This window comes from Ensifer sp. (assembly GCF_035999185.1).
Classification (GTDB): Bacteria; Pseudomonadota; Alphaproteobacteria; order Rhizobiales; family Rhizobiaceae; genus Ensifer.
In genome coordinates this window covers 55090-163306 of the sequence record NZ_DASYHB010000110.1, presented here as the reverse complement: position 1 = coordinate 163306, position 108217 = coordinate 55090, and the positions used below count along the sequence as shown (strand labels likewise).

The 108217-nt window shown below is 62.8% G+C and carries 115 protein-coding genes, 2 tRNA genes and 1 pseudogene (2 of these 118 running past the window's edge); 48 read left to right on the top strand and 70 right to left on the bottom strand.

The genetic code is table 11. The features are described 5' to 3' along the window. Together VGO04_RS13540 and thrC are read right to left on the bottom strand one after the other, a co-directional pair. A protein-coding gene (locus tag VGO04_RS13540; RefSeq protein WP_327496467.1) for a pitrilysin family protein crosses the window boundary here: on the bottom strand, nucleotides 1-526 show its 5' end (the start). 776 nt of this gene lie to the left of the window's left edge; only the first 526 of its 1302 coding nucleotides appear in the window; the start codon lies at nucleotides 524-526; its stop codon lies beyond the left edge, outside the window. A gap of 16 nt (nucleotides 527-542) precedes the next feature. Beyond that, nucleotides 543-1943 (bottom strand): threonine synthase, encoded by a 1401-nt coding sequence (thrC, locus tag VGO04_RS13535; protein ID WP_327496466.1) that lies wholly within the window; start codon nucleotides 1941-1943, stop codon nucleotides 543-545. A 279-nt stretch (nucleotides 1944-2222) separates the two neighbouring features. Here thrC and VGO04_RS13530 point away from each other — a divergent pair, with 279 nt between their 5' ends. Next, on the top strand, nucleotides 2223-2774 hold the full coding sequence (locus VGO04_RS13530) for a hypothetical protein (RefSeq protein WP_327496465.1): 552 nt from the start codon (nucleotides 2223-2225) through the stop codon (nucleotides 2772-2774). Nucleotides 2775-2844: 70 nt separating this feature from the next. Here the strand turns inward: VGO04_RS13530 and VGO04_RS13525 are convergent, their stop codons facing one another. After that, entirely contained in the window at nucleotides 2845-3951 is a 1107-nt protein-coding gene (locus tag VGO04_RS13525; RefSeq protein WP_327496464.1) for an ABC transporter substrate-binding protein, read from the bottom strand. A gap of 224 nt (nucleotides 3952-4175) precedes the next feature. After that, nucleotides 4176-4871, bottom strand: coding sequence for an HAD family hydrolase (locus tag VGO04_RS13520; protein ID WP_327496463.1), 696 nt, complete (start codon nucleotides 4869-4871; stop codon nucleotides 4176-4178). 180 nt (nucleotides 4872-5051) lie between these two features. Here VGO04_RS13520 and VGO04_RS13515 point away from each other — a divergent pair, with 180 nt between their 5' ends. Then, nucleotides 5052-5720 carry a GntR family transcriptional regulator gene (locus VGO04_RS13515; protein ID WP_327496462.1) on the top strand — a complete coding sequence of 223 codons (669 nt, stop codon included), beginning with the start codon at nucleotides 5052-5054 and terminating at the stop codon, nucleotides 5718-5720. A gap of 8 nt (nucleotides 5721-5728) precedes the next feature. Here the strand turns inward: VGO04_RS13515 and VGO04_RS13510 are convergent, their stop codons facing one another. Next, the gene (locus tag VGO04_RS13510; protein WP_327496461.1) at nucleotides 5729-6409 is read right to left on the bottom strand and encodes a winged helix-turn-helix domain-containing protein; all 681 of its coding nucleotides are present in this window, start codon (nucleotides 6407-6409) and stop codon (nucleotides 5729-5731) included. Between the two features lie 94 nt (nucleotides 6410-6503). On the opposite strand from VGO04_RS13510, the gene VGO04_RS13505 reads away from it, so the two are divergent. The 3 genes from VGO04_RS13505 (at nucleotide 6504) to VGO04_RS13495 (ending at nucleotide 8441) form a co-directional block, all read left to right on the top strand. Continuing rightward, nucleotides 6504-6824 carry an NIPSNAP family protein gene (locus VGO04_RS13505; protein ID WP_327496460.1) on the top strand — a complete coding sequence of 107 codons (321 nt, stop codon included), beginning with the start codon at nucleotides 6504-6506 and terminating at the stop codon, nucleotides 6822-6824. Next, a complete protein-coding gene (locus tag VGO04_RS13500) occupies nucleotides 6825-7175 on the top strand; it encodes an antibiotic biosynthesis monooxygenase (protein ID WP_327496459.1) in 351 nt (116 codons plus the stop codon). A gap of 135 nt (nucleotides 7176-7310) precedes the next feature. Next, nucleotides 7311-8441 (top strand): site-specific DNA-methyltransferase, encoded by a 1131-nt coding sequence (locus tag VGO04_RS13495; RefSeq protein WP_327496458.1) that lies wholly within the window; start codon nucleotides 7311-7313, stop codon nucleotides 8439-8441. Between the two features lie 122 nt (nucleotides 8442-8563). On the opposite strand, the gene VGO04_RS13490 is transcribed toward VGO04_RS13495, so the two are convergent. The 3 genes from VGO04_RS13490 to mutY form a co-directional block, all read right to left on the bottom strand. After that, nucleotides 8564-9496: a hypothetical protein gene (locus tag VGO04_RS13490; protein WP_327496457.1), complete on the bottom strand. Its 933-nt coding sequence runs from the start codon at nucleotides 9494-9496 to the stop codon at nucleotides 8564-8566. A gap of 105 nt (nucleotides 9497-9601) precedes the next feature. Beyond that, entirely contained in the window at nucleotides 9602-10219 is a 618-nt protein-coding gene (locus VGO04_RS13485) for an HAD family phosphatase (RefSeq protein ID WP_327496456.1), read from the bottom strand. Nucleotides 10220-10239: 20 nt separating this feature from the next. After that, nucleotides 10240-11331 carry an A/G-specific adenine glycosylase gene (gene mutY, locus VGO04_RS13480; RefSeq protein WP_327496455.1) on the bottom strand — a complete coding sequence of 364 codons (1092 nt, stop codon included), beginning with the start codon at nucleotides 11329-11331 and terminating at the stop codon, nucleotides 10240-10242. Between the two features lie 92 nt (nucleotides 11332-11423). On the opposite strand from mutY, the gene VGO04_RS13475 reads away from it, so the two are divergent. The 3 genes from VGO04_RS13475 (at nucleotide 11424) to smc (ending at nucleotide 16554) form a co-directional block, all read left to right on the top strand. After that, nucleotides 11424-11930, top strand: a complete 507-nt coding sequence (locus VGO04_RS13475) for a DUF721 domain-containing protein (RefSeq protein ID WP_327496454.1) — start codon at nucleotides 11424-11426, stop codon at nucleotides 11928-11930. Nucleotides 11931-12150: 220 nt separating this feature from the next. After that, on the top strand, nucleotides 12151-12987 hold the full coding sequence (locus VGO04_RS13470; RefSeq protein WP_327496453.1) for a DsbA family protein: 837 nt from the start codon (nucleotides 12151-12153) through the stop codon (nucleotides 12985-12987). Between the two features lie 105 nt (nucleotides 12988-13092). Beyond that, nucleotides 13093-16554 carry a chromosome segregation protein SMC gene (gene smc / locus VGO04_RS13465; RefSeq protein ID WP_327496452.1) on the top strand — a complete coding sequence of 1154 codons (3462 nt, stop codon included), beginning with the start codon at nucleotides 13093-13095 and terminating at the stop codon, nucleotides 16552-16554. Nucleotides 16555-16678: 124 nt separating this feature from the next. Here smc and VGO04_RS13460 read toward each other — a convergent pair whose 3' ends face one another. The 3 genes from VGO04_RS13460 to VGO04_RS13450 are packed head-to-tail and all read right to left on the bottom strand — an operon-like array spanning nucleotide 16679 to nucleotide 22276. Beyond that, on the bottom strand, nucleotides 16679-18487 hold the full coding sequence (locus VGO04_RS13460; RefSeq protein ID WP_327496451.1) for a caspase family protein: 1809 nt from the start codon (nucleotides 18485-18487) through the stop codon (nucleotides 16679-16681). Between the two features lie 50 nt (nucleotides 18488-18537). Next, nucleotides 18538-20358: a caspase family protein gene (locus VGO04_RS13455; protein ID WP_327496450.1), complete on the bottom strand. Its 1821-nt coding sequence runs from the start codon at nucleotides 20356-20358 to the stop codon at nucleotides 18538-18540. Between the two features lie 58 nt (nucleotides 20359-20416). Beyond that, nucleotides 20417-22276 carry a caspase family protein gene (locus VGO04_RS13450; protein WP_327496449.1) on the bottom strand — a complete coding sequence of 620 codons (1860 nt, stop codon included), beginning with the start codon at nucleotides 22274-22276 and terminating at the stop codon, nucleotides 20417-20419. Nucleotides 22277-22580: 304 nt separating this feature from the next. Here VGO04_RS13450 and ppdK point away from each other — a divergent pair, with 304 nt between their 5' ends. After that, the gene (ppdK, locus tag VGO04_RS13445) at nucleotides 22581-25247 is read left to right on the top strand and encodes a pyruvate, phosphate dikinase (RefSeq protein WP_327496448.1); all 2667 of its coding nucleotides are present in this window, start codon (nucleotides 22581-22583) and stop codon (nucleotides 25245-25247) included. 99 nt (nucleotides 25248-25346) lie between these two features. Here ppdK and VGO04_RS13440 read toward each other — a convergent pair whose 3' ends face one another. Together VGO04_RS13440 and VGO04_RS13435 are read right to left on the bottom strand one after the other, a co-directional pair. Next, on the bottom strand, nucleotides 25347-25619 hold the full coding sequence (locus VGO04_RS13440; RefSeq protein WP_327496447.1) for a hypothetical protein: 273 nt from the start codon (nucleotides 25617-25619) through the stop codon (nucleotides 25347-25349). A 371-nt stretch (nucleotides 25620-25990) separates the two neighbouring features. Continuing rightward, a complete protein-coding gene (locus VGO04_RS13435; protein ID WP_327496446.1) occupies nucleotides 25991-26374 on the bottom strand; it encodes a hypothetical protein in 384 nt (127 codons plus the stop codon). Nucleotides 26375-26648: 274 nt separating this feature from the next. Between VGO04_RS13435 and VGO04_RS13430 the strand changes: the two genes are divergently transcribed. Beyond that, nucleotides 26649-27557: a DUF1499 domain-containing protein gene (locus VGO04_RS13430; protein WP_327496445.1), complete on the top strand. Its 909-nt coding sequence runs from the start codon at nucleotides 26649-26651 to the stop codon at nucleotides 27555-27557. Between the two features lie 7 nt (nucleotides 27558-27564). Here the strand turns inward: VGO04_RS13430 and VGO04_RS13425 are convergent, their stop codons facing one another. The 4 genes from VGO04_RS13425 to VGO04_RS13410 are packed head-to-tail and all read right to left on the bottom strand — an operon-like array spanning nucleotide 27565 to nucleotide 29880. Then, on the bottom strand, nucleotides 27565-28191 hold the full coding sequence (locus tag VGO04_RS13425; RefSeq protein ID WP_327496444.1) for a DUF4166 domain-containing protein: 627 nt from the start codon (nucleotides 28189-28191) through the stop codon (nucleotides 27565-27567). After that, complete coding sequence (locus VGO04_RS13420; protein WP_327496443.1) at nucleotides 28188-28643, bottom strand: thiol-disulfide oxidoreductase DCC family protein; 456 nt, start codon at nucleotides 28641-28643, stop codon at nucleotides 28188-28190. The genes VGO04_RS13425 and VGO04_RS13420 overlap by 4 nt, the downstream gene beginning before the upstream one ends. Next, nucleotides 28643-29566, bottom strand: a complete 924-nt coding sequence (locus VGO04_RS13415; protein ID WP_327496442.1) for an MBL fold metallo-hydrolase — start codon at nucleotides 29564-29566, stop codon at nucleotides 28643-28645. The genes VGO04_RS13420 and VGO04_RS13415 overlap by 1 nt, the downstream gene beginning before the upstream one ends. 17 nt (nucleotides 29567-29583) lie before the next feature. Further along, nucleotides 29584-29880, bottom strand: coding sequence for a cupin domain-containing protein (locus VGO04_RS13410; protein WP_327496441.1), 297 nt, complete (start codon nucleotides 29878-29880; stop codon nucleotides 29584-29586). A 214-nt stretch (nucleotides 29881-30094) separates the two neighbouring features. Here VGO04_RS13410 and VGO04_RS13405 point away from each other — a divergent pair. Beyond that, nucleotides 30095-30169: transfer RNA gene (locus VGO04_RS13405), tRNA-Gln, on the top strand. A 28-nt stretch (nucleotides 30170-30197) separates the two neighbouring features. Here VGO04_RS13405 and VGO04_RS13400 read toward each other — a convergent pair. Further along, nucleotides 30198-30680, bottom strand: coding sequence for a VOC family protein (locus tag VGO04_RS13400; RefSeq protein WP_327496440.1), 483 nt, complete (start codon nucleotides 30678-30680; stop codon nucleotides 30198-30200). Between the two features lie 165 nt (nucleotides 30681-30845). On the opposite strand from VGO04_RS13400, the gene VGO04_RS13395 reads away from it, so the two are divergent. Then, on the top strand, nucleotides 30846-31028 hold the full coding sequence (locus VGO04_RS13395; protein ID WP_327496439.1) for a YegP family protein: 183 nt from the start codon (nucleotides 30846-30848) through the stop codon (nucleotides 31026-31028). 60 nt (nucleotides 31029-31088) lie between these two features. Here VGO04_RS13395 and VGO04_RS13390 read toward each other — a convergent pair whose 3' ends face one another. Beyond that, nucleotides 31089-31523 (bottom strand): hypothetical protein, encoded by a 435-nt coding sequence (locus VGO04_RS13390; protein WP_327496438.1) that lies wholly within the window; start codon nucleotides 31521-31523, stop codon nucleotides 31089-31091. 362 nt (nucleotides 31524-31885) lie between these two features. Between VGO04_RS13390 and VGO04_RS13385 the strand changes: the two genes are divergently transcribed. After that, nucleotides 31886-31962, top strand: a tRNA-Pro gene (locus tag VGO04_RS13385). A 319-nt stretch (nucleotides 31963-32281) separates the two neighbouring features. Continuing rightward, entirely contained in the window at nucleotides 32282-32695 is a 414-nt protein-coding gene (locus VGO04_RS13380; protein WP_327496488.1) for a hypothetical protein, read from the top strand. A gap of 100 nt (nucleotides 32696-32795) precedes the next feature. On the opposite strand, the gene VGO04_RS13375 is transcribed toward VGO04_RS13380, so the two are convergent. Continuing rightward, entirely contained in the window at nucleotides 32796-32975 is a 180-nt protein-coding gene (locus VGO04_RS13375) for a hypothetical protein (protein WP_327496437.1), read from the bottom strand. Between the two features lie 206 nt (nucleotides 32976-33181). On the opposite strand from VGO04_RS13375, the gene VGO04_RS13370 reads away from it, so the two are divergent. Both VGO04_RS13370 and VGO04_RS13365 read left to right on the top strand, forming a co-directional pair. After that, entirely contained in the window at nucleotides 33182-34141 is a 960-nt protein-coding gene (locus VGO04_RS13370) for a bile acid:sodium symporter family protein (protein ID WP_327496436.1), read from the top strand. A 537-nt stretch (nucleotides 34142-34678) separates the two neighbouring features. Continuing rightward, a complete protein-coding gene (locus VGO04_RS13365; RefSeq protein ID WP_327496435.1) occupies nucleotides 34679-34822 on the top strand; it encodes a hypothetical protein in 144 nt (47 codons plus the stop codon). Between the two features lie 24 nt (nucleotides 34823-34846). Here the strand turns inward: VGO04_RS13365 and VGO04_RS13360 are convergent, their stop codons facing one another. The 5 genes from VGO04_RS13360 to VGO04_RS13340 form a co-directional block, all read right to left on the bottom strand. Continuing rightward, nucleotides 34847-35041: a hypothetical protein gene (locus tag VGO04_RS13360; RefSeq protein WP_327496434.1), complete on the bottom strand. Its 195-nt coding sequence runs from the start codon at nucleotides 35039-35041 to the stop codon at nucleotides 34847-34849. 134 nt (nucleotides 35042-35175) lie between these two features. Then, nucleotides 35176-36681 (bottom strand): sulfate adenylyltransferase subunit CysN, encoded by a 1506-nt coding sequence (gene cysN / locus VGO04_RS13355; RefSeq protein ID WP_327496433.1) that lies wholly within the window; start codon nucleotides 36679-36681, stop codon nucleotides 35176-35178. After that, on the bottom strand, nucleotides 36681-37634 hold the full coding sequence (cysD, locus tag VGO04_RS13350) for a sulfate adenylyltransferase subunit CysD (RefSeq protein WP_327496432.1): 954 nt from the start codon (nucleotides 37632-37634) through the stop codon (nucleotides 36681-36683). The genes cysN and cysD overlap by 1 nt, the downstream gene beginning before the upstream one ends. A gap of 43 nt (nucleotides 37635-37677) precedes the next feature. Beyond that, entirely contained in the window at nucleotides 37678-38436 is a 759-nt protein-coding gene (locus VGO04_RS13345) for a phosphoadenylyl-sulfate reductase (RefSeq protein WP_327496431.1), read from the bottom strand. 248 nt (nucleotides 38437-38684) lie between these two features. Then, entirely contained in the window at nucleotides 38685-40598 is a 1914-nt protein-coding gene (locus VGO04_RS13340; RefSeq protein WP_327496430.1) for a HAMP domain-containing methyl-accepting chemotaxis protein, read from the bottom strand. A 382-nt stretch (nucleotides 40599-40980) separates the two neighbouring features. On the opposite strand from VGO04_RS13340, the gene VGO04_RS13335 reads away from it, so the two are divergent. After that, on the top strand, nucleotides 40981-41370 hold the full coding sequence (locus tag VGO04_RS13335) for a DUF6152 family protein (RefSeq protein ID WP_327496429.1): 390 nt from the start codon (nucleotides 40981-40983) through the stop codon (nucleotides 41368-41370). Beyond that, nucleotides 41367-41849: a DUF6644 family protein gene (locus VGO04_RS13330; RefSeq protein WP_327496428.1), complete on the top strand. Its 483-nt coding sequence runs from the start codon at nucleotides 41367-41369 to the stop codon at nucleotides 41847-41849. The genes VGO04_RS13335 and VGO04_RS13330 overlap by 4 nt, the downstream gene beginning before the upstream one ends. A gap of 4 nt (nucleotides 41850-41853) precedes the next feature. Here the strand turns inward: VGO04_RS13330 and betA are convergent, their stop codons facing one another. The 4 genes from betA to betI (VGO04_RS13310) all read right to left on the bottom strand — a co-directional run bounded on the left by betA (nucleotide 41854) and on the right by betI (VGO04_RS13310) (nucleotide 47325). After that, nucleotides 41854-43503, bottom strand: a complete 1650-nt coding sequence (betA, locus tag VGO04_RS13325; RefSeq protein WP_327496427.1) for a choline dehydrogenase — start codon at nucleotides 43501-43503, stop codon at nucleotides 41854-41856. 222 nt (nucleotides 43504-43725) lie between these two features. After that, nucleotides 43726-45189: a betaine-aldehyde dehydrogenase gene (gene betB / locus VGO04_RS13320; protein ID WP_327496426.1), complete on the bottom strand. Its 1464-nt coding sequence runs from the start codon at nucleotides 45187-45189 to the stop codon at nucleotides 43726-43728. 1 nt (nucleotide 45190) lies between these two features. Continuing rightward, nucleotides 45191-46726: a choline-sulfatase gene (gene betC / locus VGO04_RS13315; RefSeq protein ID WP_327496425.1), complete on the bottom strand. Its 1536-nt coding sequence runs from the start codon at nucleotides 46724-46726 to the stop codon at nucleotides 45191-45193. After that, nucleotides 46723-47325 (bottom strand): transcriptional regulator BetI, encoded by a 603-nt coding sequence (gene betI / locus VGO04_RS13310; protein ID WP_327496424.1) that lies wholly within the window; start codon nucleotides 47323-47325, stop codon nucleotides 46723-46725. Before betI (VGO04_RS13310) ends, betC begins: the two co-directional genes overlap by 4 nt. Before the next feature lie 146 nt (nucleotides 47326-47471). Here betI (VGO04_RS13310) and VGO04_RS13305 point away from each other — a divergent pair, with 146 nt between their 5' ends. Further along, nucleotides 47472-48020, top strand: coding sequence for an HdeD family acid-resistance protein (locus VGO04_RS13305; RefSeq protein ID WP_327496423.1), 549 nt, complete (start codon nucleotides 47472-47474; stop codon nucleotides 48018-48020). A gap of 1 nt (nucleotide 48021) precedes the next feature. Here the strand turns inward: VGO04_RS13305 and VGO04_RS13300 are convergent, their stop codons facing one another. Next, complete coding sequence (locus VGO04_RS13300) at nucleotides 48022-48597, bottom strand: TetR/AcrR family transcriptional regulator (protein ID WP_327496422.1); 576 nt, start codon at nucleotides 48595-48597, stop codon at nucleotides 48022-48024. Nucleotides 48598-48680: 83 nt separating this feature from the next. On the opposite strand from VGO04_RS13300, the gene VGO04_RS13295 reads away from it, so the two are divergent. From VGO04_RS13295 to VGO04_RS13285, 3 genes are all read left to right on the top strand, one after another. Next, nucleotides 48681-49091, top strand: a complete 411-nt coding sequence (locus VGO04_RS13295) for a hypothetical protein (protein ID WP_327496421.1) — start codon at nucleotides 48681-48683, stop codon at nucleotides 49089-49091. Between the two features lie 29 nt (nucleotides 49092-49120). Then, nucleotides 49121-49555, top strand: a complete 435-nt coding sequence (locus VGO04_RS13290) for a DUF3995 domain-containing protein (protein ID WP_327496420.1) — start codon at nucleotides 49121-49123, stop codon at nucleotides 49553-49555. A 210-nt stretch (nucleotides 49556-49765) separates the two neighbouring features. Beyond that, nucleotides 49766-51562, top strand: a complete 1797-nt coding sequence (locus VGO04_RS13285) for a GGDEF domain-containing protein (RefSeq protein ID WP_327496419.1) — start codon at nucleotides 49766-49768, stop codon at nucleotides 51560-51562. A gap of 2 nt (nucleotides 51563-51564) precedes the next feature. Here VGO04_RS13285 and betI (VGO04_RS13280) read toward each other — a convergent pair whose 3' ends face one another. Continuing rightward, on the bottom strand, nucleotides 51565-52155 hold the full coding sequence (betI, locus tag VGO04_RS13280) for a choline-binding transcriptional repressor BetI (protein ID WP_327496417.1): 591 nt from the start codon (nucleotides 52153-52155) through the stop codon (nucleotides 51565-51567). A 103-nt stretch (nucleotides 52156-52258) separates the two neighbouring features. Between betI (VGO04_RS13280) and choX the strand changes: the two genes are divergently transcribed. The 3 genes from choX (at nucleotide 52259) to VGO04_RS13265 (ending at nucleotide 55080) form a co-directional block, all read left to right on the top strand. Beyond that, a complete protein-coding gene (gene choX / locus VGO04_RS13275; RefSeq protein WP_327496416.1) occupies nucleotides 52259-53194 on the top strand; it encodes a choline ABC transporter substrate-binding protein in 936 nt (311 codons plus the stop codon). Next, nucleotides 53191-54003: an alpha/beta hydrolase gene (locus tag VGO04_RS13270; RefSeq protein ID WP_327496415.1), complete on the top strand. Its 813-nt coding sequence runs from the start codon at nucleotides 53191-53193 to the stop codon at nucleotides 54001-54003. Before choX ends, VGO04_RS13270 begins: the two co-directional genes overlap by 4 nt. Nucleotides 54004-54081: 78 nt before the next feature. Then, on the top strand, nucleotides 54082-55080 hold the full coding sequence (locus tag VGO04_RS13265; RefSeq protein ID WP_327496414.1) for an NAD(P)H-quinone oxidoreductase: 999 nt from the start codon (nucleotides 54082-54084) through the stop codon (nucleotides 55078-55080). 373 nt (nucleotides 55081-55453) lie between these two features. Here VGO04_RS13265 and VGO04_RS13260 read toward each other — a convergent pair whose 3' ends face one another. Continuing rightward, the gene (locus VGO04_RS13260; RefSeq protein ID WP_327496413.1) at nucleotides 55454-56191 is read right to left on the bottom strand and encodes a DUF3750 domain-containing protein; all 738 of its coding nucleotides are present in this window, start codon (nucleotides 56189-56191) and stop codon (nucleotides 55454-55456) included. Between the two features lie 71 nt (nucleotides 56192-56262). Here VGO04_RS13260 and VGO04_RS13255 point away from each other — a divergent pair, with 71 nt between their 5' ends. Continuing rightward, entirely contained in the window at nucleotides 56263-57270 is a 1008-nt protein-coding gene (locus VGO04_RS13255) for an asparaginase (RefSeq protein ID WP_327496412.1), read from the top strand. 45 nt (nucleotides 57271-57315) lie between these two features. On the opposite strand, the gene VGO04_RS13250 is transcribed toward VGO04_RS13255, so the two are convergent. Further along, nucleotides 57316-58068 (bottom strand): DeoR/GlpR family DNA-binding transcription regulator, encoded by a 753-nt coding sequence (locus VGO04_RS13250; protein ID WP_327496411.1) that lies wholly within the window; start codon nucleotides 58066-58068, stop codon nucleotides 57316-57318. A 91-nt stretch (nucleotides 58069-58159) separates the two neighbouring features. On the opposite strand from VGO04_RS13250, the gene VGO04_RS13245 reads away from it, so the two are divergent. Beyond that, nucleotides 58160-58531: a DUF4406 domain-containing protein gene (locus VGO04_RS13245; protein WP_327496487.1), complete on the top strand. Its 372-nt coding sequence runs from the start codon at nucleotides 58160-58162 to the stop codon at nucleotides 58529-58531. A gap of 81 nt (nucleotides 58532-58612) precedes the next feature. Here the strand turns inward: VGO04_RS13245 and VGO04_RS13240 are convergent, their stop codons facing one another. After that, nucleotides 58613-59344 carry a DUF4198 domain-containing protein gene (locus tag VGO04_RS13240; RefSeq protein WP_327496410.1) on the bottom strand — a complete coding sequence of 244 codons (732 nt, stop codon included), beginning with the start codon at nucleotides 59342-59344 and terminating at the stop codon, nucleotides 58613-58615. A gap of 216 nt (nucleotides 59345-59560) precedes the next feature. On the opposite strand from VGO04_RS13240, the gene VGO04_RS13235 reads away from it, so the two are divergent. Further along, nucleotides 59561-60181: a glutathione S-transferase family protein gene (locus VGO04_RS13235; protein WP_327496409.1), complete on the top strand. Its 621-nt coding sequence runs from the start codon at nucleotides 59561-59563 to the stop codon at nucleotides 60179-60181. A 12-nt stretch (nucleotides 60182-60193) separates the two neighbouring features. Here the strand turns inward: VGO04_RS13235 and VGO04_RS13230 are convergent, their stop codons facing one another. Next, nucleotides 60194-61123: a bestrophin family protein gene (locus VGO04_RS13230; protein WP_327496408.1), complete on the bottom strand. Its 930-nt coding sequence runs from the start codon at nucleotides 61121-61123 to the stop codon at nucleotides 60194-60196. Between the two features lie 164 nt (nucleotides 61124-61287). Between VGO04_RS13230 and VGO04_RS13225 the strand changes: the two genes are divergently transcribed. Beyond that, complete coding sequence (locus tag VGO04_RS13225; RefSeq protein WP_327496407.1) at nucleotides 61288-61869, top strand: dihydrofolate reductase family protein; 582 nt, start codon at nucleotides 61288-61290, stop codon at nucleotides 61867-61869. Nucleotides 61870-61915: 46 nt separating this feature from the next. Here the strand turns inward: VGO04_RS13225 and VGO04_RS13220 are convergent, their stop codons facing one another. After that, complete coding sequence (locus VGO04_RS13220; RefSeq protein ID WP_327496406.1) at nucleotides 61916-62269, bottom strand: MmcQ/YjbR family DNA-binding protein; 354 nt, start codon at nucleotides 62267-62269, stop codon at nucleotides 61916-61918. Between the two features lie 30 nt (nucleotides 62270-62299). Next, nucleotides 62300-62509: a hypothetical protein gene (locus tag VGO04_RS13215; protein ID WP_327496405.1), complete on the bottom strand. Its 210-nt coding sequence runs from the start codon at nucleotides 62507-62509 to the stop codon at nucleotides 62300-62302. An 89-nt stretch (nucleotides 62510-62598) separates the two neighbouring features. On the opposite strand from VGO04_RS13215, the gene VGO04_RS13210 reads away from it, so the two are divergent. Further along, nucleotides 62599-63537, top strand: a complete 939-nt coding sequence (locus VGO04_RS13210; protein ID WP_327496404.1) for a LysR substrate-binding domain-containing protein — start codon at nucleotides 62599-62601, stop codon at nucleotides 63535-63537. A gap of 22 nt (nucleotides 63538-63559) precedes the next feature. Here VGO04_RS13210 and VGO04_RS13205 read toward each other — a convergent pair whose 3' ends face one another. Beyond that, nucleotides 63560-64219, bottom strand: coding sequence for a glutathione S-transferase family protein (locus VGO04_RS13205; RefSeq protein WP_327496403.1), 660 nt, complete (start codon nucleotides 64217-64219; stop codon nucleotides 63560-63562). A gap of 174 nt (nucleotides 64220-64393) precedes the next feature. On the opposite strand from VGO04_RS13205, the gene VGO04_RS13200 reads away from it, so the two are divergent. The 4 genes from VGO04_RS13200 to VGO04_RS13185 all read left to right on the top strand — a co-directional run bounded on the left by VGO04_RS13200 (nucleotide 64394) and on the right by VGO04_RS13185 (nucleotide 69742). Continuing rightward, nucleotides 64394-64789, top strand: a complete 396-nt coding sequence (locus VGO04_RS13200) for a hypothetical protein (protein WP_327496402.1) — start codon at nucleotides 64394-64396, stop codon at nucleotides 64787-64789. A gap of 129 nt (nucleotides 64790-64918) precedes the next feature. Continuing rightward, nucleotides 64919-66292: a PepSY domain-containing protein gene (locus tag VGO04_RS13195; protein WP_327496401.1), complete on the top strand. Its 1374-nt coding sequence runs from the start codon at nucleotides 64919-64921 to the stop codon at nucleotides 66290-66292. A gap of 173 nt (nucleotides 66293-66465) precedes the next feature. After that, nucleotides 66466-68799, top strand: a complete 2334-nt coding sequence (locus VGO04_RS13190; protein ID WP_327496400.1) for a sensor domain-containing protein — start codon at nucleotides 66466-66468, stop codon at nucleotides 68797-68799. 157 nt (nucleotides 68800-68956) lie between these two features. After that, nucleotides 68957-69742 (top strand): L,D-transpeptidase family protein, encoded by a 786-nt coding sequence (locus VGO04_RS13185; RefSeq protein ID WP_327496398.1) that lies wholly within the window; start codon nucleotides 68957-68959, stop codon nucleotides 69740-69742. Nucleotides 69743-69823: 81 nt separating this feature from the next. On the opposite strand, the gene VGO04_RS13180 is transcribed toward VGO04_RS13185, so the two are convergent. Beyond that, nucleotides 69824-70300, bottom strand: a complete 477-nt coding sequence (locus VGO04_RS13180; protein WP_327496397.1) for a MarR family transcriptional regulator — start codon at nucleotides 70298-70300, stop codon at nucleotides 69824-69826. 115 nt (nucleotides 70301-70415) lie between these two features. Between VGO04_RS13180 and VGO04_RS13175 the strand changes: the two genes are divergently transcribed. After that, entirely contained in the window at nucleotides 70416-70838 is a 423-nt protein-coding gene (locus tag VGO04_RS13175; protein WP_104667730.1) for an organic hydroperoxide resistance protein, read from the top strand. 130 nt (nucleotides 70839-70968) lie between these two features. After that, complete coding sequence (locus tag VGO04_RS13170; protein ID WP_327496396.1) at nucleotides 70969-71253, top strand: hypothetical protein; 285 nt, start codon at nucleotides 70969-70971, stop codon at nucleotides 71251-71253. Nucleotides 71254-71277: 24 nt separating this feature from the next. Here VGO04_RS13170 and VGO04_RS13165 read toward each other — a convergent pair whose 3' ends face one another. Together VGO04_RS13165 and VGO04_RS13160 are read right to left on the bottom strand one after the other, a co-directional pair. Continuing rightward, nucleotides 71278-71490 (bottom strand): alkylphosphonate utilization protein, encoded by a 213-nt coding sequence (locus VGO04_RS13165; protein ID WP_327496395.1) that lies wholly within the window; start codon nucleotides 71488-71490, stop codon nucleotides 71278-71280. 89 nt (nucleotides 71491-71579) lie between these two features. Then, nucleotides 71580-73142 carry a helicase HerA-like C-terminal domain-containing protein gene (locus VGO04_RS13160; protein ID WP_327496394.1) on the bottom strand — a complete coding sequence of 521 codons (1563 nt, stop codon included), beginning with the start codon at nucleotides 73140-73142 and terminating at the stop codon, nucleotides 71580-71582. 340 nt (nucleotides 73143-73482) lie between these two features. Between VGO04_RS13160 and VGO04_RS13155 the strand changes: the two genes are divergently transcribed. Next, on the top strand, nucleotides 73483-73875 hold the full coding sequence (locus VGO04_RS13155; RefSeq protein ID WP_104667725.1) for a hypothetical protein: 393 nt from the start codon (nucleotides 73483-73485) through the stop codon (nucleotides 73873-73875). A gap of 83 nt (nucleotides 73876-73958) precedes the next feature. Here the strand turns inward: VGO04_RS13155 and VGO04_RS13150 are convergent, their stop codons facing one another. Next, complete coding sequence (locus tag VGO04_RS13150; RefSeq protein WP_327496393.1) at nucleotides 73959-75161, bottom strand: MFS transporter; 1203 nt, start codon at nucleotides 75159-75161, stop codon at nucleotides 73959-73961. Next, nucleotides 75161-75793, bottom strand: coding sequence for an NAD(P)H:quinone oxidoreductase (wrbA, locus tag VGO04_RS13145; protein WP_327496392.1), 633 nt, complete (start codon nucleotides 75791-75793; stop codon nucleotides 75161-75163). The genes VGO04_RS13150 and wrbA overlap by 1 nt, the downstream gene beginning before the upstream one ends. A gap of 105 nt (nucleotides 75794-75898) precedes the next feature. On the opposite strand from wrbA, the gene VGO04_RS13140 reads away from it, so the two are divergent. After that, nucleotides 75899-76858 carry a LysR family transcriptional regulator gene (locus VGO04_RS13140; protein WP_327496391.1) on the top strand — a complete coding sequence of 320 codons (960 nt, stop codon included), beginning with the start codon at nucleotides 75899-75901 and terminating at the stop codon, nucleotides 76856-76858. On the opposite strand, the gene VGO04_RS13135 is transcribed toward VGO04_RS13140, so the two are convergent. The 3 genes from VGO04_RS13135 to VGO04_RS13125 form a co-directional block, all read right to left on the bottom strand. After that, a complete protein-coding gene (locus VGO04_RS13135) occupies nucleotides 76855-78015 on the bottom strand; it encodes an MFS transporter (RefSeq protein WP_327496390.1) in 1161 nt (386 codons plus the stop codon). The genes VGO04_RS13140 and VGO04_RS13135 overlap by 4 nt on opposite strands. Nucleotides 78016-78108: 93 nt before the next feature. Then, nucleotides 78109-78945: an aldo/keto reductase gene (locus tag VGO04_RS13130; protein ID WP_327496389.1), complete on the bottom strand. Its 837-nt coding sequence runs from the start codon at nucleotides 78943-78945 to the stop codon at nucleotides 78109-78111. Nucleotides 78946-79047: 102 nt separating this feature from the next. Continuing rightward, nucleotides 79048-80229, bottom strand: coding sequence for an MFS transporter (locus tag VGO04_RS13125; RefSeq protein WP_327496388.1), 1182 nt, complete (start codon nucleotides 80227-80229; stop codon nucleotides 79048-79050). A 141-nt stretch (nucleotides 80230-80370) separates the two neighbouring features. Here VGO04_RS13125 and VGO04_RS13120 point away from each other — a divergent pair, with 141 nt between their 5' ends. Further along, nucleotides 80371-81264 (top strand): LysR family transcriptional regulator, encoded by an 894-nt coding sequence (locus VGO04_RS13120; protein WP_327496387.1) that lies wholly within the window; start codon nucleotides 80371-80373, stop codon nucleotides 81262-81264. Nucleotides 81265-81282: 18 nt separating this feature from the next. Here VGO04_RS13120 and tam read toward each other — a convergent pair whose 3' ends face one another. The 6 genes from tam to VGO04_RS13090 all read right to left on the bottom strand — a co-directional run bounded on the left by tam (nucleotide 81283) and on the right by VGO04_RS13090 (nucleotide 85935). After that, complete coding sequence (gene tam, locus VGO04_RS13115; protein WP_327496386.1) at nucleotides 81283-82056, bottom strand: trans-aconitate 2-methyltransferase; 774 nt, start codon at nucleotides 82054-82056, stop codon at nucleotides 81283-81285. Nucleotides 82057-82067: 11 nt separating this feature from the next. Beyond that, complete coding sequence (locus tag VGO04_RS13110; protein WP_327496385.1) at nucleotides 82068-82730, bottom strand: haloacid dehalogenase type II; 663 nt, start codon at nucleotides 82728-82730, stop codon at nucleotides 82068-82070. Between the two features lie 191 nt (nucleotides 82731-82921). After that, complete coding sequence (locus tag VGO04_RS13105; RefSeq protein WP_327496384.1) at nucleotides 82922-83482, bottom strand: phosphatase; 561 nt, start codon at nucleotides 83480-83482, stop codon at nucleotides 82922-82924. Between the two features lie 107 nt (nucleotides 83483-83589). Then, complete coding sequence (locus VGO04_RS13100) at nucleotides 83590-84273, bottom strand: YoaK family protein (protein ID WP_327496383.1); 684 nt, start codon at nucleotides 84271-84273, stop codon at nucleotides 83590-83592. A 97-nt stretch (nucleotides 84274-84370) separates the two neighbouring features. Further along, entirely contained in the window at nucleotides 84371-85411 is a 1041-nt protein-coding gene (locus VGO04_RS13095) for a zinc-dependent alcohol dehydrogenase family protein (protein ID WP_327496382.1), read from the bottom strand. Between the two features lie 11 nt (nucleotides 85412-85422). Beyond that, complete coding sequence (locus tag VGO04_RS13090) at nucleotides 85423-85935, bottom strand: GNAT family N-acetyltransferase (protein WP_327496381.1); 513 nt, start codon at nucleotides 85933-85935, stop codon at nucleotides 85423-85425. Nucleotides 85936-86088: 153 nt separating this feature from the next. On the opposite strand from VGO04_RS13090, the gene VGO04_RS13085 reads away from it, so the two are divergent. Continuing rightward, nucleotides 86089-86970 carry a branched-chain amino acid aminotransferase gene (locus VGO04_RS13085; protein ID WP_327496380.1) on the top strand — a complete coding sequence of 294 codons (882 nt, stop codon included), beginning with the start codon at nucleotides 86089-86091 and terminating at the stop codon, nucleotides 86968-86970. 76 nt (nucleotides 86971-87046) lie between these two features. On the opposite strand, the gene VGO04_RS13080 is transcribed toward VGO04_RS13085, so the two are convergent. The 4 genes from VGO04_RS13080 to VGO04_RS13065 all read right to left on the bottom strand — a co-directional run bounded on the left by VGO04_RS13080 (nucleotide 87047) and on the right by VGO04_RS13065 (nucleotide 89339). Then, entirely contained in the window at nucleotides 87047-87562 is a 516-nt protein-coding gene (locus VGO04_RS13080) for a hypothetical protein (RefSeq protein ID WP_327496379.1), read from the bottom strand. A 228-nt stretch (nucleotides 87563-87790) separates the two neighbouring features. Then, nucleotides 87791-88378 carry a TetR/AcrR family transcriptional regulator gene (locus VGO04_RS13075; protein ID WP_327496378.1) on the bottom strand — a complete coding sequence of 196 codons (588 nt, stop codon included), beginning with the start codon at nucleotides 88376-88378 and terminating at the stop codon, nucleotides 87791-87793. Nucleotides 88379-88546: 168 nt separating this feature from the next. Then, nucleotides 88547-88888: a hypothetical protein gene (locus VGO04_RS13070; RefSeq protein WP_327496377.1), complete on the bottom strand. Its 342-nt coding sequence runs from the start codon at nucleotides 88886-88888 to the stop codon at nucleotides 88547-88549. A 112-nt stretch (nucleotides 88889-89000) separates the two neighbouring features. Beyond that, the gene (locus tag VGO04_RS13065) at nucleotides 89001-89339 is read right to left on the bottom strand and encodes a hypothetical protein (protein WP_327496376.1); all 339 of its coding nucleotides are present in this window, start codon (nucleotides 89337-89339) and stop codon (nucleotides 89001-89003) included. Nucleotides 89340-89557: 218 nt separating this feature from the next. On the opposite strand from VGO04_RS13065, the gene VGO04_RS13060 reads away from it, so the two are divergent. Then, nucleotides 89558-90160 carry a superoxide dismutase gene (locus VGO04_RS13060; RefSeq protein ID WP_327496375.1) on the top strand — a complete coding sequence of 201 codons (603 nt, stop codon included), beginning with the start codon at nucleotides 89558-89560 and terminating at the stop codon, nucleotides 90158-90160. 74 nt (nucleotides 90161-90234) lie between these two features. Here the strand turns inward: VGO04_RS13060 and VGO04_RS13055 are convergent, their stop codons facing one another. After that, nucleotides 90235-90930 (bottom strand): YafY family protein, encoded by a 696-nt coding sequence (locus VGO04_RS13055; protein WP_327496374.1) that lies wholly within the window; start codon nucleotides 90928-90930, stop codon nucleotides 90235-90237. A 130-nt stretch (nucleotides 90931-91060) separates the two neighbouring features. Here VGO04_RS13055 and VGO04_RS13050 point away from each other — a divergent pair, with 130 nt between their 5' ends. The 4 genes from VGO04_RS13050 to VGO04_RS13035 all read left to right on the top strand — a co-directional run bounded on the left by VGO04_RS13050 (nucleotide 91061) and on the right by VGO04_RS13035 (nucleotide 94110). Continuing rightward, nucleotides 91061-91696 (top strand): LysE family translocator, encoded by a 636-nt coding sequence (locus tag VGO04_RS13050; RefSeq protein WP_327496373.1) that lies wholly within the window; start codon nucleotides 91061-91063, stop codon nucleotides 91694-91696. Between the two features lie 222 nt (nucleotides 91697-91918). Continuing rightward, on the top strand, nucleotides 91919-92365 hold the full coding sequence (locus VGO04_RS13045) for a c-type cytochrome (RefSeq protein ID WP_327496372.1): 447 nt from the start codon (nucleotides 91919-91921) through the stop codon (nucleotides 92363-92365). Nucleotides 92366-92462: 97 nt separating this feature from the next. Beyond that, entirely contained in the window at nucleotides 92463-93377 is a 915-nt protein-coding gene (locus VGO04_RS13040; RefSeq protein ID WP_327496371.1) for a cytochrome c, read from the top strand. Between the two features lie 58 nt (nucleotides 93378-93435). After that, complete coding sequence (locus VGO04_RS13035) at nucleotides 93436-94110, top strand: nitroreductase family protein (RefSeq protein ID WP_327496369.1); 675 nt, start codon at nucleotides 93436-93438, stop codon at nucleotides 94108-94110. Between the two features lie 30 nt (nucleotides 94111-94140). Here VGO04_RS13035 and VGO04_RS13030 read toward each other — a convergent pair whose 3' ends face one another. From VGO04_RS13030 to VGO04_RS13020, 3 genes are all read right to left on the bottom strand, one after another. Then, entirely contained in the window at nucleotides 94141-94731 is a 591-nt protein-coding gene (locus VGO04_RS13030) for a DJ-1/PfpI family protein (RefSeq protein ID WP_327496368.1), read from the bottom strand. Nucleotides 94732-94741: 10 nt separating this feature from the next. Next, on the bottom strand, nucleotides 94742-95245 hold the full coding sequence (locus VGO04_RS13025) for a GNAT family N-acetyltransferase (RefSeq protein WP_327496367.1): 504 nt from the start codon (nucleotides 95243-95245) through the stop codon (nucleotides 94742-94744). Between the two features lie 205 nt (nucleotides 95246-95450). Next, nucleotides 95451-95864, bottom strand: coding sequence for a helix-turn-helix domain-containing protein (locus tag VGO04_RS13020; protein ID WP_327496366.1), 414 nt, complete (start codon nucleotides 95862-95864; stop codon nucleotides 95451-95453). Between the two features lie 233 nt (nucleotides 95865-96097). On the opposite strand from VGO04_RS13020, the gene bla reads away from it, so the two are divergent. Beyond that, complete coding sequence (bla, locus tag VGO04_RS13015) at nucleotides 96098-97003, top strand: class A beta-lactamase (protein ID WP_327496365.1); 906 nt, start codon at nucleotides 96098-96100, stop codon at nucleotides 97001-97003. Nucleotides 97004-97117: 114 nt separating this feature from the next. Here the strand turns inward: bla and VGO04_RS13010 are convergent, their stop codons facing one another. The 4 genes from VGO04_RS13010 to VGO04_RS12995 form a co-directional block, all read right to left on the bottom strand. After that, the gene (locus tag VGO04_RS13010; protein WP_327496364.1) at nucleotides 97118-97585 is read right to left on the bottom strand and encodes a hypothetical protein; all 468 of its coding nucleotides are present in this window, start codon (nucleotides 97583-97585) and stop codon (nucleotides 97118-97120) included. Nucleotides 97586-97687: 102 nt separating this feature from the next. Further along, on the bottom strand, nucleotides 97688-100021 hold the full coding sequence (locus VGO04_RS13005; protein WP_414650538.1) for a glucose/quinate/shikimate family membrane-bound PQQ-dependent dehydrogenase: 2334 nt from the start codon (nucleotides 100019-100021) through the stop codon (nucleotides 97688-97690). A 417-nt stretch (nucleotides 100022-100438) separates the two neighbouring features. After that, nucleotides 100439-101944, bottom strand: coding sequence for a protein adenylyltransferase SelO (locus VGO04_RS13000; RefSeq protein WP_327496363.1), 1506 nt, complete (start codon nucleotides 101942-101944; stop codon nucleotides 100439-100441). Nucleotides 101945-102099: 155 nt separating this feature from the next. Next, nucleotides 102100-103056, bottom strand: coding sequence for a homocysteine S-methyltransferase family protein (locus VGO04_RS12995; RefSeq protein WP_327496362.1), 957 nt, complete (start codon nucleotides 103054-103056; stop codon nucleotides 102100-102102). Between the two features lie 238 nt (nucleotides 103057-103294). Between VGO04_RS12995 and VGO04_RS12990 the strand changes: the two genes are divergently transcribed. Continuing rightward, nucleotides 103295-103912: a TetR/AcrR family transcriptional regulator gene (locus tag VGO04_RS12990; RefSeq protein ID WP_327496361.1), complete on the top strand. Its 618-nt coding sequence runs from the start codon at nucleotides 103295-103297 to the stop codon at nucleotides 103910-103912. A gap of 3 nt (nucleotides 103913-103915) precedes the next feature. On the opposite strand, the gene VGO04_RS12985 is transcribed toward VGO04_RS12990, so the two are convergent. The 6 genes and pseudogenes from VGO04_RS12985 to gstA all read right to left on the bottom strand — a co-directional run bounded on the left by VGO04_RS12985 (nucleotide 103916) and on the right by gstA (nucleotide 108041). Further along, the gene (locus VGO04_RS12985; RefSeq protein ID WP_327496360.1) at nucleotides 103916-104434 is read right to left on the bottom strand and encodes a DUF1697 domain-containing protein; all 519 of its coding nucleotides are present in this window, start codon (nucleotides 104432-104434) and stop codon (nucleotides 103916-103918) included. A 59-nt stretch (nucleotides 104435-104493) separates the two neighbouring features. Beyond that, the gene (locus VGO04_RS12980; RefSeq protein ID WP_327496359.1) at nucleotides 104494-106602 is read right to left on the bottom strand and encodes a S9 family peptidase; all 2109 of its coding nucleotides are present in this window, start codon (nucleotides 106600-106602) and stop codon (nucleotides 104494-104496) included. Nucleotides 106603-106750: 148 nt separating this feature from the next. Continuing rightward, entirely contained in the window at nucleotides 106751-106963 is a 213-nt protein-coding gene (locus VGO04_RS12975; RefSeq protein ID WP_058325556.1) for a tautomerase family protein, read from the bottom strand. 10 nt (nucleotides 106964-106973) lie between these two features. Continuing rightward, complete coding sequence (locus VGO04_RS12970) at nucleotides 106974-107306, bottom strand: nuclear transport factor 2 family protein (protein WP_327496358.1); 333 nt, start codon at nucleotides 107304-107306, stop codon at nucleotides 106974-106976. A gap of 67 nt (nucleotides 107307-107373) precedes the next feature. Beyond that, nucleotides 107374-107430: pseudogene (locus tag VGO04_RS12965) on the bottom strand (hypothetical protein); the annotation flags it as partial. Next, on the bottom strand, nucleotides 107427-108041 hold the full coding sequence (gene gstA, locus VGO04_RS12960) for a glutathione transferase GstA (RefSeq protein ID WP_327496357.1): 615 nt from the start codon (nucleotides 108039-108041) through the stop codon (nucleotides 107427-107429). The pseudogene VGO04_RS12965 and the gene gstA, both read right to left, overlap by 4 nt. Before the next feature lie 136 nt (nucleotides 108042-108177). Between gstA and VGO04_RS12955 the strand changes: the two genes are divergently transcribed. Next, nucleotides 108178-108217 carry the start of a helix-turn-helix domain-containing protein gene (locus VGO04_RS12955; RefSeq protein ID WP_327496356.1) on the top strand. The gene runs 362 nt beyond the window's last position, so only the first 40 of its 402 coding nucleotides appear in the window; it begins with the start codon at nucleotides 108178-108180; its stop codon lies beyond the right edge, outside the window.

The window sequence follows — 108217 nt, the reverse complement described above, 5'->3', positions numbered from 1 at the left end:
AATGGCGGATCTGGTCGGCGGAGAACGACATGACCGTATCGGGCGTACCAAGGATCGGGCGGCCCACGGTCTGGTTGCGATAGGCGGTTTCGGCGAAGCGATCGAACACGACGTCATCGGGCGTGTCGTCGGCGGCGCCGATTTCCTGCAGGATGACCTGCTTCTCGCGCCTCAGTTCCTCGTCGTCGAAGACGGACTCCGTCAGGATATCGGCGAGAATATCGACTGCCAGCGGCACGTGATCCTTGAGCACGCGGGCATAATAGGACGTCGTTTCGGTTGAGGTCGCAGCGTTGACCTCGCCTCCGACATTTTCGATTTCTTCGGCAATCTGGCGGGCGGTGCGTCGCTCGGTGCCTTTGAAAGCCATGTGCTCCAGCAGGTGGGCAATGCCATGTTCGCCCAGGGTTTCATTGCGCGAACCGGACTTGATCCACACGCCGAGCGCCACACTTTCGAGATGCGGCATCTGCTCGGTTACCACCGTCAACCCGGAAGGGAGCCGGGTGCACTCAACTTTCATCATACGTTTCTTCTCGTTCTTACCCCCGGAGGCGGGTACGCTCGCCGATAAAAGTCTCGACGGTTTTCAGGTCCGGATCCAGGATATCGAAACGCTCCTCCCTGTTCATCAGGTCAGCAAGCCACGTCGGAAGCGCCGGGTCAATACCACTGGCCGATTTTACCGCGTCCGGGAATTTCGCCGGATGGGCGGTTGCAAGCGTGACCATCGGGGCAGACGTCTTCTCGTGCTTGGCTGCAACGAAGACACCGACGGCGCTGTGCGGATCGAGCAGATAACCCGTTTGTTTAAGCGTCGTGGCGATTGTGCTCGCCACCTCCGTTTCGGAGGCACGGCCGGCACGGAACTCCTTGCGGATGGCTTTCAGCGCCTTTTCGCGAATGGTGAAGGAGCCGGACTGCTTGAGGCCGTCCATTGCGGAGCGCACTTCGCTCGGATCACGGTCGTTCGCCTCGAACAAAAGCCGTTCGAAGTTCGACGAGATCTGGATGTCCATCGACGGCGCCGTGGTTGCCTTGACGTCGCGCATCTCGTAGCGGCCGGTCTTCAGCGTGCGGGCGAGAATGTCGTTCTCGTTGGTGGCGACCACCAGCTTGTCGATCGGCAGGCCCATGCGCTTGGCGACGTAGCCGGCGAAGATGTCGCCGAAATTGCCGGTCGGCACCGTGAAGGAAATCTTGCGGTCCGGGCTGCCGAGGGCAACCGCCGTCGTGAAGTAATAGACGATCTGGGCCATGATGCGCGCCCAGTTGATCGAGTTGACGCCCGAAAGCTTGACCCGATCACGGAAGGCTGCGTCGTTGAACATGTCTTTGACGAGGTTCTGGCAGTCGTCGAAATTGCCGTTCACGGCGATGGCGTGGACGTTCGATGCGGTCGACGTCGTCATCTGCCGCTGCTGTACCGGCGAAACCTTTCCGTTCGGGAAGAGAATGAAGATGTCGGTGCGTTCGCGGCCGGCAAAGGCGTCGATCGCAGCGCCGCCCGTGTCGCCCGAGGTCGCCCCGACGATGGTGGCGCGCTCGCCGCGTTCTGCAAGGACGTAGTCCATCAGCCGTGCGAGCAACTGCATCGCCACGTCCTTGAAGGCGAGCGTCGAGCCGTGGAAAAGTTCGAGCACAAAGGCGTTCGGGCCGGTCTGGACGAGCGGTGCCACCGCCGGGTGGCGGAAGGTGGCATAGGCCTCGTCGATCATCTCGCGAAACTTTGCAGCCGGGATTTCGCCGTTGGTAAAGGGCTCGAGCACGGCGAAAGCGATTTCCTGGTAGGACTTGCCGCGCAGGCCGCGGATGTCCTTCTTGGAGAGCCTGGGCCATTCCTTGGGGAGGTAGAGACCGCCGTCGCGCGCAAGGCCGGCAAGCAGCGCGTCGCAGAAGCCGAGAGGAGCGGCTTCGCCGCGCGTCGAGATATACTTCACCATGATTGTCCTTCGTCCACCCCAAGGATTGCAGCGACCCTATTCAGCAGCGTCGCGCCACGCCCGTCTTATTGCGTCAGTGCTTGACAAAGTCTGCACGCATTCTTGTCACCAACGCAATTTCCGGTCCTGTGCAGGCTTCGGAAAATTCGGAAGGGACGAGCTGACCCAATCGATTTTTCATTTGGTCGCTGCTATAGACGATGCCCGAAGGCCACGAAAGGCCTTCCGGCCGAGATTTCGGTCAAGGAGTTTCAACCGGTCCAGCAGAGGTTGTTCAACGTGTTTGGCAAAGTATCCCGGCCTGTTCTCGCAATATCTTTTCTCGCGGTCCTCGCCGGCTGTAACAAAACGCAATCCGGCGGCGCAATCGATGCAGGTGGCAGTGCCGCCGCTCCGACACCCGCCGTCGTCCAGGCCGCATGCCCGCAGGTCGTCATTCGTGACGGCACAAATGTGTATGCCAGCTACGCCAAGGGCGCCAAGAACGACCCGACGAAGCTCGTCTACCAGGCCTCTCTCGCCGACACCACGCGGCAGTGCGTGCAAAGCGAGAGCGCGATTACGATGACGGTCGTGGTCCAAGGGCGCGTCGTCAGCGGTCCCGCTGGCGGCCCGGGCAAGATCACCATGCCGATCCGTGTCGCTGCGACCGACGAAGACAAGACGCTCTATTCCGAGCTGACGCAGCATGCGGTCGAAATTCCTGCAACGGGCTCGGCGCAGTTCGTCTTCACCAAGGCAGACGTGACGCTACCGGGCGGATCCGGTTCCAACGTCACGGTCTATGTCGGCTTCGACGAGGGCCCGCCGGCCAAGGGCAAGAAGAAGTAAGCTGCCTTCGCAGCCTGCATAAAAAACGCCGGGGTTTCCCCCGGCGTTTTCATTTCCAAACGCGTTTGCCTTATTCGGCCGGAACGCTCTTGCCGCCTTCCCACTTGTAGAGCGAGAAAGCCTGCGAGGTGAGGTCGCCGGCTTCGCCGTAGGTCAGCTTGCCGAGAACGGTGTCGATCGCTTCGCCGGACTTGATGGCGGTTGCGACCGCGGTCGCGTCTTCCGCCGAACCGGCCTTCTCGATGCCGGCCTTCAGAACCTGAACGGCGGCATAGGCGTTGAGGGTGAAGGCTTCTGCCGGAATGTTCTTCGCCTTCAGCGCTTCGACGGCCGGGGCCGACGCCGGGCTGCGGGTTGCGTCGCTGGCGTTGGTGTAGGTCGTGCCGGTTGCCGCTTCGCCGCCGATTGCCCAGAACTCGGTGTTCGACAGGCCGTCGCCACCGAAGATCTGTGCCTTCACGCCCTGGTCGTGCATCTGGCGTGCAAGCAGGCCGCCTTCCGGATGGTAGCCGCCGAAGTAGACGACTTCGACGTTCTCGGCCTTCAGGCGGGTGACGATGGCGCTGAAGTCCTTGTCGCCCGGGTTCAGGCCCTCATAGACGACTTCGGTGATGCCGCCGGCGTTGATTGCCTTCTTGAAGCCATCGGCCAGACCCTTGCCGTAGGGCGCCTTGTCGTGCAGCACAGCGACCTTCTTGTCCTTGAGGTTCTTGACCACGAAGGCGGCCGCAACCTCGGCCTGCTGGTCGTCACGACCGCAGGTGCGCAGCACGTTCCAGAGGCCACGGGTGGTGAGGTCAGGGGTCGTTGCCGTCGGCGTCACCATCAGGATGCCGTTCTCGGCAAGCACGTCGGATGCCGCCATCGAGGTGCCGGACAGGACCGGGCCAACGACGAAGCGGATGCCTTCAGCGGCGGCCTGGTTGGCAACCGAAACGGCCTGCTTCGGATCACCGGCATCGTCGAGCAGCTTCAGGACGATCTTTTCGCCGTTGATGCCGCCGGCCTTGTTGATCTCGTCGGCAGCCGTTTCCGCGCCGTTCTTCACCTGCTCGCCATAGGCCGCAACCGGACCGGTGAGCGGTGTGATGACGCCAACGGTGATATCGGCGAAGGCAAGCGGGCCGAAGGCGACGCTGGCCGCCAGGGTCAGGCCGGTCAACAGTTTAAGACGCATGGTGTTTCCTCCTAAAAATACCCCTTGTGGGGCTTTGGCTGATATGGCCCTCGTGCGCGGCTTTCGAAAACCGGGGAGATTTTCTAGGGGACGCGACGCCACTTCAATGTGTCATCGTGTCCCGCGACGTCTAATCGGACGCCGGCCGTGGTGGCCGAAGGCTTCTTTCCCGCTCCGGCCAGAGGCCGGGGCGAAAAGGGGTAAAACCGGTCGGCGGCAGCGCTTCAGGCCGTCAGCGATTCCGACCATTCGGAAAGGGCTGCGATCACGCCGGGCAGTGCCGACATGCGCGAAATCACCGTCTCCGCGCCCGCTTCCGTCAACTGGTCGGCGTGCGAGGGATGGGTGTGCGAGCCGCCGGTAAAACCGATGACGCGCATGCCGGCGGCGCGGGCACCATGGATGCCGTGCACAGAATCCTCGATGACGAGCACGCGGGATGGGGCGACGCCCATCTGCTTGGCGCCGTGCAGGAAGATATCCGGCTTCGGCTTGACGCGGTCGGCGCCAAGGTCGCGGGCAGAATAGATATGGCGGCCGAAATGATCCTTGATGCCGACCTTGCCGAGCATCATGGCAAGCCGCGCCGAGGTGGAGTTGGAGCAGATGCAATGCGGCAGCTTCAGTTGCGCCAGCATCGGCTTGACGCCTTCGATGATCTGAACGTCGCGCGCCAGCCGCTCGTCGAGGATCGTGTCGACCTTGTCGATCAGCGAGGCGGACAGCGGGATGCTCGCTTCCTTCTCGATCTGCAGCAGCGTGTTGTGCCAGGTCATGCCGGCAAAACGCTCCGCCATTTCCTCTACGCTGATCGGGTAACCCGCTTCGGTGAGCAACGCTGCCTCCACTTCAGAGGCGATGATTTCGGAATCGACGAGAACGCCGTCGCAATCAAAAATGATGAGATCGATACCGGTCATTTGGAACAATTCCCTGGGAGGAGGAGACGCCGCAGGCGGGGGGAGGTGAGCTCGCGCGGCGTGGGGCTTTCGTACGGCAGAGCTTTATACGAAGGCGGCCGAAAGCTCAACCTTTGGAAATTATCGAAACGGTCGTTCCGCTTGCTCGACAGCATTGTTTCGCGGCTCTATCAGTAGGCGATGGAAAAGCAACTGGACGATACGCTTGCAAGTCGCATCAGCAGGGCCCTGGCCGAGAGGATCATCTCCGGCATTTTGATGCCCGGGGAGCGTCTGCGCCAGGATCATATCGCCGAGGAATTCGGCGCGAGCCACGTTCCCGTTCGCGAAGCTTTTCGGCGATTGGAGGCCCAGGGCCTTGCCGTCAGCGAGCCGCGGCGCGGCGTGCGTGTCGCCTCCTTCGACCTGAAGGAGGTGCGGGAAGTTGCCGAAATGCGCGCGGTGCTCGAGGTTCTGGCGCTTCGTCATGCCATCCCGCATCTGACGCCGGCGATCCTCGACCGGGCGGAAGCAGCAACGGTTGCCGCCGATACCTCGCGGGACGTGCGGTCCTGGGAGGCGGCCAACCGCGCCTTCCACCGGGTGATCCTGGAGCCGTGCGGCATGCCCCGGCTTCTCGCCGCGATCGACGATCTGCATGCGGCAAGCGCCCGCTTCTTGTTTTCGGCCTGGCGTACGAGCTGGGAGGCTCGCACCGATCACGACCATCGCGCCATCCTTGCGGCCCTGCGCGAGGGGCGCGGCGATGAGGCTGCCAAGATCCTCGAACGTCACGTGGGGTGGATCGGCAAGACGCCGGTGCGGACCGCCGCAGGCGAAACCCGCGAGGCGTTCTCGATCGTCGGCTGACTTCCGAACTATTGCGGGAAAAGCTCTGTAAACGCCTTTTCGCCATTGGCCGTAAAGCGGATGGCGCGGCTGTTTGCCTCGCGTTTCGCCCAACCCTTGTCGATGAAGAGCGTCAGCAGCGCCTCGCCGAGCGAGCCGGCAAGATGCGAACGGCGCTCGCTCCAGTCGAGACAAGTGCGACAGATCGGGCGGCGGGATTTTTGCAAGGCAGAATAGTCGATGCCGAGCGCCTCGATCCGGTCCTGGCCAGCCGGGGTCAGGGCCAGATCGTCGCCGGTGACCTCGATCTGCCTTTCGGCAATCAGACTGTCATACATGCGCACGCCATAGTCGCCGGCGAGGTGATTGTAGCAGACGCGCGCCTTTCGAAGCGCCGGATCCTTTGGGCCGGGCCGATGGCGGTTCATGCCGCGGCTTGCGGCAAAGCCCATGAGGTTTTCGAGCATCAGCCCGACTTCGTCCTCGGCGAGCTGGAAGTAGCGGTGGCGGCCCTGCTTGCGCTGGCTGAGCAGACCTCCGGCCTCGAGCTTGGAAAGGTGGGAGCTGGCGGTCTGCAGCGTGATCCCGGCATGGGTCGCAAGCTCCGTTGCCGTCAGCGCACGGCCGCCCATCAGCGCCGTCAGCATGTTGGCGCGGGCGGGATCGCCGATCAGCGAGCCGATGAGAGCGATGTCTGGACCTTCCTTCATACTTCGATCGTAGTCGAAGCATCCGCGTCGAACAAGCAGGCATAGTCACCTCATCGAAGGCGCTGGCGCATTGTCCAGCCACAAGGAGACGACGATGATCACCTGCTTTATCCGCTACGAGATCGATCCCTTCAAGAAGGAGGAATTCGCCACCTATTCGCGCAATTGGGGCGAGGCCATTCCACGTTGCGGCGCCGATCTCATCGGTTACTTCGGCCCGCACGAGGGGTCGGCGACAACCGCCTACGGTGTCTACAATATCGAGAGCCTTGCCGCCTACGAGGCCTACCGCGCCCGTCTTGCCGCCGACCCGCTCGGGCGGGAGAACTATGCCTTTTCACGGCGCGAACGGTTTATCCTGAAGGAGGATCGCATCTTCCTGAAAAACGTCTCTTCGCCCCAAGGAGGAAAGTGAATGATCGCCGTCATCTTCGAAGTGCTACCGGCCGAAGGCCAGCGTGACGCCTATCTCGGCATAGCCGCCGACCTGCGCCCGTTGCTTGACGACATCGATGGCTTCCTGTCGATCGAGCGGTTCCAGAGCCTCACCAATCCCGGCAAGGTCCTTTCCCTGTCTTTCTGGCGCGACGAGGAGGCGGTGAAGGCCTGGCGCACAAGCACAGAACACCGCTACGCACAGGATGCGGGGCGGCATGGCGTCTTTGCCGACTACCGCCTGCGCATTGCCTCCGTCATTCGCGACTACGGCATGAACGAGCGCCACGAGGCACCGGCCGACAGCCGGGAATTTCACGACAACAGGTGAGGCCGCGCAGCAAAAGGCCTTGCTAACATAGCGTGATTACGAACTTTTTCGAAACGGCCTTCAGGCTTTGGTAACCATCTTCGGTAACCATAAGCTCCATAGTTCGTCCCGAGTAAGCGTATTTGCGAGTTGTCCATGTCATCTGTTGTTTCGCTTGCCGAAGTCTCCCGCTCCGCCCGCCCGCAGGGCTGGCTCGACACCATCATTAAGGGTGACTGCGTGGCCGCGCTCAATGCGCTTCCCGACAATTCGGTCGACGTCGTCTTCGCCGACCCGCCCTACAACCTCCAGCTCGGCGGCATGCTGACCCGTCCCGACCAGTCGGTGGTCGATGCCGTCGACGACGAGTGGGACCAGTTTGCCTCCTTCGAAGCCTACGACGCCTTCACTCGCGCCTGGCTGCTCGCCTGCCGCCGCGTGCTGAAGCCGACCGGCACGCTCTGGGTCATCGGCTCCTATCACAACATCTTCCGCGTCGGCGCGATCCTGCAGGACCTGCACTTCTGGATCCTCAACGACATCATCTGGCGCAAGACCAACCCGATGCCGAATTTCAAGGGCCGCCGGTTCCAGAACGCCCATGAAACGCTGATCTGGGCGACGCCGAACGCCAATGCCAAAGGCTACACCTTCAACTACGATGCGATGAAGGCGGCCAACGACGACGTGCAGATGCGCTCCGATTGGCTGTTTCCGATCTGCTCGGGCCACGAGCGGCTGAAGGATGACGACGGCAAGAAGGTGCACCCGACCCAGAAGCCGGAGGCGCTGCTTGCCCGCATCATGATGGCATCGACGAAGCCGGGCGACGTCATTCTCGATCCCTTCTTCGGCTCTGGCACGACCGGTGCCGTCGCCAAGCGTCTCGGCCGCCACTTCGTCGGCATCGAGCGCGAGCAGGACTATATCGATGCGGCCTCGGCCCGCATTGATGCGGTCGAGCCGCTCGGCAAGGCGATGCTCTCGGTCATGACCGGCAAGAAGGCCGAACCGCGTGTCGCCTTCAACACGCTGATCGAAAGCGGCCTGATCAAGCCCGGCACTGTGCTTACGGACGCCAAGCGCCGCTACAGCGCGATCGTCCGCGCCGACGGCACAGTCGCTTCCGGCGGCGAGGCCGGCTCAATTCATCGCCTGGGCGCCAAGGTCCAGGGGCTTGATGCATGCAACGGATGGACATTCTGGCACTTCGAAGAGGGGAACACCCTGAAGCCCATCGACGAACTCAGAACCGTCATTCGAAATGGTCTGGCAAAACTGAACTGATCAACCAGTTCCGCCCGATCCTTCGAAAAAGTGCTCCGACTGGTTTTTGTACCTTCAGTCCCGGAAGGAGCGCTTTAAACGCCCGGAATCCTCCAAAGGATTCCGGGCGTTTGTATTTCATGTCAGCCGGTGGGCCTTGCGTCGTCTCTTGGCCGCAAATGGAAGAGCGTGCGCGGCCCTTTGTCTTCGAAGCCGCAAGCGGCGAGCACAGGCTCCAGCCGCGCTCTTTCGTAATCCTGCAATTCGACCGTGGCGATGCCGATTTCAGGATGAGCGGCAGGAAAGCGCTGAAGCAGGGCGGCGACCATGGCGACCAGCCCAGGAGCGGGGGCGTCGTGTTCGGTGATGTTGATCATCATCTCATCGCTCCAGACAAAGGCAGAGGCCTCAGCGACGACGCGGTCCTGATGTTCCAGCATCTGCATGAGCAGCCCGCCCGCATCCCTGTCTGCGAAGCTCTGGGCGACCGCGTCCGCATCCCAGCTCGTGGTGCAGGTCTCTCCATTGCAGTTCGAAATCCCCGCGCGCGTGAGGAAATCCAGGTACTTGGCCAGAAGATCGTCAGGAAGGGGCGCGCGGACGGCGTGGACGACGGCCCCGTCCGTCTCGGTTGCGGCCTGCCAGCGTTCGCGGGGCGCTTGCCAGGTCCTGAACAGGTCCCGAAGCGCGACCGCACCTGTCATTTCGACGACCTGCTGGTTGAGGGCGGTTGTTCGGGAATGCCAGATAATACCCTCCGGGCCTGCTTCTATCGCGGCAAGCCGAAAGAGTTCCGCCAGGATTTCCGGATCGTTGAGATCGTGCTGCGGCATGGCCAACATGCCGGGATCGGCAGCCCGCTCGTCGCCATGCGTGGTGCGCGCTCGAAGGGTGATCCAGCCCGCCAGTTCTGCATCGCGTCTGGCGACAATGAAGCGGGTATCAGCGAAACGCTCCGCGAACTCTTCCGGCGAAACCTCTTCGCGAAGGCTGGCCTCGGTTGCTGCGAAGAGCTCGTTGATCAGCGCGTGCCTGGCGGCGCCCTCACGGATCACGGAAAATGCTAAATTATTCATAGAGTACTCCTGCGACACAACAATCACAGGTGGTGATGGCGATTCGTGGCGAAATCGTGCCGCCGGACACTGCGCGGCATCCGGCGATCGTCGCTTCAGACTGGTCTATGGATGGAGGCCGTAGGCCGAAAGGTCGACCTTCAGCTTCTCCGGATCGACGAAGTGGACCGCGTGCCAGCCTGCCAGTCGTGCTGCTTCGACGTTCGGAACGCTGTCGTCGATGAAGAGTGTCGCCGACGGGGTAAGGTCGAAGGTCCGGGTGTGCTTCTCGTAGATGGCGATGTCGGGCTTGATCAGCTTGACGTCGCCCGAAACCGTGACGCCGCGCGGCAGGGTCAGGAACGGATAAAGCTGCTGGGCCTCACGGAAGGTATCGGAGGCGAAATTGGTCAGCATCGTCACGTCGCGGCCCTCGGCGATCAGCCGCTCCATCAGGCAGACCGTTTCGACATAGGCATGCGGCACCATCTCCTGCCAATGCTTGCGGAAGGCACGGATATGCTCCTCGCGATCGGGGAAATCCTTGATCAGCAGCGCCTCGGCTTCGTCCCAGGGACGACCGCGGTCCTGCTCGATGTTCCAGTCATGCGTGCAGACATTGGCGAAGAACCACTCCCGCTCCACTTCGTCGGGGATGAGGCGGCTGTAGGGCAGGTTCGGGTCGTAGTGGATCAGCACCTTGCCGATGTCGAAGACGATGTGGCGGATGTCGGTGCTGCTCATGACTGCATTCCTTCTTCGATCTATTCGCGCTCGGCCTTGAAGGCATGCGGGATCGCCTGGGCGATCGCCTTCTTCATGACCGTTGGCAATGCCTGTGCCGCAAGGGTCTCGACCGGTTCCCACCAGCCGTTGCCCTGCGTTCCGGCGCGCGCGACATTGGCGCGGTAAACCGACAGACGCAACTCGAAATGCGTGAAAACATGGCTGATCGTGCCGCAGTCTTCCCAGGCCGCGGCGAACGGCTGGGACGCGAGCGACGTGTCGCCGTCCTGTCGCGATGTCCAGTCCGTGCCGGGCACTTCGGTCATGCCGCCAAGCAGGCCACTTTCGATGCGCTTGCGCAGATAGACTGCGTTGTCGGCATCGATCGCGACGAAGGCGGCACCGCGGCGCAGCGGCTTATCCTTCTTCTTTGCCTTGCGCGGAAAGGTTTCAGGATCGGCGACGGAAAGCGCGCGACAGTGGGCGCGGAAGGGACAGAGCGAGCAGGCCGGTCGTTTCGGGGTGCAGATCGTTGCACCCAGATCCATCATCGCCTGGGCGAAATCGCCCGGTCGCTTATCCGGCGTCAGCAATGCCACGCGGTCCCGCATCTCCGGTTTTGCAGCGGGCAGGGGCGTCTCGATCGCGTAAAGACGCGAAATCACGCGCTCGACATTGCCGTCGAGCACGGCGCTCTTGCGATTGAAGGCGATCGCGGCGACCGCTGCGGCCGTATAGTTGCCGATACCCGGCAGCGATATCAGTCCATCCTCGGTGTCGGGGAAGCGGCCGCCGTGCTCGTTGGCGACGGCTTCGGCGCATTTCTTCAAGTTGCGGGCGCGGGCATAGTAGCCGAGCCCCGCCCAGGCCTTCATCACATCTTCGTTTTCGGCACGCGCCAGGTCCTCGACGGTCGGCCACAGCGACAGGAACTTCTCGAAATAGGCCTTCACCGCCTGTACCGTGGTCTGCTGCAGCATGACCTCGGACAGCCAGACGTGATAGGGATTGGCGACGATTCCTTGCATGGCCATCGGCGGAGAAACGCGCCAGGGCAGCTCGCGGTGATGCCTGTCGTACCATTCAAGGAGGAGGGGGGCGGCGTCGGCCACCGGTATCGTATCGTGCATGATTTGCCGGGAGTTCTCTTTCCGGCCTATACTTGGCGAAGCGGAGCCGTGTCATCAAGGCTCAATCGACATTGCCTACAGAAAGTCCATACGTGAGCGTGCCAAAGACCCGCAAGGGCGTCGTCCAGATCAGCGAAGTCGCCAACGGCCTGATTGATCCCGTGCTTGCCAAGCGGGCCGGTATCAACACCATGCTGCTCGGCTCCTGGGACGAAATTGCCGGTGAGGATTTCGCCGATTGCACGCGACCCGAAAAGATCGCCTGGCCACGCCGCGCCTCCGAAATGGCCGGAGAGGGCGGCCATCAGCCGGGTGTGCTGACAGTTGCCTGTGAGGGCGCGCGTGCGCTTTTCCTGACCCACGCGCAAGGCGAATTGATCCAGCGCATCAACGGCTTCTTCGGCTTCTATGCGATCGGCCAGTTGCGCATCGTCCAGAAGCCGGTGTCGCCTCAGATAAAGCACCCTGGCAAGCCGAAGCCGCTTTCGGGCGAGCCCGCGCGCCGGCTGGAGGCGATGGTCGAAGGCATCGAGAGCGAGGAGCTCAAGGCGGCGCTGCGGCGACTTGGGACTGCCGTCCTCAATCCCCGGCGCCGCTAAGGCATCTCCCCCGCGCAAACGTGCGCAGCGGTTCGCGATAGCGCCATGCGGCAAATCGAAAGCCTGAAGTGCAAGGATCGTCCGAAAGATCGGGACGCGTTCGGCGGGACCATCGGGTGGTCACAATTCTTTGAATTCTGTTGACGTCGCGCCACTTGCCGCCCTGCGCGCGGCAAGCTATCGAATCCGCACTCAATTCCCTCCGAACACGGGTCAAATCATGTCCGCTTCCGCAATGAACCTTACCAAACGCCTGCTCAGCGGTGCCGCCATCGCCACCGTCGCCCTGGTGCTTGCCGCCTGCAGCGACGACAAGAAGGAGACGGCCTCGACCGCGCCGGCTGCGACAAGCGAGACGGCAGCAAAGACGGAAACCAAGCCGGCAACGGACGCGACGACCACCGCATCGACGACCGCCACCCCTGCAGCCGCAGAAACCAAGCCGGCAGAAACGCAGGTCGCTCAATCGACCGCCGCTCCCGTCAAGGTCGAGCTTCCCTCGTCGGAAGGCTCTGTTGACGCCGCCAAGCTCATGGAGCCGGGTGCCCTGCCGGAAATGGCGATCGGCGACGCCAATGCGCCGGTGACCATCGTCGAATACATGTCGATGACCTGCCCGCACTGCGCGGCCTTCCACAACAACACCTTCGAAGCGATCAAGACGAAGTATGTCGATAGCGGCAAGGTTCGCTTCGTGCTGCGCGAATTCCCGTTCGATCCGCGGGCGGCTGCCGCCTTCATGCTGGCGCGCTGCGCCCCGGAAGGCCAGTACTTCCCGATGATCTCGATGCTGTTCAAGCAGCAGCAGCAGTGGGCCGGAGCCCAGAACGGCCGCGATGCGCTGCTGCAAATGTCCAAACTCGCCGGTTTTACACAGGAGAGCTTCGAGGCCTGCTTGACGAACCAAAAACTTCTGGATGATGTGAACGCTGTTATGCAACGCGGCGCAAAGGACTTCGGCGTTCAGTCGACGCCGACCTTCTTCGTCAATGGTGAGCACTATTCGGGGGACATGTCGGTTGACGTTATGTCGGCCCTCATCGACAGCAAGCTCTGATCCTTCGCTTTTCCGGAAAACGGGCGACGGCAGCAGCTGTGCGCCCGTTTTTTTTATTCGTGAGCGTGGCAGAGGGGGGGGAAGCATCACCCCAGTGTCACCCGCATGAAGTTCAACAAGCTCCGCCTCCTCGGCTTCAAATCCTTCGTTGAACCGACCGAGTTCATCATCGAGCGGGGCCTGACCGGTGTCGTCGGGCCGAACGGCTGCGGCAAGTCGAACCTTGTCGAAGCGCTGCGCTGGGTGATGGGGGAAAACTCCTACAAGAACATGCGCGCCTCGGGCATGGACGACGTGATCTTTTCGGGATCCGGCAACCGCCCGGCGCGCAACACCGCCGAAGTCGGTCTCTATCTCGACAACAGCGACCGCACGGCGCCGGCCGCCTTCAACGACAGCGACGAGATCCAGGTGACGCGCCGCATCGAGCGCGAGCAGGGATCGGTCTATCGGATCAACGGCAAGGAAGCGCGCGCAAAGGACGTGCAGCTCCTGTTCGCCGACGCCTCGACGGGCGCGCGCTCGCCGTCGATGGTCGGACAGGGGCGGATCGGTGAGTTGATCTCCGCCAAGCCGCAAGCCCGTCGCCAGCTCCTGGAAGAAGCTGCCGGCATCTCCGGTCTGCACTCGCGCCGCCATGAAGCGGAGCTGCGCCTGCGTGCCGCCGAGACCAATCTCGAGCGCCTTGACGACGTAACCTCGCAGCTCGAAAGCCAGATCGAAAGCCTGAAGCGCCAGTCGCGCCAGGCCAACCGCTTCAAGATGCTCTCGGCCGATATCCGCAAGCATGATGCGATTCTGTTCCACATCCGCTGGGTTCAGGCCAAGGAGGCGGAGGCCGAGGCGACGAGCCAGCTCAACCAGATCACGGGGCTGGTTGCGGAAAAGGCGCAGACGCAGATGCAGGCGGCCAAGGACCAGGCAATTGCCAGCCTGAAGCTGCCGGAGCTGCGCGAAAACGAAGCGAAATTCGCCGCAGCCCTTCAGCGCCTGCAGATCGCCCGCTCGCAGCTCGAGGAGGATGCCGGCCGCATCCTGCGCCGGCGCGACGAACTGCAGCGCCGGCTGGCACAACTGGCTGAAGACATTGCCCGCGAAGAGCGGCTCGTGGTCGACAATGCTGGCATTCTGGCACGGCTCGATGAAGAGGAGGCCGAACTCGGCGACATGCTCGCCGAAGCCGACGACCGCGCGAGCGAAGCGCGCGAGCGGCTGGAAGAGGCCAATGACAAGCTTGCCGAAAGCGAAGCTCTCCTCGCGCGGTTGACTGCCGAGCGGGCCGAGGCGCAGGCCGGCCGCAACCAGCTGGAACGCACGCTGCGTGACCTGTCGGAGCGCCAGGCGCGGCTTGCCCGTCAGCTGGCCGATCAGTCGCGCGACCTTGACGAACTCGACCGCCAGATGGCGGCGCTCCCGGACCCGCATGAAAAGCAGGGGCAGGTCGAGGTCGCCGAAGCGGCGCTGGAAGAGGCGGAAGCCAATGTACTCGCGATCGAAGCGGCCCTGGCCGAAGCGCGTCGCGCCGAGGTTGAGGCGCGCCCGCCGGTCGAACGGGCGCGCGCCACCCTGAACGGTATTGAAACGGAAGCGCGCACAATCCGGCGCATGCTGGAAGCGGTCGCTGGCGGCGCCTATCACGCGGTTGTCGAGGAGATGCAGGTCGATCGTGGCTTCGAGACGGCCCTCGGTGCCGCGCTTGGTGATGATCTCGATTCGCCGCTCGACAGGGATGCGCCGGCCCATTGGCGCGAGCCTGGCGAGCACGCCAGTGACGCGGAACTGCCAGAAGGCGTGTCGTCGTTGACGGCTCACGTGAAAGCGCCGGACGCACTGACCCGCGCGCTCAAACAGATCGGCATCGTTGCGAGCGAGGCGGAAGCCGAGCGGCTGCTGCCGCGGCTCAAGCCCGGTCAGAGCCTCGTCACCAAGCAGGGCTCCGTCTGGCGCTGGGACGGCCACGTCACCGGCTCCGAGGCTCCGAGCGCTGCGGCGCTACGGCTCGCGCAGAAGAACCGCCTGGCTGAACTTGACACCGAGGCTGAGGATGCGGCTGAGGCGCTGGGCCGTGCGGAAGCCGAGCTTGCTGCTGCCGGCACGCGCATTCGCGCCGAGGACGAACGGCTGCGGTTTGCGCGCGACGCACAACGCATGATCACGCGACAGGTCGCCGAGGCGCGCGATGCGCTCGCTGCTGCCGAGCGTGCATCCGGAGACCTCTCCCGCCGGAGGGCGGTGCTGGCCGAATCGCGAAGCCAGATCGAGGCTCAGGTCGAGGAAGTGTCCGAGCAGATCGAGACGGCCAACGATGCGCTTGCGGATGCGCCCGATCTCTCTGAACTGGAGCTCCGGCTGCGCACGCAGACGGCCGACGTTGCCGCCGATCGGGCTGCCGTCGCCGAGTGCCGTGCTGCCCATGATGGGCTCGCTCGGGAGAACGAGGCCCGCCAACGGCGCATCAGCGCGATTGCCGCAGAGCGGCAGACCTGGAAAGTCCGCGCTACAAGCGCCGAGGAACACATCGCCACTTTGCGCGACCGTGAGGCGGAAGCCCGCGAGGAAGTCGAGGAGCTGATCGACGCGCCTGACGAATTCGACGACAAGCGCCGCGCGCTGATGAACGAGCTGCAGAAGGCGGAAGCCGCACGACGCGAAGCCGCCGATGTGTTGGCAGAGGCGGAAAACCGTCAGCGCGAGGCTGACCGGCTGGCCGCAACCGCGCTTTCCGAACTGGCGGAATCGCGCGAGAAGCGCGGCCGCGCCGAGGAGCGCCTGGTTTCCGCGCGCGAGCGCCGCGTCGAGATCGAGGGGCGCATCCAGGAAGCGCTCTCCTGTGCGCCGCACGAGGTGATGCGCCTGACCGGGCTTGCTGTCGACGAGGCGCTGCCGGACATGCGCAACATCGAGCGCGAACTCGAGCGGCTGAAGATCGAGCGCGAACGGCTCGGCGCGGTCAACCTGCGTGCCGAGGAGGAGCAGAAGGAACTCTCCGAAAAACTCGCCCTGCTTCTGAAGGAGCGCGATGACGTCATCGAGGCGATCCGCAAGCTGCGCAGCGCCATCCAGAACCTCAACCGTGAAGGCCGCGAACGGCTGATCGCCGCCTTCGACGTGGTCAACGTGCAGTTCCAGCGGCTGTTTACGCATCTCTTCGGTGGCGGCACCGCCGAGCTGCAGCTGATCGAGAGCGACGATCCGCTCGAAGCGGGCCTGGAAATCCTCGCCCGCCCGCCGGGCAAGAAGCCGCAGACGATGACGCTGCTTTCGGGCGGCGAGCAGGCGCTGACGGCCATGGCGCTGATCTTTGCCGTCTTCCTCACCAATCCCGCGCCGATCTGCGTGCTTGACGAAGTCGACGCGCCGCTCGACGACCACAATGTCGAGCGCTACTGCAACCTGATGGACGAGATGGCGGCATCGACCGAGACCCGCTTCATCATCATCACCCACAACCCGATCACCATGGCCCGCATGAACCGCCTGTTCGGCGTGACCATGGCCGAGCAGGGCGTCTCCCAGCTCGTCTCCGTCGACCTGCAGACGGCGGAGCGCCTGCGCGAAGTCGTCTGACCCTACTCGAACTCGGCGATGAACCCCGGCACGGGGCGCGACGGGGCAGCCTGGTATCCTTCGCCCGGTGCGCGGACTAGCCCTTGGCAACTGCGGCGAGGCCGTGCACGCACGTGTGACGTGACTACTCGAACTCGACGATGAAACTCAGTGTCGAGTTGAGTTGCCCCGTATCGTCCCACGTCGTTACGGGTAGTGAGTTGACATCGACTCTGCCCTGACGTTGTGCGTAGTAGAGGCCGACGTCGTCATTTTTCTGACCCTCGTTCGGCTGGTCTCTGAACCATTTTGTAAACGTCAGCGGCTCGCCGGTGACCCAACCCCAACCTCCGCGTGGTTCGCGACCCCCTGGCGCCTGCGCCAGGCCAAGCCATGGCCCCACCTTGAAGGTCGCATTGTCTCCGGGATCATAGCCGCTGTTGAAGAACGTTTCGTCACCGTTGAACAGTGAGGCGACAAACTCGTTCTCTTCATTGGAGCCGATGGTGGCGAGATGCGCGCCGCAACCATTGGCGACCTTTTGTGCTGTTGTAACGAAGACGTAAGTATTGGAACGCGCCGCCACGTAGAGATGTCCCCGGTAGCCGCCATAGACTATTTCATAGTCCGAAAGGCACGTCACAGCTTTCAAGACGCGCTGATCGGTCTCCAGTCCGATCAGATTTGCTAGGGCGTATGTCCGGGGCTTTTGGGCGCTGTAGATGCCTTCGGTACTTTCGGTCATTGGAAGGCCGAGGGCTTTGGCAGTACGTTCCCCGATGAAGCCGGTAATCGGTTCTAGATTTCGGGTTTGAAACTGACGGATGGCGGCTCGGGTCTGCTCGCCGAGAACTCCGTCCGGCACGCCAATCTGCAGGCCATTCGCAGCAAGTGCGAGTTGTGCGTTGCGACGCATCTCCTTGGTGCCAAGTAATCGGTTCTCGATCGTTTCCGCCTGTTGCTGAGTGCTTCCCAGTAAACTCTCAAACTGCGTCAATGCCTGATGGGCGAGTTGCGCATACTCTCCGCGGGGATACTTGGCCAGGTACAGGCGCCAAATACGGGCCGTGTTGATCGCTAAAGCCTTCCGGAAGTCCACCTCCGTCGTCTCCGCCTTCGTGCCGGTGGTGGGGCTGGACACTGCGGTCTGTGGCACGCTCGCGGGACCATCAGGCCCAAAATAGAACTCGAGCGACAGTGAGGACAGGATCTGTGGTTGCTGCTTGTCGTCGGTCTCCTTCCGCACGTCGCGAACGACGCGCTTGAACGCGGTGCCGACCTCCAGACCGGCACCTGAGAGATTGGCGATCAGCGCGCGGGTAAAGGGCGAATGCCCGTCGGTGCCGTCGGCCGCGACCTGGCCGGGTGCGGCGGCAAAGGCGACGAGCGTACCGGCACCCCGGGTCTCGATCGGAGCCAGCCCTCTCGTCGCAGCACCGCGGGTGGCACCCTCGACTTCGCGGTTGAGCCGGTCCGCCAGCGGATTGTTGCGGCAGGCGTCGAGGAAGACGAGCGAGATCCTCGCGCGCTTCTCCAGCGCATTGACGATCTCGGTGAGCGCCATGGTCTCGCCGGGCACGTCGAACTCGCTTTCGAGCTTCGCATCCGTTCCGACAAGGAAGTTGTCACCGTGCAGCTGCATGCCGTGCCCGGCATAATAAAACAGTGCGACATCGTCAGGCCTTATCTTGCGTGAGAACCGCGCAAGCGCCTCGGCAAGGCCGCTGCGATTGGCGTTGAGCACAAGATCGGTTTCAAAGCCCTGTACCTTGAGGAAGGCATCGAACGCCTCGGCGTCACGCACGGCATTTGGCAGCACACCTGCGGCGACGTAATCCGACATGCCAACGATCAGCGCCACGCGCTTTCCATCGTCGGCAAGCGCGTGGCCGGCGGCAAACTGAAAGAGCAGGGCCACGAAGATCACAGACAGCAGATTTTGACGCCACTTCATGTCCAGCCCTCCGAGCCCACAACCCTAGCGAATTGGTGCTGTGGGGGTCGTCACTCGAATTCGAGAACAAAGCTGCTTGTGCCGTCCAGCGGCGCCATATCGTCCCAGGTCGTAACTCGCAACGATCCTACGTCGACCTTGCCCTCTCGATGGGCAAAGTACATTCCGACGTCGTCGCCCTTCTTGTCTTCGTTCGGCATGTTGGCGAACCACTTCGAATAGACCATGGGTTCGCCGTCGTCCCAACTCCAGCCGCCGCGCGGCTCCTTGCCCTGAGGAGACTGAACGAGGCCGATCCATGGCCCCATCTTGTAGGTGACGCGGCTTCGCGGATCGAAGCCGACGTTGAAGAAGCTCGCGTCCGAATTGAAGAGCGAGGCGACGAATTCGTTCTCGGCCTCCGACGTGATCGCCGCCAGGTGGGCTCCGCAGAGTTTGGTCCAGAATTGCGCGGTGGAAACGGGCAGATAAACGGGCGACTGGACGGCAACGTAGAGATGCCCCTGAAACACACCATAGACCATGCGGTAGTGCGTTAGGCAATTGACAGCCTTCAGAACGCGCTCGTCGGTCTCCAGTCCTTTCAGGTCGTCGATATTGTACTCGCGTGGCTTGGTGGCGCTGTAGATGCCGTCGACGCTCTGCGAAACGGCGATGCCGAGCGTTTTGGCCGTGAGCTCGCCGATGAAGCCGCTGATCGGCTGCCGATTCTGGCTCTGGTACAGCCGGATCGCAGCACGTGTCTGTTCGCCGAAAACACCATCCGCTGCGCCGATCTCGAGCCCCTTTGCGGCAAGTGCCAGCTGGACATTTTTGCGTGCGTCCTTGTTGGGCAGCATTCGGTCTTCGATCGCCTGCCCCGTCGTGCTCTGGCTGCGAGAAACCGGCTCCATCTGCGCAAGCATCTGGCGTGCGAGTTGAGCATATTCGCCCTTGCGGTGCTTTTCGACGAAGAAGCGCCAGATGCGGGCCGTGCCCACCCTCAGCGCTTTCTTGAAATCAGCTTCGGCCGCGAGTGCTTCCGGGTCCATGGCCGGTACCGCGACGGCGGGCTGGACCGCCTGGATCTGCGGCGCTGCCGTTTCCGGCCCAAAATAGAACTCTAGCGACAGGGAGGACAGGATCTGCGGCTGCTGCTTGCCCTTCGTTTCCTTGCGCACGTCGCGCACGACCCGCTTGAACGCTGTGCCGACCTCGAGGCCAGCATCGGATAGATTGGCGATCAGCGCCCGGGTGAACGGCGAGTGGCCGTCGGTGCCGTCGGCGGCGACCTGACCGGGGGCTGCGGCAAAGGCGACGAGCGTTCCGCCGCTCTGCGTCTCGATCGGAGCAAGTCCCCGGGTCGCAGCGCCACGGGTGGCGCCTTCCACTTCGCGTGTGAGTTTCTCCGCGAGCGGATTGTTGCGGCAGGCATCAAGGAAGACCATCGATATCCGGGCGCGCTTTTCGAGCGCGCTGATGATCTCGGAGAGCGCCACCGTCTCCGCCGGCACGTCGAATTCGCTTTCGAGCTTCGCATCCGTCCCGATCAGGAAATTCTCGCCGTGCAGCTGCATGCCGTGTCCGGCATAGTAAAACAGGGCGACGTCGTCAGGTCCGATCTTGCGCGAAAAGCTTGAGAGCGCACCGGCGAGGCCGCGGCGGTCGGCGTTGAGCACAAGGCTCGTCTCAAACCCCTGGCCCCTCAGAAAGGCGTCGAACGCCTCGGCATCGCGCGCCGCATTGGGCAAAGTTCCGGCGAGGACGTAGTTGGTCATGCCGATGACGAGCGCCAGCCTTTTGCCGCTTGCTTCGGCGGAAGAATGCCCCGCGGTGAACGGCACGATCAGAACGCAAAGGGCCAAGCACAGCAGCTTCTGATGCCAATTCATGACCTTGCCTCCTGCTTGTGATTGGTGCAGCCGTAAAGGCGTACCGTTGCCCGCGCGGTCACTCGAATTCGAGGATGAGACCACCCGTTCCATCCGTTGATCCCATGTCGTCCCAGGTATCGACGTAGACAGACTTCGTATCGACCTTGCCGTTGCGATGGGCGTAGTACATGCCGATGTCGTCGCCCTTCCTGTTTTCGTTCGGCATGTCCTGGAACCATTTCGTGTAGGTCATGGGGGCACCGTTGTCCCAGTGCCAGCCGCCCTTCGGCTCCTTGCCCTGCGGGTCCTGCGTCAGGCCGATCCAGGGCCCCATCTTGTAGCTGACATTGCCCGAGGGGTCGTAGCCGCTCTGGAAGAAGCTCTGGTCGGCGTTGAACAGCGATGCGACGAACGCGTTCTCCTCCTGGGAAGAAATCGACGCCAGGTGCGCGCCGCAACCACCGGCGATCCCGCGCGCATAGACAGCCAGGATCGTGCCGGTCCGCACGGCGACATAGAGGTGCCCGCCGAACATGCCGTACACGGTCTCGAAGTGACGCAGGCAGGTCAGCGCCCGAAGAACGGTTTGATCGGTTTCGAGACCTTCGAGATTGGCAACGTCATAGCGGCGGGCCTTTGGCGAGCTGTAGATGCCCTCCGCACGCTCGTTGACCTTTATGCCAAGGGCTGCTGCCGTGCGCTCGGTGATGAAACCGTTCGCGGGTTGGTTGTTGCTGCTCTGGAAGAGCTTGATCGCTTCCCGTGTCTGTCCGCCGAAGACGCCGTCGGCGGTGCCCGCCGCAAACCCTCTGGCGGCAAGGGCGAGCTGAACGTTTCGCCGCGTGTCTTTTCCCGACAGTAGCCGCGCTTCGACGGATTGCGGCAAATGGGTTTCGTTGCGCACGGCGGCAGGTTCGATCTGCGCCAGCGCCTGGCGCCCGAGGTCAGCATACTCACCGGTGCGATGCTTTTCGACGAAGAAGTGCCAGACGCGCGCCGTTCCGATCTTAAGCGCCTTCTTGAAGTCCTTTTCCGCCTGAAGCGCTTCCGGGTCGATGGCTGGAACGGCGAGTGCGGGCTGGACCGCCTGCACGGCCGGTGTCTGGGGCACGGCCGTCTGTACAGCCGGAACCTGTGGTACTGCCGTCTCAGGTCCGAAATAGAACTCCAGCGATAGCGAAGACAGGATCTGCGGTTGCTGCTTGCCCTGCGTTTCCTTGCGCACGTCGCGTACGACCCGCTTGAACGCTGTGCCGACCTCGAGGCCAGCGCCCGAGAGGTTGGCGATCAGCGCCCGGGTGAACGGCGAGTGCCCGTCGGTGCCGTCGGCGGCGACTTGTCCGGGTGCCGCGGCAAAGGCGACGAGCGTGCCGCCGCTCTGCGTCTCGATCGGCGCCAGGCCACGGGTCGCAGCGCCACGGGTGGCGCCTTCCACTTCGCGTGTGAGTTTCTCCGCGAGCGGATTGTTGCGGCAGGCGTCAAGGAAGACCATCGATATCCGGGCGCGCTTTTCGAGCGCGTTGATGATCTCTGACAACGCCACGGTTTCTGCAGGAACGTCGAATTCGCTTTCAAGCTTGGCGTCCGTCCCGATCAGAAAATTCTCGCCGTGAAGCTGCATGCCGTGTCCGGCGTAATAAAACAGCGCGACGTCGTCAGGCCCGACCTTGCGCGAAAAGCTTGAGAGTGCACCGGCGAGACCGCGGCGGTCGGCGTTGAGGACAAGGCTCGTCTCAAACCCCTGGCCTCTCAGAAAGGCATCGAACGCCTCGGCATCGCGCGCCGCATTGGGCAAAGTTCCGGCGAGAGCGTAGTTGCTCATGCCGACGATCAGCGCCAGCCGCTTGCCGCTGCCTTCCGCAAGAACACTGCCTGCCGCGAAAAGGACCGTCGCAACCGAGAGAACCAGGAACAGCAGTTTTGCACGCCATTTCATGACCGACCCTCCGAGCCCTAAGACTGAAACGGATTGCCATGACGGGATATTCTCGGATGTGTCCCCATCGCGCGCATATATATTAGATAATTGCGATGTATACGGCAATGGCGTGCGTTTGCGATTGGCGGGACAAGACCGTGCGCCGCACGTCGGCTGTGCTCGGCCGTCGTCGGTGGTGGGAATGTGTTGCTTTGTTACAGAAAATGATGCGGTGCAGCATAAATCTTCGCTGGGTGCATTTTCAGCCTGAAGCATATACTGTAAATCGTCACAAAAGACTGTTTCTGGGTGGAGAGCAGGCATGACGAAATGGGTTTACACCTTCGGTGGGGGCAAGGCCGAGGGACGTGCAGGTGATCGCGAGCGGCTGGGTGGCAAGGGCGCAAACCTTGCCGAGATGTGCAACCTCGGCTTGCCGGTGCCGCCTGGCCTGACGATCATAACCGATGCCTGCAACAGCTTTTTCGACAATGACAGGCAGATGCCGGAGGGCCTGCGCGACCAGGTGCGCGAGGGTATCAACCGGATGGAAGAGGTGACTGGCCGCGTCTTCGGCGACACGGCGCATCCTCTGCTGCTCTCCGTTCGCTCGGGCGCTCGCGCCTCGATGCCGGGCATGATGGACACGGTGTTGAACCTCGGCCTCAACGACCAGTCGGTGCACGCGCTCGGGCATGATGCGGGTGATGCGCGCTTTGCCTGGGACAGCTACCGTCGCTTCATCCAGATGTATGGGGATGTCGTCATGGGCGTCGACCACGACGTCTTTGAGGAAATCCTGGAGGACGAGAAGGCTCGGCTTGGGCACGAGCAGGATACCGAGCTTTCCGCGGTCGAATGGCAGCACGTCATTGCCCGCTACAAGGAGGCGATCGAGGAGGCGCTCGGCGAACCCTTTCCGCAGGATCCCGAAGTTCAGCTTTGGGGCGCGATCGGCGCCGTCTTTTCGAGCTGGATGAACCCGCGGGCGATCACCTATCGTCACCTGCACGCCATACCTGCCGCGTGGGGAACCGCTGTCAATGTTCAGGCGATGGTTTTCGGAAACCTCGGCAACGCCTCGGCAACGGGTGTCGCCTTCACCCGCAATCCGTCAACGGGCGAAAGCGAGCTTTACGGCGAGTTCCTTGTCAACGCGCAAGGGGAAGACGTGGTTGCCGGTATTCGTACGCCGCAAAACATCACGGAAGCTGCCCGTATCGGGTCCGGCTCGGACAAGCCGTCGCTCGAAAAGCTGATGCCGGAAGCCTTCGCGGAGTTCCGCTCGATCTGCGACACGCTGGAGCGCCACTACCGCGATATGCAGGATCTCGAATTTACCATCGAACGCGGCACGCTCTGGATGCTGCAGACGCGCTCTGGCAAGCGCACCGCCAAGGCGGCGCTGAAGATTGCGGTTGATATGGCGCAGGAGGGCCTGATTTCCGAAGAGGAAGCCGTCGCCCGCATCGATCCGGCCTCGCTCGACCAGTTGCTGCACCCGACCATCGACCCGCACGCCCGGCGCGACATCATCGGTTCCGGGCTTCCGGCCTCGCCGGGGGCTGCCACCGGCGAGATCGTCTTTACCTCCGAGGAAGCGGTGCAGGCCGACAAGGAGGGCCGCAAGGTCATCCTCGTGCGTATCGAAACAAGCCCTGAGGACATTCACGGCATGCATGCCGCCGAAGGCATTCTGACGACCCGCGGCGGCATGACCAGCCACGCGGCGGTCGTTGCCCGCGGCATGGGCACCCCTTGCGTATCCGGCGCCGGCAGCATCCGCGTCGACCTTCGCAACGAGCTGATGACGGCCGGTGGCGTGACGCTGAAGAAGGGCGACATCATCACCATCGACGGTTCGTCCGGGCAAGTGCTGAAGGGGGCGATCGCCATGCTGCAGCCCGAGCTTTCCGGCGATTTCGGCAAGATCATGGCCTGGGCCGACGCCAGCCGCCGCATGACCGTCAGGACCAACGCCGAAACCCCTGCCGACGCCCGCGCGGCGCGCTCGTTTGGTGCCGAGGGCATCGGTCTCTGCCGCACCGAGCACATGTTCTTCGAGGATGACCGCATCAACGTCATGCGCGAAATGATCCTCGCGGACGACGAGGACGGCCGCCGGTCGGCACTGGCCAAGCTTTTGCCAATGCAGCGATCGGATTTTGTCGAGCTGTTCTCGATCATGCACGGCTTGCCGGTGACAATCCGTCTGCTCGACCCGCCGCTGCACGAGTTCCTGCCGAAGACCGACGAGGAAATCGCCGATGTCGCCGGCGCGCTTTCACTCGATGCAGCGGAGTTGCGCCAGCGTGTCGATGAACTGCACGAATTCAACCCGATGCTAGGCCATCGTGGCTGCCGGCTGGCAATTTCCTATCCTGAGATCGCAGAGATGCAGGCCCGGGCAATCTTCGAGGCTGCCGTCGAGGCCGCGCACGAAACCGGCGCTGCGGTCGTTCCCGAGATCATGGTGCCACTCGTCGGCCTGCGCGCCGAACTCGACTACGTCAAGGCACGCATCGATGCCGTGGCCAAAGAGGTGATCGGTGAATCCGGCGTCGGCATCGACTATCTCGTCGGCACGATGATCGAGCTGCCGCGCGCGGCACTGCGCGCGCACGTCATCGCCGAAGCGGCGGACTTCTTCTCCTTCGGCACAAATGACCTGACGCAGACCACCTTCGGGATCTCGCGCGACGACGCATCGCAGTTCCTGGCGACATACCAGCAAAAGGGCATCATCGAGCAGGATCCCTTTGTCTCGCTCGATTTCGACGGCGTTGGCGAACTGATCCAGATTGCTGCCGAGCGTGGCCGGCGCACCAAGAACGGCCTGAAGCTCGGCATCTGCGGCGAGCACGGCGGTGACCCTGTCTCGATACGCTTCTGCGAGGACGCCGGACTGGACTATGTGTCCTGTTCGCCTTTCCGTGTGCCGATTGCCCGGCTTGCCGCGGCGCAGGCGGCGATCAACGGCAAGGGATGACCGTCCAGTCGCCGGTGCCGTTCATGCGGCGCTGCCACGGCACTGGATGGCGGTAAAGTGCTGGGGCGTCCCGTGGGCGCTCCGTTGACTGCACGCGCTCTAGTTGGCTTGAACGATGACCGGTCGCGAAACGATGACCGGCCGGTCCCAGCCCCACATCATCATGTCGTTCTGGTAGCGGAAGGCGCGTGATTCAGCGCGCCTGTCGAGCTCGATGCGCTGCAGGCAGGTGGCGAAAGCGTCCGTGCCGCGGCGAAAGCCGTAGGACGCGCACGTATTGCCGTCGGCGGCGCGCCGCTCCTCGGGCGTCATCGTCTGGCACGCCGTCAGGAGCAGGGCAGCGGCGACAAGGATGGTCAATCGGGTGGTCATGGTCTTCGCGCCTCCTGCGCGCAACCGGCTGGCGTAAGCTCGGACCGGCGCGTCACGTCGTGAGCAATCGAGCAGCATGCCGCTCAACTCCTCGAATCATAATCAATATAGGGAGTTGTATCGAAATTCGAAGTGAACGGCGTCAAATCTGTGGCAGGTCCTGGTTGTGTGCGAATGAATGGGTTCGCGCTACGGCCGTCCGCTCATCCGCGCGTCTGCGGTGCAAGCAAACCCGCCCATTCCCGAACGCGGTTCCGGACCTGCGGGTGGGTGGCCTTAAAGGCGGGAAGAAAATCAAAGCGCATGGGCTGTGTTCGCGCGTCTGGTACGACGGGCGACGCGGTCGATTATGCGGTTGTCGTGTCGTGCAACTACATGCGCTCAAGCACGCCGACAAAGGATTCGGCGAAGCGCGTAAGGTCACGCGTGTCTTCGCTCGGACGCTCGATACGCACCGTAGACCCCTTTTCGTCGAGGCAGGCAAACAGGATCGAAGCGCTGCCTTCTATTTCGCCCAGACGGAGCACCGCAATGCTGCGGCAGTCCTCGATGAGGTCCGAGCCGGGCAGGGCAAACAGCAATTCGCCGCCGGCGTTGTCTGCGACCGTGCGGACGAAGCTGGTGAAATCGTCGTTGTTTCCGGAAAAACCGTCGAGGGAGAGTTCGAGCTCGATGAGCCCCATCGGGATGCCGCCGTTGCCTGCCGGAAGAGCGGTGTGGGTGGCGATAGCCACGGCTGCCTGCGATACGCCCATGTCGGTTCTCCGTCGATTGCCGCGCGTAGTCACATGATGTCGCGCAGGCCGTTGCCTCCGATTGAAACTCCGCACGCAGGCGCTCGCCTGGCTGCGGGTATATTCCCACGTGCTGATAGGTGGTTAAGGAGAATGGCGAATTTGCGGCGAAGGTTTTTGGGGGCCACGAGGCGTTGGGCCGGTGGTCCTTAGACTGGCGCATTGCCTGTTCCCACGGCACGGGGCATGGTCTAAGAATGCGGTCTGTTTTGCGGCAGGGGATTGATTCACCTACATGATGGTCCGGTACGAGCGTCCCTATTCCTATGCCGCCAATTGGGCGCGCCGCTTCGCCCGCGTTTCCTTCGTGCTCTTCGTGCTGTCGCTGCTTGCGCATCGATTCGGGCCGCTGACGACGCCGCACTTTCTGGCGCTTGTCGGTCTCGCCGGCGCTTTCGCACTTCTCGGCGTCCTGCTCGCCATCGTCGGTCTTGCCCGGTTGTGGCAGGTCGCAGCAATCGGCGGCCTTGCCTCGGCTTCGGCGCTCGTCTACGCCGCGCCGGCGCTGGGCTTCATCGGCTTCGGCGTCGTGCAGTATCTCACCCGGCCTGCGATCTACGATGTCAGCACCGATACGGTAACGCCGCCGCCATGGCTCAAGGTGCCGCAGACGGAAAAGAGCTGGCTGACACGCAAAGAGGCGGTCACCCCTGAGGACAGGGAAGCGCAGATCCTCGCCTATCCGGGGCTTACCGGCCGGCGCTACGATGGCGCGCTCGACCGCGTCTATCAGGGCGTGCGCAATGTCATCGAACAAACCCGCGTCGGCGTCACCGAGGAACTCGGTGTCGAAAACGCCCGCGCCGATCTCGAAGACCTGACGGTCCGGCCGAATGCCGGGGCGGACGCCAACGCCGAGCCGGAAAACGTGCCCGTGCCGGCGGCGAGGCCCGAACTGACGCTTGAAGGGGCGATAACGGGACGCCGTGCCAGCGACGTCGTGCTCCAAGGCGAATGGCGCACGCTGATCGCCGGCTTCCGCTTCGACGTGCTGATCCGCTTGCGTGAGGAGGCCGAGACGACGTTTGTAGACCTGCGCGTCGCCTCGCGCTACGGGCCGCACGACCTTGGCATGGGGGCGGCCTTCGCCGACCAGTTCCTGCGCGCGCTCGATGCCGAACTGCTGGGCATCGCCGGCGACTGATCGATACTCACCGGTTCACTGCGGCGCTGTGCTGATCGGCCTGGCGAAGCCCGGTTGGCGGTGACAGTTCGTTTGCGGGTTCCAGCCAGCCGCGATAGCGCACGATCAGGCCGGTCAACGGGCTATCGACTTCGACGTGGAAGTGGAACAGACCGTCGCGGTCTTCCTCGAATGTCCGACCGCCGGGTGCAAGCATCAATGGCAACGGAAGCCCTAGGACCGACCAGCCGCGCACCGAAAGATGGAGACGGTTATCTGCGGGCTCGAGCGCGCAAAGAATGCGAAACGGTCCAAGGTCCTCCGCAAGCAGGCGTTCCTTCCGTCTTTCGACCCTCTCCTGCGAGCTGCGCAGGATCGTTTCTCCGATGCGTCGGGTCCAGACTTCCCGGCCATTGGCGCAGGCAAAGTCGATCTCGACCGGCACATCCCGACCGGCGATGGGGAAGCCGCAGACTAAGGCGACAAAGCGAGCCCAAAACGAGCCGCCGCGTTCGACCGTCGCGCGTCCACGAAAGGTGGTACGCCCTTCGGCGCTGTCATGCAGTGCGCGTATCGCCTCGGGCAGCCGATCCCAATCGCTGCCGAGGATCTGTCGGTAGAGGCTTTGCGGTTGGACCCCGTCTCGGACTTTCATGCGATGAAGCGTCCACGCTCCTCGGGGGTCGGCACCAGGCAGGCCTGGCGGCGTCCGGCGATGCGGTATCGGTTCTTTGCGACGAGATCATAAAGCCGGTCGCGAACGGGCGCAGGCAGCACACGGCAGATGTTCATCAGCGACCAAGGCAGGCCCAGCCGGGCGATCGTGCGGATCGACCCATCCGATTTGAAGCGCGCGACGCCGTTCTCGATCAGGATGTTGCTTTCAAAATCGCGCATGTCGAGCCCGTAGTGGCGATAGAGCGCCTGGCCGAGTGGGGACTGCGCGGTGATGTAGCGATATTGCGCGCTTCGATCATGGCGAAGCAGGAAACGCACCCATCCGGAGCAAAAGATGCATTCGCCATCGAAGACGACGACCGGCCTGTCGTCGGCAAAGGCCGGCACCGAGGCGTCGCTGCGATAGCTGTAGGCCTCTCGCTGCGTCATCAGCCGGCTCCGCCGGGTGCCAGCCGATAGGCGCCAAGGAGGGACGGTGCGCCATCCGTCTCGACCCGACCCTGTTCGATCAGATCTTCCAGATGCGCCAGAACGGAGAGCGCCGCCGCGCCATGCAGCCGCACGTCGGTGGAGGCATAGATGACCTTGACCATGTCTACGATCTGGCTGTCGCCGGCGCGGATGCGTTCGAGCACCGCGCGTTCGCGCATCTTGCGGTGGGCGCGCAGGCCGCGAAGGAACGAGGCGGGCTCTATGACCGGGCCACCGTGACCAGGCAAATAGAGGCGGTCGTCGCGCTCAAGCAGCTTTTCGAGCGACGCCATGTAGTCGGCCATGGCGCCATCCGGTGGCGCGACGATGGTCGTTGCCCAGGCCATGACATGATCGGCGGAAAAGACGATGCCGGTGCCGTCGAGCGCGAAGGCCATGTGGTTGGCGGTGTGACCCGGTGTGGTGAGCCCCGTCAGGCTGAAGCCGTCGCCCTCGATCCGGCCGCCGTCGGCAAGCGCGACATCGGGAACAAACGCCATGTCCGAGCTTTCGGCAAAGGGGTTGGTTTCGCCCTGATGCAAGGGTCGGGCTGGGCGATGCGGACCTTCGCCGACGATCAGCGCGCCGGTTGCAGCCTTGAGGCGACGGGCGAGCGGCGAGTGGTCGCGATGCGTATGGCTGACGGCGATATGGGTGACGTCACGGCCGGCAAGGGCCGCCATCAGCGCCTGGAAATGCGCCTCGTCGTCAGGACCGGGATCGATGACGACGACGGAGCGCTTGCCGACAATGTAGCTGTTGGTGCCGTGGAAGGTGAAGGGGCCGGGATTGTTGACGGTGATGCGCTGCACGTCGTCGGCAACGGTCACCGCCTCGCCATGGGCCGGCTTAAAATCGAGATCGAAGTCTGGCCCCTGCATGCGTCTCTTCCTGGTCTTCACTTGTATTCGATCTCGATGAACGACATCGGCTGGGCGCCGGCATTGACGACATTGTGCGCCACGCCCGCCTCGCGACGGTAGGCAGCCCCTTTGGCGATATCGACCCGGCGGCTGCCGGCTTCTTCCTCGAGCAGGAACTGGCAGTCGGTCATCGGCACGACGACATAGCCGAGGCCGTGCACATGATGGCCCGTGTCCGCGCCAGGCTCGAAATCCCAGCGGGTGATCCTGACCATCTCGTCGTCAAGCAGCACGCTCGGAACGGCAGGGGGGCGGGCACGGAACTGGCTCATGATCGTCTCCATTTTGCCGGGACCATAGGAGGTGGAGACGGGGAAGGGAAGGGACATCGGGTGAGGTATCGCGCGGGCCTGCGGCGGCTTTTGCCCGAAGGCCAAACAAATCCGCCTAAAATTCAACTTGGTGCCAACTTAGTGATTGTGACGGACGGCGAGCTTTGCTAATCAGGCGCTCGATTTGGCGGACATATCGTCCCGTCACATCCGTTGGGGCGTCGCCAAGCGGTAAGGCACCGGTTTTTGGTACCGGCATTCCCAGGTTCGAATCCTGGCGCCCCAGCCACACTGTATCAAACTCACTGCCGGCCCATTCAGCTATCTTCCGACTGCGCGTTGATCTCGATGACGTGCCCGTCGGGGTCAAGGACGTATATCTGCGGAAAGCCGGCGCCCCGATGTTTTGAAGGCCTGTTTACCTGTATCTTCAGCTTGCCTTCGGCGTTCTCTCCATAGCCGCTGTCGTTCAGATGCGTGAGCGCCGCGGAAAAGCTCTTCACGCGCACCGCGAAGTGTATGTCTCGCGTATCGATCCCTTTTTTCAGGCGGTAGGTCGGTTCCGGACGACTGGCGTCCTTGGGGTCTACACCTGGTGCCCGGACGATTAGGTGAAGCTGGCCTGCAGCGACCTGAAACCATGCGCCTGCAAAGGCGAAATCCGGCCGGGGGATCTCTCGCAATGACAGCACCTCTGCGTAGAAGCGCCTGGATATCTCCAGGTCGCGGACAGGCAGGCTGACGTGATGCAGCAGTTCCACCTGCAGGCCCGGTGTGTCTTTCTGAAGGGTTTGGGTCATCTTCGGCCTCCTGCGCGCGGCGCAGCAATGGGTGACGGTGACGTTCCTGGCGAAGCAATGGCCAGTGTCGGCGACGTGTTCGGCGCTTGTTTGCCTGCACCCTTGTCAAGTCACGCTGCAACTGACACGCTAGTTGCGTTGATTCCTACTTGTACGAGGGAGAAGATGGCTCACAAATTCGAAATCTACAAAGACAAGGCTGGCGAATACCGCGTTCGCTTCAAGTATAACAGCGAGGTCATGTTCTCGACCGAAGGCTACAAGACCAAAGCCAGCGCTCAGAACGCCATCGACTCGATCAAGAAGAACGGCCCCGACGCGCCCGTCGAGGATAACAGCAACGCCTGAGGGCGGCGCTCTTTGATAAAAAGCCCGGATCGATGATCCGGGCTTTTTGTTTTGTGAAACTTAGCCTGCGGTAGCCGTCGGCTTGGCCTGGGCCGGCGCGCCCAGGAACTCTTCGCACCAGCTCGGGCCTTCGGCGCGCTTGCGGTCGCCGGCAATGTGGATCGAGCGGATCACGTAGTCGGACGAGACGGTGAGCTGGACAGCGCAGCTCAGATACTCGGTGCGGGCGGACGAGATGCGCTTGCCACGCTTGCCATCCTTGGTAGTTTCATACTGAGCCGGGATCTTGCGGGTCTTGTAGCCGCCCTTCCAGCTGTAGACGGTGGAGCTGCCGCTCTCGACGTCGGAGATCGGCGGGCCATACTGGGCGAAGAAGCCGCCGGCCGGCTGGCCGAGCCAACGGGCCTCGACCGCGTTCCTGGAGATCCCCGTGGTCGTCGTGCAGCCGGCGAGCACGAGCGCAAGGCCCGCCACCGTCATCATGCGGAAATTCATGTGTCTGTCCCTTTGGCTCTCGTTCTGAAATAGGCAGAGCGCCGCAAGCCCGTATCCCCTGGCTTTCCGCGCTTTCCGTTGTGGCTCTAGCGCCAATCCGCGGGAAAGGAAATGCACGTCGTTGTTCCTATTTCAGGAAATTATGAAGCGTTGCAGAAAGTCCCTATCGCACAGGCCTTCAGGCACCCTTGACCGACGCAAAAGCGCGGCTTGAGGTCGGCGTGGCGTCGGAAAGCGGCCGGGAAGCGCCAGCATCGGGCTGTGTTTTCCACCGCCACAAGTTTTTTGAGAAAGCCGCGATGTTTTTCGAGATAGGCGCTTGTGAAATCAAAAAGCCTGTTCTATAGAGGCGCCGCTGGTCACGGAGTGTAGCGCAGTCTGGTAGCGCACCACGTTCGGGACGTGGGGGTCGCAAGTTCGAATCTTGCCACTCCGACCAGCCGAAAAGCCTGCTATTGCAGGCTTTTTTCGTTTTTGGCCGCAGGCTCCGTATTGGTACGCCCACATTTGCCCTGCATTGGCGCGTATGGATCTCAGCGTCAGAATGCGGCGTTTCGCAGCTGATGGGCCGGGCGTGAGCCGCTTGTCATCGTTCTCAGCCAAAACCACGACAGCCTTGCAACTATTGCCGTTCGTCGCTCCGAATGAGCCGTTGGTCGAATACCGGTGTGTTCGCGCCGGCGGTGCTCTGCCCCCGGTCATCGCACGGTTGTAGGGTCCCGTCATCGCGTCAGTGACAACGAGGACAGGGAATGTCGATCAAACACCTATCACTTGCAGCCGCTCTGCTGCTGGCCGGCCAATCGGCCGCAGCAGCCCAAAGCTGCGAGAAGAATTTCAAGGCGTCGGGCGTGCCGCTGGTGACGCCGGTTTACTTCAAGACCTGGCAGGATTTTCCGAAGTTGAAGCCCGAGGCGGCGTTGCAGCGGTTGGCGCAGGGCGTGGCGGCCGAAGGGTTTTCGGGCATCGAGGTCAACAAGGCACTCGGCACCATCGAGGCCTATCAGGACACGGCAGGCTCCGGACGCCTGCAGACGCTGCGCGTCGTTGCCCGCAAGCGCGGTTCAGGCACGCGGATTGATGCGATGTTCGATATTCAGGTCGGGCAGGTGGCCACCAAGCAGGTGGTCCAGGAGGGGCTCTGCAACATCATCCGCTCCGCCGTCGACTAACACGGGGCTCGATGCGCCCGTGCAGTGCGCTCGGCGCGACCAGTTGCAGCGAGAGGATAGCGAGCGCCTCATAAATTGGATTGAATGCGCTCGGCCGCCGTCAGCGTTGCTGTTCGAGCGCCTTCAGGGCCGTTTGGGCAACGGCCTGCGCTTGCAGCATCGAGGTGAAGTTGCCCTGCGCCGGATAGGTGACGCCGCGATGCTTGATGACGAAGCACCATTTGCCGTTCACGCGCTTCTCGACTGTCACGCTCGTTTCAGGTTTGTTGCCCGTGGTCATCTTTCGTCTCCCTGAGATCGCGGCTCCGCCGCGCGCGATCTGCCTATCCGCATGGCGTGGCCGATGTCCATATGTGTTGCGTTAATATCTGCTGTCACTGTTCTGTCGACATAAAGTTGCGGCATCCGGCGACTTTTTGTTCGAAGCGCGTTGAAGCTGCCTGCCGACAGGCCTAGACAGCCGTCATCACGCCAAGGAGTTTAATTTTGAAGGCTGTCGCATCGTTTTCCCAGTTCGTTGGACGCACGTTCGCGCTCTGGGTCATAGTTTTCGCCGTTCTCGGTTTTGTTTTCCCGGATATTTTCAAGCAGATCACGCCCTATATCGTCACGCTGCTTGGCATCATCATGTTCGGCATGGGCCTCACCATTTCGATCGACGATTTCAAAGAGGTCGCCAAGCGTCCTTTCGAGGTCGGTATTGGTGTCATCTCCCAGTTTCTGATCATGCCGCTGCTCGCGGTTCTTTTGACGGCCATCATTCCGATGTCGCCGGAGGTGGCCGCCGGTGTTATCCTCGTCGGGTGCTGCCCGGGTGGCACGTCGAGCAACGTGATGACGTATCTTTCGAAAGGCGATGTTGCCTTGTCGGTAGCCTGCACCAGCGTCACCACGCTGCTTGCACCGATCGTCACGCCGTTCCTGGTGTGGACATTTGCCAGCCAGTATCTGCCTGTCGATGCGATGGCGATGTTCATGAGCATCGTCAAGGTCGTGTTGTTGCCGTTGGCCGTGGGCTTTTTGTTCCAGAAGCTGCTGCCGGGCCTGGTCAAGGCCGCAGTGCCGGCGTTGCCGCTGGTCAGCGTTGCCGGCATCGTGCTGATCGTGGCCGCGGTCGTCGGCGCCAGCAAGGGCGCGATCGCAAGCTCCGGTCTGCTGATCTTCGCGGTGGTCGTCCTGCACAATGGTCTTGGGTACCTGCTCGGCTTCTTCGCCGCCAAGGCGGCGGGCCTCTCGCTTGCCAAACGCAAGGCGATCGCGATCGAGGTTGGGATGCAGAACAGCGGTCTGGGCGCCGCCCTCGCCAACGCGTATTTCTCGCCTGTCGCCGCCGTGCCGAGTGCGATCTTCAGCGTCTGGCACAACATCTCCGGCGCACTGCTTGCCAACTACTTCGCAAGCCGCACGGAAGACGATGCCGTCGAGCCTGTGGTCAGCACCCGCTGACCCCAGATCATTTCATTGTTTCGTCGAAACAGTGAAATGATCTAACTCTCTGATGTCTAGCAATTCCGGACGAAAAACCGTTCTACACTTTTCCTGGAATTGCCCTGGACGTGAACTGCAGGAGAGGGCTCGTCAGAGCCCTTTTTTGTGCGCATGTGCCGGGACCGGTCCGTGGTCAGGCGGACTGTCCCACGACGTCCGAAAACGGTGAAACAGCCCTATCGATCCTCATGATCGACGGCGCCAACTTACGAATGCCGGGACGGATTGAAAGACAGGTTTGTTTCGAACGCTTGCCAAGGTGAAATGATTGCATCTTCCGTGCCATTCCGGGACGAAACGGTAACGCATGGCGGCTCAGCGTCAGGCAAAGGGCGTCTACCAGCCATCTGCGCCACACTCGCCCGCTCGTTCCTCAAGCCTTGATTGTTCAATTGGAAACGGCGCGTTCGCGAATTGCTGTCTTATCAGTGTGAACAATCACGACGATATTGCCTTCAGCACCTGTTCTTGCCCCAAAGAGATGGAGAGGCACACATGTTGAAGGAACCGATTTTTACATTCCGCGAGATCGCGATATGGTCCGCCATTCTCGGTAGTGTCGTCGGCTATCAGCTGTGGCAGCACGCCGATCCGGCCCCGCTGACGATGGTCCTTCCGGCGATCGAGCAGCAACTCTGAGTGAAATCGATTCCGGCGGGACGCCTAATCTTCCGGCATCCCGTTGCGCCTGGCCGCCTGCAGCAGTTCGACTTCGCCCGCAGCGGGTCCGAACTGGTCTTCGAGCCGCTGGGTTTCCTCCGCACCGAGCCGGTATTTCCGCGCAAACGCCTCGATGGTGACCGTCCGCGCGCGAAAGCCCTGGTGCTTTGCCTCTTCGCCTTGATGTTCTGTTTTCATGGCGCTTCTCCCTGCGGCAGGGAGATAGAGCAGCTGCCGCTTTTGGAAAGGCGCAAAGCCGCTCGCCGGGCACAAGGCGGAAATGAAAAGGGGGCCAATCGGCCCCCTCTTGGTCTTCAGTGCAATGGCATCGCTCAGCCGTCGATATCGTCGATCACCTCGACAGCCCTGCCGGCGCTCACACGCCGGATCTCGGCTTCCTCGCGGCGGTTGGCGAAGAGTTCGGTCGCCATCAGCTGGTCGGCAAGGTCGGCTGGCAGCGAGAGGATGACGCGGGCGTCTTCCGTGTGGATGCCGCCGAGCGCCGAGCGCTTGGCCGTGATCATGCCGCCGGCCACCGTGTTGTTGGTGTCCGGGTCGATCAGGATGAAGGCGCCCGTCGTGCGGTTCTGCTCGTAGGTGTCGAAGATCGCCTGCTCGTCGAAGGCAAGATGCACCTTGCCGATTGCGTTCATCGGCAGCTGTTCGACATGGTTCCACTTGCCGGTCTGAAGGTCGAGCTGGCTCGCCGGCTGCACCTGGACACGCTGGCGGCGGCTGCCGCTCTTCAGCCAGTAGCGCTTGCCCGGCTGGATGCCTTCCGCCTGCAAGGCGACGAGCTGTGCGTCGAAGGACAGGCCGGTCAGCGGCTGGCTGTCGATGGCGACGATCATGTCGCCGCGCGACACGTCCACCTGACGGTCGAGCACCAGCGTGATCGCATCACCCGCAACGGCGGCGTTGCGTACCAGGTCGAAGGTGACGATCTTGGTGACATTGGCGACCATGCCCGAGGGCAGGATGACGACGCTGTCGCCGGGCTTGACCGACCCGCCGGCAACCGTGCCCTGATAGCCCCGGAAGCTCTCGCCCGGACGCGAGACGCGCTGAACCGGCAGGCGGAAACCGACCGTCTGGGCCGAGCGGGTGGTCGCGAGTTCCAGCACCTCGATCAGCGTCGGGCCGTCATACCAGGGCATGGAGGCGCTGCCGTCATAAACGACGTTTTCGCCCTTCAACGCCGACACCGGGATGGCCGTGACCTGGCGCACGCCGAGCGAAAGCGCCAGTTCGCGGAACTCATGGCTGATCTGCTCGAAGCGGCTGCGGTCGTAGTCGGTGAGGTCGATCTTGTTGACGGCGAGCACGAACTGCTTGATGCCCATCAGCGTCGCGATAGTCGCGTGCCGGCGGGTCTGTTCCAAGAGGCCGACGCGGGCGTCGACCAGCAGCACGGCGAGATCGGCGGTCGAGGCGCCGGTCGCCATATTGCGGGTGTACTGTTCATGGCCGGGCGTGTCGGCGACGATGAAGGAGCGCTTGTCGGTCGAGAAATAGCGATAGGCGACGTCGATGGTGATGCCCTGTTCGCGCTCGGCCTGCAGGCCATCGAGCAGCAGCGCGAAATCGGGCAGGCCGAGATCGTTCTGCTTGCCGTTGGAATCGCGCTGCAGCGTGGCGGCCTGGTCTTCCTTGACCGCCTTGGTATCCCAGAGCAGGCGACCGATCAGCGTCGACTTGCCGTCGTCGACCGAGCCGCAGGTGATCAGGCGAAGCGGGCGGCTGTCTCGCGTTGCACGCGCCGGCTCCTGCGCCGGGAAGGCGAGAACCTCGCTGGCTGCAACGTGCTCGACGGCATTCGCGGTTGCGGGAGCGGTCATCAGAAATATCCTTCGCGTTTCTTCTTTTCCATCGAGCCGGACTGGTCACGGTCGATGGCGCGGCCCTGGCGTTCGGAAACGGTCGCGGTTTCGAGTTCGGTGATGATGTCGTCGAGCGTCGTTGCGTTCGAGCGGATGGCGCCGGTGAGCGGGAAGCAGCCGAGCGTGCGGAAGCGGATGACTTCTTCGCGCTTGGTTTCGCCAGGCAGCAGTTCCAGGCGCGGATCTTCGGCCAGGATCATCATGCCGTCGCGTTCGACGATCGGGCGCTTCTCGGCGAAGTAGAGCGGAACGATCGGGATCTCCTCGGCCTGGATGTAGCGCCAGATGTCGACCTCGGTCCAGTTCGACAGGGGGAAGGCGCGCACGCTTTCGCCCTTGCGGATCATGCCGTTGTAAACGTTCCAGAGTTCCGGGCGCTGGTTGCGCGGGTCCCAGCGATGATCGGGCGTGCGGAAGGAATAGATGCGCTCCTTCGCGCGGCTCGCTTCCTCGTCGCGACGCGCGCCGCCGAAGGCGGCATCGAACTGGCCGGCGTCGAGCGCCTGGCGCAGCGCCTCGGTTTTCATGATGTCGGTGTAGAGCGCCGAGCCGTGGGTAAACGGCGTGACGTTTTCGGCCGCACCGCGCGGGTTGACGTGCTCGATCAGGTCAAGGTCGTAGCGCTCGACGATCTCGTTTCGAAACGCGATCATCTCGGCAAACTTCCAGCCGGTATTGACGTGCAACAGCGGGAAGGGAACGCGGCCGGGATAGAAGGCCTTGCGTGCCAGATGCAGGAGCACCGAAGAGTCCTTGCCGATCGAATAGAGCATGACCGGGCGTTCGAACTCGGCGGCCACTTCGCGGAAGATGTGGATCGCTTCGTTTTCCAGCGCCTTCAGATGCGGATCGAGCGGCGGTTTGGCGCTCTGCGGATTGTGCAGTTCCGTTTCCGGATGGTTATGGGGCATTTCAGTCTCCGGGAGGATTTGTCTTTGGAAGAGCGCGCCAGCCTCAGGCGGCGCTGCTCGAATTCGGGATGATGGAGCTTGCGGCGGCTTCCGGAACGTGCAGACCACATTCGCGCTTCTCGTCGTTCTCCCACCACCAGCGGCCGGCGCGCTCGGGCTCGCCGGGCTTGATGGCGCGGGTGCAAGGCTCGCAACCGATCGACGGATAGCCACGCGCATGCAGCGGGTTGACCGGAACGCCATTGGCAGCGACGAAGCTGTTGATGGTCTCGATGTCCCAGTCCACCAGCGGGTTGATCTTGATCAGCCCGCGCTCGAGGTCCGCTTCGGCAAACGGAGTGGACGCGCGATTACCGGACTGGCCGCGGCGCAGGCCGGTGATCCAGAAGGTTGCCCCTTCGAGTGCGCGCGCAAGCGGCTTCAGCTTGCGCACGTCGCAACAGGCATGACGTGCCTCGACGCTCTCGTAGAAGCCGTTGAGGCCGTAACGCGCCGCATAGGCGTCGATATCGGCCTGCTCCGGGTGGAAGCGCTTGATCAGAATGTCGAAGGCTTCTTCCGTCTTGTCGATGAGGGCGGCGGTTTCGTTGAAAAGCCGGCCGGTCTGGAGTGTCACGACGTCGACGGCGAGCTTGTTCTTGCCGATGGCGGCGGTAATCACCTGGTCCTCGATGCCGAGCGACGTTGTAAAGACGGCTCGCCCTTCCAGGCTCGCGACAAGCGCGAGACGCCCGGCAAGATCCAGGCTCTCGAGCCTCTCGTTGAGAGCCTTGGCAGTGGTTTCAAGGGATGACGTGGTCATGGCTGCGTCCTGTTCCAAGTTGGTCGGAATATCGCAGCGGATCGTGACAATGGACAGAAATAGCGGTTTCTAATGCTCTTTGTTTGGAGCAAATCTGCCTCTCAGATCGAAAGGCAGCGAAAAACCTAGTAAAGACTAGTAATTTACTAGATTAATACAGTATCGCGGCGCGGGTCAACCGCTATCTGAAGAAAGGCGCGAACCCTGCAGGTCCGCGCCTCCCTGGAAAATGGCGAAACGCGCGTCCGTCAGAATTCGGCCCAACCGGCCTCCTGCGTCTGTGGAGCGCTGCGATAGGCCGAGGCGAGCTTGCGATTGAGCGCACGGGCGGGCGAGGGGGCAGCGGCTGCCATGGCCGCGCTCGTCACCAGACGCGGCGAAGGTGAGGAACTGCCGTCGGTCTTGAAACGCATCAGAAGGTCGTTGAGCGCACCCGCCTCCCGGGCCAGGCTGTGGCTTGCGGCGGTCGATTGCTCGACCATGGCCGCGTTCTGCTGCGTCCCCTGGTCGATCGCGTTGACGGCCGTGTTAATCTGCTGGATGCCGGCCGCCTGTTCACGGGCGCTTTCGACGATCGCCGTCACGTGACTGCTGATCTCCTTGACCTCGACGATGATGCTTTCGAGCGCCGTTCCGGTTTCGCGCACCAGGGTGACGCCGGATTTGACCTGCTGGCCGGAGGTGGCGATCAACACCTTGATCTCCTTTGCTGCCTGGGCTGAGCGCTGGGCCAGTTCGCGCACCTCCTGGGCAACGACGGCAAACCCCTTGCCGGCCTCGCCGGCGCGCGCCGCCTCTACGCCGGCGTTCAGCGCGAGCAGGTTCGTCTGGAAGGCGATGTCATCGATCACGCCGATAATGCTGGAGATCTCCTTGGACGACGCCTCGATCCCGCTCATGGCGGTGATGGCGTTGCCGACGATTTCCCCGGACTTCTCCGCCGCATCACGGGTGCGCGCGACCAGCGTTCCGGCTTCCTCGGCGCGCCGGCTGGCATCCGCGACGGTCGTTGCGATCTGGTCGAGGGCTGCCGCCGTTTCCTCAACCGAGGCCGCCTGCTGTTCCGTACGCTTGGAAAGGTCGCCTGCCGCCGAGCGGATTTCGCCGGCGCCGGCATTGATGCTGCGGGCGTTTTCGCCAACCGAGCGTAGCGCCTCTTCGAGATTGGTGAGCGAACTGTTGAAATTGGTGCGCAGCGCGTCGAGACGTTCGGCGAGCGGCGTATCGATGCGATGGGTAAGGTCGCCTTCGGCAAGGCGGTCGAGCCCAAAGCCGAGTGCGTTGACGGCCGTCTGGATTTCAGCCGCTTCCTTTGCCTTCTGCGCCTCGCGCTGCTCGCGCTCGCGTTCCGACAGCGTCCGACCTGCGTCGGCCTCCTGCTCCAGTCGCTGGCGCTCAAGCGCGTTGTCGCGGAAGACCGCAACGGCGCCGGCCATCTGGCCGATTTCGTCGCGGCGTTTTTCGCCGTAGATCTCGGCCTTGAGATTGCCGATGGCCAGTTGCCGCATGGCCTCACGCAGTTTCGCCAGCGGGCGGAGCAGGCCGGAGATGACGAACCAGACGGTCGTCGCCAGTATCGCAAGGGCGAAGCCGGCTACAACCGTTTGCCAGAGTGTCAGCGTGTCTTTCTCCGTCTTTGCGGCTTCGAGTTCCCCATTCGCTTCGGAAAGCTGCAGCTTGATCAGTTCGCTGATCGGGGCCGCGAGCGGGTCGACCGAAGGGTAGAGCTTGGTATCGACGAAGTGTTCGAGCTCGGACTTGTCCTGACGCTCCATGACCGCAACAAGGTCGCGGATCGCAGCGTCACTGGCAACCCGTGCCTTGTCGAAGGTCTCGGTGAGCTTCTTTTCCTGTGACGTCAGCCGCGTCGCCTCATAGGTGCGCCACTCCTGATCGATAGTCGCAAGCGCAGTTTTGATCGCTTGGCTGCCTGCGGTCCAGCCAAGCGCGCCGCTCCTGACCTTGTGGGTCGTATCGACGATCTCGACCGCATACATGTCCGATACCGTTTTCAGGTGATCGACCGGCAGCAGGCGATCCGCGACGATCGATTCCGTCCGCTTTGCGATTGAGGTCATCGCGTTGAAGGCCGTGGCGATCATGACCAGCATGGCGACGGCGAGCAGAGACAAACACACGAGCAGTCGTGCCTTGATTGTCATGAAAGACGCTCCTCGGTTATCCGCAAGGCAAATCATCCTCGGCCGATGGCCGCGGGCACACCGCAAGGGCATCGGGAAGCAAGCTCGCCTTGGCAGGGGAGTGATGACGATGATGGGAAGGAGCACGCGATCATGCGCGGCGAAACTGCCTTCATGGCACATTCGCCCAGCGTTCACTCCGTCTCATACAGAGATAACAATTGGAGATTAAGAATAGCTAAATTTTAAGCTGTTGATCGATGTTCGCGCAACCCATGGTCTTGCAACCACAGGAGGCGGAGGGTCGGCAGCGCTCAAGAAATGTTGAAGACCGGCTTCTTTTCCAATCGAAACGACGGGTTCAAGTTAATCCCTTCTTTGCAACAGACGAAGGAGCAGGCGCATGTTGAAAGCCATTTCACGTCGAAGTGTCGCAGGTGCTTTCGTGGCCATGGTGCTGGCCGGCGGCGCTTACGCCCATCACGGGTGGTCCTGGGCAGAGGCCGACCAGATCGAAATCAACGGAACCATCCGCGAGATTTCCATGGCGCCGCCCCATCCGACCCTTGAAGTCGAAACGTCGGGCGATGGCATGTGGCATGTCGAGCTTGGCAATCCGCGGCAGACGGAGCGCTCCGGCTTCGTCGAGGCCTCCGCCAAGGCCGGTGACGCGATCATCGTTCTCGGCAATCGTTCGCTCGATCCAAATGAAAAGCGCATGAAAGCGGTGCGCATCACCGTCGCCGGCAAGGTCTACGATATCTATCCGGAACGCATTCGGGCCGGGGGATGAGCGGAGCCGAACTCGCCGAGTGGATCGCCGGCTGGCCAGTGGGCGCAGCCCTCAGACGCTCGGCGCTTCTCTATCTTCTGGTCAACGCGGCCCATATTCTCGCGATCGGCCTTCTGATCGGCGCGATCGTTCCGCTTGATCTGAGATTGCTCGGTCTTGCCGGCCAGGCACCGGTTGCAGCTCTCGGGCCCTTTCTGGCGCGCGCTGCGGCCATCGGTCTTGCGATGACCGTCGTTACCGGCATTTGCCTGTTCAGCGTCAGGCCGTCGGCCTATCTCGCCAACCCGGCCTTTATGACCAAGCTCGCGCTTCTGGCAATTGGAACGCTGAATGCACTCTCACTCCGCCGGAGCGAGGCCTGGAAGGCTTCGATCTCAAGCGGGGTGATTGCTTTGCGCCTGCGATTGCAGGCGCTCGTCTCCCTTGCCGTCTGGCTTGGCGCGGTGCTTGCCGGCCGCTGGATCGGCTTCGTCGGGTAGCGCCTTACCGGTCGCTGACCTGCCAGCGCGGGTTGACCCACGGCTCCTGGTTGGAACGTGCCAGCGGCTGCTTGCCGAGAATGTGGTCGGCTGCCTTTTCGCCGGTCATGATCGATGGGCTGTTGAGGTTGCCGTAGGTCACGTGCGGGAAGATCGAGCTGTCGGCAACCCGCAGGCCATCGACGCCGATGACGCGGGTTTCCGGGTCGACGACGGCCATCGGGTCGTCCTTCGCACCCATCTTGCAGGTGCCGCAGGGGTGGTACGCGCTTTCGAGATGCTCACGCAGGAAGGCGTCGATCTCCTCGTCCGACTGCACCTTTTCGCCCGGCTGGATCTCGGGCCCGCGAAAATGATCGAAGGCCTTCTGGCTGAAGATCTCGCGGGTCAGGCGCACGCAGTGGCGGAACTTCTCCCAGTCCTCCGGGTGGCTCATGTAATTGAAGCGGATGACCGGGTCGGCCATCGGGTCGGAAGAGCGCAGCGTGACGTTGCCGCGCGACTTCGAGAGGTTGTAGCCGACATGCACCTGGAAGCCGTGCGTATTGGCGGCCGCCTTGCCGTCGTAGCTGATCGCAACCGGGAGAAAGTGATACTGGATATCAGGCTGCTTGACGCCCGGTGCAGAACGCAGGAAGGCGCAGGCCTCGAACTGGTTGGAAATGCCGAGGCCTTTCTTGAAGAACAGCCATTGTGCACCGGCAACGCCCTGCCAGAACCAGGGCAGCCAGGAATAGAGCGAGACCGGCTTCGTCGAAATCTGCTGGAAATAGAACTCCATATGGTCCTGCAGATTCGCCCCGACGCCCGGTCGGTCGACCTTCACCTCGATGCCCATGTCCTTCAGGTGCTGAGCCGGGCCGATGCCGGAGAGCATCAAAAGCTTCGGCGAGTTGAACGACGACGCCGAGACCACGACTTCGCGGTTCGCCTTGACGATTTCGATCTTGCCGCCGCGCTCGATCTCGACACCGGTCGCCCGGCCGTTCTCGATGATGATCCGGCGGGCAAAGCAGCGCACGAGCGAGACGTTCTTGCGCTTCATCGCCGGCTTTAGATAGGCGTTTGCCGCCGACCAGCGCCGGCCCTGCCAGACGGTCTGCTCCATCAGCCCGAAGCCTTCCTGCTTCGAGCCGTTGTAATCGTCGGTCGCTTCGAAGCCCGCCTGCTGGCCCGCGGCGATAAAGGCATGGAACAGCGGATTGTGCACCGGGCCACGCTTGACGTGCAGCGGCCCGTCGGTGCCGCGCCAGCCGGTTTCGCCACCGTCAGAATTTTCCATACGCTTGAAATAGGGAAGCACGTCGGCATAGGCCCAGCCGCGCGCACCGAGCTCTTCCCACCGGTTGAAGTCTTCCGCGTGGCCGCGGACATACACGAGACCGTTGATCGAGGAAGAGCCTCCGATCACCTTGCCGCGTGGTGCTGTGATGCGCCGGTTGTTGAGGTTCGGCTCGGGCTCGGACAGATAGCCCCAGTTGTAGCGCTTCATGCTCATCGGCCAGGCAAGGGCCGCCGGCATCTGGATGAAAGGCCCGGCATCCGTTCCGCCATATTCCAGCACCATGACGGTGTTCTTGCCGTCTTCCGACAGGCGATAGGCGAGCGCCGAACCGGCCGAGCCGGAGCCGATGATGATGTAATCTGCCTGCATAAGCGTGGTCTTTCTTTTGCGTCTCTAGAACCGGCTGGTCTTGCGCTGCTATCTCGGCCCCTCATTCCTGTGCTCGTCACAGGAATCCAGCCAAGCGACGTCGGTCGCTTGAAAGAACCTCGCGCCACCGACGTGGCGCTGCTGGATCCCCGGAACTCGCTTCGCTCGCCCGAGGATGAGGGGTAAGACAATCGCCCCTCAACGGAGGGGCAACGCCTAAACTCAATACGGCGCCTGCACCGGCCCCATGCCGACATAGACGGTCTTCAGCTCGCTGTAGTGGTTGAGCGCTGCCACCGAATTCTCGCGGCCGAAGCCGGATTGTTTCGAGCCGCCGAAGGGGATTTCTACCGGGCAGAGATTGTAGGTGTTGATCCAGAGCGTGCCGGCTTCGAGCTGGTCGACCACGCGGTGGGCGCGGGTGATGTCGGCGGTAAAGACGCCGGCCGAGAGGCCGAATTCGGTGGCATTGGCGCGTGCGATCACCTCGGCCTCGTCGTTAAAGTCGAGCACGCACATGACCGGCCCGAAGATCTCCTCACGCGCGATCGTCATCTCGTCGGTGACGTCGGCAAAGACGGTCGGCTGGATATAGGTGCCTTCGGCGTTGACGGCGTTCGGAATGCCGCCGCCGGTCACGAGCCGCGCGCCCTCGGCCTTGCCCTTTTCGATGTAGGAGAAGACCTTGTCGCGCTGCGGCATCGAGACCATCGGTCCGAGCTGCGTCGCCTCGTCCATGGGGTCGCCGATGACGATCGCCTCGGTGCGGGCCTTGAGCCGCGTCAGGAACTGTTCCTTGATGGTCTTCTGGACGAAGACGCGGGTGCCGTTCGAGCAGACCTGGCCGGTCGAATAGAAATTGCCGAGCATGGCGCCACCGATGGCGCTTTCGAGATCGGCATCGTCAAAGACGATCAGCGGCGACTTTCCGCCGAGTTCCATGGTGACGTGCTTGAGTTCTGCGGCGGCAGCACCGGCCACCTTCTTGCCCGTCGGCACCGAGCCGGTCAGCGACACCTTGGCGACGTCAGGATGGTTGACGAGCAGTGGACCGGTTGAGCGATCGCCCTGGATGACGTTGTAGAGGCCCTTCGGCAGGCCGGCCTCGACGAGGATTTCGGCGATCTTCAGCGCGCCGAGCGGGGTGTTTTCCGAAGGCTTGAACACCATGGCATTGCCGGCGGCAAGTGCCGGCGCACCCTTCCAGCAGGCGATCTGCTGCGGATAGTTCCAGGCGCCGATGCCGACGCAGACGCCGAGCGGCACGCGCTTGGTATAGGCGAAGTCACCGCCGAGCGGGATATAGTCACCGTTGAGCGCCGTGGCGATGACGCCGCCGAAGAACTCGAAGCTGTCTGCACCCGACGTCGGGTCGGCGACGATCGTCTCCTGGATCGGCTTGCCGGTGTCGAGCGTTTCGAGCTCGGAGAGCTCGCGGTTGCGCTCACGCATGATCTCGGCGGCGCGCTTGAGGATACGGCCGCGCGCTGTCGGGCTCATCGCCGCCCATTCCGGCTGGGCGCGCTTGGCAGCGGCAATCGCTTTCTCGACGATCGCGGGCGTCGCCGCATGCAGCCGGGCGATCACTTCGCCGGTCGCCGGATAGATGCTCTCGATGACGGTGCCTGCAACGTCCTCGACATATTCGCCGTCGATGAAGTGCGAGGCTTGCGGTTGGGCTCTCATGTCATTCTCCTCGCGGGTAGCGTTTGGATTCCTCGAGATTGTCGAGGTTCATGTGGTTGCGCATGTAGCGCTCGGATGCCTTCTGCAGCGGCTGGTGGTCCCAGGGATAATAGGCGCCGTTTCGGAGCGCCTCGTAGACCACCCAGCGCCGCGCCTGGCTTTCGCGCACGGCGGCGTCGAAGGCCTCCATGTCCCAATGGGCAGCGCACATGTCGCGGAAGGCCTGCAAGGTCGCGGCCTGCACCGGCGTTTCCGGATCGGCGGCGAGGTTCTTCAGTTCCAGCGGGTCGGCCTCGAGATCATAGAGCTGATCCGGATCGAGCGCGCAGTGGATGTATTTCCACTTGCCCTCGCGGATGGCGACGAGCGGCGCGTAGGAGGCTTCGGCGGCATACTCCATCAGCACCGGCTCCAAGCGTTCCTCGCCATTGATCATGGGCACGAGGCTGATGCCGTCGGTCCAGGGTTTGATCTCGTCCATCGAGATGCCGGCGAGATCGGCAAGCGTCGGCGTCACGTCGAGATTGGACGTCGGCGCCAGGTGCAGACCGGCGGCGACGCCCGGACCGGCGACCATCAGCGGCACGCGGGCAGAGCCTTCGAAGAAGTTCATCTTGAACCACAGACCGCGCTCGCCGAGCATGTCGCCATGGTCCGAGCAGAACAGGATCAGGGTGTCGTCGAGCATGCGCGTGCGCGTCAGCGTATCCACGAGTTCGCCGACCTTCTCATCGAGATAGGAGATGTTGGCGAAATAGGCCTGGCGCGAACGACGGATGTTGTCTTCCGTCAGATCGAAATTGCCATAGTCGCAGGAATGCATGATGCGCTTGGAATGCGGGTCCTGCTGATCGTCCGGCAGCATGCCGATCTCGGGCAGCAGGTGTTCGCAGCCTTCATAGAGATCCCAGAACTTCTTGCGCGCCACGTAAGGGTCGTGCGGATGGGTGAAGGAGACGGTCAGGCACCAGGGGCGGCGGTCCGCATCGTCGCTTTCGCGCGAGAGCTGGTAGAGCTTCTGGTTGGCGAGAAAGGCGACCTCGTCGTCATACTCCATCTGATTGGTGATCTCGGCAACGCCGGCGCCGGTGACGGAGCCGAGATTGTGATACCACCAGTCGATGCGCTCGCCGGGCTTGCGATAGTCGGGCGTCCAGCCGAAATCGGCCGGGTAGATGTCGGTCGTCAGCCGCTCCTCGAAGCCATGCAGTTGGTCCGGCCCGACGAAATGCATTTTTCCGGAGAGCGCTGTGTAGTAGCCGGCGCGGCGCAGGTGATGCGCATAGGTCGGGATCGACGACTGGTATTCGGCGGCGTTGTCGTAGACGCGGGTGCGGCTTGGCAATTGTCCGGCCATGAACGAGGCGCGGGCAGGGGCGCAGAGCGGCGACGAGGTGTAGTTGTTGCGGAAGCGGGCCGAACGGGCGGCAAGCGATTTCAGGTTCGGCGCATGCAGGAACGCGGCCGGTCCGTCGGGAAAGAATTTTCCGTTCAACTGGTCGACCATGATGATCAGGATGTTCGGTCTTGCGGTCATGCGGCCGTTCCCTGGCTGTGAAGCCGATCGATATGAGAGATGACGTAGTCTTCCGTGAGCGCGATCGAGGCTTCGATGCCGATCGGCGCGGAGCGCAGACTCTGGCGGATATAGAGCCCGTCGATCATCGCAGCAGCGCCTTCGGCGATGCGTTCCGCGTCATCATCTGGGCAAAGCGCCTTTAGGCTCGCAAGGAGGTTCGAGCGCAGCCGTCGCGCGTAGACGACCAGCAGTCGCCGGACCTCTTCCGAACGCTGCGCCTCCGAATAGAAGGCAAGCCAGGCCGCAATCGTATCCGGCGCGAACTGGCTTGCCTGGAAGGAAACGCGGATCACCGCGCTCAGCTTGTCGTGCGGGCTCGAGACGGCGCGAAGCGCCGTCACCGTGTCGTCGCGCAACTGACGTAGAAGGCTGCGGATCGTCTCGATCAGCAATTGTTCCTTGCTGCCGAAATAGTGGTGGGCGAGAGCAGGGGAGACGCCTGCATGGCGGGCGATTTCGGACATGGTGACGGCAAGCGTGCCCTGGTCGCCGATCACGCGAAGTGCAGCGTCCACCAGCGCCTTGCGGCGCACCGGTTCCATTCCGACTTTCGGCATCCGTCTCTCCCTTGACGAAAGCCAGCTTATTTTTGATTGACTCATCAATCAATAAAAATCTGCGCTGTTTTTCCTTTCCTTTTGTCGAAAAATCCGGCTCAATCCCCTCGGTAGCGATCCCGCGTTTCGAAGAACTGGAGGTTGAGATGACCCATGCATTCGATCAGGCCGACAAGTCAGCAGTCGCCGGCAAGTGGGGATGGTTCGTGGCACTTGGCGTGCTTCTGATCATGTGCGGCGGCCTTGCCTTCGGCAACCTGCTGATGGCGACCGTCGCTTCGGTCTACTATGTCGGGATCATCATGCTGGTCGGCGGGCTCTTTAACCTTGGCCATGCCTTCCAGGTGAAGGGCTGGGACAGTGTGCTCTATTGGGGCCTGAGCGGCGCCTGCTACACCATCGCCGGGCTGTTCGCCTTCATCAACCCCTTGCTCGCCTCGTCCTTCCTGACCTTCGTCATGGCGATCGCGCTGATTATCGCCGGCTGCTTCCGCATCTGGGTCGGCCTGAAGCTCAGGCCGCTGCAGGGCTGGGGCTGGGTGGCGCTCGGGGGCCTCGTCACGCTGGCCGCAGGCCTCATCATTGCCGCCGGCTGGCCGGTCAACAGCCTCTGGATCCTCGGCCTGTTTCTGGCCGTCGACCTCGTCATGCAGGGCCTGTCGCTGATTGCGTTCGGCGTGCTCGCGAAGGGCTGAGTTAGGTGGCGTCGCGGCTGTGGAGTAAAGCCTCCAGCAGCCCGAGCAGATCGGCGCGAAGGTCCGCAAGGCCGCTTGCGGCGAGCGCCTCGAGGCCGATCAGGGCGCCATAGAGTCCGTTGGCGCCACTGCGGCTGTGGCGCGCTGAAAACCCGCAACGCCCGAGCAGGTCGGCGACATAGTCGATGCGGCGCTGATCCACCGCCTTGAGGGTTTCTGCCGCCGACGTGTCGAAGCGGGCCCATTCGCGCACCGCGCTATCGGCCAGCAACCCGCCATAGGGAAGGTTGCGGTCATCGGTCGCAGCGCACACCAGCAGCCGCAACTGCTCTTCCGCGGGTCGCTGCGAGGCTTCGACCTCGTTGATGATTGTGTCGGTTGCTTCACGCGCCCAGTGGGCGAGCATCTTTGCCTTCAGATCCGGCACATCCTTGAAATGCCAATAGAAAGAGCCCTTGCTGACCTTCAGGTCGCGAGCAATCGCCTCGGCGCGCACCGCCTGCACGCCGCCTGCAGTCAGTGCGCGGAATGCGGCCTTGATCCAGTCATCGCTTGTCAGGGTGTTTTTCGTCGCCATGGGCTTTCCATACGCCACCGTATTGACTGAGGCAAGCGATCGCCGTACATACGCTGCCGTATGGAAACGATTGGAGGCGGCTTATGAACCGGTGGCTTTTGACGGCAGGCATTCTTTCCCTGGTCACGACGGGCATTCATCTCTTTGCCGGCGGAACGGATGTGCACGTACCCTTGCTCGAAAGCAGCCCGTCGCCGCTGTTGCAAACCTACGTCTCGCTGCTCTGGCACGCCACGAGCGCCATTCTCCTGATCAACAGCCTCGCCTTGCTGTTTGCCGCTGCGGACCGGCGCTACCGCCTGCCGCTCGCTGTGGCCGTGATCGCGCAGTATCTCGCCTATGCCGCGCTCTTCATGGGCTACGGACTTGCCTATCTGGGATCCCCTTGGCCGGCGCCGCAATGGGCAGTGTTCATCGTCATGGCGGGGCTTGCCGCCATTGGAGCGCGTTCGGGCGAAAAAACCGCTGCAGAAGGCCTTGGTCTGACGCGATAAAACCGTGCTCGCAACGAAAGGCGCTCCTGATGCTGACAATAATCGCTGTCCTGATCTTTCTGGTTCTTGGCGGCATAGCAGGCCTCCACGCCTACTGGGCGACGGGTGGGCTCTGGCCCTGTCGCGACGAGGCGTCGCTCGTGCGAACCGTGGTCGGCACGAAACATCGCTCGGTGATGCCGCCGGCCTGGCTGGCGTGGATCGTCAGCGTGCTCATTCTCGTGGCGGCACTCTTGCCGTTGTCGGTGACGCCGTTTTTGGCGGGTGTGTTGCCGCCGGCGCTGACCTATTGCGGCCTTACTGTCCTCACGGCGATCTTTTGCGCCCGCGGTCTGCTCGCCTTCTCGGCGGCCTTTCATAGGCGTCACAGTGCGGAACCTTTCGCGACGCTCGACCGGCGCATTTACGGTCCGCTTTGCCTGTCGATCGGCATCGGATACCTTGCTTTGCTTGCTCTTGTTTGACGGTCTGCGGCCGGGCGGCGCGGCTACCCGGTCACGGAAGCACTTGCTCATGAAACCACTGATTTCATTAGAGTGTTTGCAGTCGATCAGTGCGATAACGACTGTCACACAGCTTTCATCAAAGCTTCACAGAGGGGAAAGACTTCGTTGACGGTTGGCGGCCATGCTGCCGCCGTCCGACCGTCCGTTTCCCTGTTCCTGGAGCCCGGCATGTCCGCCGCCCCCGCCGAAATCCTCTCGCTGCGCCGGTTCGGCGACGACCAGATCGTTACGCTCGCCAAGCTCGTCATCGAAACCGCGTTCCAGCCGATCGCCGAAGCCGCCACCGGAACGGTCTTCGGTTACGAATCGCTGATGCGTGGTTTCCAGAAGCTGGGCTTTGCCTCGCCGCTGGAGCTGCTCGACAAGGCGCACGACGTTGGCCAGCTGCTGGCGCTGGAGCACATGATCAACAGCCGCGCCGTGGCCGGGTTTGCGACGCTGCCCGATCATGCCGCCCGCACCCTGTTCCTCAATTTCGATTCGCGTCTCGTCGGCGGTGAGGGCGACACCGTCGAACGTCTCGTCAATCATTTGAAGCGCGCCGGTATCGCCCCGTCCTCGCTCTGCTTCGAGCTCTCGGAACGTTTCGACAGCGGCAAGATGCCGGATTTGTCAGCCCTTGTGCGTGACCTCAGGCTTGCCGGCTTCAAGCTGGCGATCGATGACTTCGGCGCCGGCTTCAATGGGCTGAAGCTGCTCTGCGACCAGCCGGTCGACTATGTGAAGATCGACCGGCATTTCATTTCCGGCATCGAAGGCGACGCCCGCAAGCGCCATCTCGTCCGCCACACGGTCAACACCGCCCACGTGCTCGGCACGCGGGTGATCGCCGAAGGCGTCGAGACGGAGGCGGAGTTCCTGACCTGCCGCGATCTCGGCTGCGACCTCGTGCAGGGCTACTATGTGGCCAGACCGACGACGCATCTGAGCGAGCTTCTCGCCGCCTATCCGCATCTGGATCAAAGCGTCATCAGCCGGCGCCCTTCGTCATCGCTCGACAGCATTCTGATTCGCAAGCAGATCGAGCAACTGCCGAGCGTGCGCGAGAGCGATGATCTCGATTCCGTCTTCGACCTCTTCCGGCTGAACCCGCGCCAGGCCTTCTTTCCGGTGATCAACGCCAATGGCGAGCCGCGCGGTATCCTCAACGAATATCACGTCAAGGAGCTGATCTATCACCCCTTCGGCCGTGACCTGCTCAAGAACCGGATCTATCAGCGGCGGATCTCGCACTTCGTCAGCCCGGCGCCCATCGCCGACCTCGACACACCGGCCGACGAGATGCTGAAGATCTTTGCCGGCATGGACGGCAGCGACTGCCTGATCCTGACGGAAAACATGCGCTACGCCGGCACGCTGTCGGCCTCGTCGCTGCTGAAGATCATCAACGAGAAACAATTGAAGATGGCGCAGGAGCAGAACCCGCTGACGGGCCTGCCCGGCAACCGCGCCATTCGTGATTACGTTCAGGACGCGATCCTCGACGGCGATCAGGCGCGCTACTTCTGCTATTGCGACTTCGACGACTTCAAACCCTTCAACGACACCTACGGCTTTCAAAAGGGCGATCTGGCGATCACACTGTTTGCCGCCCTTCTGCGCCGGCATTTCATCGGCGAGGAGAAGTTTCTCGGCCATGTCGGTGGCGACGATTTCTTCGTCGGTGTCAGTGGCTGCACGGTCGAGGAACTGGAGGCGGTGCTCAACCGTCTGCTCGACGACTTCCGCTCTGACGTGCGGCAGCTCTATTCGGCCGAGCATCAAGCGGATGGTCGCATCAGCGGCCACGGCCGCGATGGATCGCCCAAGGTATTTCCGTTGATGCGCTGTTCGATCGCGGTTTTGGGTCTGCCGGAAGGCTTCGTCTTTTCCGACGGCCAGGCCGTCAGCGCCCGCATCGCCGAAATCAAGTCCCGCGCCAAGGCGAGCGAGACCGGTCTCGTGATGGACGCGCTTGGCGGCTGAGGTCAGCTCGCTTTCGGTTCAGGCAGGCGGTGGGCGAGGTAGTCGCGCATCTGCGAAAGCGCCATGTCGCGCGTCAGTCCGCCCGATTGCAAACCAAGCCGCAGCCATAAGCCATCGATCAACGACGTGATGCCCAATGCCACGGCCTCGCAGTCCTCGGCCGGCAACAGATCCGTGAGCGCGGAAAGAAGGTTCGAACGCATACGGGTGTGGATGACTTTCTGGATCCGTGCGAGCTGCGGTTCGCGGGGCACCTCGGCGCAAAGGGAAAGCCAGGCATGGCAGACCGAGGGCTGGAAGAAGCGCTCCTCGAAGTTCGCATCGATGATCGCCTCCAGACGCTCGCGCGGCGTGCGCGCGCGGCTCAGCCGCTCGACCACCGCTTCCTTTAGCGAGACGTTCGCCTCGCGCATTGCATGTTCGAAAAGCTCCTGCTTGTTGGCGAAGTAGTGCAGCACGATGCCCTTGGAGGCGCCGGCGTGGATAGCCACCTTCTCCAGCGTCGCGCCGGCCATGCCCTCCTTCTGCAGCACTTCGAAGGCGGCTCGACGCAATTCGCGCCGCCTGATCTCGCTTATCCTCGTCAGTCGCATCAACCGCCTCCAAACGATTCCCACATTGACAATCTTTCCGCAAAGATCAATTGTTGACCCGTGGGTCAATTTTCAGTCCCATTGGACAAAGTAGGAGGATGCGATGCCAAGCCTGAGACTGTGGATGTCCACCGTTGCCCTGATCGCCGTTGCCGCCCCGGCCTTGGCAACCGAGCCGCAGTCCTGCCGGCAGGTCCGGCTGGCAGAGCCCGGCTGGAACGATCTGGCATTTACAACGGGAGTCGGGATCACTGTGCTGAAGGCGCTGGGATACGAGCCGGAAAGCAAGCTGCTTGGCATCGACGTCATCTACACCAGCCTGCGTAGCGGAGATCTCGACGTCTTCCTCGGCTATTGGGATCCGGCGATGATTTCCTATTACAAGCCCTACAAGGATGACGGTTCGGTCGAGACCGTGCGGACAAATCTGAAAGGCGCGAAATACACCTTCGCCGTGCCCGATTACGTCTGGGAGGCGGGCGTCAGGGATTTCTCCGACCTGAAGGCCTTCGCCGACAGGTTTGAGAAGAAGATGTACGGCATTGAGCCCGGCTCAAACCAGTTGATGCTCGACACCATCAAGGATCTGAGTCTCGGGCTTGATGGCTGGGAAGTGGTGGAATCAAGCGAGCAGGGCATGTTGGCGGAAGTTACGCGCCGAGTGCGCGACAAGTCCTTCATCGTCTTTCAGGGTTGGGCGCCTCACCCGATGAACACGGCGCTGTCGATCAAGTACCTGACAGGTGGCGACAAGTTTTTCGGGCCCGACTTTGGCGCGGCGACCGTTTCGACGCAGGTGCGCAAGGGTTACCTGCAGGAATGCCCGAACGTCGCGAAGCTGCTGGAGAATCTGAGCTTCGATATCGACTTCGAAAATCGCGGCATGGGCTACCTGATGAACGACGGGCTGGCTCCGGAAGAGGCTGGCGACAAGGCGATCAGGCAGGAGCCGCAGCGCCTCGACGCCTGGCTTGCCGGCGTGACCACCTTCGACGGGAAGCCGGGGCTTGTCGCGGTCAAGGCCGCGTTGGGGCTGTGACCACCATCGCCCAGGACGACTGGTCGGCGCTGAAGCGGCGGCTCGAGCTTCCCGGTGGGCGCCAATTCGCCTATGTGGATCGCGGCGAGGGGCCGGTGCTGTTGCTGCTGCACGGCTATTCCGACAGCAGCCGGTCGTTCGCGCTGATCGCACCCTACCTGGCGGGCTACCGCCTGATCATTCCGGACCTTGCCGGCCACGGAGCGTCCGAGGCGGGGCCGGGGGCAACGGTTGCCGATTTTGCCGGCGATCTCGATTGTCTGGCCGGTCGGCTGGCACTTCGCGACGTCGTCGTCATCGGCCATTCCATGGGGGCGATGACGGCCATCGCACTCGCCGGCCGGCGTCCGGACCTGGTTCGTGCACTCGTCCTGTTGTCCGGCAGTCTGAAGCCTGGTCTCGACGCGACGAATGAGACCGCACGGGCGATCCGCGCGCTCAATGATCCGCTTCGTCCGGACCATCCGTTCTTCGATGTCTGGCACGCGTGCAGTCGGCCAGTTGATCCCGCGTTCCTCGCGCAGATACGCAAGGAAGCTGCGGAGATCCCGACGCGGACCTGGCAGGCTATCCTTGATGGCCTTGCCGCTACCGATCTCGGCACCAGCGCGCGAAATTTGCGTTTGCCGGTGCTTGCGATCGCTGGCCGCGAGGATTTGCTCTTCGACGCCGGACATCGCCAGCAGCTTGCCGCGTCCCTCCGGTCGGTGCATTCGATCACCCTCGACGGCCATGGGCACAATCCGCATTGGGAAAGTCCTGCGCTGGTGGCTGAAGAACTGCGCTCCTTCCTGTTGGCCGAGATCTGAGCGGCGGTTTGGCCGGCACCCTTTTCGCGACGTGCCCATAGCGCTAGATGTGACGCATCAGAAGCATGAGGTGGTGCCATGTCCCTTCCGTCAGAAATGAGTTTCGTCGATCTCCCGGCTCCAGGTGGGCCGGAAAATATGGTCATAAGGAAGGGGCCGCTGCCGCAGGTTCGCCCGGGCGACATTCTCGTGCGGGTCGAAGCCTCAGGCATCAACCGTCCGGATGTCCTGCAGCGCAAGGGCGATTACCCGCCGCCGCCCGGCGCCAGCCCGATCCTCGGCCTCGAAGTGGCCGGCGAAGTCGTAGCCCTCGGCGAAGGCGCCGAGGGCTTTGCGATCGGCGACAAGGTATGCGCGCTCGCCAATGGCGGCGGCTATGCGGAATACGCGTCGGTGCCGGCAAGCCAGGCACTGCCTTGGCCGAAGGGCTACGACGCGGTGAAGGCGGCAGCCTTGCCGGAAACCTTCTTCACCGTCTGGGCCAATGTCTTCGACATGGCGGACCTGAAAGCGGGCGAAAGCATTTTGATCCACGGCGGCTCGAGCGGCATCGGTACGACGGCGATCCAGCTTGCCAAGGCCTTCGGTGCCGAGGTCTTTGTGACCGCCGGCAGCGCCGAGAAATGCGCCGCCTGCGAGGCGCTTGGCGCCAAGCGTGCGATCAACTATCGCGACGAGGATTTCAAGGCGGTCGTGGTCGAAGAAACCGACGGTCGCGGCGTCGACGTCATTCTCGACATGGTCGGCGGCCGCTACTTCGACCGCAACATCGCTTCGCTCGCCAAGGACGGACGCCTGTCGATCATCGCCTTTCTCGGCGGTGCCAAGGTCGAAGCGGCAAACATCGCACCGATCCTGACGAAGCGGCTGCACATCATGGGTTCGGCGCTGCGCCCGCGCACCGCTGCTGAAAAGCAGGCGATCCGCGATGGCCTGAAGCAGAAGGTCTGGCCGCTGCTCGAAGCGGGCAAGCTCGCGCCGGTGATCCACTCGGTGCTGCCCTTTGCCAAGGTGGCGGACGGGCATCGCGAGATGGAGACCGGCGACCATATCGGCAAGATCATCATGTCCCTGTGACCATCATCAGGCCCATGTGATCGGGAGGATCATCATGTCAAGGTGATCCGTGTGATCCGAGGGATCGTCACGCCTAGACCTTCGTTGGTCTTGCAATTGCCGAGAGATCGCCTACCTTGTGGCTATCTGAAACGAACAGAAAGGAAGGTGGTCCAATGTCTAATGAGATTTCGGTCTTGGTGAAAGGCATGGGAGAGGTGAACACGTCGAGGCAGCCCTCGGCCTGATCCCGCCTTCCTTCGGGTCCAAAGCCCGGGCCATCCACTTGGCCAGAACTCATGGAAGGGTCGCCTCGGGCGGCCCTTTTCCATTTTCGGAACTCCAGAAAGCCGGCCCTCGCTCTTCAGTCTTGCAGGATTCCTTGCCGGTGCCGTCATACCCCAAAGCGGCCAAGGGCCGGGATCTTGATGCCGGGTCTTGCGAAGTCGAAACCGGCGACAAGCCCGAAGAAATGCAGCTCGAAGCCGCTGCGAACCCCCGCTGAAACGCCGGCCAGGCCGTAGAGGGTCGCGTGCATGTCTCTCCCGTCCGCGTCGATCTGGAACAGCTTTCCCTCCGGCAGATAATCCCGACCGACGGCATCCGGCGGCAGTACGGCGCCGAGTTCGGGTACGGAGCGCAGCACATGCGCGACGAAGGTGTTGGAGTTCGGCCCCGGCCAGATCCGGTAGCCGCCAGGCGAAGCATAGGGGTAGCTGGCAATCGCGGCCTCGATCTTCGGGATCAGCCGGGTGGCGTCGGTGCCAGTGACCGAGACCACAAGTCGCGGCTCGTTCGAGTACCAGCGTGCATCCGCCGGATAGGCGTTGCGGCGGATCGGCTTGCCCCAGCCCACCTTGTCGTAGCGATCGTAGCCAGACGCGCCCTGTTGCTTGGTGACGATCCAGGCGTGGCTTGCAACCGCACCCTTCATGCCGCCCGTCGTTGCCGAAAAGATGTAGATCGCGGCATCGGGGCTTTCGCTCGCCTTTGGCAGGATGCCTGCCGAGGACCAGTTGGCATCACGCCAGCTTTGCGGCCGGTCCCGCATGTACCACCAGCCGGCAGACGCCAGTGCCGGCAACAGGTAGATGACCAGGAAGGCGACGGCGAGCCTGCGGGCGAATTTCATGAAAACTCCGTTTCCTGTCGTGCGATTCCTGTTAAATGCACGGAGCAATTTCGGATATTTGAGGGCAAGGCATGTCGAATCCCGTTCTCGTCGAAGTCACACGCGGAAACCTCGTTGAAAGTCGCCATCGCGGGCTGGTGATCGCGGTCGACGGCGATGGCCGGACCGTCTTTTCGCTCGGCGATACCGACACCGGCGTTTTTCCGCGCTCCGCCTGCAAGGCGATGCAGGGATTGCCGCTGATGGAGAGCGGTGCGGCGGACGCCTACGGCTTCGGCAACAGGGAACTGGCGCTTGCCTGTTCCTCCCATTCCGGGGAGCCGGAGCATGTGGAGCTTGCCGCAAAGATGCTGGCAGCGGCAGGCCTCGATGTTTCGGCGCTCGAATGCGGCGCCCACTGGTCGTCCGACCAGAAGACCCTGATCGGCCAGGCCCGCGGCCTCGATGCGCCGACAGCGCTTCACAACAATTGCTCCGGCAAACATTCCGGCTTCATCTGCGCCTGCTGCCATTCCGGCACCGAGGTGAAGGGCTATGTCGGCTATGAACACCCGCTGCAGCAGGAGATCCGCGGCGTGATGGAAAGCCTGACCGGTGCACTCCTCGCCAAGGACAATTGCGGCGTCGACGGCTGCTCGATCCCGACCTACGCGGTGCCGCTCAAGGGCCTGGCGCATGGCTTTGCGAAGATGGCAACCGGCGTCGGGCTCGAAACGGAGCGTGCCCGCGCCTCGAAACGGCTGATCGAGGCCTGCATGGCAGAACCCTTTTATGTGGCCGGCACCAAGCGCGCCTGCACGCGTCTGATGAAAACGGCACCCGGCCGCATCTTCGCAAAGACCGGCGCGGAAGGCGTCTTCTGCGCGGCCATTCCGGAAAAGGGCATCGCCATCGCGCTGAAATGCGAGGATGGCGCGACGCGTGCGGCCGAAGCGATGGTGGCGGCAACGCTTGCCCGTTTCTTCCGGGATGAGCCTGAGCTGCATGCCGCACTGATGGCGCAGGCCAACCATTCCATGCACAACTGGAACGGTATCCATGTCGGCGACGTCAGGGTGACGGACGCCTTCGCCGCCTGAACCGCCGCTGACAAAGATTGCCTCCGTGTCTTCCAGGCGGAGGCGTCAGGCGTTGATCATCGTAATGTCTGCATCCCTATAGGACGCAAGCGTCTCGTCCTTGATCTCCTGCGGCACGATGAAGCCGGAGAGATCGGCGATCCCGGCCACCCGATGCGGCGAAACCGCGCCGAATTTTTCCGCTGTCGCCAGCACATAGGTGTCAGCGGCCTGGCCGAGGATCGCACGCTTGACGGCCGCTTCCTCAAAGTCGCCGGTTGATACGCCGTGCGCCGGGTGAATTGCGGTGACGCCGAGGAAGAACAGGTCGACCCGGATGCCGGCGATGGCTGCGAGCGCCGAGGCGCCCGTCGAGACCATCGAGTGCTTGTAGAGCCGGCCGCCGATCAGGATCACTTCGGCGTCATGCCGTTCGAGCTCGGCGGCAATCGTCGGGCTATGGGTGACGACGGTGAGCTGCATGTCCCGTGGCAGCGCCCGCGCAATTTCCGCATTGCTCGTGCCGCCATCGAGAAAGATCGTCTGTCCGGTACCGATCATCGCCGCTGCCTTGCGCCCAAGCCTGCGCTTGACGTCGCTGGCGATTTCCTGTCGCGCGGCAAAATTCGGAAGCGGCGGCACCAACGGCAGGGCTCCGCCATGCACGCGCTTCAGCAATCCCTCGGCCGCCATCTCGCGCAGATCGCGCCGGATCGTGTCCTCCGACAAGTCCAGCTCGTCGGCAAGGCGCTTGGCGATGATCTCCCCGTCGCGCGAAAGTCGCGCCGAAATCAGCGCCCGTCTCTGTGTCGTCAGCATGAATGTCTCCTTGACTCTTCACGATATTGCACGAAATATCGTGAATATTCCAGAATTATCTGGTTTCCTCGTGCAGTTTATGGAGAGCATCATGCTGATTTTGATCGCAGGTCCCTATCGTTCCGGAACGGGCGACGACCCGGCGAAAATGGCGGCTAATCTGAAGCGGCTGGAGGCGCCGTCCTATGCCCTGTTCAAAGCGGGGCATGTGCCTATCATCGGCGAATGGGTGGCGCTGCCGGTCTGGCACGCCGCCGGGGGCGAGCGGATCGGCGACGATCTCTACGAGGAGATCTTTCACCCCGTCGCCGGCCGCCTTCTGGCAATCTGCGACGCGGTGCTGCGCCTGCCGGGCGACAGCAAAGGCGCCGACAACGACGTGCGCATCGCCCGCGAGCGCGGCATTCCCGTCTATCATCGCCTGGAAGACGTGCCGGCTTGCGGTGAGGCGCTGGTCGCCTGATTGAAACACGCGTCGTCACTGGTCTTTGCGTGGCGCGAAAATCCCACGCAAAGACCAGTTCGCCAGGGCGTGCTTTACGGCCTATTCGTGCACGTGCGGTTCTGCGACGAAGGTCAGCGTCGCCGTCAGGCCCTTCTTGTCGGCTGCTGCGTCGCCTTCAAGCGGGATCGCGTGGCTGACGGCAAGGATGTTCATGCCGGCATTGCGCAACGTCACTTCGGCTTCGCCATTCGCGTTCGTTTTTTCCGAGACGAGCTCCGGCATTCCGGCGTAGTCGAGGGTGATTTCCTTGCCTTCGAGGGGTTTTCCGTCAAGCAGGAGGCGGATGCGAAACTTTTCACCCGGTTTCAGGCCGATCGGGTTGTCGAGCGGGACGATCTGCAGCGGCTGCGCCGGGAAGGCCGGCAGATCGCCATGGGCGTGCACGAGCGCGATGCTGTACTTGATCGAGTGGCTCGCCTGCTTGGCGCCGGGCACCTCGTTTTTAGGCTTGTTGACCCATTTTCCGTCCGCACCCTCGCTCCAGTAGCCGTTGTCGAACTCGAGCGCGACGAGCGCGGGTTCGCCTTCGGGCTTGAGAAGCGCATGACCGTCCGCCGCCTCGATCGTTACCGGCAACGCCTTGCCATCCTCGCCGACCGCTGACACCGATTTTACCTTGGCCGGATCATAGGCCTCGTCGGCAGGGCCGTGGCCGTAGATCACCGCCAGCGTACCCCAGCGCTCGGCGACCCAGGCGCCGTGCGAAAATGCCGGGCTCGCGCCGGCAATCAGCAGGCTGGCGGCGATGAGGGGGGAAAAGAGCTTGTTCATAAGCAACTCCAAAAATGTTATAACGTAACAATCACGTTGTATTGAAGCCTTGTCTGGCTTGTCAACGGCGCTGAGTTCATTTCTTCTGCGGGCCGCCCGAACGGGCGCTGACGCGAAACGGACAGGGCGTGACCACCGATGTCCGTTTTACTCAAGCCGAAGCGGACGTTCTTGCTGGCGGCCGGAAACCGAAATGATCGCAGAGGAGAGCTTAAAGTGTTGAAATTGTTCTACGCACCGGGAACCTGTTCACTGGCCGCGCACATCGCGCTGGAGGAGACAGGCGTCAGTTATGAGGCGCGTCGCGTCGATTTCTCCACCGCCGAGCAGACCAAGCCGGATTATCTCGCGATCAACCCGAAGGGGCGGGTGCCGGCGCTGGTGACCGATCGCGGCGTCATCACGGAAACGCCGGCGATCCTGACCTACATCGCGCAGTCCTTTCCCGATGCGAAGCTGGCGCCAAACGGTGACGCATTTGCCTTCGCCCGCGTCCAATCGTTCCTGAGCTATCTCTGCTCGACGGTGCATGTGGCGCATGCGCACGGCCGCCGCGGCGCGCGCTGGGCCGACGATCCGGCGGCGCACGAGGCGATGAGGGCCAAGGTGGCGTCCAATATGGCGGCCTGCATGGAGCTGATCGAGACGACGATGTTCGAAGGCCCCTTTGTCATGGGTGAAGCCTATTCGATTGCCGATCCCTATCTCTTCACCATGGCCGGCTGGCTCGAATCCGACGGCGTCGATCCCTCGCGTTTCCCGAAAGTGCTTGATCACCGCAACCGCATGACCGCGCGGCCGGCCGTCGCCCGGGTGCTGGCGGCGCTCAAGGCCTGAGGAAAGCCGTGGCTACATCAGGATGTAGTCCTTCGGCTGCGGCAGCGGCGGAAGGTCGGTTTCGCCGAGCGCTTCGCGAAGATTGATCTCGATGATGTCGGCAAGGGCGACGATCGGAAGGTCGTTCGGCAGCACGCCGAACGGCTCTTCCAACTCGTCGCCAAGCGCATCGAGCCCAAAGAAGGTGTAGGCGACGAGAGCGGTGACGAAGGGCGTTGCCCATCCGAGCGCATCGGCAAAGCCGAAGGGCAAAAGGAAACAGAAGAGGTAGGCCGTGCGGTGCAGAAGCAGCGTGTAGCCAAAGGGCACCGGCGTGTTGCGTATGCGCTCGCAGGCGGCAAGCATCGCCGACATCCGGCCAACCGTGCCGTCAAGCAGCACCCATTGAACGTCGCTGATCGTGCCGGAGGCACGCAGCTCTGCCAGGTCGCGGCCCATTTCGCGCAGCAGGTAATCCGGGCCGTTGCGGCTTGCCCTGTAACCCGGAGCGAGATCGGCGGGCAGCCGTGCGAGCGCCTTTGAGGCGTCGCTGCCCGGCCGCAGGTGGCAGACCAGGGCGTGGGCGAAGGCGATTGCGATGTTGAGGAGCCGCTGCCGCGCGTCGTCCTTGGCCGAAACGCTGTCCGCTTGCACCAGGACAAGCGTCTGGCGGGCAAGGTCGCGCGCGGCGAAAATCAGCTGTCCCCAGTCCTTGCGCGCCTCCCACCAGCGGTCGTAGCAGGCGTTGTTGCGAAACCCGAGAAACACGGACAGCGCGATGCCGAGCAGCGCGAAGGGGCCGCTGTTGACGCTTGGAACCAGGCCGGGATCGACACGGTGTGCCCAGACGACGAAGGCGGAGAGTGCAAAGACGAACAGAACCTGCGGAAAGATCCGCTGGATAACCGACCCGCGCAGGATGAAAAACAGTTTGATGAGGCTGGGGCGGTTACGAACGATCATGGAACAACACCTGTCCGGCTGGATGCTTTCACCGGTATAGGCGTCGAACAGGAATTGGAAGAGACCGCAACCGTCCCACCACCGCAGAGAAGATTTTTGCGCCCGATGTCGGCTGGCCGGCCTGTCGTGCGTCCTTGTCGTGAAACGTCAACAAGGAGACGACGATGCGCAAGATGGTTGCCGGCATGCAGATGTCGATCGACGGGAAGATCGACGGGCCCGACGGTTACGCCGACTGGGTCGATTCCTGGTCAGACACGTTCGATCTTCTGCCCGAGATCGATGCCTGCGTTCTCGGGAGCGGCATGTACGCGGGCTACGAGCAATACTGGAGCGCGATCAAGCGCGATCCGCATTCGCCGCTCGAATTGACCGGAAACGTGCCGACCGAGGAGGAGATCGAGTATGCGGACTTTGCTCTCAGCACGCCGCATTATGTGCTTTCAAGGAGCCTCGCCAGTGTCGAATGGGCCAACTCCACGATCATTCGCGACGTCTCGCAGATCGAGCCGCTGAGGCAGTCGCCCGGGAGAACGATTTATGTCGTCGGCGGAGCGCAGACGGTGTCGAGCCTGATGGATCGGGGGCTGATCGATGAGTTGCATCTCACCGTTCACCCGCTGGTGGTGGGTGAGGGCAAGGCGCTGTTTGAAACGATCGCCGGGCGGCATTACGTCGAACTCGACAGCGTCAAGGCAGTCAATGGCAAGGCCTGCCTGATCTACAAGGTCGGTCGCCGGGCCTGATGCCGCACCGCGGCTTCGACACGCTGCCTCCTTCTCTGGTCGACATTCAGCCGGTGAAGCTTGCCGCAAGCTTCTTCGGTGCCTTCTCGCGCCAGGCGGCAACCAGCCGCCCGGTCAGGCTCGCATCGTCGATGGCAGAAAGCCGGACGAGCATCGCCGGCCAGCCCCGGTAATGATCGGTCTCGAAGTAGAACTCGGGTTCGAGCTGCAGCAGCATTTCCTTTTCTTCGAGCGCACACATGACGACGAGGGTCTCGTCATCCTTCATGCGCACGAAGCTCTTGTCCCGTACCAGCAGCGCCGGCGTGCCGTAGGACGTGCCGATGGAAACCTCCGGAAGGCCGGAATTCTCCGCCAGCTTGACGATGCGCGCGAAATTGCGATCAAGATCCCCGCTCATCCCGCCAGCATATCACATTGGCAAACCTCGTCACCGGCCGCCGGCCGGAAGGACGTCGCCGGCGCGCTCGCAGGTCCGCGGCCAAGGCCAGCCCGGAAACGGCAGGTCACCGAGTTCGCGGCCGTCCATGCGTTCCAGATCCGGGTGCTGTAGCGGATCGCGCACCCAGGCGAGCGGCGCATCGTCGTTCCGGTTCTCGGAAGCCTTGTTTGAGGTCAGTGACGAGAGAAACTTCAGCATGGCGGACCATCCTTTCGATGCTTGGATGATCTGCCTCTTGCCCGCTGCTTTCAATTGAGAATGGCAATGAAAGAGTTTAGAAAAACTATATGAGAGATTTGAACGCCGTACACTTGAACGGGTTGCGGGCGGTCGAAGCCGCCGGCCGCCTCGGCTCGCTGGCAGCGGCGGCCGAGGAACTCGGCGTGACGTCCGGTGCCGTCAGCCAGCAGATCGCCAAGGCCGAGGCCCAGCTTGGTCGCGTCCTGTTCGAGCGCACGCCGCGCGGCCTGGTGCCAACGGATTTCGGCCAGCGGTTTCTTGCCCGCCTGACAAGCGCGTTCGGCGAGTTGGCGGAGGCCGTGGCGTCTGCCCGTCGGCGCGACGAGTCGGTATTGACGATCTCCGTCGCGCCTGTCTTTGCCGCCCGCTGGCTGGTCTATCGGTTGAACCGTTTTGCCGAGCGCCATCCCGATATTCGCCTTCGCATCGATGCGACGACCAAGCTCGTCAACCTTGATACATCCGATGTGGATGTCGGCATCCGTGTCGGTACCGGGGAGTGGGTGGGGGTGAAGTCCGAGCCGCTTTTGCAGCAGGAGGTCTTTCCGGTTTGCTCCCCGGCCATGGCGGAGGAGCTGCGCAAGCCTGCAGATATTCTAAAACTGCCTGCGGTCATCGACGGCCATTCGATGTTCAGCTGGGAGGTGTGGTTTCGCGAGGTTGGCCTGTCGGGCGCCGAAATGCGGGTGCGTCACACCTTCAACGAGGCGTCGCTGGTGCTGGATGCGGCGATCTCCGGCCAGGGGGTGATGCTCGCCTGGCAGACGCTGGCCGGTTTTGCAATCACACAGGGCAGTCTGGTCGTGCCCTTCGGTGTGCGCGCCAGGACCGGCTATGGCCACTATTTCGTCAGCTCGCCGTCGCGGCGCGAAAGCAAGGCGGCCGCAGCCTTTAAGCGCTGGGTCCGCGACGAGGTGGAGGAGGGCATGCGGCTGCTCGACGAGAGGGCGCCGCGTGTCTCGTTCGACGCGGCGACCATGAGCTGACGCGTATCGGGTTCGCTGGTGGCTATTCCTGTTCGCTCAAACGCACGTCCATCATCGCCTTGAAGGCCGGCCGGGCATGGCAGCGAGAAAGCCAGGCGGCGACGCGGGGATACTTCTCAAAGAGCTGCTTCTGGCTCATGGCGTAGCGAAACACCTCCGCGAGGTTGAGGTCGGCCACCGTGAAGCGGTCTCCGACGAGATAGTCGCGCCGCTCCAAATGTCCGTCCAGGTGAGCGAAGACCTTGTCGAGCGCCTTGGCGCACTTGGTAATTGTCGCTTTTCCTTCGTCGGTCTCGTGCGCATTGTAGTCGTAGGTCAGGATGATCTGGACGGCGTGCGGCTCGACCTCCGTTGCCGCCCACATCGTCCAGTTGCCCATCAGGCCTTCCTCGGCGACATCGGCAGGCGCCAGCGGACCGCCGTACTTGCGTGCGAGGTAGAGATTGTTGGCAAGCGATTCCGTCAGCACCACCCCGTCGTCCTCGATCGCGGGGATCAGTCCCATCGGGTTGACCGCAAGGAATGCCGGTGACTTGGTGTTGATCGGCGCATCGGCGGCGAGCGGATCGGCGACGCGGCGCGCCTGGACGACCGGCACGGACTTGAAGGGGATGCCGAGCTCGCCCGCCATCCAGTAGTTGCGCGATGCGCGTGAGCGATAGACCCCATAAATCGTCAGCATTCCGAACTCCTCCCGTCGTTGCCGTGGGCTTGTCTTAGGCAGTCGCGCGCGACGGTGAAAGCCGATGCTGGTGATACCACACATGAAATGTTTTGATGCGGGCGTGCGGCGCATTGCCCGCTTGCCTTTGCCGCCGACGGACTTTAGCAATCGGTCTCGACTTCGGGGGTATATTTGGCACGACGGTTTCTGGGAGATCGCCTGACGGATCTGGCGGCGCGCATGCTTTGCGCGCTGGTTCTCGTCGTGTCGGCCCTCGTCCAGCAGCCTGCCGCGGCCATGCCGGTCGCGCCGGACATGGCCGCCTACGTCCTTCCAGACGGCACCTTCGCAGACCTATGTCTCACCGGTCATGACGATGCTGACGGCAAAGGCGGCACGAAGTGCCATGGGTGCCAGTCCTGCTGCCTCGTCGCGCCCGGTACTCTTCCAGCGCCCTATCGGGTCTCTGCCCCGCCACAGTCTCCTGCGGTGCTGCCGGCTCTTCAATCCAATGAGCTTGTGCTCGTCCGTTCCGTTCTTCTGACCGGAGCCGGGCCAAGAGCGCCCCCATCCGCCTTCTCCGCCTGATGTCCGCCTGACGGCGGCAGTCCAGCCGAGACCGCATCGAAAGCATTCGACGCGGCGGGCTGCGATCCGAAGCCGTCCTGCCCCTCAAAGAGGCGAAGTCGCGCAATGCGGTCTTCCCCGGAGAAAACCATGACAACCGCATCCTTCACCGACGCCGCGGCGCAGCCGGTGGCCGCCGAGCGCGGTATTTCGCTCTATCGTGCCATCTGGCGCTGGCATTTTTTCGCCGGCCTGCTCGTCATTCCCTTCATGATCAGCCTGGCCGTGACGGGCGGGCTCTATCTCTTCAATGACGAGATCGATGACACCGTCTTCGCCTACCGCAACATCGTCTCGGTTGGCGCCGAACGGTTGCCCCCTTCCGCGATCGCAGCCACGGCGGCGGAGTCCGTTCCTGGCAGCGCCGCGGTTTCCTATCGCACGCCGGCGGCAGCCGACCGTTCCGCGCGTGTCACGGTCGGCATCGGCAAGGCCCGCATGCTGGTTTTCGTCGATCCCTACACGGGCGCCATCCTCGACCGGGTAGCACCTTCGGAAGAGTTCAACCAGGTGGTCGAGGATCTGCACAGTCTCGACTATTTCGGCAAGTCGGTCGAAACGATCATCGAAATCGCCGCCGGCTTTGCCATCCTGCTCGTCTTTACCGGCATCTATCTCTGGTGGCCGCGCCAGCAGACCGGAGGCGTGCTGACGGTACGCGGCACGCCGAAACGCCGCGTCTTCTGGCGCGATCTTCATGCCGTGACCGGCATTGGAGCGGGGGTGCTGATCGTTTTCCTCGCCTTCTCCGGGCTTCTGTGGTCCGGTTACTGGGGCGCTTCCGTCAACGGCAAGCTGACGGCGATGGGGCTGGGGTATCCTGCACAGCTTTGGGATGAGGTGCCGACCTCAGCCAAGGTTTCAACGGACGTCCTGCCAAAGGCCGGCTGGTTGATGGAGAACGCGCCGGTTCCTCTTTCCGGTTCTGGCAACCCCGCCGGGCCGATCGGGCTCGACCGCGCCGTCGAGATTGTCGACGCCGCCGGCATGCTGCCAGGCTATGAGCTGGCGATCCCCATGGATGAGGCCGGCGTCTACACAGCTGCGATCTTCCCAGCAGATCTCGCACGGGAACGTACGATCCACATCGACCAGTATTCCGGCAAGCCGCTCGTAGATATCGCCTTCGGCGACTATCCGGCGCTCGGAAAGGCGATCGAATGGAGCATCAACGTGCACAAGGGGCAGGAGTGGGGACGCTTCAACCAGTTGCTGATGCTCGCCGCCTGCATTTCCATCGTGCTCGTGTCCCTTTCTGCCGTCGTCATGTGGTGGAAGCGCCGCCCGGCCGGTCGCATCGGCGTGCCGCCGATGCCGCCGAAACGCAGCGTCTATGCAGGATTGTGGATCATGGCGATTGCCTTCGGACTGGCTTTTCCGCTGACCGGGCTTGCGATCGTCGTGATGGTGATTGCCGATCAGCTGTTGATGCTCATTCCCCAGGCGCGCAAACGCCTGTCTTGATCAGGCGCATGGGGTGGCATCGGCCACCCCTTTTCGGGTCCGTGCAACTTGGAGATTGCAACCTCTACACGATTTTTCTACAAGTTATTTAGGAAGGGCTAACTCTTGCTCGTCTAACGTGAAGTGGGGAAAGATCGACCAGCGACGCGACGACCCGCGTCGGGAGGTTTTGCTTGGCGAAGAACACGTCCCGCAATCCACGATACGCTGCCTTGAACGCCGGCGGCAACGAAGACACACGTCGGCTGATCGATGCCAGCAACCGGCTGGCCGAGGAAGTTGCGCGCATCTTTCCCAACGAACCTGACATCGCCGACCGCCACTACTGGTTGGAAACGATGATCAACCACGTGCCCGACTACATCTACGCCAAGGATGTCGAAGGCCGATTCCTGATCGCCAACCAGGTGACGGTTGCCGACAACGGTCTCGAGGCGCTGAAGGACATCGTCGGCAAGACCGATTTCGATCTCCATCCGCCGCAAATGGCAAAGGCGATCGCCGACATCGAGCGTCGCGTCATTGAAACTGGCGAGCCGATCTTCGGCATCGAGGAGAAGGCGATCGTCAGCAAGGGCCGCGACCGCTGGCTGATGACCTCCAAGGTGCCGCTGCGCAACAAGAGCGGCAAGATCGTCGGCATCGTCGGCGTGTCGCGGGATATTTCCGACCGCAAGGCCGCCGAGCGCCTGCTCGAGGGGCAGGCCCGCCTGCTGGAGATGATTGCCAAGGGCCGGCCGCTCGACGAGTTCTTCCGCGACATGATCCTTTTGATCGAGGTATTGATGCCCGGGATCAAGGGCTCGGTGCTGTTGCTCTCGGCTGATGGCCGTTATCTCTTCCACGGCGCAGCGCCAAGCCTCGACGAGAGCTATTGCCAGACGATCCATGGCGTCGAGATCGGGCCTAGCATGGGGTCCTGCGGTACCGCCGCCTGGCGTGGCGAGCAGGTGATCGTATCGGACATTCTCGTCGACCCGCTGTGGGACGATTATCGCGAGCTCGTTCGGCCCTATGGCTTTCGTTCCTGCTGGTCGACCCCGATCCATTCACGCGAGCGCAAGGTGCTTGGGACCTTCGCGCTTTACTCCGGCTCGGTCGGCGTGCCCGATGACGGCCAGAAGGAACTGATCGCGATGGCGGCGCACCTCGCCGGAATCGCGATCGAGCGCAAGCAGGCCGAGGATCGCATCAGCTTCATGGCGCATCACGACGCCTTGACCGGCCTGCCGAACCGGGCTCTCTTCGAGGAGCAGGTCGCGAAAGCGCTGGAGGCCCTGCGCGGCACCGATCAGTGGGCGGTGCTTGCCTTCCTCGATCTCGACAATTTCAAGCTGGTCAACGATACGCTCGGCCATGCCGCCGGCGACGAGCTGCTGAAGGTGACGGCCTCGCGCATGCGCACGTCTGTGCGCAAATCCGACATGGTTGTGCGCGTCGGCGGCGATGAGTTCATCCTGCTTCTGAACGGGCTTCCCTGCGAGCGGGATATCGTGCTGGCCCGACTGGAGGACATCCGTCGCGCCATCGCTGCGCCGATGCAGATCGAGGGGCGGACCCTGCAGGTCACCTGTAGCATGGGCGTCGCCTGTTTCCCCAACCAGGGCACGACCGTCGGTGAGCTCCTCGCCAATGCCGACATGGCGATGTATCGCGCCAAGGAACTCGGCCGCAACAACCTCCAGGTCTTCACCGAGGAAATGGCCGCCAAGGCCCACGAGAAGCTAAAGCAGCAGGAAGAGTTGCGCAAGGCGATCGCTCGCGAGGAGTTTTTCCTCCAGTTTCAGCCGCAGATGAACCTGGCCAACGGCCGCGTTTTCGCGGCAGAGGCACTGTTGCGCTGGTGTCATCCGGAGAGGGGCACGGTCTCGCCGGCCGACTTCATTCCGCTCGCCGAAGAAACCGGACTGATCGTGCCGATCGGCGACTGGGTACTGCACGCCGCCTGCCGCCAGGCGAGGGCCTGGCAGGATGCCGGCTTGCCGCCGCTGATCGTCAGCGTCAACGTCTCGGCGCGCCAGTTCCGCGAGCGCAATTGGGCCGGTCATGTCGCGGCCATTCTCGCCGAAACCGGGCTTGATCCGTGCTGCCTCGAGCTCGAGCTGACCGAGAGCCTGATCATGCAGGACGTTCCGGGCGCGATTGCGACCATGCACGAGTTGCAGACGATCGGGGTGCACTTGGCCATCGACGATTTCGGCACCGGCTATTCAAGCCTCAGCGCCTTGAAGCGGTTTCCGGTCCGCCGCCTGAAGATCGATCGGTCCTTCGTCGCGGACATCCCGACGGATCTCGACGACAATGCCATCACCGCAGCGATCATTTCGCTCGCCCGGAACCTGGGGCTGCGCGTCATTGCCGAAGGCGTGGAGACCCAGGCGCAGGTCGAGTTTCTCCGGCAAAGCGGCTGCGACGAGATCCAGGGATATTTCTTCAGCCGGCCGCTCTCGGCCGCGGATTTCGAAACGCTGATGCGCCAGCCGCGGTTTCGCGCTCACAGCGTTTGAGAATTGACCACGGTTAGCGGCTCCGTTGGTGGCGCCGCGCAAGCCTCGTTCCAGCCGCAAATGCAAGCATCGCCTAATTCGGCGGAGCTGTGCGAAGCATTTCGTTAAGCAATTTCATGCAGCACTGCCATGCCGCACTCAAGCCTTTCAGAGTTCGATGTCTTCAGTCCTTTTCTCCCGCCGTCAGTTTCTGCGCTCGTCCGGCCTGGCCCTTGCCTCCGCTGGTCTGGCGGGCTGCACTTCGTCGATGAACACGGACGTCTTCCGTTATGAGACGGCACCGGTGTTTCGCAATCCGGCACTTGAGGGTCGCTTTACCGACCCGCGCGCGGAAGGCGTGTATGAGGGGCCTGGCGGCGAGGGGCCTCTGCCGACCGGCCTGCCGCCGCAAGGTCTCTACGTTTCGGACATCTACGCCAGCGTCAGCGATGGCGGCTACCAGGTGCCGGAAATTCCCTATCGCCAGATCGACGCGCGCTTCTATCGGCAGGAGGTCAGCGATCCCTTCGGCGAACAGCCGGGAACGATCGTCGTCGATACCGGCGACCGCTATCTTTATCTGATCCAGCCGGGCGGCCGGGCGTTACGCTACGGTGTCGGCCTCGGTCGCGAAGGCTTTGCCTGGTCGGGCCGCGGCGTCATTCAGTGGAAACAGAAATGGCCACGCTGGACCCCGCCTGACAGCATGGTCGCGCGTCAGCCGCAGTTGAAGCCCTATTCGGCCAGCAATGGCGGCATGGCGCCGGGCCTCAACAACCCCTTGGGGTCACGCGCGCTTTACATTTTCCAGAACGGCCAGGACACGCTCTATCGCGTTCACGGCACGCCGGAATGGAAGTCGATCGGCAAGGCGGTGTCATCCGGCTGCGTGCGCATGCTCAACCAGGATGTGATGGATCTCTACGATCGCGTTCGCGGCAAGGCGCCGATCCTCGTCATCTGATTTGTGTGAGGGGCGGGGTACTGCTCCGCCCGAACCCTGGTCCAGGCCTCGGCCGCAAGCCGCTTTCATTCCTGGGGGCAGTCAGCCTGCATTCTGGCTGGTGGTCAGCTGCCGCGTTAGTTGATGCAGCGTCTCGCGGATTTCTCCGGCTTCTTCCAGGCTGCAGCCCGAGGCCTTGCCGATGTCCACGAGAATGCCGAAGGCTTCGCGTTTCAACTCGCGGCCCTTGTCCGTCAGGCGCACGATGACCTGCCGCTCGTCGCCCGGATCGCGCTGGCGAGCGACGTAACCCGCAGCCTCTAGCCGTTTCAGAAGCGGTGACAGCGTGCCGGAATCAAGGCCGATCTCTTCGCCAATGCGCTTGACCGTCATTTCGTCCTGTTGCCAGAGCGCCAGCAGCACGAGATATTGTGGATAGGTGAGACCAAAACGGTCGAGCAGCGGCTTGTAGGCGCGGTTGAAGGCATGCGCTGCCGAATAGACGGCAAAGCAGAGCTGCTTGCCGAGCGCCAGTGCCTCTTCGGGGATGTCGTCGATATGTGCCGCCTTGTTCGCCATGGCCGCATTCTCGCAAAAACTTGCCAAAAATGCAATTTGCAAAATTAATTTGCGTACAATTGAATTTTGCGCTATCTAAACTCGCATCCAACCGGAAACGCAAAGGAGAACGCCAATGCCCATTCTGTATCGCACCACTGCATCTGCAACCGGCGGCCGCGCTGGCCAGGCCAAGAGCGCTGACGGCGTTCTCGATGTCACCCTCACCGTGCCGAAGGAACTCGGCGGCGACGGTGCGCGCGGCACCAACCCGGAACAGCTCTTTGCAGCCGGCTATTCGGCCTGCTTCCTCGGCGCGCTGAAGTTCGTTGCCGGCAAGGAAAAGGTAAAGCTTCCGGAAGACACGACCGTGACGGGAACCGTCGGCATCGGCCCGCGCGAAGACGGCACCGGCTTCGGCATTGACGCAGCGCTTCAGATCTCGTCGCCGGGCGTCGACAAGGCCGTGCTCGAAGACCTCGTGCAGAAAGCCCACATCGTTTGCCCCTACAGCCATGCGACCAAGGGCAATATCGACGTCAAGTTGACCGTCGCCTGACACAGGCGCGCCTGAAACTGCAAAAGCCCGGCGGATGGTTCCGCCGGGCTTTTGCGTTGAAATGAATTCTGCCTTCGCGCTAGCGCAAGTTTCTCGTCCACGAGGGGCGGGTGTGTCTGGAACCGAGCCGATGCTCAAGGCGTTTTATGGGCAGGAGAACAGTCGCATGATCGCTGCACCAAAAAACACCAGATCGAAAGGCAGGCGCGCGGGGCGCGACGTGGAATGCCAGTTTGCAATTCGTGAAGAGTTCGAACTTTTGACCGATCTCGCCGAGCGCCTGGGATGGCATTGCGACGAAATTGCGCTTGGCCTGCTGGAGCTGGTCGAGGATTATGTTTCGGCGCGCCGCTCCGGCGTGACCCAAGACGCTGGACCAGACGTCCTCGGCGCGACAAACAGGACGCGCCATTGACGTGGAAGCCCCCGCGTCTTTTCTCTAGGCCTTCTTCAAGAATTCCGTGCGCAGCACCAGGCCCTTGATCTTCTCGACCCGGCACTCGACTTCATCGGGATTGTCGGTGAGGCGGATGCCCTTGACCATTGTCCCACGCTTGAGTGTCGTCGAGGTTCCCTTGACCTTCAGATCCTTGATCAGGGTGACGTTGTCGCCATCCGCCAGAATGGCTCCGTTCGAATCCTTCACGTCCACGATCGTCTTCCTTTCGAAATGAAGACGCGCCCCGATCGAGATCGGAGCGCGTGCGAATGTCCGACCTGCTCCGTTGCAGGCCAAATCGTTTACCGCCGGCTGAGGCTGCCGAGGATGCCGCGCACCAGCGCCCGGCCGACCTGGGTGGCGACGGTGCGGGCGACCGATTTCATTGCGGCCTCGACCACCGTCTCGCGTTGGTAGCCGGCACTGCGCGGCTTTGCCTGCTTTCCGGCCGGCGCTGCCGGCTCGTCGTCGCCGAAGCCGGGCAGCGTCCAGCGGCTGCCGCCGGTGCTCGCCTCCGTCGGTTGCTGAGCGGCCTCTGCTTGCGCGTCGGCCGTCTTCTTGGCGCGTGCGGCGAGCATTTCGTAGGCCGATTCGCGGTCGAAGTCCTCGTCATAAAGGCCCCGCACCGGGCTCACATCCATCACCTTCTGCCGTTCAGCGTCGGTCAGCGGACCGACGCGCGACTGTGGCGGGCGCACGAGCGTGCGCTCGACCATCGAGGGCGCACCCTTGGCTTCGAGCGTCGAGACCAGCGCTTCGCCGGTGCCGAGATTGGTGATGACGGTGGCGCAGTCGAAGTCCGGGTTCGGCCGGAACGTGTCGGCGGCGGTCTTCACTGCCTTCTGGTCGCGTGGCGTATAGGCACGCAGCGCATGCTGGACGCGGTTGCCAAGCTGCCCAAGCACCGTGTCCGGCACGTCGAGCGGGTTCTGGGTGACGAAATAGACGCCCACGCCCTTGGAGCGGATCAGGCGCACGACCTGCTCGACGCGCTCGATCAGTGCCTTCGGCGCATCGTTGAAGAGCAGGTGCGCCTCGTCGAAGAAGAACACCAGCTTCGGTTTTTCCGGGTCGCCCACTTCGGGCAGTTCCTCGAACAGTTCCGAAAGCAGCCAAAGCAGGAAGGTCGCGTAGAGCCGCGGGTTCATCATCAGCTTGTCGGCGGCAAGCACGGAGATTGCGCCGCGTCCGTCATTGGTGGTGCGCATGATGTCGGTGATCTTGAGCGCCGGTTCGCCGAAGAAGTGCTCCGCCCCCTGCTGCTCGAGGATCAGCAGTTCGCGCTGGATCGAGCCGACCGACGACTTGGAGATGAAGCCATACTGGTTGGAAAGCTCGCTGGCATTGTCGCCCATGTAGTTAAGCAGCGCCTGCAGGTCTTTCAGATCTAAAAGCGGCAACCCGCCCTGGTCGGCGATCTTGAAGGCGATGTTGAGCACGCCTTCCTGCGCGTCGGTGGCGTTCATCAGCCGCGACAGAAGCAGCGGGCCCATCTCCGACATGGTGGTGCGGACACGATGGCCCTTCTCGCCGTAGATATCCCAGAAGATGACGGGGAATTCCTGGAACTCGTAAGGGTTCGTCGGCAGGCCGATCTGCTCGGCGCGCTTGGTGATGAAATCCTTCGGTTCGCCGATCGCGCCGATGCCGGAGAGGTCGCCTTTCACGTCGGCGCAGAACACCGGCACGCCGGCATTGGCAAAGCCTTCGGCGAGGATCTGCAGGGTGATCGTTTTACCGGTGCCGGTGGCGCCGGTGATCAAGCCGTGGCGGTTGCCGAATTTGAGCTCCAGATACTCGCCCTTGTTGATCGAATCATCAGGCTTGCGGCTGGCGCCGATAAAGAGCTTGCCTTCTTCCAACATGTGGGCTTCATCTCCGTTTCATCAATGAAAGCGGGCGGTTCGCGGTTCTCCGCAAGTGCCCGTCATCGAAATGTGGCTGGCTCTATGTTATAGGTGGTGCGGTTCCGCGCGGCAACAAGACTGTGTCAGCCTGCAACCGGAAAGACGACGCGGCAACTGCCGGCGAATTGTCGCCTTGCCATGAACTTGGCGCGATGAAGCCACAGGGTTGAGACGGTGGCGCAAGGTCTGACTGGGCCCGCGCAAAACCGTTGTCGTCGGGTCGTTCGCAGCTTGTCATTGCCGATGCGATCATTTACCTTGACGTCAACGTCAAAAATCCAAGTGAGGGAGTTTTTCCATGAATGAACTGGTCACGCGCGTTGCCGAGAATGTTGGCATCGAGCCGGCAACGGCCGAAAAGGCTGTCGGCATGATCCTCGGCTTTCTGCAGCGCGAAGCCGCTGACGGCCCGGTTGCCCAGATGATCGAAGCGATCCCGGGCGCTTCCGACCTGATCGCCCAGTACAACGGCGAAGGCACCGGCGGTGGCGGCCTGCTCGGTGGCCTGATGTCGGCCATCGGTGGTGGCGGCGTCATGGCACTCGGCCAGCAGCTGATGAGCCAGGGCCTCGGCATGGGCGAAATCACCGGTCTTGCCAAGGAAACCATTGCATTTGCAAAGGAAAAGGCCGGCGCGGACGTCGTCGACGAGGTGGTTGCCTCGGTTCCGGGCCTCAGCCAGTTCGTCTGATCCCAGGCATAATTGCCGTGAATACCGAACCCACCGGTTTGCCGCCGGTGGGTTTTTCTTTGCCGCTGAAAGGCCGCCATTCGTCAGCGCGGCTGCGCCCGCATCCGCAGCCTTCGTTCGAGCGTTGCAGCAAGCAAGATGAAGATCAGGGCCCCGGTGCCGATGAAGGCGGCGCCGGAGGGCCAGCCAAAGCGCTCGATCGCCGTGCCGACGGCAACAGGACCGACAAGTTGTCCCAAATTGCTGCCCTGCATCAAAAGCCCCATAGCCAGCGGCGCAAGTGCCGGACGGGGTGAAAGGATCGGCGCTGTCGAGATCAACGTGGCGGGAATCATGCCGCCGATCGCCGAAAACAGGATGCAGAGCGCAAGCATCAGATGGCCGTCGGACTGGCTTAAGAAAATCCATAAGCCGAACACGCCCATCAGCACCGCGGCGGTCGCCACCAGCCGGCCGCGCGCAAAACCGTGTGACAGCAGCTGGGCGGCTGAGAGATTGCCGATCACGTTGACCAGGGTGATGACCGCCCCAAGAACCCCCACCGTCCCAAGCGAAACATGCAGGCGCTCGACCAGAAGGATCGGCAGGAAGCTGAAAAGTGTGAAGCTCATCAGGCTGTAGAGCGAGAACATCACGAAGAGCAGAACCGGTCCGCCGCTCGCAAGTGTCTCCTTCACGTCCTCGTGCAGCCGGCCGACGACGTGCGGGATAGCGCCGGACGGCGACACCGCAACGAAGATAGACAGCAGGCTTGCGAATGTGATCAGGCCGTTGCTCCACCAGATCGCATGCCAGCTGCCAAAGAACGGGCCCGTCAGCATGGCGATCGCCATGCCTGCGGGCATGAAGCAGCTCCACAGGGCAAAGACGAGATCGCGCCGGTCGGCGGTTGCGAGCCGCATGAGAATGGCCGGTCCGGCGACGACGACGAGCAGGAAGCCAAAGCCCTCGACGATGCGCGAGAGCAGGAGCAGCGTGAAGCTCTGACTTGCCGCGCCGGCAAAGGTGCCAAGCGCAAGCATCGCCATCCCGACCCCAAGCAGGCGGCGATCGTCAACCGCGGCGACGATTGCGCCTGCCGGCATGCCGCCGACGAAACCGACGACGGCAAAGACGGAGGTGACCCAGCCGAGGGTTGCCAGATCAAGCCCGAGGTCGGCCTGCAGCATCGGCCCGGCGATCAGCCCCTTGCCGACCTGCATCGCGGCAACGACGCCGGCGACAACGACAGCCGCCACGCCGGCCCAACGGGTCTTGTCTTTCAAGGGTGCATTGGCGGCGATCATCACGCGGTCTCCGGCACCCGCGCCCGTCCGGCGACAAGTGCCATCGCCAGTTCCGCGACGTGCCTGCCCTGGAAACGCGCGCCCTCAAGCTCGTTGTGGCTGGGCTGGCGGTCGCCGCCGTTGCCATCGTCGGCAAGCGTCGACGCACCGTAGGGCGATCCGCCGGTGATCTCGTCCATGCGCATCTGGCCTTTGAAGCTGTAGGGCAGGCCGGCGATCACTATGCCGAGATGCAGCAGCACCGTGTGGGTTGCGAGAATCGTCGATTCCTGACCGCCATGCTGGCTTCCGGTCGAGGTGAATACGCTGCCGATACGCCCCACCAGGGCATCACGTGCCCAGATGCCACCGGCCTGGTCGAGAAAGTTCTTCATCTGCGCGGCCATGTTGCCGAAGCGCGTCGGGGTGCCGATGATGATCGCGTCATAGTCCGGCAGTTCCGCGACGGTTGCGATCGGCGCGTCCTGGTCGCGCTTGTAACCGGCCTTGGCGGCAACGGCGTCGGGAACGATCTCCGGGACACGCTTGAGAGCGGCCGTGGCGCCGGCCGCGCGTGCGCCTTCGGCGACCGCCGCCGCCATGGTCTCGATATGGCCGTAAGACGAGTAGTAGAGGACAAGCACCTTGGTCATCTTGTTTGCTTTCTGCTGGAGCGTCGCTGTCACAGAAAAGATGGGTGTTTTTCTCGATCTACAGGAGTGATATAAATTTCATCAATATGATCTATAGGATCGATCATGCTGGATGCCCTGACACTCGACCAGATGCGGACATTTGTTACCGTCGCCGAAAGCGGCAGCTTCCGCGCCGGCGCCGGCAAGCTCTCGCGGGTGCAGTCGGCCGTCAGCCACGCCATCGCTAACCTCGAGGCGGAGCTTGGCGTCCTGTTGTTCGACCGCTCCGGACATCGGCCGGTGCTGACGCCGGAAGGGCGGGCGCTGCTGTCGAACGCCCGCGACATCCTGCTGAGGGTAGACGCGATGCGCGCCCGCGCCCGCGGCCTTGGCGAAGGCATCGAGCTGGAACTGTCGCTGATCGTCGATACGCTGTTTCCGATCGAGACCGTTGGTGCGGCGCTGAAACAGATGCGGGGCACTTACCCCAATGTCTCGATCAGACTTGCGGTTTCGCCGTTGGGCGGGCCGCTTGACGGCATCGTCGATCGTCACTTCACGCTCGGCATCACCGTGGGCGAGGACTTTCGCGATCCGGCCATCGCCCGCAAGGCGCTGACCGCTGTCGAGATCGTGGCGGTCGTTGCCAGCCATCATCCTTTGGGCCAGCGTACCGGCGAGGGCGCGCTGGAAAACGCCGCACTTGCAGACCACCTGCAGATCGTCCAGTCGGATCCGTCCGAGCGGACAGCGGGCCGGGACTTCGGTGTGATATCGCCGCAGACCTGCCGCGTCAGCAACCAGGATGCGAAGCACGCAATGATCCTGTCGGGCCTGGGGTGGGGGCGGCTTCCGCTTTGGCAGGTGGAGCGCGATCTGGGCGAAGGCCGGCTCGTGCGCGTGCCGACGGCCGCCCTTGGCCGCAACAGCCAGGTAAGCGCTGAGGCCTATCTTGTCCACCGGATCGACGAGCCGCTCGGCCCCGCCGCCCGTGTTTTCGGAGAGGCGCTAACCCTGCTTTGTTCGGACGCCCGGAACATCCGGTCGTCGAGTGGCGTTCCCGGTAGCGGAAATACGCTCTAGCGGCGACCGGCGGCTGCAAAAACCAGCGTGAAGACGACGAGGATGGCGCCGACGCCGAGCGGGCCGGCGACCGGGGTGATGAAATTCATCAGCGCGCCGGTGGCGCCTGACCCCGCGGCACTGCCGGCGGCGTAGGCAAGCGAGAAGGCGGCGCTGCCGGCAACGAGCATGCTGCCGCGGTATTCTTCGCCGAGCATCGTCAAGGCCGCCGTATAGAGCGCGAAGCTGGCGGCGCCGATGCAGGCGAAGATCATCAAAAGCACGACATCGGAGGAGATGAACGGCACAAGCAGATAGCCAATGGCCGCGACGGCTGCTGCCGAAATCGCCACGCGACGGCGCGGCAGGCGATCGAGCAGCACGCCGATAAAGGGCTGCGCGAGTGCGGTCGGGATCGCCAGCGCCGTGACGCTGAGGGCGGCGAAAGCCTGGCTGTGGCCCGTCTTGACGAAATAGACGGGCATGGCGGAGATCGCCGCGATATCGGCAAAGCCGAACATCAGCACCATCAGGATCAGGATCGGCGCCTTCTTGAAGAAGGCGAAGAGGTCGCGTGTCGACGAGGGCTCGGGCCGCGTGCGGGCACCCATGGTCAGAAGCCCGGTGAGAAAGGCGACGAGCGCGATGTAGATGGCAAGCAGCGCAAAGCCCAGGCCGCCAGCAGTGCCAAGCAGCGGGATTGCCAGCGGGCCGGCGGCAAAGCCGCCGCACATGCCGGCGCCATAGAGGCCGGAAACCCGGCCGCGCAACCGGTCGGGGCAAGCGGTGTTCAGCCAGGCCTCACCCAGCATGAAGACCATGCTGACGAAGAAGCCCAGCGCAAAGCGGGCGACAAACCAGATGGCAAGCTCGGACGTCGAGGCAAGCGTCGCAAGGCAGATCGAGCAGCCGCAAAGGCTGGCGATGATCAGCTTGTCGGCGGAGGCGCGCTGGGTCAGGCGGCCGAGAAGCAGCGTTGCCGCGCCAAGTCCTGCGGCAAAGCCCATGGCATTCAGGCCGATCATGCCGGCAGAAACGCCGCGACCTTCGAGCGAAAGCGAGATCAGCGGATAGGTCAGCCCTTGAGCGACAGAGAAGGCGGTGACACCGAGAACCACGGCAATGATTGCCGGCCAGTCCGGGGCAAAATCACTCGCGTCAGCGCCATGCAACGACATCGCCCCCTCCCTCTGATCGGTGTCTGCGGGCCATGTCCATAGCCTATCCGCCGCCGGCTGGGAATGGACCGGCGGCGGATTGATGAGCCTTTGTCAGGCGGCCTTGTCCCAGGCCGGCGCCAGGCCCTCAGGGTTGACGATCCGGCCATCGGGACGCGCAAGCGCGTGGATATCAGCCATCTCGCCGTCACCGAGCGCGAAATCGAAGATCGCGAAATTCTCCTTGAGGCGGTCGATGGTCGCGGTCTTGGAAAGCGTGATCACGTCCTTCTGCTGGACCAGCCAGCGAAGAACCACCTGGGCGGCGGTCTTGCCATGGCGCGCGCCGATCTCCTTCAAGAGCGGATCGCTCGGCACCTTGCCGTTCGCCATCGCGTAATAGGCGGTGATCGACATGCCGTGCCTGCGGGCGATGTCGAGAACCTTGGTCTGGTCGAGATAGGGATGGTACTCGACCTGGTTGGTGGCGATCGGCGCATCGCTGAGCTTCACCGCCTCTTCCATCTGCGCCGTGTTGAAGTTGCTGACGCCGATGTGACGCACCTTGCCGGCCTTCTGGACCTCGTTCAGAGCGCCGATGCGCTCGGCCATAGGCACGTCGCTACCGCCCGGCCAATGCAGAAGGAGCAGATCGACATGGTCGGTCTTCAGCTTTTTGAGGCTCTCGTCGACGGACGCGAGAAAATCGCGGTGCGCATATTTGTCCACCCAGACCTTGGTGGTGAGGAAGATGTCGGCGCGCGAGACGCCGGACATGTGGATGGCTTCGCCGACTTCGGCTTCGTTGCCATAGATCTGCGCCGTGTCGACGTGGTGGAAGCCGAGCTTCAGCGCTTCCGGTAGCACGCGCAGCACATCGGCGCCGGGCATGCGGAAGGTGCCGAAGCCGAGCGCCGGGATATTGGCACCGTTGGACGTGACGGAATGCATGGTGGGTAACTCCTTGATATTGGCCATGTGAGGCGTGCGCCCGGCCGAAAGAGGCCGGGCGTGAAAGCAACGATGTTATAGGTGGTCTTCGGGACCGCCTCTTCAAGCGGCCTGGTAGGCAGCGCCGGTCCGGCGATCGAGAGCGCCGCTCAAAAGTGTGAGCATCAGCGCGGCAGCGACGAGCAGGGCGCCGACCACAGGCGTCATGCCGAGACCGAGCGGCGAGGCGACGACGACGCCACCGAGCCAAGCGCCGACGGCGATGCCGAGGTTGAAGGCGGCGATGTTCAGCGCCGAGGCGACGTCGACGGCACCGGGACGGTGCTGCTTGGCGAGCTGCACGACGTAGAGCTGCAGGCCCGGAACGTTGGCGAAGGACAGGAAGCCGAGGGCCGCGAGCGTCACCAGCGTCAGCACCGGCGAGGGGGCCGTGAAGGTGAAGAGCACGAGGACGGCCGCCTGCGCCAGGAACAATCCAACCAGTGCCTTCACCGGGTCACGGTTGGCGATCTTGCCGCCTGCAATGTTGCCGATGGCGATGGCGAGCCCGTAGAGCACGAGGATCAGGCTGACGGCGCCTTCGGAAAAGCCGGTGATTTCCTGCAGGATCGGCGCGAGGAAGGTGAAGGCGACGAAAGTGCCGCCATATCCGAGCGCCGTCATGGCAAAGACGATCAGCAGGCGGCCGGAGCCGAGCACGCGCACCTGATCGACGAGCTTGGCCGGCGGCGCCTTCTTCAGCGTATTCGGCAGCAGGATCGCGATGGCGGCAAGTGCGATGACACCGAGGCCGGTAACGGCCCAGAAGGTTGCCCGCCAGCCGAAGGTCTGACCGATCCAGGTGCCGAGCGGCACGCCGGTCACGATCGCGACGGTGAGACCCATGAACATCATGGCGATCGCCGACGCGCGGCGATCTTCCGGAACGAGATCGGCCGCAATGGTCGAGCCGACCGAGAAGAACACGCCATGGGCAAAGGCCGAGACGACGCGGGCAACGAGCAGCGGCTCGTAGCTCGGTGACAGTGCTGCTGCGGCATTGCCGACGATGAACAGCGCCATCAGGCCGATGAGCAGCGGCTTTCGTTCGATCCCGCCGGTGAGCGCGGTCAGCACCGGGGCGCCGAAGGTGACGCCAAGCGCGTAGACGCTGACAATCAGGCCGGCGAGCGGCAGGGTAATGTTGAGATCGGTGGCGACCGTCGGCAGCAGTCCGACGATCACGAATTCGGTGGTTCCGATCGCATAGGCGGCGATCGTCAGGGCAAGCAGTGCTATGGGCACGACAGTACCTTTCCCGCCCGGCTGGGAGGGACCGGACGCGTTGGTTGTTGATGATGTCGAGCGGAATATGAGGCTTGGCACTCCATACGATAATACGCATAATCGGACAAACGATCGTGAATTCAATTCAAAGGACGTCATGTGGACAATCGGGCCGGTGAGATGGAGGTCTTTGTTGCGGTCTCACAAACCCGCAGCTTTTCAGCGGCAGCCCGGCGGCTGAAGCTGTCGCCTTCGGCCGTCAGCAAGCTGGTGACCCGCATCGAGGATCGGCTTGGCACGCGCCTGCTCGTTCGTTCGACCCGGACGCTGCAGTTGACGCCGGAGGGGGAGGTCTATCTCCAGCGCGCGCAGCGCATCCTTGCGGAAATCGCCGAGACGGAGCTACTGGTCGCTGCCGGCGGCCGCACGGTGCCGCGCGGGCCGCTGCGGGTGAACGCCGCGGTCGGTTTCGGTGAGCGCTACATCATGCCGCTCGCGCCCGAGTTCCTGGCGCGTTTTCCCGACGTCCAACTCGACCTGACGCTCACCGACAGCATGATCGACGTCGTCGGCGAGCGCGCGGACGTGGCGATCCGCACCGGACCGTTGCGTGATTCATCCTTGAAGGCGCGCAAGCTGATGGAAAGCAGGCCGGTGGTCATCGCATCACCTGCCTATCTGGAGAAGCATGGGGTCCCGCAGACGCCCGATGATCTCGATGGCCACAACTGCCTCCGCTTCAACTTCCGCCGCAGTGTCGACGAATGGGCGTTCCGCAGGCCGGGCCAATCGACGGTGGAGCACCGCACCGTCTTCGGCAACATGCAGGTATCGAGCGGCTCGATCGTGCGCCAGCTCTGCCTTCAGGGTGTCGGCATCGGTCGCATCGGCCGGTTTCATGTCGAACAGGACTTCGAAGCCGGGAGGCTGGTGCCGCTGCTTGAGGACTATCAGTCCGGCGAAATCGAGATTGTCTACGCCGTCTATGCCGGACACGAACATCTCGCAGCCCGCATTCGCGCCTTCATCGATTTTCTGGTCGAGCGCATGTAACCGGCTTGCGCTGTCAGGCTATCCGGCCTTGACCGCGACGATGAAGAGCCTTGGAAAGCGCAGAAGCACCTTGCCGTCGTCCATTGCCGGATAGGCCGCTCGAATCCGGTCCGTGTAGTCGGCAAGATAGGCGTCGCGGCTGTCGGTCGGCAGGGTGTCGAGATAGGGCCTGAGGCCGGTACCCTTCACCCATTCGACGATCGCTTCGGCATTTGCGAGCCGATGGTAGTAGATCGTGTGCCAGACTTCGACGCTTGCCGCCCGCGGCGCCAGAGCCTGAACGTAGGTCGCGGGTGCCGGAAGCGGATTGCGGCGAATGGTCTTGCCGGCAAAGGCATCGGCAAACCGCAGACTGCGGGCCGTCTCTTCCATCAGCAAATGCGTCGGTTCACCAAGGTTGTCCGGCATCTGGACGGCGAGTGTCCCTCCGGCGGCGAGCGCTTTCATCAGCCGTTCGAAGATCGTGAGGTGGTTCGGCAACCACTGGAAAACGGCGTTGCCGTAAAACAGCGACGCGCCGTCAGGCGGGACCCAGCTTGCGAGATCCGCTCTTTCAAAGGTGATGCCAGGCAGGCGTTTCGCCGCGGCGACGAGCATGTTGTCGTCGCTGTCGAGACCGGAGAGCGTCGCCTCGACAAATCGGTCGCGGATCAGTTCGGTGGAATTGCCGGGACCGCAACCGAGATCGAAGGCAGGGCCGGCGGGCAGTTCGGGCACCTGGGCCAGGAGATCGCGGGCAGGTCGGGTGCGTTCGTCTTCGAACTTCAGATACTGCGCTGGCGACCAGACCATGGAGAACTCCTTCAGATACCGAATTGCAAGCTTTCGAGCGAGGGCAGGATCAGGGCCGGCCCGTGATCGCGATATTCATCGGGCATATCGGCCCGGTTGATCCACACGGTGCGGAAACCGAACTTCGTCGCGCCGGCAATGTCCCAGCGGTTCGACGACTGGAACGAGACGGCGTGCGGATAGAGCCGGTAGCTGGTGGTGACGAGGTCGTAGACAGCAGGCGCCGTCTTGAAGGCCTTGACCGCGTCGACGGAAAAGACGTCGTCGATCACGATGTCGAGTGCGGCGTTGCGCACCGCTGACGCGAGCATGGCCGGCGAGCCGTTGGAAAGCACTGCGATCCGTGCGCCGCGTTCTTTCAGTCCCTTGAGGACCGCTGGCACTTCGGGGTAGCAGTCAAGCGTCCAATAGGCGTCGAGCAGCCGCTTGCGGAGCTTCGGATCGGCGGAGGGAAAGCGCGCGAAGGCATAGTCGAGCGACTGTTCGGTGAGCTGCCAGAAGTCCTGATAGCTGCCCATCAGCGAGCGCACCCAGGAGTATTCGAGCTGCTTGGCACGCCAGAGCTCGGAAAAAGCCTGGCCGTCCGGACCGATCTCCAACGCATGGCGTCTGACTGCCGCATGCACGTCGAACAACGTGCCGTAGGCGTCAAACACATAGGCCGCGTGGGACATCGTTTCCTCCCGTCAGTTGCCTCCGGCACGAACGGGATAATTGCCAAATCGTCCCGTCAAAGCCCGTCCGAAAACAAGGGCTTACAGCATCATGCCCGATCGGGCATCAAACTGTCTCCGTTCTTTTTCAGGATCATGGCAAATCTTTGTGCGTTGCACAACGGGGTAAGCACACCCGAGGCCCGTCGGTATCAGCCCTTGCCCGGTTTCCAGACTTTCGCGGGGAAGCGCAGCGCCTGTTTGGCGAGCCTGCCCTTGAGGCCGAGCGCGGTGTCGCAGAGGTTGACCACATGTCGATTCGGCTTGGCCTCCGGGCGCAGCGCATGGAGTGCAGCCGCTGCTTCTTCCGGCGGCATGTAGCGCGCAAGGATGCCGAGGGTGAGCGCCGTGGCGCGACCGATGCCGCGAAGGCAATGAACGAGCAGATGCGCATCCTTTGGCAGGCTGTCGACGAAGGCGAAGCTCGCCTCGATCGAGCCGATGCGCGCTGCATCCGGCTCGTCCGGGTCGGTGGTGTCGCCGAAATAGAGTTCCAGATGCTGTTCCGGCGGCAGCTCGATCATCGAAAGCAGCCGGCTGCCGGGCGCGCGGATCGAGATCAGGTGCGTCGGCGCCCAGATCGCCCGATTGTGCCGCGCTTCCGTTTGCGAGCTGACGATCACTCGGATCGGCCATCCGGCCGGATGCGCCGGATTGGCATTGAGAATGGGATGGTAGAGTTCATCCGCGGTGACGGCTGCCGCAAGCGCCATGACAGGACCTCTCTCGTGATTCTTTCCATCGGATTTTGCCCTGAAACCCGCTCTGACTTAAGGGCTAAATCTTGGCCGGTGCGAAAAGCGGGCATCAAGGCGGGCCTTCAGCCAGGATGGATGTAGCGCTTCGACCACCGCGATGGCACAAGAATGGTTGCAAGGGCGAGCCCGGTGCTCAGCGCGAACGATGCCCATAGTGCGGCCGCACCGAAGTGGCGTTGCAGAATGGCGCCTGCTACCGCGCCGGCAAACATGCCGAGCCAGGGGACGATCTGCACCAGCCACTGGCGGTTTCGGTTGCCGAGCAGAAAGCGACCGAGCCCCCGCCCGAAGCGCGACAGCGCCCCGGTCACATAGGTGAGCCCGATCGGCAATCCCTCGATTTGCTCCACAGCCGCGTTGACCAGTCCCATCGACAGCACGATGCCGTAAAAGTATCCGGGCGGCGGCATTGAGGACTGAAGGCCCGCCGAAAGCATGAGCACGAGGCTGACCGTCGAGAGGACGCCGACGACGCCAAGGCGCGCAGCCATGATCACGCCGAGCGCGTTGCCGACGACGAAGGTCAGCAGTGCCCCGAGCAACAGCAGCGCGTCGGCAAGTTTGCCGTCGCCGAGAGCAATCGCCGCTCGGGTCGTGTTGCCGCTCATGAAAGAAACGAAATCACCGATGCTCAAGAGCCCGATCGCGTCGGTCATGCCGGCGAGAAACGAGATCGTTGCGGCAACGGCGAGTGCCGTTCCGGTGCGCTGACGCCTGATCAGTTTGCGCCGCCTCGCGATGGTCATCGGCCTTGCCCCTGTTTAGGGAGCAAGGCTAACGCATGGACACGGTGAGTCGGAATGGGGGCCCGCGCGTGGCTGGGTAAATGATGCCCGTGCACCCTCAGAAACGTGTGATCACGCTGATGCCGAGATCGGTTGCTCGATCCATGGAAACGAGGGCAGGGATTGCCTGTTCGAGCGAAATCTCCCGGCCGATCAGTTGTTGCGGCTTGAGCCTGCCGTCGGCAATCATCGCCAGCATGGCGTCGTAGCGCCAAGCCTGCATGCCATGGCTGCCATAGATCTCGAGCTCGTGGCCGATCACCTGTGCCATCGGGATCTCAGGTGTCGCCTGGTCGCCGAGCATCAGTCCGACCTGGACGTGGCGACCCCGCCGGCGCAGGTTCTTGATCGAGTTGAAGCAGGTAACGGGATTGCCAAGCGCGTCGATCGAGACATGAGCGCCGCCGCCGGTGATCTCCTTCACGGCCGTCGCCACGTCCTCGACTGTGCGGCTATTGATTGCAGCGACCGCACCGAGCTGTCGCGCAAAGGCGAGCTTATCATCGGCGATGTCGATCGCGATCGGCTGGGCACCGAGTGCTGCGGCGATCATGATCGCCGACAGTCCGACGCCGCCGCAGCCGTGCACCGCCACCCATTCGCCGCCTTTGACCTTGGCCTGATCAGCGACGGCGCGGAACGAAGTGGCGAAGCGGCAGCCGAGGCTCGCCGCGGTGGTGAAGTCCATGCTCTCGGGCAGATGCACGAGGTTCTGGTCGGCAAAATCGAGCGCGACATATTCGGCGAACGAGCCCCAATGGGTAAAGCCCGGCTGGAACTGCGCCTCGCAGACCTGCTGGTTGCCCGAGCGGCATTCGCCGCAGCGGCCGCAGCCGGAGACGAACGGCACGGTGACACGGTCGCCGACCTTGTAGCGCATGACGCCACGACCGGCCGCCGTGACGACGCCGGCAAGCTCATGGCCCGGCACATGCGGCAGGCGGATATCGGCGTCGTGGCCCATCCAGCCATGCCAGTCGGACCGGCAAAGCCCTGTCGCTTCGACCTTGACGACCACGCCGTTTTCCGTCGGGGTCGGATCAGGAAGCGTGCGGATCTCCGGCGTCTTCTCGAAGGCGTCGTAGTACATGGCTTTCATCGGGGCGCTCCTTACGATGCGGGTGAGGCGCGGCCGTCGATGTGCCGTGCCATCAAAATCTCGTCGACTTCCACGTCTCCCTCGAGCATGCCTCCAGGTACACGGCCGATCTCGTGAAACCCTTCGCGCGCGTAGAAACGGGTGGCCGTCGGGTTGTCGGCGCGCACGACCAGTTCCAGCAGGCGGATGCCGGAGGCGCGGGCATGATCGGTCAGATGGGCGAGCAGGTGCCGCGCCACGCCGGTACCGCGCGCTTCGTCGCGCACATAGACCATGATGATGGTGGCGCGATGCGCCAGCCGGCTCGCCCGCTCGCGCATCAGCCCCATGATCCCCAGTGGCTGGCTGCCCTCGAATGCGACAAAGACGGCATTGTTGGTCAATCTCGCCCGCCACTCCTCCGCCGAAAGCTGCTCCCAGTCGGCGGCCGTCGACGCAAATGCCTGCGGTTCACGATTGAGCGCCTCCAGTCTGATGCTGCGAAAGATGTCGACGTCGTCAGGATCGAGATGCTTGATACGCACGGTTCCTCCCCTTCTTTCTGCGCGAGACTAAGCGAGAGGCCGCATCGATGCCAGAATGGCCGTCATGACATTTTTTGATATACCCATTCACCACGATGCTGTTTTTTCGGGTTATGCCGAAGAATGAGAACAAAAAACCTGAAGGAGACGCCGATGGCCGTCGATACATCCCCCCGCTCCGTGACCTGGACCTATGTCGATGGTGAATGGCTCGCCGGCAATCCGCCGCTGATCGGGCCAACCTCACACGCGATGTGGCTTGGTTCGACCGTGTTTGACGGCGCGCGCGTGTTCGACGGCGTCGCTCCGGACCTCGATCTGCATTGCGAGCGCGTCAACCGCTCGGCGATCGCGCTCGGCCTGAAGCCGACCATGTCGGCCGAGGAGATCGAAGCGCTCACCTGGGAAGGCACGAAGAAATTCGACGGCAAGACCGCGCTCTACGTCAAGCCGATGTACTGGGCCGAGCATGGCGCAGCTGGCGTCGTTGCCATCGACCCCGAATCGACCCGATTTGCGCTCTGCCTGTTCGAAGCGCCGATGGGCAACGGCCATGGCGGTTCGTCGCTGACGCTTTCGCCGTTCCGCCGGCCGACGCTGGAATCGATGCCGACCGACGCCAAGGCCGGCTGCCTCTACCCGAACAATGCCCGCATCCTGACGGAGGCCCGTTCGCGTGGCTTCGACAATGCGCTGGTGCGCGACATGCTTGGCAACATTGCCGAGACCGGCTCTTCCAACGTCTTCCTGGTCAAGGACGGTATCGTCTATACGCCGGCCGCCAACCGCACGTTCCTCGCGGGCATCACACGCTTCCGCGTGACGTCGCTCCTGCGGGAGGCGGGCATCGAAGTGGTCGAGGCAACGCTCACCATGGCCGACTTCGAGGCCGCCGACGAGATCTTCACCACCGGCAACTATTCCAAGGTGCTGCCGGTCACCCGGCTTGAAAGCCGCGACCTGCAGGCGGGCGCCGTCGCTGCCAAGGCGCGCGACCTCTACATGGATTGGGCGCACGCAGCCCGCGACATCTGAGCCACGCCAGAACATCGTTTGCCAGCGCGGGGGGCCGGAGCCTCTGTGCTGGCGGCGGTTGGATGCCCTCCGACGCTTAGCGCGAGCGGGGAACTCGCGCCGCGACCACGGCGCGCTTGTGGATCAGGTAGGCCTGCACGGTGAGGCCCGACAGGAAAATCACCAGCCAGACCAGAAGCGTCGTTTGCACGATCGGGGCTTCCGGCCCGCTGGCGAGCGGTTGCGAGACCGGCAGGCGCTTCAACGTTTCGGCGATCGCTGGCACGATCAGCAGGAAGTAGGTGAACGAGAGGCCGAGCGTCGTAAGGTAAGGTCTCAGGCGACCGAAAAATTCAAGCCGATCGATAGCCAGGCTTCCTGCGATCACCACCAGGGTGACGATACCGAGTGCATGGCCCGCGTTGAAGCCGCCGGTGCTGGAAAGCCCGGCAGAGGTCAGGACCGCAAGGATGATCGTCGCTAGGTAGAGCTTCCCCGAGCGGGTGGTCGGAACGATCGCGCCGTAGCGGGCAAAGCCGTAAAGGCCCGCAACGACGGGAACCAGGCTGATCGCCGTATGGATAATGCCGAGCGTGGAAAGCGGATTTGCCATGATCTTGCTCCTGATTGCGTTCGACCGACTAGTTGGTCGGGATGACTGTACGAATAAAACGCGATGATTTCACCTGCCATCGCGTTCTGTTGCCATGATTTCTAATGCTGGCATCGGTTGCCCGCCGTTCCCGAGGGAACAGCACGCTAGCGCCGTTCCTTTCGGCACCCATCATCTTTGCCGGCCCGTTCGATCGCTTCCTGCCACCGGACGTCGGCCACCTGCGGATCAGGCCTTGCCCGCTCCCTGAAGCTGGTCCAGGGCCGGCCGCGCGATCGCCGAAAACACGGTTGGATCGGAGCCGGCAACGCGTGCGGCAAGCATTGCGCCGTGGACCGTCGCCATCAAGGTCTCGGCGGCTGTCCTGGAACCCTTGGCGGCCTTCAGCCGGCCCTTCGCCACGCCGTCCTCAATTGCCGCCCCGAGCCAACTGGAAAGGTCGGCAAAATGACCGCGCACCTGGGCGACGACGATGTCGGGCAGGGCGGGTATCTCCGAGGCGAGAAGGGCGCCGATGCAAAACGGCGTATCGCCCTTGGTGATACAGTCTTCCCAGTAGCCGACATAGGCTTCGAGCCGGGCGACCGGATCGCTGACGGCGGCAAACAGTCCCTCGACGCTGCGACGATTGTTCCTGCGATAGCGGGCAAGCACGGCAGCGGCAAGGTCCGCCTTGGTCGGAAAGTGATGGTGGATGGTTGCCTTGCCGACGCCGAGCTCGGCTGAGATATCGGCATAGCTGAACGCATTGTAGCCCCGCGACACCATCAGGCGTTCGGCCGCGTCCAGGATCCGCTCGGAAGTATCGCTCACCATCAGCAAGGTCTACCAACTGGTCGGTCGAAGCTCAAGTAAGCAACTGTCCGCATAGCTGTCCCCGGCGTCGCGGGGGGCGCGCTTTGTCCCTGCCGGGCTGGACGACGCCATGCTCTGCCGGGCGGTTTCCCGCTCTCCAGACGGCGTCCATTGAGGCGCGGCGGCGGCTTATCGTCCCTGCAGGATTTTGATGAGGTTTACCGTCGGACCGCCATTGTTCATGTTTTGCCGGACGTCGGCATACTTGAGCCGGCCGGACGCGAGGGCGTTGACGAGCCGCTTGCAGGTAAGGGTCGGAACCTTGCTCGGAGGAACACTGAGCAGCAGCGCGCCACCCTGCAGATCCGACTTCGACCACCTCTTGTTGACGCACTCCTGGTACATCGCCTTCTGGAGCGCCGGGCTGCCTTGGGCCGCTGTCTGCAGGCGCGCATAGTCATCCTGCGACGGTGCGCAGGAAGCAAGGACAGCGAGGGAAAGAACGAGCGTGGCGGTGCGAATGGGCTTCATGGCAATCTCCGGTTGGCGATGATCCGGTAATTGCATGATCGACGATTCGCAACCCTTTGTAGCAGCGTGCGGCAAATCGAGCGTCTTGCGCTGGATTGCGGCGCGCGCCCGGCTACTTCTTCTTCGCAGGCACGCCCACCTTCACCGCGTCGGGCGTCAGCTCGCCGCCAAGCTCGACCGTCTTTTTCTGCTTGTCGAAAACACAGATCTGCGTGACGGCCGATTTGGACCCCTTGGGCGTACCGATCACCAGTGCCAGCCCGAAGCTCTCCGAGCCGAAGGGGTCGACGACGACGCTGGCTTTTTGCAGGGAGTTGGCGGCGGCGAGGCACTTTTTCGAAACCTCTGCCCGGAATGTTTCCCACGCGTCGCCGGAAGAAGCCGCGGCACTGGACGCAGCGAGAGCGGCGACAGCGGAAAGGGCGAGGGCAGGAATCAGGCGTTTCGGCATAGGTCGTCCTTTGCGCAGAGTTGTGACCGTCGCGAAGCTGCAAGCAAACCGTGGCACGAATGTGCTCGAAAGCGTCATGCTTTCAAAATGATGTTGAAAGTATATTCCGTGGGTTGGGGAAAAATTGGCATTGCATCGGTTGCCTCCATGGGGGCCGGTGCCTATGTTCCCGCTCACGGATTTCCCGACGAAATTCCATGCCAAGAGGAGATGCCCACATGGCTTTCGAATTGCCGAACCTTCCCTACGACTATGATGCGCTTGCACCCTACATGTCGCGCGAGACGCTCGAGTACCACCACGACAAGCATCACCTCGCTTACGTGACCAACGGCAACAAGCTTGCCGAAGAGGCCGGCCTTGCCGACCTGTCGCTCGAGGAAGTCGTCAAGAAGTCCTATGGTACCAACCAGCCGCTGTTCAACAATGCCGGCCAGCACTACAACCACATCCACTTTTGGAAGTGGATGAAGAAGGGCGGCGGCGGCACCAGCCTGCCGGCCAAGCTCGAAGCGGCCATCAAGTCCGACCTCGGCGGCTACGACAAGTTCCGCGCCGACTTCATCGCCGCCGGTACCGGCCAGTTCGGCTCGGGCTGGGCCTGGCTCTCGGTCAAGAACGGCAAGCTCGAAATCTCGAAGACCCCGAACGGCGAAAACCCGCTCGTTCACGGCGCGTCGCCGATCCTCGGCGTCCATGTCTGGGAGCACTCCTATTACATCGATTACCGCAACGCCCGTCCGAAGTACCTCGAAGCCTTCGTCGACAGCCTGATCAACTGGGACTACGTGCTCGAAATGTACGAAGCGGCTTCCAAGTAAGTCGTCCTTCGACAGCCACGTTTCAGGACCCGGCGCTTGCGCCGGGTCTTTTCATTTGGCGATCGTCGCTCAACTCATGCAGCCGTCGGCGGCGTTCGCCAGCCGCTGACCCAGAGTTCCCTGAGACGGTTGCCTTCACCCGGAAAATACGCCTCCGCCGCCTCGCAATGCTCGACGCGATCGGCGCGGAAGTTGCGGATCGCCTGGCGCAATTCGCACCAGCCGACGATGTTGGCGGTCTCGGAATAGTAGATCAGCGCGATCGGTCGGATCATCCTTTCCGTCGCGCGGCCGAGTTCGTCGCGATAGCTAAGTTCAAGTTTCTGCTCGTCGCGGATCGTCCTGCGCACCAAAGCGAGATCGATGCCCGCGGGCGAGGGGGCGACCGTGCCCCAGGCGTGCAGTGCCTGCGAGCGGAAGGCGAGCCTCAGCGGCTCGGGCACGGCAGCGGTAATCTTGTTGTTGACCCTGACGGCTGCGGCCTTCAGCTCTTCGTCGCCGGTTCGCGCGAGCAATGCCAAGGCGAGGGCGATCGCCTCCGTCTCTTCGATCGAAAACATCAGCGGTGGCAGGTCGAAGCCGGGCCTGAGGATATAGCCGATGCCGCGGCCGCCTTCGATCGGCACGCGCATCGCCTGAAGCGCTGCGATATCGCGATAGATCGAGCGGACCGTCACCTCCAGCGTCTCGGCCATCTGCGCGCCCGTTACCGGCTTTCGCGCAAGCCTGAGGATCTGGATGATCTCGAAAAGCCGTGACGCCTTGCGCATCGAAAACTGCTCCCGTCGTCAACGCTCCTGACACTCCCTTGTCAGTTGCCCGGATTTATACCATCAGCCAACGAATTGAAAAAACAGCAATTCGTCTGGGCTTCATAAAATCGGACGACGGACAACTGACATGACCTACACGGAAAATCTCTGGCTCTTCTTCACCCTTTTGTTTGGCATCATCATTGTGCCGGGCATGGATATGGTCTTTGTTCTGGCCAATTCGCTGACCGGCGGTCGCGCCTCCGGCCTGTCGGCCACAGCCGGCATCATGGCGGGCGGCGTGCTTCATACGCTGTACGCCGCACTCGGCGTCAGCGTCATCCTGCATCTGGTGCCCGGCCTCTTCAACGTGTTGCTTGTCGCCGGTGCCGCCTACATCGCCTGGATCGGCTTTTCGCTCGTCAAGAGCTCCATCACCATCGGCGGCATCGACGGCGCGGGGCAGTTGTCGCGCTGGGCAAGCTTCCGGCAGGGCGCCCTGACAAGCCTGATGAACCCCAAGGCCTATCTCTTCATGCTGGCGGTCTACCCGCAGTTCCTGAAGCCCCAGTTCGGGCCGATCTGGTCGCAGGCACTGGTCATGGCGATCATGATCGCGATTACGCAACTCGCCGTCTATGGCGGGCTGGCGCTTGCCGCCGGCAGGGGGCGCGATTTTCTGGTCGGAAGTCCGGGCACGACCGTGTGGATCGGGCGCGCCGCAGGCGCCGTCCTCATTCTCGTGGCAGCTTTCACCGTCTGGCAGGGCTGGGCAATGAAGTGATGTCAGCTGGTCCTGCTCAAAGTATAAACATGACTATAATATTCACGTTTATACTTTGTATTGGAGAGAGTCGGCCTGCAGCGCGAATTTCTCTGTCGTAACAAGCACATCAAAAAAATGTTACTTCCGTCGAATACTCAAGATGACATCATGCCGGCGCATTGGACATGAAGGCCAGCCAGGCGGATTCGCCAAATAGATTTCATTGACCGGGAGATCCTGATGAAAATACGCGCACTCATGTTGGCTGCCGCTCTTGCGGGCCTGGGTGTTACTGCCGTGACTGCTGCCGACGAGCCGCAGGTGGTTCGCCAGCAGGCAATGAAGAAGGTGGGAGCCGCGACCGGCGCGCTCGCCGGCATCGCCAAGGGTGAAAAGCCCTACGATGCCGAAGTCGTCAAAGCATCGCTGACGACGATCAGCGAAACGATGAAGACGTTCCCCGATCATTTCCCGGCTGGCTCGGAGACGGGTCACGAAACCGAAGCGAGCCCGAAGATTTGGGAAAACATGGATGACTTCAAGGCCAAGGCTGCCAAGCTCGGCACCGACGCCGCGACCGTTCTTGCGCAGCTTCCGGCCGACCAGGCTGCCGTCGGGGCCGCGCTCGGTGGCATCGGCAAGGATTGCGGCAGCTGTCATGAGAGCTACCGGCTGAAGAAAAATTGACGGGCGGCGACACCGCTTCCTGATGGACTGAGGGGGCACGCGACGTCAGCCGCGTGCCCCCATTGGCATTGAAGGCCAGGACGCTGCAGGGGAAACAATGGGACGTCGGACGAGAAAGCTGATTTCGGGTCTTTTGGTGCTGGGCGTCGTCGGTGGCGCAGCCTTCTGGTGGCTGACGAAGCCGGCACCCTGGAACGCTTCCCATTGGGAAGGGCTCGGCGAGCCGGATCTGGCCAATGGCGAACAGGTTTTCTGGGCGGGCGGCTGCGTCAGTTGCCATGCCAAGAAGGGCGCTGAGGGCGACGCTCGTCTCGTTCTGTCGGGTGGAGCGCCGCTGAAGAGCCCGTTCGGAACGTTCCACGCGCCGAACATCTCATCCGATGAAACAGCCGGGATCGGCGGCTGGACGCTGGCGGAGTTCGGCAATGCGATGACCCGCGGCGTTGGGCGCAACGGCGAGCATCTCTATCCCTCTTTCCCCTACGGCTCCTACGCCCGTCTGACGGCAAAGGACGTCAACGATCTCTGGGGGTATATGAAGACACTGCCCAAGAGCGCCGAGGTCGCGCCGCCGCATGAGCTGCCGTTCCCGTACAATATCCGCATGGCGCTCGGTGGCTGGAAACTTCTGTTCCTGACCGAAAAGCCACGCGTTTCCGTGGACGTCAACGATCCGAAGCTTGCGCGCGGCCAGTATCTCGTCGAGGGGCCGGGCCATTGCGGCGAATGTCATACGCCGAGAAACGCGATCGGCGGCTTCGAGCCGGATCAATGGCTTGCCGGTGCGCCGAACCCGGAAGGCGAGGGCCGCATCCCCGACATCACGCCCGGCTCCAAGAGCATTGGCGGCTGGAGCGCCTCGGATATCGCTTCCTATCTGGAAACCGGCTTTACCCCGGATTTTGATTCCGTCGGCGGTTCCATGGTCGAGGTGCAGAAGAACATGGCGAAGCTGACGCCCGCCGACCGCGAGGCGATCGCCGCCTATCTGAAAGCGGTTCCGGCACTCTGACACTTGATCTTGGTGGCAAGCCGGGCTCAACTCGTTTCCACAACGAGGAGGAGAGTGAATGCGTCCACACGAAACCGCGCCCTATGATCAGTGGATCGAGCGGAGCCCTGACGAGATGGCAGCGCGCGCAGCAGCCTTCTATGAGGAGGTCAACCGCCGTCGTACGACGCGCTACTTCAGCGACCGTGCGGTGCCGCGCGAAATTATCGAGACCTGCCTGAAGGCGGCCGGCACGGCGCCGAGCGGCGCAAACCATCAGCCCTGGCATTTCACGGTGATCGAGAGCGCCGCGATCAAGGCCGAGGTGCGGCGCGCCGCGGAAGATGAGGAACGTGTCTTTTACCAGGAGAAGGCACCGCAGGAATGGCTCGACGCGCTGGCCCCGCTCGGAACCGACGAGGACAAGCCGTTCCTTGAGACGGCGCCCTATCTGATCGTCATCTTCTCGCAGAAGCGAGGCGGCCCTCATCCGGGCGATCTGAAGAAGAATTACTACGTCAACGAAAGCGTCGGCATCGCCACGGGCATCCTGATCACGGCGCTGCATCATGCGGGGCTTGCGACGCTCACCCATACGCCGGCGCCGATGAATTTTCTCAACGAAATCTGTGGTCGGCCGGAGAGCGAAAAGCCGTTCCTGATCCTGGTGGTTGGCTATCCCGCGCCGGATGCGACGGTGCCGGTGGCCGGCAAGGTGAAGAAGCCGCTTGAACAGATCGCAAACTGGCTCTGAGGTCGGGTCGTCCCAGGTATCCGACCGGGACTAGGCGTCCGATCCGGCGCCAGCGGTGGCGTCGTGCTCTCGTCCGTAGAGCGCGAGAAAGCCGTCGAGTTCCGGTGAGCCAAGCCCGAGACCATGCAGGATCTCGCCGGCAAAACTGATCGGTGCGGTGCCGGCGGCCGTGACGACATGGCCGCTGCGCAGCGCCCGCGGCTGGTCGCGGTAGTGCTTATGCCCGCGGTAGCCGGTAAGGGCGGCAAGGCTTTCGGCGCTGTTGCCCGTGTGGTCGACGCGATCTAGAAGGCCGCTTGCCGCAAGCGCGTTGACGCCGCCGCAAATGGCCGCAATGAGCCGCTTGTCGCGGTCGAAAGTGCGGATCGTGGCGGTGAGATCGGGAGCCTCGGAGGTCTCCCAGATCGCGCCGCCCGCAATTACCATCCCGTCGAAACCAGCAGGATCGAGCGCATCGATCGACAGATGCGCCGAGACATCGAGGCCGCCCATCGACGTCACCGGTGCAGCGTCTGCCGTGGCGACGTCGATCTCGACGCCGAGGTGGGTGCGCGCCGCCGCCATCAACAGCGCGCATTCCCAATCGGCGAAGTCCGGATAAAGCACGATCGCTAGCCGCATCGACAATTCCTCAGCCAAGTTTCTGCATATAGCGCATGCCGGTCACCGGGCGAGGGACGAAGCGTTCGGACTCGTAGAAATGATGGGCCTGGAAGTTGCCTGTGGCAGCGCTGACAGAGAGGTAATCGCAACCGGCCATCTTCGCCTGTTCGCGTGCCTTGGCGACGAGGTGACGGCCGATGCCCGTGCCCCGGCTCTCGGGGCGAACGAAGAGGTGATGCATCTCCATGCCACGCGCGCCTTCGGCAGCCCGGTAGACCGGCACCAGGATCGCGTAGCCGATCAGCCGGTTGCCGGCCTCGGCAACGAGTGCCGTGATCCAGGGCGTGCGGCCGAAGAGGTCGCGTTCGAGCTGTTCGGGCGTGATCGGTGCCGCGTCACCGTGGTGGGCGGAAAGCTCGGCGATCATGTCGCGCAGTTCCGGCAGGTCGCGCGGTTTGGCTGAGCGGATGGTGACCATCGGCGGTCGCGTCGAAGGCATCGAAGGAAGGGTGGGGATGGCGGTCTGCAGCATGTCTGGGCTCCCAGGGTTTTGTCGCCATCAGGAGCCGGAAAAACAAAAGCCGCCTGATGGCGGCCTTGTTGAATATGATCAGCAGGCCGCTCCTATCGGAACAGCCAAAAATACGCGCGGCAAATGGGTGCGTTCTTGATCATGGGCGCTAGATTGTTCGTTTTCGCGATTTTGTCAACGGGGATTTTTCGCGCAATCGCAAATCTCAGTGCTCGCTGTCGCACATCGAGTGGTCGGCGAGCGCCCGGATCACATAGCAGTCGCCCACGGTGTGATTGCCGTCGCAGGCAACGATCCGCTCAAGCTCCTGTTCCAGCTTCTTCAGCCTGGCTATCTTCTCGCGTACCGTTGCCAGGTGTTCGCTCGCGATCCGGTCGGCCTCACCACAGGGGCGCTCCGGATGCTGACTAAGGGCAAGCAGGTCGCGGATCGATTCGATCGAGAGACCGAGGTCGCGCGCGTGGCGGATGAAAGCGAGCCGATCGAGCTCACTTTTTTCGTAGCGCCGCTGGTTGCCTTCGGAACGCTCGGGCGCCGCAATCAGTCCCATTTGCTCGTAGTAGCGGATCGTCGGAATTTTCACGCCGGTGCGTCGCGAGAGGTCGCCGATCGAATACATGTTTTGCCTCAAACCTATAGCTTCTGGAGCATTAGATAGATGCGTGGCGAAAAGTGTCAATGGTCGGAGGGACGGTGCGCTTCTGTCCAGGACAGCCTCTGTCCGCAACGCGTGGGCACAACGTCGCCATAATCGCCGCCTAGCCCCCGAGCGCCGCTTCGGTGCGGCGCTTCATATTGCGAATCAGTAACTCAGGTCGGTTGCGTCACTGCGCCGATCGCATGGAGAATGGCGTGCCGTTGCACATCAACCGTCGAAATCTTCTCGTCAAATCCGCGTTGCTCTATCCGGCGCTCATGCTTGCCGGGGCTGCTGTGCCTGCGAATGCCTTGGCCGCCAACGCCGGAGACGACGACATCGACAAGCGGCTTGCGGATCTGGAAAAGCGCACCGGAGGTCGCCTCGGCGTCTCGGTGCTCGACACGCAGACCAACATCTCCTTCGGCAGGCGCGAAAACGAGCGGTTTGCCATGTGCTCGAGTTTCAAGACGCTGGCGGCCGGTTTCATCCTCGCGCGCGTCGACCAGGGCCTGGAGACGCTCGATCGCAGGGTCGTGTTTCAGGAGAAAGATCTGGTCACGTACTCGCCGGTAACGGAAAAGCATGTCGGTGGCGAAGGCATGACGATCGCTGAGCTCTGCGCGGCAACGATAACCACCAGCGACAACACCGCCGCCAACCTGATGCTTCAAAGCTTCGGCGGCCCGGCAGCCTTGACGGACTGGCTGCGCTCCATCGGCGACGAAAACACCAGGCTCGACCGTATCGAGCCTGAGCTGAACGAGGCGAAGAAGGGCGACCCGCGTGACACGACCACGCCGGCCGCCATGCTGGAGACGCTGGGCAGTCTGACGCTTGGCACGACTTTGACAGAGAGTTCCCGCAAGCAGCTGACCGACTGGATGGTCGCCAACACGACCGGTGACCTGCGCATCCGCGCTGGCCTGCCGACGGGATGGAAGATCGGCGACAAGACCGGAACGAACGCGACGGGTGAGGCTTCCGATATCGCGATTGCGTGGCCCGAAGGCAGAGGGCCGCTGTTGATCACCGTCTATATCGCCGAAGCGACGGCACCGGTGAAAGACCTCAACCCGATATTCGCAGAGGTCGGGAGCATGGCGGCGGAAATGGTCTGACGCCAGCCGTCCGGCTGCTGTGATCTCACGCATCTGCCGGTGGTCCAAAGATGGTCCAAACGGGAAAAGCGCTTCTGCTATTGCAGAGGCGCTTTGCGCATAAGCGTAAGGATATCAGGCAGCGTCGCTGCCGCCGTCGGCGATCTCGGTGGCGGCGGTATCGCGCTGGTTTTCGACCCCCATGGCGCGCTCGATCGCCTTGCGGATTTCTTCCTCGACCGCCTTGCGCTGCTCGGGATCCATCGACTTCAGGTCTTCCTCGCTGAGACCGAGCGATTCCAGGATCTGGGCGCGGATCTGTTCGGCAAGACTCATCTTGGCACGTTTCAGGAACTCGTCGCTCACCGAGTTGCCCGATGGCGCAGCCCCTTCCTGATCCGTGATCGAGGGCGTTGCTGCTTCCTCGCGGGTGGCCGTCGCCCACAGCGCGTTGGAAAGCGCGTTCGATGTCGAAGGCGGTGCAATTGTCGGTGCGGTGCGCGGGCGCACGTCACCCGCCGCTTCCTCGATCGGCGCGACAGAACCAGCCTGGGCGCGGCGTTGCGAGAAGTAATAGTTCGAAATGCTGTTGTCGATCTTCATGGGAATCCCCCGGAATCTGTCGTCCGGGGGAAGCTGCGGTTGCGGGCTTGCGTGAAGCTTGCCGCTGCAACCTTCTAGCGAGATTTAGGGATGCCTCGCGCTTCAGGGCAGGGTGTAGGCGATGATGTAGTCACCGGGCTTCGTCCCGACAGAGCCGTGTCCACCGGCGACAATCAGCACGTACTGCTTGTCGCCGGCCGTATAGGTCATTGGCGTCGACTGGCCGCCCGCGGGAAGCCGCGCTTCCCAGAGCTGGCGTCCGGTCGTCAGATCATAGGCACGCAGATAGTCGTCGACCGCAGCTCCCAGGAAGGCGACGCCACCCTTCGTGATCATCGGTCCGCCAATACCCGGTACGCCCACCTTGAACGGCAGCGGCAGCGGCGTCATGTCCTCGACCGTGCCGTTCTTGTGTTTGTAGGCGATCTTGCCGGTTCTAAGATCCGCCCCCGCGACATAGCCCCATGGCGGCGCCTGGCAGGGGATGCCGAGCGGCCCCAGGAACGGCCCCATGAAGACGCCATAGGGCGCGCCGTCGTTGCGGTTGAGACCCTGTTCGGAGCCTTTCTCGTCCTGGCCCTTCGGTGGAACCTGATCGCGGGGCACGAGGCGCGACGTGAAGGCGAGATAGGTCGGCATGCCGAACATCACCTGCCGCTCCGGATCGACTGCGACCGAGCCCCAGTTGAACGTGCCGAAATTGCCGGGATAGACGAGCGTGCCTTCGATCGACGGCGGCGTGTAACGTCCTTCGTATTTCAGCGAGCGGAATGCGATGCGGCAGGCAAGCTGGTCAAAAAGGGTGATGCCCCACATGTTCTTTTCCTGCAAAGGGGCAGGCATGAAGGTGAGGCCGGAGACCGGCTGTGTCGGCGCTGAGAAATCCTCGGGGATCGCCCCGCCCGGCGCCTTCACTTCCTCTACCGGGATGAGTGGTTCCCCGCTGCGTCGATCCAGCACGTAGATATCACCCTGTTTCGTCGGCCCGACGAGCGCCGGCACGACGGTGCCGTCTTCCTTGGTGATGTCGAGCAGCGCCGGTTGCGCCGGCACATCCATGTCCCACAGGTCGTGGTGCACAGTCTGCCGAACCCAGCGCACCGCGCCGGAATTGATGTCGAGCGCGACGATCGAGGACGAGTATTTCTCCACATGCTCGCTGCGGCCCATGCCGAGCTGGTCCGGCACCTGGTTGCCCATGGGGATGTAGACGAGGCCGAGGTCCTCGTCATAGCTCATCACCGACCAGCTGTTCGGCGAGTTGGTCGTGTAGGTCTGGCCCTCGGGCAGCGGCGTTGTCACATCCGGATTGCCGCTATCCCAGTTCCACAAAAGCGCGCCGCTGTTGATGTCGAAGGCACGGATGACGCCGGATTGCTCCTCTGTGGAGTAGTTGTCGTTGACAGCGCCACCGATGATCAGCTTGCCGGCGACTGCAACCGGCGGCGACGTTGCATAATAATATCCGGCCGGATTGTATTTCATCCCCGTTTGGAGATGCAGCACGCCGTTGTCGGCAAAGCTGGTGCAGACGGAACCTGTGGCCGCATCTAGCGCGATCAGTCGCGCGTCCGACGTCGGCAGGTAGACCCGCTCGGCGCAGAGGCTGCCAGCAGCTGCAGCCGGATCCGCCCAGTAGGTCACGCCCCGGCAGGTCTGGTGCTGGCGGTCCGGGTTCATGCCCGAATTGGAATCGTACTTCCATTTTTCTTCACCGGTCGCCGCATCGAGCGCGATCGCCCAGTTGTGCGGCGTGCAGGCGTAAAGCGTGTCTTTGATCTTGATGGGCGTTACCTGGTACGTCGTTTCGCCGACGTCGTCAGGTCGCTTGACGTCGCCGGTCTGATATTGCCAGGCAAGCCTGAGATTGGCGACATTGTCGGGGGTGATCTGATCAAGCGGCGAATAGCGCTGGCCAAAGGGCGTGCGCCCATATTGATGCCATTCGCCTGGAGGCACGGATCCGCCGAGAGGCGGATTGGTGGCCACGGCATCAGTTGGCAGGTCGCCGCGGATGTCATGCGGGTCCTGCATGATCGCGTATCCGGCGACGCCGACGGATACGAGCACCGCAAAGGCCAGCGGCCAGGCGCTCGCCGCATAACGTTCGCCCGTCGGGCTCTCGAAGCCGAGCGGCCGGCGCACGGCGGGCAAAAGCAGCCAGAGCCCCAGAAGCACGATGACGCCGCCGCGCGGGCCAAGCTGCCACCAGTCGAACCCGACCTCGGAGACCGCCCAGCCGAGGGAGCCGATTATGATCAGCACATAGAGCCAGATCGCCACCGATCTGCGCAGGTACAAAAGTACGGCCGTCAGCAGGAAGCCGATACCGACGATCAGATAGTAGGGGCTTCCGCCAAGCATCACGAGCTTGGCCCCGCCGCCACCAAGCGCAAGTCCGATGAGGGCGAAGACGATGGCCGTCAGGATGAGCATTATGGAAAACTCCCGCAAGAACGGTGCGCGGCACCGTTTTTTCATTGCGGCGACCCTTGGCACGGGCCGCGTGTGGCAGGTGAGCTTCTCAGTGGCGGTCGCAAGCCGTGTCGCGGCAACCAGGTCAGGCGAGGCGTATAACCCCGTCCCACTAGGACCTAACGCGCACGCCCTGCCTTTCAATAGCCATATTCCGCAACGCGGAAATTTTAGGAGGCCGCAATGCAGTTGCGCTCAAGATGCTGGGGTGGCCGGGACAGGCGCACAACAGTGTTTCCGGCAACTGCCGACGATCACGGCATGACCCAAACCCGCCGCACGTGTAGATGTGCAAAAACATGGAGATAGCGCAGCCTCGTGAATCTGCTTGGAAAGACGTGTCCAAGCAGATGCAAGGCGAGGCGCCGACGTGCGTGGCTACGTACCGCAGAAGGTCCGCTGGACTTCCTCTTGCGGTTCCGGCGGGGCCTGATAGGCGGCAAATCCCGGTTGGTCGTCGAAGGGCCTGGCGGTGACGTCGACCAGCGCTTCGAAAAGCGAGAAGTCGGCGTCTTCGGTCGCAGCCACGATCGCCTGCTCGATCCGATGATTACGCGGGATGTAAGCGGGATTGACCGCCTTCATCGCCGTCGCACGCTCCTCGGAGGCGATCCCCTCGCGGGCGAGGCGCTGGCGCCAGTCGTGAAGCCAGGGCTCGATGGCCTCGGGCATGGAAAACGACGTGTTGAGCGTGGCATCGGCCGAAGGATCGCGTGCACTGTCGCAGAGCCGGCGGAAGGTGAGGGTGAAGTCGGCCTCGCCCTTGTGCATGGCCGTCAAAAGCGCCTGCACCAGATCGAGGTCGCCGTCTTCGCTTGTCGCCAGCCCGATCTTTCGCCGCATTCCATCGAGCCAGTGGCGCTGGAAGATCGCGCCATATTCGCCAAGTGCATCATTCGCCAAATCGACGGCGGTGCCGGCGTCGTCATCGAAGAGCGGCACCAGCGTCTCCGCCAGGCGCGCCAGGTTCCACTGCCCGATGGCGGGTTGGCTGGCATAGGCGTAGCGGCCGCCCTGGTCGATCGAGGAAAAGACCTTTCTCGGATCGTAGCTATCCATGAAGGCGCAGGGGCCGAAGTCGATCGTCTCGCCTGATATCGTCATGTTGTCGGTGTTCATCACTCCATGGATGAAGCCGACATGGAGCCAGCGGGCAATCAGCTCGGCTTGGCGCGCCACCACCGCCTTGTAGAAGGCAAGATAGGGCCGCGCATCGTCCTTGATATCAGGGTAGTGCCGATCGATCGCATAATCGGCAAGCACCTTGACCGAGGCCATGTCGCCACGCGCGGCGAAGAACTGGAAAGTGCCGACGCGCATGTGGCTGGCCGCAACGCGGGTTACGATGGCGCCAGGCAGGATCTGCTCGCGATAGACCGGCTGGCCGGTGACGACGGCGGCAAGCGCGCGCGTCGTCGGGATGCCGAGCGCAAACATCGCCTCGCTGACGATGTATTCGCGCAAGACAGGCCCGAGTGCGGCGCGCCCGTCGCCGCGCCGGGAGAATGGGGTCTGGCCCGGGCCCTTCAGTTGGATGTCGCGGCGCTTTCCGTTCCGATCGATGACTTCGCCGAGCAGGATCGCCCGGCCGTCGCCGAGCTGCGGCACGAAGGTCCCGAACTGGTGGCCGGCATAGGCCATGGCCAGCGGGTCGGCGCCTGAAGGAACACGGTTGCCGGAGAAAATCTCGGCGCCCTCGCGCTCAAGTGCGGCCACGTCCAGTCCGAGTTCGTCGGCCAAGGGCCTGTTGAGCTTTATCAGCCAGGGCTCGGCAACCGGGGTCGGGTCAACGCGGGCAAAGAACTGCTGCGGAAGCCGTGCATAGCTGTTGTCGAAACCGAAGGCGTCGACATTTCCGGTCGGCGACGGGGGGACATAGTTCATGACGAAGCGGTCAACGGCCTTTGCCTTGATGGTCCGGCGGCCGTCCTTTCCGCCCAAGTCTACACGAGCATGACGGCATTCGCGAGGGTCGTTGAGACAGGCTGCGCCCTCCCGCAATTGCTTGCGAGAGGGCCGGGAGGGCGAGACCCCGCGCCTCAGGCGCTCAGCGCCGTCGGTGGAAGGCAGGCCTCGCAGATTGCCGCGATGTGACGATGGTCGGTGCCGCAGCAGCCGCCAAGGATGCGCAATCGTGGCAAATGCGTCGTCAGTGCTCGATAGCGCTGCCCGAAGTCGGCGGGGTCGCCGTCATCGAGCGTTTCGCTGTCGTCGAGCTCGGCATGGCTCATCATCGAGGCGTTGGCCCTGATCCCGGCGATCCGGTGCGTCCAGCGACTGTCGGCGTCAAGCACCGTATCGAAGTGGCTCGGATGGGCGCAGTTGATCATGTAGTAGTGCGGATAGCCTCCGGTTGCCGTATCGACGGCGTCGATCGCGGCTTGAAGGGTACGGCCGTCGGGAAGCCGGCCGTTGGTCTCGACGGTGAAAGAGATGGCGCAGGGCATGCCATGGCTTTGTGCGGCCCGGGCAATCCCGGTCGCCTCGTCGATGCTGGTCAGCGTGTAGGCGCTCACCAGATCGGCATCGCTGGCCGCAAAGGCCGAGATCTGCGGCGAGTGATAATCCTCGGCCTCGTCTGCGGCCATGCGCCCCAGTCGATAGCCGTCGCCGCGTGGGCCGATGGCGCCGCTCAGCACGATCGGCGCGCGTGGACGCTGGTATTTGGCGCGCAGCTCGGTGAGCAGGTAGATGGCGTTCTGGTTCACGTCTGCGAGCGCCTTGGCATCGTAGCCGAGCTTGACGCCCCAGTCGGCGCTGGCGCGCCATGTGGGCGTATCGAGCACGAAGCCGGTGCCATGTTGCCGGGCGATATCGAGATAGCGTTCGTAGTAGCTGAGAAGGCGCTTGCGCCCGTCCGCCGTCGAAAGCAACACGAAGGCGGCGAAATGCGGGAGCGCCACGCCCTCGTGAAAGATCAGCGTTGTTTCCATGCCGCCGTCGCTGAGGAAGAGTCCACCCTTCAAGAGCGGCAGGCTGCGTCTGTATTTGGCCATATTGGTCTCCAACAGGTTCAGTCTTGCTGATGGGCTCGGGGATGCCTCCTTCCCGGAGAGCCAAGTAAATTTCTGCCTTATGATGATCTTCTAAACTAGGCGACTTGCGGTATACTATTGCTAATATACTAAATTACTGCCGTAAAATCAGTGACTTACTGTTTGGTTTTCGTCACGGCGCTGCAGCTTGATTGTCATGTCGCCTCTGGAAACCGCACCAATGGTAGGGAAGCGGCTAATGCGAAAGGGTGAGGAAACGCGCGCGAGGATCCTCGACGCGGCGGAAATCGCGGTGCTGGCGAAGGGATTTGGCGCGACCTCGATCGATGAACTGATCGCCGAGACCGGTATTACCAAGAGCGGATTCTTCTATCATTTCCGGGACAAGAACGAACTCGCGCGCGCTCTGCTTGAGCGCTACATCGAGAACGACGAACGGATCTACGACGAAATCTTCGGCCGCGCCCGGCAACTGGCCGATGACCCGCTACAAGCCTTCCTGCTCGGCCTGAAATTGCTCTCGGAAGTTCTAGGCGACCTGCCCAACGGTCATCCCGGCTGTCTGGTTGCGGTGATGTGCACCCAGGAGCGTGCCTTCGATCGCGATATCCAGGAGATCAACCGGCAGGCGGCACTGATGTGGCGTCGGCGTTTCGGCACGATGTTTACGGAGATCATGCATGTTTATCGACCGCGTGAGCCGCTTGATGTCGAACAGCTGGCCGACATGGTCTCAACCGTGCTTGAAGGCGGCATCATCCTGTCCAAGGCGCTGAAACAGCCCGAAAGCTTGCCGCAACAGCTCCTCGTCCTTCGCTCCTTCGTCCGCCTACTGTTCCAACCCGCAGTCGCCTGAAGCTCAGCTTTCCATGTCCAGCGCCAAGGTGGCGAGCTTGCGCACCGTGTTGAGATTGCGGGCAGTGCCGGGTTTGGCCGCCGGGAGTTTGAATTTCGAAGGGCCGGATCCGTTCGGGTAGTGGATATAGATTTCGCTGCCGGCCATCTGCACTTCTTCACCGTCAGGGGCGACAAGCTTGTCGAGCGCATCGGCGGGCGCCAGTTCGGGCAGGAAGACGACGAGCAGGAGATTGGGCTTGGCGTTGGGGAAGGGCGCGCGATCGGCTATTCGTTGCAGCTCAGTGCCGCTGCGGACCATCACGCCCGGCGCCTTCCCGAGCTTTTCGCGAAGGGCTTCGTCCAGCAGCTTCGCGACGGCCGCGGCAGACAAATCCGAGCGGAACAGCACATTGCCGCTCTGGATGTAGGTCCTGACGTCGGCAAAGCCGAGCCCCTCGCAGATCGTCCTGAGATCGGCCATGGCGAGCGATCCGGTGCCGCCGACATTGACGGCACGCAAGAGGGCGACGTGGACGGGCATGGCGAAGCTCTCGGCTTGAGTGGTGGGGGGATGCGGACTTATCCCGCATCCCGCGTTGCTTACATCTTGCCGGCGACCTTGATCGCGAAGGCATATTCGAAGGCGATCTCTTCCAACCGCTGGAAGCGGCCGGACGCGCCGCCATGACCGGCATCCATGTTGGTCTTCATCAGGATCGGTTCGTTGCCCGTGGTCTTTTCGCGAAGGCGCGCCACCCATTTCGCCGGTTCCCAATAGGTAACGCGCGGATCGGTGAGCCCGCCGAGCGCCAGGATCGCCGGATAAGGCTTGGCGCCGACATTGTCGTAGGGCGAGTAGCCGGCGATGATGTCGTAGAATTCGCGGCTCTCGATCGGATTGCCCCATTCCGGCCATTCCGGCGGGGTGAGCGGCAGCGTGTCGTCGAGCATGGTGTTGAGCACGTCGACAAAGGGCACGGCGGCGATGATGCCGGCAAATTTCTCCGGCGCCATGTTGGCGATCGCGCCCATCAGCATGCCGCCGGCTGAGCCGCCTTCTGCGACGATGTTCGCATAGGACGTGAACTTCTGTTGATTCAGATAGTCAGCGGCAGCGATGAAATCCTTGAAGGTATTGGTCTTCTTGGCCATCTTGCCGTCTTCGTACCAGGCAAAGCCGCGGTCCTTGCCGCCGCGGATATGGGCGATGGCATAGACGAAGCCGCGGTCGGCAAGCGACAGGCAATTGGTGTTGAAGCCGGCCGGGATGGTGATGCCATAGGCGCCGTAGCCGTAAAGCAGGCAGGGCGCCGAACCGTCGAGCGGCGTGTCCTTGCGATAGAGCAGCGTCACAGGCACGTCGGTGCCGTCCCAGGAGGGAGCAAAGACGCGCCGGGTGACGTAGTCATCCGGATTGTGGCCGGAGGGGACTTCCTGGGTCTTCAGAAGCGTGCGTTCGCGCGTCGCCATGTCGTAGTCGAAGAGCTGCGACGGCGTCGTCATCGACGAATAGGAGAAGCGGATGACGTCGGTGTCGTATTCGGCCGCACCCGAAAGGCCGAGCGAGTAGGCCTCCTCGGCAAAGGCGATCGCATGTTCTTCGCCAGTCTTGCGGTCGCGGATGACGATTTCCGGCAGACCTTCGCTGCGCTGCAGCCAGACCAGGTGGCGAGCATAGGCCATGTGGCTGAGGATCAGCGTGCCCGGCTTGTGCGGCACGACCTCGCGCCAGTTTTCCTTGCCCGGCGCATTTACCGGCGCTTCCATGATCTTGAAGTCCTTGGCGCCGTCGGCATTGGTCAGGATATAGAAGACGTCGCCGCCTTCGGTCATCGAATACTCAAGCCCGGTGACGCGCTCGGCAACGAGCTTCGGTTCCGCCAGGAGGTCCGTGGTCGACAGCAGCCGGTATTCGCTCGTCTCGTGATCGTGGATGTCGATATAGATGAAGTCGTCGAGCAGCGAGCCGCCGACCGACATGAAGAAACCCGGATCTTCTTCCTCGTACACCAGCCGGTCGTCCGCCTGGGCGGTGCCGAGCACGTGGTGAAAGATCTTCGACGGGCGATGGTTGTCGTCGAGCACGGTGTAGAAGAAGCTCTTTCCGTCAGGTGCCCAGGCGCCGCCGCCGCCGGTGTTCTCGATGACATCGGCCATGTCCTCGCCCGTGGAAAGATCGCGGACCCTGAGCGTGAAGTACTCCGAGCCCTTGTCATCATAGCCCCAGATGCCGAGGCTGTGGTCGGTCGAATGATCGAGGCCGGCGAGGCGGAAATAGGCCTTGCCTTCCGCTTCCTTGTCACCATCGAGAAGCAATTGCCGGATCGCCTCGTCCTTGTGGTCGCCGTCGCGGGGAATGCGGAAATAGCGTGGCTGCTCGCCGCCGGTGACATAGGCATGACCGTAGGCAAACGGGCCGTCCTTGACCGGGATCGAGCTGTCGTCTTCCTTGATCCGGCCGCGCATCTCCGCAAACAGCGATTTCTGCAGTGCCTTCGTGTCGTCCATGGCGGCATTCATGTAAGCGTTTTCGGCTTCCAGATGCTGGCGGATTTCCGGAGCGAGGATCGATGGATCGCGAAACATCGCCTGCCAATTGTCCGCGCGCAGCCAGGCATAGTCGTCGGTGCGGGTGATGCCGTGGCGCGTGTCGCTCACCGGCTTCCGTGCGGCGACGGGGGCTTCGGGAAGGTTTTTGAATACGGACAAGAGGCGTCTCCGGGATCGATGCGGCGGGAGACAATGAGATAGAGAGCCTGATGATGGGGATCAAGCGCAAAGGGAGCCGCCCGACGGGTGGTTCGCATTCGGGCGGCCAAGTTGCCCGTTCCTCCGGGAGGCAACGGGCAAGGTGCCGTTAGGATTTCTCACCGGCCTTCCGGCGATATTCGTCCACGGGCAATCCACCGACACCCCAGTCTTCGAGCGCCACTTCATCGATGACGACGAAAGTCGTGGCGGGGTCCTTGTTGAGCACGGTCTGAAGCAGATCGGTAACGCCCTTGATCAGGGCAGCCTTCTGTTCGGCGGTTGCACCCTCGCGGGTAATCTTGATGTTTACGTAGGGCACAGACTTCTCCTTACTGCGCGGGTTTGATGTCGTAATGGAAGACCTTGGCGATGATCTGCCAGCGGCCCTCGACGAAGACAAGAGACAGAAAATCGGTGAAGGCCTTTTCGCCGATAGCGCATTGAACTTTCGCCAGTGCCGTCATCGGCCCTGCAAATTCGATCGAAAGAATCCGGTCTGCGCGCGCCTCGCCGCGACTTTCGGGCGAGGGGCGTTTGTCGACAACAGGAAAGTACCTGTCCATGTCGAGTTCCAGCAGGGAGCCATCCGTGGCCGTGGCATAGAGCGCCTTCGGATGGAAAACCTGCCGGAGGATGGTGGTATCGCTGCGTGGCCGTGGCATAGAGCGCCTTCGGATGGAAAACCTGCCGGAGGATGGTGGTATCGCTGCGGTAGAGCCCATCGAAATAGCGCTCGAGCACTGCGACCACCGCGGCAAACTGCGGATTGTTCACTGAGGCGCTCATGCCGCGACCAAGCCTTCCGCCTGCATTGCGGCGCGCACGGCCGGCCGTTCGCCGATCCGTTGCAGATAGGCGTCGAGGCGCGGGAAGGGGGCAAGCGAAACGCCAGTGTGGTTGCTCCAGTTGATGACGGTGAAAAGATTGGCGTCGGCGACGGTGAAGGTATCGCCGAGCAGATAGGGACGTCCGTCGGCAAACTGGTCTTCGAGGTTGCCGAAGCGCTTGGCGAGTTGAGCCGTCGCGGCCTCTTTCGCCTCAGAACTTGCCGTCTTGCTGAACAGCGGCGAAAACGCCTTGTGCAGTTCGGACGCGATGAAGTTCAGTTGTTCCTGCAGGCGGGTGCGCGCCAGGGTGCCGTTGGCGGGCGCCAACCCGGCTTCGGGAAAACGGTCGGCGATATACTGCACGACGGCCGCGCCCTCGGTGACGACGTCGCCTGTTTCGAGCACAAGCGCCGGCACATAGCCCTTGGGGTTGATCGCCTTGAAATCGTCGCCGCCCTCAGTGAGATGCGTGGCGGTATCGACCTTGACGATCTCGAAGGCGACGCCGGCTTCGCGCAGGCTGATGTGGGGCGAGAGCGAGCAGGCGCCCGGGGCGTAATATAGCTTCATGGCAATGTTCCTTTTGCAATGGTGGTCTCTGTGGAAGGCGGACGGAACCTAACCTCACGCGATAACTTTTGTATACGAGATAACTTTATGTTACCGACGTTTCCGGTTTCCCCGCGGTAACTGGAGAATTTTGCCCATGAGCTTGAAAATTCGAAAGAACAGGGCTGCCGCCTTGC

Excerpts from the sequence above, each read along its gene's own strand:
- thrC (WP_327496466.1), bottom strand. The coding sequence starts at position 1,943 with ATGGTGAAGTATATCTCGACGCGCGGCGAAGCCGCTCCTCTCGGCTTC.
- betI (WP_327496417.1), bottom strand. The coding sequence starts at position 52,155 with ATGCGACTGACGAGGATAAGCGAGATCAGGCGGCGCGAATTGCGTCGA.
- VGO04_RS12990 (WP_327496361.1), top strand. The coding sequence starts at position 103,295 with ATGCGAAAGGGTGAGGAAACGCGCGCGAGGATCCTCGACGCGGCGGAA.
- VGO04_RS13100 (WP_327496383.1), bottom strand. The coding sequence starts at position 84,273 with ATGACCATCGCGAGGCGGCGCAAACTGATCAGGCGTCAGCGCACCGGA.
- VGO04_RS13045 (WP_327496372.1), top strand. The coding sequence starts at position 91,919 with ATGAAAATACGCGCACTCATGTTGGCTGCCGCTCTTGCGGGCCTGGGT.
- VGO04_RS13425 (WP_327496444.1), bottom strand. The coding sequence starts at position 28,191 with ATGAAAGTCCGAGACGGGGTCCAACCGCAAAGCCTCTACCGACAGATC.
- VGO04_RS13215 (WP_327496405.1), bottom strand. The coding sequence starts at position 62,509 with ATGCTGAAGTTTCTCTCGTCACTGACCTCAAACAAGGCTTCCGAGAAC.
- VGO04_RS13055 (WP_327496374.1), bottom strand. The coding sequence starts at position 90,930 with ATGCGCAAGGCGTCACGGCTTTTCGAGATCATCCAGATCCTCAGGCTT.
- VGO04_RS13365 (WP_327496435.1), top strand. The coding sequence starts at position 34,679 with ATGTTGAAGGAACCGATTTTTACATTCCGCGAGATCGCGATATGGTCC.
- VGO04_RS13495 (WP_327496458.1), top strand. The coding sequence starts at position 7,311 with ATGTCATCTGTTGTTTCGCTTGCCGAAGTCTCCCGCTCCGCCCGCCCG.
- VGO04_RS13510 (WP_327496461.1), bottom strand. The coding sequence starts at position 6,409 with ATGAAGGAAGGTCCAGACATCGCTCTCATCGGCTCGCTGATCGGCGAT.
- VGO04_RS13390 (WP_327496438.1), bottom strand. The coding sequence starts at position 31,523 with ATGAATTTCCGCATGATGACGGTGGCGGGCCTTGCGCTCGTGCTCGCC.
- VGO04_RS13095 (WP_327496382.1), bottom strand. The coding sequence starts at position 85,411 with ATGAAAGCCATGTACTACGACGCCTTCGAGAAGACGCCGGAGATCCGC.
- VGO04_RS13265 (WP_327496414.1), top strand. The coding sequence starts at position 54,082 with ATGTCCCTTCCGTCAGAAATGAGTTTCGTCGATCTCCCGGCTCCAGGT.
- VGO04_RS13075 (WP_327496378.1), bottom strand. The coding sequence starts at position 88,378 with ATGGTGAGCGATACTTCCGAGCGGATCCTGGACGCGGCCGAACGCCTG.
- VGO04_RS13230 (WP_327496408.1), bottom strand. The coding sequence starts at position 61,123 with ATGATCGTTCGTAACCGCCCCAGCCTCATCAAACTGTTTTTCATCCTG.
- VGO04_RS13135 (WP_327496390.1), bottom strand. The coding sequence starts at position 78,015 with ATGTCGTTGCATGGCGCTGACGCGAGTGATTTTGCCCCGGACTGGCCG.
- VGO04_RS13455 (WP_327496450.1), bottom strand. The coding sequence starts at position 20,358 with ATGAATTGGCATCAGAAGCTGCTGTGCTTGGCCCTTTGCGTTCTGATC.
- VGO04_RS13225 (WP_327496407.1), top strand. The coding sequence starts at position 61,288 with ATGCGCAAGATGGTTGCCGGCATGCAGATGTCGATCGACGGGAAGATC.
- VGO04_RS12985 (WP_327496360.1), bottom strand. The coding sequence starts at position 104,434 with ATGCCCGTCCACGTCGCCCTCTTGCGTGCCGTCAATGTCGGCGGCACC.
- VGO04_RS13305 (WP_327496423.1), top strand. The coding sequence starts at position 47,472 with ATGACCCATGCATTCGATCAGGCCGACAAGTCAGCAGTCGCCGGCAAG.
- VGO04_RS13395 (WP_327496439.1), top strand. The coding sequence starts at position 30,846 with ATGGCTCACAAATTCGAAATCTACAAAGACAAGGCTGGCGAATACCGC.
- tam (WP_327496386.1), bottom strand. The coding sequence starts at position 82,056 with ATGGTCTGGTCGCCAGCGCAGTATCTGAAGTTCGAAGACGAACGCACC.
- VGO04_RS13035 (WP_327496369.1), top strand. The coding sequence starts at position 93,436 with ATGCGTCCACACGAAACCGCGCCCTATGATCAGTGGATCGAGCGGAGC.
- VGO04_RS13450 (WP_327496449.1), bottom strand. The coding sequence starts at position 22,276 with ATGAAATGGCGTGCAAAACTGCTGTTCCTGGTTCTCTCGGTTGCGACG.
- VGO04_RS13160 (WP_327496394.1), bottom strand. The coding sequence starts at position 73,142 with ATGTTGGAAGAAGGCAAGCTCTTTATCGGCGCCAGCCGCAAGCCTGAT.
- VGO04_RS13490 (WP_327496457.1), bottom strand. The coding sequence starts at position 9,496 with ATGAATAATTTAGCATTTTCCGTGATCCGTGAGGGCGCCGCCAGGCAC.
- VGO04_RS13300 (WP_327496422.1), bottom strand. The coding sequence starts at position 48,597 with ATGGCGACGAAAAACACCCTGACAAGCGATGACTGGATCAAGGCCGCA.
- mutY (WP_327496455.1), bottom strand. The coding sequence starts at position 11,331 with ATGCACGATACGATACCGGTGGCCGACGCCGCCCCCCTCCTCCTTGAA.
- VGO04_RS13430 (WP_327496445.1), top strand. The coding sequence starts at position 26,649 with ATGATGGTCCGGTACGAGCGTCCCTATTCCTATGCCGCCAATTGGGCG.
- VGO04_RS13520 (WP_327496463.1), bottom strand. The coding sequence starts at position 4,871 with ATGACCGGTATCGATCTCATCATTTTTGATTGCGACGGCGTTCTCGTC.
- cysN (WP_327496433.1), bottom strand. The coding sequence starts at position 36,681 with ATGACCGCTCCCGCAACCGCGAATGCCGTCGAGCACGTTGCAGCCAGC.
- VGO04_RS13340 (WP_327496430.1), bottom strand. The coding sequence starts at position 40,598 with ATGACAATCAAGGCACGACTGCTCGTGTGTTTGTCTCTGCTCGCCGTC.
- VGO04_RS13290 (WP_327496420.1), top strand. The coding sequence starts at position 49,121 with ATGCTGACAATAATCGCTGTCCTGATCTTTCTGGTTCTTGGCGGCATA.
- VGO04_RS13485 (WP_327496456.1), bottom strand. The coding sequence starts at position 10,219 with ATGAGCAGCACCGACATCCGCCACATCGTCTTCGACATCGGCAAGGTG.
- VGO04_RS13285 (WP_327496419.1), top strand. The coding sequence starts at position 49,766 with ATGTCCGCCGCCCCCGCCGAAATCCTCTCGCTGCGCCGGTTCGGCGAC.
- cysD (WP_327496432.1), bottom strand. The coding sequence starts at position 37,634 with ATGCCCCATAACCATCCGGAAACGGAACTGCACAATCCGCAGAGCGCC.
- VGO04_RS13050 (WP_327496373.1), top strand. The coding sequence starts at position 91,061 with ATGACCTACACGGAAAATCTCTGGCTCTTCTTCACCCTTTTGTTTGGC.
- VGO04_RS13130 (WP_327496389.1), bottom strand. The coding sequence starts at position 78,945 with ATGCATTCCGTCACGTCCAACGGTGCCAATATCCCGGCGCTCGGCTTC.
- VGO04_RS13210 (WP_327496404.1), top strand. The coding sequence starts at position 62,599 with ATGAGAGATTTGAACGCCGTACACTTGAACGGGTTGCGGGCGGTCGAA.
- smc (WP_327496452.1), top strand. The coding sequence starts at position 13,093 with ATGAAGTTCAACAAGCTCCGCCTCCTCGGCTTCAAATCCTTCGTTGAA.
- VGO04_RS13170 (WP_327496396.1), top strand. The coding sequence starts at position 70,969 with ATGCTCAAGGCGTTTTATGGGCAGGAGAACAGTCGCATGATCGCTGCA.
- VGO04_RS13500 (WP_327496459.1), top strand. The coding sequence starts at position 6,825 with ATGATCGCCGTCATCTTCGAAGTGCTACCGGCCGAAGGCCAGCGTGAC.
- VGO04_RS13080 (WP_327496379.1), bottom strand. The coding sequence starts at position 87,562 with ATGGCAAATCCGCTTTCCACGCTCGGCATTATCCATACGGCGATCAGC.
- VGO04_RS13360 (WP_327496434.1), bottom strand. The coding sequence starts at position 35,041 with ATGAAAACAGAACATCAAGGCGAAGAGGCAAAGCACCAGGGCTTTCGC.
- VGO04_RS13065 (WP_327496376.1), bottom strand. The coding sequence starts at position 89,339 with ATGCCGAAACGCCTGATTCCTGCCCTCGCCCTTTCCGCTGTCGCCGCT.
- VGO04_RS13155 (WP_104667725.1), top strand. The coding sequence starts at position 73,483 with ATGAATGAACTGGTCACGCGCGTTGCCGAGAATGTTGGCATCGAGCCG.
- ppdK (WP_327496448.1), top strand. The coding sequence starts at position 22,581 with ATGACGAAATGGGTTTACACCTTCGGTGGGGGCAAGGCCGAGGGACGT.
- betB (WP_327496426.1), bottom strand. The coding sequence starts at position 45,189 with ATGAGAGCCCAACCGCAAGCCTCGCACTTCATCGACGGCGAATATGTC.
- VGO04_RS13010 (WP_327496364.1), bottom strand. The coding sequence starts at position 97,585 with ATGAAGATCGACAACAGCATTTCGAACTATTACTTCTCGCAACGCCGC.
- VGO04_RS13140 (WP_327496391.1), top strand. The coding sequence starts at position 75,899 with ATGCTGGATGCCCTGACACTCGACCAGATGCGGACATTTGTTACCGTC.
- betA (WP_327496427.1), bottom strand. The coding sequence starts at position 43,503 with ATGCAGGCAGATTACATCATCATCGGCTCCGGCTCGGCCGGTTCGGCG.
- VGO04_RS13435 (WP_327496446.1), bottom strand. The coding sequence starts at position 26,374 with ATGGGCGTATCGCAGGCAGCCGTGGCTATCGCCACCCACACCGCTCTT.
- betC (WP_327496425.1), bottom strand. The coding sequence starts at position 46,726 with ATGACCGCAAGACCGAACATCCTGATCATCATGGTCGACCAGTTGAAC.
- VGO04_RS12970 (WP_327496358.1), bottom strand. The coding sequence starts at position 107,306 with ATGCCACGGCCACGCAGCGATACCACCATCCTCCGGCAGGTTTTCCAT.
- VGO04_RS13060 (WP_327496375.1), top strand. The coding sequence starts at position 89,558 with ATGGCTTTCGAATTGCCGAACCTTCCCTACGACTATGATGCGCTTGCA.
- VGO04_RS13185 (WP_327496398.1), top strand. The coding sequence starts at position 68,957 with ATGTCTTCAGTCCTTTTCTCCCGCCGTCAGTTTCTGCGCTCGTCCGGC.
- VGO04_RS13400 (WP_327496440.1), bottom strand. The coding sequence starts at position 30,680 with ATGACCCAAACCCTTCAGAAAGACACACCGGGCCTGCAGGTGGAACTG.
- VGO04_RS13025 (WP_327496367.1), bottom strand. The coding sequence starts at position 95,245 with ATGCTGCAGACCGCCATCCCCACCCTTCCTTCGATGCCTTCGACGCGA.
- VGO04_RS13410 (WP_327496441.1), bottom strand. The coding sequence starts at position 29,880 with ATGAGCCAGTTCCGTGCCCGCCCCCCTGCCGTTCCGAGCGTGCTGCTT.
- wrbA (WP_327496392.1), bottom strand. The coding sequence starts at position 75,793 with ATGACCAAGGTGCTTGTCCTCTACTACTCGTCTTACGGCCATATCGAG.
- VGO04_RS13110 (WP_327496385.1), bottom strand. The coding sequence starts at position 82,730 with ATGTCCCACGCGGCCTATGTGTTTGACGCCTACGGCACGTTGTTCGAC.
- VGO04_RS13180 (WP_327496397.1), bottom strand. The coding sequence starts at position 70,300 with ATGGCGAACAAGGCGGCACATATCGACGACATCCCCGAAGAGGCACTG.
- VGO04_RS13085 (WP_327496380.1), top strand. The coding sequence starts at position 86,089 with ATGGCCGTCGATACATCCCCCCGCTCCGTGACCTGGACCTATGTCGAT.
- VGO04_RS13070 (WP_327496377.1), bottom strand. The coding sequence starts at position 88,888 with ATGAAGCCCATTCGCACCGCCACGCTCGTTCTTTCCCTCGCTGTCCTT.
- VGO04_RS13030 (WP_327496368.1), bottom strand. The coding sequence starts at position 94,731 with ATGCGGCTAGCGATCGTGCTTTATCCGGACTTCGCCGATTGGGAATGC.
- choX (WP_327496416.1), top strand. The coding sequence starts at position 52,259 with ATGCCAAGCCTGAGACTGTGGATGTCCACCGTTGCCCTGATCGCCGTT.
- VGO04_RS13175 (WP_104667730.1), top strand. The coding sequence starts at position 70,416 with ATGCCCATTCTGTATCGCACCACTGCATCTGCAACCGGCGGCCGCGCT.
- VGO04_RS13105 (WP_327496384.1), bottom strand. The coding sequence starts at position 83,482 with ATGGCGCTTGCGGCAGCCGTCACCGCGGATGAACTCTACCATCCCATT.
- VGO04_RS13240 (WP_327496410.1), bottom strand. The coding sequence starts at position 59,344 with ATGAACAAGCTCTTTTCCCCCCTCATCGCCGCCAGCCTGCTGATTGCC.
- VGO04_RS13460 (WP_327496451.1), bottom strand. The coding sequence starts at position 18,487 with ATGAAGTGGCGTCAAAATCTGCTGTCTGTGATCTTCGTGGCCCTGCTC.
- VGO04_RS13260 (WP_327496413.1), bottom strand. The coding sequence starts at position 56,191 with ATGAAATTCGCCCGCAGGCTCGCCGTCGCCTTCCTGGTCATCTACCTG.
- betI (WP_327496424.1), bottom strand. The coding sequence starts at position 47,325 with ATGCCGAAAGTCGGAATGGAACCGGTGCGCCGCAAGGCGCTGGTGGAC.
- VGO04_RS13220 (WP_327496406.1), bottom strand. The coding sequence starts at position 62,269 with ATGAGCGGGGATCTTGATCGCAATTTCGCGCGCATCGTCAAGCTGGCG.
- VGO04_RS13415 (WP_327496442.1), bottom strand. The coding sequence starts at position 29,566 with ATGCAGGGGCCAGACTTCGATCTCGATTTTAAGCCGGCCCATGGCGAG.
- VGO04_RS13020 (WP_327496366.1), bottom strand. The coding sequence starts at position 95,864 with ATGTATTCGATCGGCGACCTCTCGCGACGCACCGGCGTGAAAATTCCG.
- VGO04_RS13245 (WP_327496487.1), top strand. The coding sequence starts at position 58,160 with ATGCTGATTTTGATCGCAGGTCCCTATCGTTCCGGAACGGGCGACGAC.
- VGO04_RS13205 (WP_327496403.1), bottom strand. The coding sequence starts at position 64,219 with ATGCTGACGATTTATGGGGTCTATCGCTCACGCGCATCGCGCAACTAC.
- VGO04_RS13470 (WP_327496453.1), top strand. The coding sequence starts at position 12,151 with ATGTCCGCTTCCGCAATGAACCTTACCAAACGCCTGCTCAGCGGTGCC.
- VGO04_RS13375 (WP_327496437.1), bottom strand. The coding sequence starts at position 32,975 with ATGACCACGGGCAACAAACCTGAAACGAGCGTGACAGTCGAGAAGCGC.
- VGO04_RS13150 (WP_327496393.1), bottom strand. The coding sequence starts at position 75,161 with ATGATCGCCGCCAATGCACCCTTGAAAGACAAGACCCGTTGGGCCGGC.
- VGO04_RS13515 (WP_327496462.1), top strand. The coding sequence starts at position 5,052 with ATGGAAAAGCAACTGGACGATACGCTTGCAAGTCGCATCAGCAGGGCC.
- VGO04_RS12995 (WP_327496362.1), bottom strand. The coding sequence starts at position 103,056 with ATGGCCAAATACAGACGCAGCCTGCCGCTCTTGAAGGGTGGACTCTTC.
- VGO04_RS13335 (WP_327496429.1), top strand. The coding sequence starts at position 40,981 with ATGTTGAAAGCCATTTCACGTCGAAGTGTCGCAGGTGCTTTCGTGGCC.
- VGO04_RS13195 (WP_327496401.1), top strand. The coding sequence starts at position 64,919 with ATGACAACCGCATCCTTCACCGACGCCGCGGCGCAGCCGGTGGCCGCC.
- VGO04_RS13505 (WP_327496460.1), top strand. The coding sequence starts at position 6,504 with ATGATCACCTGCTTTATCCGCTACGAGATCGATCCCTTCAAGAAGGAG.
- VGO04_RS13525 (WP_327496464.1), bottom strand. The coding sequence starts at position 3,951 with ATGCGTCTTAAACTGTTGACCGGCCTGACCCTGGCGGCCAGCGTCGCC.
- VGO04_RS13295 (WP_327496421.1), top strand. The coding sequence starts at position 48,681 with ATGAACCGGTGGCTTTTGACGGCAGGCATTCTTTCCCTGGTCACGACG.
- VGO04_RS13000 (WP_327496363.1), bottom strand. The coding sequence starts at position 101,944 with ATGAACTATGTCCCCCCGTCGCCGACCGGAAATGTCGACGCCTTCGGT.
- VGO04_RS13040 (WP_327496371.1), top strand. The coding sequence starts at position 92,463 with ATGGGACGTCGGACGAGAAAGCTGATTTCGGGTCTTTTGGTGCTGGGC.
- VGO04_RS13250 (WP_327496411.1), bottom strand. The coding sequence starts at position 58,068 with ATGCTGACGACACAGAGACGGGCGCTGATTTCGGCGCGACTTTCGCGC.
- gstA (WP_327496357.1), bottom strand. The coding sequence starts at position 108,041 with ATGAAGCTATATTACGCCCCGGGCGCCTGCTCGCTCTCGCCCCACATC.
- VGO04_RS13420 (WP_327496443.1), bottom strand. The coding sequence starts at position 28,643 with ATGACGCAGCGAGAGGCCTACAGCTATCGCAGCGACGCCTCGGTGCCG.
- VGO04_RS13005 (WP_414650538.1), bottom strand. The coding sequence starts at position 100,021 with ATGCTCATCCTGACGGCCATCGTCTTCGCCCTCATCGGACTTGCGCTT.
- VGO04_RS13255 (WP_327496412.1), top strand. The coding sequence starts at position 56,263 with ATGTCGAATCCCGTTCTCGTCGAAGTCACACGCGGAAACCTCGTTGAA.
- VGO04_RS13440 (WP_327496447.1), bottom strand. The coding sequence starts at position 25,619 with ATGACCACCCGATTGACCATCCTTGTCGCCGCTGCCCTGCTCCTGACG.
- VGO04_RS13345 (WP_327496431.1), bottom strand. The coding sequence starts at position 38,436 with ATGACCACGTCATCCCTTGAAACCACTGCCAAGGCTCTCAACGAGAGG.
- VGO04_RS13330 (WP_327496428.1), top strand. The coding sequence starts at position 41,367 with ATGAGCGGAGCCGAACTCGCCGAGTGGATCGCCGGCTGGCCAGTGGGC.